Source organism: Kutzneria kofuensis, from assembly GCF_014203355.1.
GTDB lineage: Bacteria > Actinomycetota > Actinomycetes > Mycobacteriales > Pseudonocardiaceae > Kutzneria > Kutzneria kofuensis.
In genome coordinates, this window is the sequence record NZ_JACHIR010000001.1 from 227726 (window position 1) to 343068 (window position 115343).

The window sequence follows — 115343 nt, forward strand, 5'->3', positions numbered from 1 at the left end:
AGTGCGACGGAGTGAGCTCGATGAAGTCGATCCCCCGCTCGATCACCACCGCCGCCAGCCGCTCCGGGTCCCGCCGGGTGTCGTCGTCGACGACGTGCACCTCGTGCCCGTCGAGCATCCACAGTTGCGGCTGCCACGACGCGTCGAAGGCGAACGCCCACGCGTGCCCGACCCGCAGCCGCCGGCCGCCGGCGGCCGCGACGGCCGGCCGGTAAAGGGTCTCCCGGTGACTGTGGAACAGGTTCACCAGCCCGGAATGCGGGATGACAACGCCCTTGGGCTTGCCCGTCGAGCCGGACGTGTAGAGCACGTACGCCGGATTCGCCGGCGCCGGTGGGGTGAGTGTCGCCGCGGTGTCCACAATGTCCTCGACGAACAGGACATTATTACCGGTCAACCGGTCCGCCAGTGCTCGACACGTCAGAACGAGCCCCGCGCCGGAGTCGTCGAGCACGGCCGCGATCCGCTGGGCCGGCTGGTCCGGATCCACCGGCAGGTAGGCGGCACCCGCCTTGAACACGCCGAAGATCGCCTCGACGACCGCCGCCGATCGCGGCAACACCAGCGCCACAACGGTTTCCGGCCCGGCGCCGTGCGTGGTCAACCACCGGGCCAGCCGGTCGGTCCGCGCCGCAAACTCCGCGAAGGTCACGCTGCCGTGGGCATCGCTCAACGCCGTCGCCTCGGGCGTTGCCGCCGCCTGGGCAGCCAGCCGGTCCACCACCGTCGGCGCGGTCACGGTCAGCGGCTGCCCCGCACCCCACTCGTACAGGATCCGTTGTCGCTCGCCGGGTTCGAGGACGTCGAGCCGGCTCAGCGGCCGGTCCGGGTCGGCGACCACAGCGGCCATCAGCCGTACCAGGCGCTCGGTCAGGGTGCGGGCGGTGTCCTCGTCGAACAGGTCGAGGCTGAACTCCAACTCGCCGTCGATGCCGTCCGCGCCGGCGGTCTCGACGAGGTCGAAGGAGAGGTCGAACTTGGCCTGCCGCAGCCCGGTGTCCCGATAGGACGCCGGCAGCCCGAGCAGCTTCTCCTCGCCGCCGGCCGAGTGGTACACGGCCAGCATGACCTGGAACAGCGGGTGCCGGGCCAGCGACCGGGGCGGGTTGAGCAGCTCGACGAGGTGCTCGAACGGCAGGTCCTGGTGGGCGTACGCGGCCAGGTCCGCCTCGCGGACCCGGCCCAGCAGATGACGGAACGTCGGGTCGCCGCCGGTGTCGGTGCGCAACACCAGCGTGTTGACGAAGAATCCGGCGAGATCCTCCAGCGCGTGGTCGGTGCGCCCGGCGACCGGCGTGCCGAGCGGGATGTCGGTGCCCGCGCCGAGCCTGGTCAGCAGCGCGGCCAGCGCCGCCTGCAACACCATGAACGTGCTGGTGTCGCTGCCGTGGGCGAGCGTGCGGAGCCCGCGGTGCACCTCCGCCGGCACACGGAACGGCACCACGCCGCCGCGGTTGGTGGACCGCGCCGGGCGCTGTCGGTCGGCCGGCAGCGTCAGCTCGTCCGGGATACCGGCGAGCGTGTCCCGCCAGAACTGCGCCTGCTGGCCGAGCACGCTGTTCGGGTCGTCGGCGCGGCCGAAGACCTCCCGCTGCCACAGCGTGTAGTCGACGTACTGCACCGGCAGCGGCGTCCACTGTGGACTCTCACCACGGCGGCGCGCGGCGTATGCGACGTCGAGGTCCCGCTTCAGCGGCGGCAGCGACCAGCCGTCACCGGCGATGTGGTGCACCAGCAGCACGAACACGTGCCGCTCCGGGCTTGTCGAGACAAGCGTGGCCCGCAACGGGATCTCGGCGTCCAGGGCAAAGCAGTGCCCCGCCGCCTGCGCGACCCGAGCCGCGAGTTCCTCCGGCGCAACGGTCACGGTTTCCAGCACCGGGCGCGCCTCGGCCGACACGACCTGTCGCGGCGTGCCGTTCTCCTCCACGATGACCGTGCGGAGGATCTCGTGCCGGGCAACGACATCGGCCAGCGCCGCCGCCAGCGCCGCGGTGTCGACCCGCCCGGTCAACTCCCACGCCCATGGGATGTTGTAGGTCGGCGTCCGGCCGTCGAGCCGGTCGAGGAACCAGAGTCGCTGCTGCGCGTACGACAGCGGTAGCACCTCCGGCCGTGCCGCCCGTGTCAGCGCCGGCCGCCGGCCGCGGCCGGGGTCGAGCAGCTCGGCGAGCCGGGCCGGGGTCGGCGCGTCGAACACCGCCCGGATCGGGGCCTCCACGCCGAGCAGCGCCCGGATCCGGCTGACCAGCCGGGTCGCCAGCAGGGAATGCCCGCCCAGCGCGAAGAACCCGCCGTCCGGGCCGACCGACGGCACGCCCAGGACGTCGGCGAACAGCTCGCACAGCGCCTGCTCGACCGGGGTCCGCGCGGCCCGCTCGGAGGTCTGCACCTCGGGCGCGGGCAGGGCGCGGCGATCCAGCTTGCCGTTGGCGTTCACCGGGAATTCCGGCAGCACGACGACAGCGACGGGCACGAGGTGGTCGGGCAACCGCTCCGCGACCAGCTTCCGCAGCGCCGCCGGGTCGCCGGCCGGCTCCACGTAGGCCACCAGCCGGACGTCGCCGGGCCGGTCCTCGCGGGCGATCACCACCGCCCGCGCCACGGACGGGTCCTCGGTCAGAACCGCCTCGACCTCGCCGGGCTCCACCCGGAACCCGCGGATCTTGATCTGCTGGTCGGCGCGGCCGAGGAAGTCGAGCGAGCCGTCGGCGCGGCGGCGAACCAGATCGCCGGTGCGGTACATGCGGGACCCCGGCTCACCGAAGGGATCGGCCAGGAATCGTTCCGCGGTCAGCGCCGGCCGGCCGAGGTAGCCGCGGGCCAGGCCGGCGCCGGCCAGGTACAGCTCGCCCCGCACGCCGGGCGGAACCGGCTTCAGTCGATCGTCGAGGATGTACGAACGCGTGTTGGCGATGGGTCGGCCGATCGGCACCGGCCCGTCCTCGCCGGCGTACGCCTGCATGAGGCTGTCGCCGGCGGCCTCGGAGCAGCCATACAGGTTGACCAGACGGGCGTTCGGCCAACGGCTCGCCACCCGCTCCGCCAGCGTCGAGGACAGCGCCTCGCCGCTGGTGATCCACGTGGTCACCGAGTCGAACGCGCCGGCCGGCGCGTCCTCGACGAAGCTGGCCAGCAGGCTCGGCACCACGGTCAGCACCTGTGCGCCGGTGCGGCGCACGAGTTCGGCCAGAGCGAGCGGATCGGCGGCCGTCGCGTCGTCGGCCAGGATCACCGGGTCACCCGCGACCAAGCCGCCGAGCAACTCGGTTGAGCCGTCGATGAAGGTGAGCGCGCTCTTGGCGACCCGCGCGCCGGCCAGCCGGTCGCGGCCCCAGTGCAGCCGGTTGGCCAGCGCCCGCTGCGTGCCGGCGACCGCCTTCGGCCGGCCGGTGGAGCCGGACGTGAAGATCACGTACGACGGGTTGTCCGGGTGGATCAGCGGCCAGGCCGCCGGTTCCGGCCCGGTCTCGTCCGGTCGGACGAGCCGGTCGCCGAAGCCGTCCGCCGCGATCACCAGGTGCGGGGCGGCGTCGGTGAGCATGAGCTCGACGCGGTCGGCCGGGTGGTTCAGGTCCAGCGGCAGGTAGGCCGCGCCGGTCTTGAGCACCGCCAGGATCGCCGTGACCAGCTCGACCGACCGCGGCAGCGCCACGGCGACCACCCGCTCCGGGCCGGCGCCCCGCGCCAGCAGGCCCCGGGCCAGGGCGGTGGCCTTGTCGTCCAATTCGGCGTAAGTCAGGCTCTCGTCGCCGATTGCCAGCGCGGTGGCGTCAGGCGTGCGGTTCACCTCGGCAGCGAACAGCTCGGCGGGGGTTTCCGCCGGCAGAGCCATCGCGGTGTGGTCGGTGAGCGACTCCCGCTCGGCCTCGGTGAGCAGGTCGATCTCGCCGATCCGGGCGTCCGGGTCGGCGACGACCGCGCGCAGCAGTTCCCGCAGCCGCGCCAGGATCGTCTCCACGTCGGCGCGGTCGAAGACATCGCTGTTGTACTCGGCGGTGCCGCGGATGCCGCCCTGGTCGCCGACGAAGAACACCAGGTCGGCACGGGAGGTTCCGGTCGCGATCGGCTCTTCCTCGACGGTCAGGCCGGGCAGGTGGATGTCGGCGACGGCATTGTTCTGCCAGGCCAGCATCGTCTGGAACAGCGGGTGGAACGCCAGCGACCGCGCCGGGTTCAGCGCCTCGACCAGCCGCTCGAACGGCACATCCTGATGCGCGTAGGCATCCAGGCTGCGCTCGCGAACCCGGGCGACCAGGTCCCGGAACGACGGGTCGCCGTCGGTGTTCACCCGCAACACCAACGTGTTCACGAAGAACCCGACCAGATCGTCCAACGCCTGATCGGTCCGACCGGCGATCGAGGTGCCGATGGGGATGTCCGTGCCGCCGCCCAGCCTCGACAGCAAGGCGGTCAAACCCGCGTGCACGACCATGAACACACTCGCGCCACAAGCGCGGGCCAGGTCGACGATTCCGCTGTGGAGCTCGGCGTCCCAGGCGAAACCGAACTGCTCGCCACGATAGGACGCCTCCGCCGGGTGCGGCCGGGTCGTCGGCAGCTCGATTCGTTCGGGCAGGTCCGCGAGGGCCTCCCGCCAATACGCCAGCTGCGGCTCGATCACCGGCTCGCCAAGGGTCTCCCGTTGCCAGAGCGTGTAGTCCGCGTACTGCACGGGCAGCGGAGTCCACTGTGGAACGCCGCCGTCGCGTCGGGCGGTGTAGGCGGTGGCGAGGTCGCGCCACAGCGGGGCGGTGGACCACCCGTCGGAGGCGATGTGGTGGAACACCAGCACCAGAACGTGCTCCCGCCCGCCGAGGCTGAGCAGCGTCGCGCAGAGCGGAATCTCCGATTCCAGTTGGAACACCGTGTTCGCTGCTTCGGACACGGCCGCCGCCAGTGTTGCCTCGGTGACGGTGGTGACGTGCAGCGGGACCGCGAAGTCGTCAAGGACGAGCTGGCGAGCCTCACCCTCGATCTCGGGGAACACCGTGCGCAGCGCTTCGTGCCGGGTGACGACGTCGGTCAGCGCGAAGTGCAGCGCTTCGATGTCGAGGTCACCGATGAGCCGGACGGCGGTCGGCATGTTGTACGTCGGCGAGGGACCTTCGAGCCGGTGCAGGAACCACAGTCGCTGCTGGGCGAACGACAGCGGCAGCACGTCCGGCCGCGGGTCGACCCGGACCAGGGCCGGCCGCGCCCGCGTGGAGTCCTCCGTGGACAGTAGTGTGGCCAGGCCGGCGACCGTCGGGGCCTCGAACACCGAGCGCACCTGCAGCTCGACCCCGAACACCGCCCGCAGCCGCGCGACTAGGCGGGTCGCCATCAGCGAATGCCCACCCAGGGCGAAGAAGTCGTCGTCGATGCCGACGGAGGCGGCGTCCAGCACCTCGGCGAACAAGCCGCAGAGCACCTCCTCCACCAGCGTGCGCGGGGCGCGGCCGACGGGGACCGCCTGCTGGTCCGGGCTCGGCAGTGCGCGGCGGTCCAGCTTGCCGGAAGCCAGCAGCGGCAGCCGGTCGAGCACGACGAACGCCGACGGCACCATGTACTGCGGCAACCGGTCGCGGACGTGCGCCCGCAGCGCCGACACCAGCGCGCTGGTGTCCCGCTGCCCGACCGGGTTGTTGCCCAAGGCATTGCGGACCGAGCGGCCCCGGTAGATCCGGACGGGCTCGCCGGTGGTGAAGACGACTTCCAGCGTGCCGACGTCCGTCGTGACCGTCGCGTACATCCGGTAGTCCAGGCTTGCCGCAAGCGCTTGCAGGTCCTCGGGGTCCACTCCGGACGGTGTCGAGTCCAGAGCGGACAGTGCCGTTTCGCTGTCACCGGTGGCCAGCGCGGCGACGGCAGCGAGTTCGCCGGAGAGGCGGGCATTCGGCACGCCGGTCACGCGAAGCCGGTCCGGACGAGCCGTCAGCAAACGTTTGACATCGTCGACAGTCTCGAAGGCGGCGACCTGTTCCTCGACCGGGGCCGGCTTCGGGGCCTTGCGCATGACGACGTCGTAGCGATGGCGGGTCAGCTCGTTGTGCGCGTGGCCACGCTTCACCCACACGTCGACGTCACCGAAGCCCTCGAAGCCGGCGAAGAAGTCCGGGTCGAGGACGAGCTCGCCCTCGCGGGCGATGGCCTGGTCGACCGCCGCGACCGTGCGGCGACCGTGCCGCAGCTCCGTCGCCGTGCGGAAGGCCCGCAGCGACCGCAGGTTTCGGATGTCGCCCAGGAAGATCACGCCGCCGGGCCGGACGCGCGAAGCGGCGGTCTCGATCACCTCGACCAGGTACTCGGTGCTCGGAAAGTACTGCGCGACGGAGTTGATGATCACCGTGTCGAACTGCTCGGCCGGCAACTCGCCGAGGTCATGAGCGGGGCGAGCCGCCAGGTGAACCTTGCCGGCCAACTCCGGCGGCATCTCCCGACGCAGGTTGGCTACCGCCTTCTCAGACAGGTCGACACCCCAGTACTCCTCGGCGATCGGCGCGATCCGCGACAGGATCAGACCACTGCCGACGCCGATCTCCAGCACCCGCTTCGGCCGCAGCGCGGAGATGCGCTCGATCGTCGCCGCGTGCCATTCCCTCATTTCGTCGAGGGGAATCGCGGTGCCGTCGTAGCTGGAGTTCCAGCCGGCGAAGTTCTCCTCCATGCCACCGGCCGCCGCGTCGGCGAACACGTTCTCGTGCAGCTCGTGCCACTCGCCGACGTGATCCAGCTCGGATTCCTCGTCACGAGCCGCCGCCGGCACCGCATAGGCGATCAACCGGCCGTCCTGCGCGACCACCACCGACTGCACCACCCGCGGATGCTCCACGATCACCGACTCGATCTCACCCAGCTCGATCCGATAGCCACGGATCTTCACCTGATCATCGGCCCGACCCAAAAACACCAACCGACCATCCGGCAACCACCGCACCAAGTCACCGGTGCGGTAGAGCCGGCCGCCGTTACCAAACGGATCAGCCACAAACCGTTCCGACGTCAGGGCAGCGCGACCGAGATAGCCACGAGCCAGACCGGAACCCGACAGGTACAACTCCCCCACCACACCGGGCGGAACCGGCCGCAGGCCGGCGTCCAGCACATACGCCCGCGTCCCCGGATCGGGGATACCGATCGGCACGATCGGGCTCTCGGGATCACACAGCCCCAGGGTCGAGTTGGTGGTGGCCTCGGTCGGGCCGTAGGCGTTGAACATCCGCCGGCCCGGCGCCCAGCGCCGGACCAGTTCCGGCGACACCCGCTCCGTGCCGGCAAGCAGAACGCTGTCCTTCGGCAGGTCGAGGTTCTCGGGCATCTCCGCCAGCAAAGCCGGCGGCAGGATCATGAAGTTCACGTCGTTCGCGAACGCGTAGTCGACCAGACCCTCGCCGGGGAACCGCAGCTCCGAAGGCACCACCACCAGCCGACCGCCGGACAGCAAGCCCAGGCAGAGATCCCAGAACGCCACGTCGAAACTCGGCGACGCGAACTGCAGCACGACACTCTGCGGACCGACCCCGAACCGCTCAACCTGCGTCGCCACCAGCTTGGCCACGCCGGAGTGTTGCAGCACAACGCCCTTCGGCCGTCCCGACGAACCCGAGGTGTAGATCACGTACGCGGCGTTGTCCGGACGGACCACGACATCAGGGTCCACAGTGGACATCGCAGCCAGCGCCGGGTCGTCCGTCAGCACGCGCGACACATCCGCGGGCAGCTTGTCCTCGACCTCAGGCGTCGTGACGATGCAGACCGGGGCCGAGTCCTCGACCATGAACGCGATCCGCTCGGCCGGGTAGTCGGCGTCCAGCGGCAGGTACGCGGCCCCGGCCTTGAGCACCGCCAGCTCGGCGACGATCATCTCCAACGACCGCGGCACCGCCAGCCCGACCACCCGCTCCGGGCCGGCGCCGCGCGCGATCAGCAGGTGCGCCAACCGGTTCGCGGCGGCGTTCAGCTCGGCGTAGGTCAGCCGCCGGTCCTCGAACACCAGCGCCACCTTGTCCGGCGCCTCCCGCACGCGCCGCGCGAACAGGCCGGGGAACGTCTCGGTGCCGGCCGGCTCCAGGCTGCCCGCCCACTGCGTCAGCACCCGCTCGACCTCGTCGCCGGCCAGCAGGTCGAGCGCCCCGACCGGGCGGTCCGGCGCGGCCAGCGCCGCCCGCAGCAGCACCTCCAGCCGGCGCAGGATCGCCTGCGCGCCGGCGTGGTCGAAGACGTCCGCGTTGAACTCCAGCACGCCGGCGATGCCGGCGTCCCGCTCGGTCAGCGAGATCGACAGGTCGAACTTGGACGTGCCGGTGGTCACCGGGACCTCGGTGACGGTCAGCCCGGGCAGCACCACCTCGGCGCGGGCGTTGTTCTGGCCGGCGATCATCACCTGGAACAGCGGGTGGTACGACAGCGACCGCGCCGGGTTCAGCGCCTCGACCAGCCGCTCGAACGGCACGTCCTGATGCGCGTACGCGTCCAGGTTGCGCTCGCGAACCCGCGCCACCAGCTCGCGGAACGACGGCTCGCCGCCGGTGTCCACGCGCAGCACCAGCGTGTTGACGAAGAACCCGACCAGATCGTCCAGCGCCTGGTCGGTGCGACCGGCGATGGGCGAGCCGATCGGCACGTCCGTGCCGGCGCCCAGGCGCGTGAGCAGCGCGGCGAGCGCGGCGTGCACGACCATGAACACGCTGGCCCCGCACTCGCGGGCCAGCCGGGACAGGCCGGCGTGCAGCTCCGCGTCCCAGCCGAAGGTGTGCAGTTCGCCCCTGAAGGTGGCGATCGCGGGATGCGGTCGGTCCAGCGGCAGCTCGATCCGGTCCGGCAGGCCGGCCAGCATGTCCCGCCAGTAGTCCAGCTGCGCCGACAGCACGCTGTCCGGGTCGTCCTCGCTGCCGAGCAGTTCCTGCTGCCACAGCGTGTAGTCCGCGTACTGCACCGGCAACTCGGTCCACTGTGGAGCCTCACCCTGCCGGCGAGCCGTGTAGGCCGTGGCGATGTCCCGCCACAGCGGGGCCATTGACCAGCCGTCCGAGGCGATGTGGTGGAACACCAGGGCCAGCACGTGTTCCTGGGAGCCCAGTCGCAGCAGCTCGACGCGCATCGGCACGTGCCGCTCCAGGTCGAACGGCTCACGCACCAGCCCGGCCAGGACGTCGTCGAACTCTGCGGGCACGACGTCCCGCAGTCGCAGGCTCACACCGGCGTCGTCGAGAATGTCCTGGTAGGGCACGCCGTCGTGCTGCGGGAACCGGGTGCGCAGCGCCTCGTGCCGACCGACCACGTCGGACAGTGCGGCGGTCAGCGCCGCGACGTCGACATCGCCTTCGAGGCGCATGATCAGCGGCACGTTGTACGTGGCGGACGGCCCTTCGAGGTGGTGCAGGAACCACAGCCGCCGCTGAGCGCCGGACAGCGGCACCAGCGCCGGTCGCTCCCGTCGGGTCAGCGGCGGGCGCGCCACCGCACCGGCCACGCCGAGCCGGCCGGCCAGGCCCGCCGCGGTCGGCGTCTCGAAGATCGACCGCACCTCCAGCTCCACGCCGAGCGTGGCGCGCACCCGCGCGATCAGCCGGGTCGCCAGCAGCGAATGCCCGCCCAGCTCGAAGAAGCTGTCGTCGGGGCCGACCCGCGGCAGCCCGAGGACGTCCGCGAACAACTCGCACAGCCGGCGCTCGGCCGGGGTCGCCGGCTCGCGGTGGGACGTCGCGACCACCGGGTCCGGCGACGGCAACGCACGGCGGTCCAGCTTGCCGTTGGCCGTCACGGGGAGGGCGTCCAGGACGACGATCGCCGACGGCACCATATGCTCCGGCAGCCGGTCGGCGGCCAGCGCCCGCAGCTCCGTGGCGAGAGCCGCGACGCGCCGGAACCGGCCGGGATTGCCGGTGTAGGACAGCAGCTGTTCGGTGCCGGCGCGGAACGCGCCGACCGGGAACCTGTCGTCCGCGGCGAACACCACGTCCACCGAGCCGTCGCCGACCGCGGACCAGGTCACCGCCGTGCGACGGCCCATCCGGCCGCCGAGCCGGTACCAGTCCTCGGGATCGATGCCGCTGGCCGTGGTACGGCCGTTCGGCACGCCGTCGACCCGGACTTCGGCACCGCCGTCGAGCAAGGCGGCCACCTGGTCCATTGTGGACACATCTGTGCCCCATGCCAGGCCCGCCGCCGTCACCGGCCGCACGCGCGTCGGGTCGGTGTGCAGGACGACGTCGTAGCGGTACTGGGTGAGCTCGTTGACGGCCCGGCCACGCTTGACCCGGATGTCCGCGCCGACGATCCCGTCGATGCCGGCGAAGAACTCCGGTGCGACAAGGAGTTCCTTCTCCCGCAGCAACCGCTGCTCGACGCGGTCCTCCTCGCCGCGGGCCCGGGCGACGGCGGTGTGGAAGGCCCGCACCTGACGCAGGTCGCGGACGTCGCCGACCACGACCGCGCCGCCGGGGGCCAGCAGGTTCAGCGCGCCGCGCAGCACGTCGAGCAGGTAGGTGCCGCTCGGGAAGTACTGGACGACGGAGTTCAGCACGACCGTGTCGAAGTAGCCCGCCGGCAGGGCGGACAGGTCGGCCGCGTCGGCGGTGCGCAGCTCGACCCGGCCGGACAGCGCCGGGTCGGCCGCGACCCGGCGGCCGAGCGAGCCGATCACTTCAGCCGAGAAGTCCGTGCCCCAATAGCTTTCGCAGTCCGGGGCCAGCTCGGCCAGCAACAGGCCGGTGCCGACACCGAGCTCCAGCACGCGGCGCGGCCGCAGCTCGCGAACCCGGGCGACGACCGCATCCCGCCACTCCCGCATCTCCGCCAGCGGGATCGGCTCGCCGGTGTAGCTGGAGTTCCAGCCGGTGAAGTCGTCGCCCTGCTGGCCGGGCGCCGCGTACATCGAGTCGTACAGCTCACGCCACTCGCCGATCTGCTCGGTCTGCGCGGCGGGTTCGGCGTCCTCGGCCGTCGGCACGACGTAGCCGACGAGCCGCACGTCGCCGGGCCGGTCCTCGCGCGGCACGACCACCGCGTGGGCGACGCCCTCGTGCGCGGCGAGGGTCGCGGCGATCTCCCCCGGCTCGATGCGGAATCCACGGATCTTGACCTGCTCGTCGCCGCGCCCGAGGAACTCCAGCACGCCGTCGGCCCGGAACCGGGCCACGTCGCCGGTGTGATACATGCGGGCACCCGGCGCGCCATGGGGATCCGCCACGAAGCGCTCGGACGTCAACCCGGCACGGCCGAGGTAACCGCGGGCCAGCTGCACACCGGCCAGGTACAGCTCGCCGGGCGTGCCCGGCGGCACCGGGCGCAACGCGGAGTCGAGGACGTACGTGCGGGTGTTCCACACCGGCCGTCCAATCGGGACTGTCGAGTCCGCAGTGGCCAGATGCCACGAAGTCACGTCAACCGACGCCTCGGTGGGTCCGTACAGGTTGTGCAGCTCGGCGTTCAGCGTCCGATGGAACAGCGCGACCGCCTCCGGCGGGAGCGCCTCGCCGCTGCACAGCACCCGCCGCAGGCTCGTGCACTGCGCGGCGGCCGGCTCCTGCAAGCAGACCTGCAGCATCGACGGTACGAAGTGGACTGTCGTGATCTCCTGCTCACGGATGAGCCGCGCGAGATAGGCCGGGTCCTTGTGGCCGTCCGGCCGGGCGACGACCTCGGTGGCGCCGACGAGGAGCGGCCAGAGGAACTCCCAGACCGAGACGTCGAAGCTGGACGGCGTCTTCTGCAGCACCTTGTCGTCGGCGGTGAGGCCGTACTCGTGCTGCATCCACAGCAGCCGGTTCACGATGCCGGCGTGTGGCACAACGACACCCTTCGGCCGGCCCGTCGACCCGGACGTGTAGATCACGTAGGCGGGATTCTCCGGCCGTAGCACGACTTTCGGCGTCGTGGCCGGCAGGCCGGCAAGTTCGTCGATGATCGCCGGAGAGTCCAGCACCAGTGCGTCGGAGAGGCCAGTGGCCTCGGTGGTCAGCACCAGCGTCGGCTCGGCGTCGGCGAGCATGAATTCGATGCGCTCGGCCGGATAACCCGGGTCGAGCGGCAGGTACGCGGCCCCCGCCTTGAGCACGGCGAGGATGGACACGACCAGGTGCAGCGAGCGCGGCAGCGCCAGCGCGACCACCCGCTCCGGGCCGACACCCCGCGCGATCAGCGCATGCGCGAGCCGGTCGGAGGCGCCGTCCAGTTCGGCGTAGCTGAGCTGCTCCCCCTCGAACCACAGCGCCGGATGATCCGGGGTCCGCGCGACCTGGGCCGCGAACAACTCCGGCACGGTGACCGCCGGCACGTCCTCGACGTCACCGGACCACACGGTCTCCAGCCGATCCCGCTCCCCGGCGGTGAGCACGTCCAGGGTGCTCAGCCGGCGGTCCGGGGCCACGACGACCTGGCGCAGCAGCGCCGCCAGCCGGCCCAGGATCGTGGTCACCGTGGCCCGGTCGAAGACCTCGGCGTTGAACTCGGTCTGGCCGTGGATGCCGTCGGCCCGCTCGGTGAGGGAGATCCACAGGTCGAACTTGGCCGTGCCGGTGCCGACCGGCTGCTCGGTGACGCTCAGGCCGGGCAGCTCGACGTCGGCGGCCGGGGCGTTCTGCCAGGCCAGCATCGTCTGGAACAGCGGATGGTACGCCAGCGACCGCGCCGGGTTCAGCGCCTCGACCAACCGCTCGAACGGCACATCCTGATGCGCGTACGCGTCCAGGCTGCGCTCGCGAACACGGGCGACCAGGTCCCGGAACGACGGGTCGCCGTCGGTGTTCACCCGCAACACCAACGTGTTCACGAAGAACCCGACCAGATCGTCCAACGCCTGATCGGTCCGACCGGCGATCGGCGTGCCGATGGGAATGTCCGTGCCGCAACCCAACCGGGACAACAACGCCGCCAAACCCGCGTGCACCACCATGAACACGCTCGCGCCACAAGCGCGGGCCAGGTCGGCGAGGCCGGCCTGGAGGTCGGTGTCCCAGGCGAAGGTCAAGAACTCGCCGCGGTAGGAGGACACCGACGGATGCGGCCGGTCCACTGGCAGCGCGATGCGGTCGGGCAGGCCGTCGAGGGCCTGGCGCCAGTACGCCAGCTGGGCGGCCTCCTCGCTGGCCAGGAGGTCACGTTGCCAGAGGGTGTAATCCGCGTACTGCACCGGCAGCGGAGTCCACTGTGGAGCTCCGCCGTTGCGCCGGGCCGCATAGGCCTGCGCGATGTCCCGCCACAGTGGGGCGATCGACCAGCCGTCGGCGGCGATGTGGTGCACGACGAGCACGAACACGTGCCGGTCCCGGGCGACCCGCAGCAGTTCGGCCCGCAGCACCGGGCCGGCTTCGAGGTCGAACACCGTTCGCACCAGTTCGTCCACGATTGAGTCCACTTCGGACCCGGTCACTGACCGCACAGCCAGCTCGAACGCTGTGGTGGGCAGAATGTGCTGGTACGGCACGCCGTCGGCGGTCGGGAAGATCGTCCGCAGTGCCTCGTGCCGGTCGACCACATCGGCCAGCGCCGCGCGCAGCGCCTCGACGTCCAGTTCCCCGGACAGGCGAAGCACGAACGGGACGTTGTAGGTCGCGGAGCCGCCTTCGAGGCGGTGCAGGAACCACAGCCGCTGCTGCGCGAACGACAGCGGGCACCGCTCCGGGCGTTCGACCGAGCGGACCAGTGCCGGCCGCGCGGTGTCCGACACGGCCCCGGCCAGCAGGTCGGCGAGCGCGGCGGCAGTGGGCGCGTCGAACACCGCGCGCACCGGCACCTCCGCGCCGACAGCGGAGCGAATCCGTTGGACCAGCCGGGTCGCCATCAGCGAATGCCCGCCCAGGTCGAAGAAATCGTCGTCCGGGCCGACCTGCGGCACGTCGAGGACGTCGGCGAACAGCTCGCACAGCAGCTGTTCGACGGGGTTGCGGGCAGCCCGCCCCTGGCCGGTGGCGGCCCGCTCCGGCTTGGGCAGGGCGTTGCGGTCGAGCTTGCCGGACGCCAGCACCGGCAGCCGGTCCAGCACGACGAACGCCGACGGCACCATGTACTGCGGCAACCGGTCGCGGACGTGCGCCCGCAGCGCGGACACCAACGCGGCGATCGTGCGGCGGGCCGCCGGGTTGTTGGCGCGCACCGGGGTTGCCCCCGGCCGGTAGGCCGGGCCGTCCTCGCCCCTCGTGAAGACTGCCTCCAGCCAACCGGCCTCGGCCGCCGGCGTGACGGCCACCCGATAGTCGACCCGCCCGCCGAGGCGGTACAGGTCCTCCGGGTCGATACCGGCCCGGCCGTCGAGCGCGGTCAGCGCCGCCGACGGGTTGTCGTCGTGCAGCGCGCGGACCGCGGCGAGCTCACCGGACAGGCGCGCGTCCGGCACGCCGGTCACGCGCAGCCGCGTCGGCCGGTCGGCGGTCAGAAGTCGTTCCACGGCAGCGAGATCACTGAACTCGATCACCTGCTCGTCGACCGTCCGGCGCGGTGCCTTGCGCATGACGACGTCGTAGCGATGCCGGGTCAGCTCGTTGTGCGCCTCGCCGCGCTTCACCCACACGTCGACGTCGTCGAGACCCTCGAAGCCGGCGAAGAAGTCCGGATCCAGCACGAGCTCGCCCTCGCGGGCGATGGCCTGCTCGACAGCCGCCATGGTGCGGCGGCCGTGGCGCAGCTCGGTGGCGGTCCGGAAGGCCTTGAGGGACCGGAGGTTCCGGATGTCGCCGAGGAAGATCACGCCGCCGGGGGCAAGCCGGTCGGCGGCGGTCCGGATCACGTCGGCCAAGTACTCCGCACTGGGGAAGTACTGCGCGACGGAGTTGATGATCACTGTGTCGAACGGCTCGTCCGGCAACTCGCCGAGGTCATGAGCGGGGCGAGCCGCCAGGTGAACCTTGCCGGCCAACTCCGGGGGCATCTCCCGACGCAGATTGGCGACCGCCTTCTCCGACAGGTCGACACCCCAGTACTCCTCGGCGATCGGCGCGATCCGCGACAGGATCAGGCCACTGCCGACCCCGATCTCCAGCACGCGACGGGGACGTAACGCCGAGATCCGGTCGATCGTCGCCGCGCGCCACTCACGCATCTCGTCCAGAGGGATCGACGCGCCGTCGTAGCTGGAGTTCCAGCCGGCGAAGTTCTCCTCCATGCCACCGGAACCGGTGAACACGTCCTGGTGCAGCTGACGCCATTCAGCGACGTGATCCAGCTCGGATTCCTCGTCACGAGCCGCCGCCGGCACCGCATAGGCGATCAGCCGCCCGTCCTGCGCGACCACCACCGACTGCACCACCCGCGGATGCTCCACGATCACCGACTCGATCTCACCCAGCTCGATCCGATAGCCACGGATCTTCACCTGATCATCGGCCCGACCCAAAAACACCAACCGACCATCCGGCAACCACCGCACCAAGTCACCGGTGCGGTAGAGCCGGCCGCCATCACCGAACGGATCGGCCACGAACCGCTCGGAGGTCAGGGCGGCGCGGCCGAGATAGCCACGAGCCAGACCGGAGCCGGCCAGGTACAACTCCCCCACCACACCGGGCGGAACCGGCCGCAGGCCGGCGTCCAGCACATACGCCCGCGTGCCCGGGTCGGGAATGCCGATCGGCACGATGGGACTCGCCGGGTCGCACAGCCCCAACGTCGAGTTGGTCGTCGCTTCCGTTGGTCCGTAAGCATTGAACATCCGCCGACCCGGCGCCCAACGGCGCACCAACTCCGGCGACACCCGCTCGGTACCCGCCAGCAACACGCTGTCCTTCGGCAGGTCGAGGTTCTCGGGCATCTCCGCCAGCAAGGCCGGCGGCAGGATCATGAAGTTCACCTCGTGGGCATGGGCGTACTCCACCAGACCCTGGCCGGGGAAGCGAAGCTCCGACGGCACGACCACCAATCGACCACCGGACAGCAAGCCCAGGCAGAGATCCCAGAACGCCACGTCGAAACTCGGCGACGCGAACTGCAGCACGACACTCTGTGGGCCGACCCCGAACCGCTCAACCTGCGTCGCCACCAGCTTCGCGACACCGGCGTGAGACAGCACAACGCCCTTCGGCCGCCCGGTGGAGCCAGACGTGTAGATCACGTAGGCGGCGTTCGCCGGCACGATCGGCGCGGCCGGGTCCGTCGCCGGGGCGGCGGCCAGATCGAGCTCGTCGAGCAGGACGACGTCGCCGTCGAAGCGGTCGGCCAGCTCGCGGGTGGTCACCACGCACACCGGGCCGGCGTCGGACACCATGAACGCGATCCGCTCGGCCGGATAGTCCTGGTCCAGCGGCAGATACGCGGCCCCGGCCTTGAGCACCGCCAACTCGGCGACGATCATCTCGGCCGACCGCGGCACCGCCAGCGCGACCACCCGCTCCGGACCCGCGCCGTGCTCGATCAGGACGTGCGCCAGTCGGTTGGCCCAGGCGTCGAGCTCGGCATAGGTGAGCTGGATGTCCTTGAACACCAACGCGATCGAGTCGGGCGTCCCCCGCACCCGGGCCGCGAACAACTCCGGCAGTGTGGCCAGCGGTGTGGCCAGGTCGGTGTCGTTCCAGTCGACGAGCAGCTGCCGAAGTTCCGGCTCGGACAACAGGTCCAGGCATTCGATCGGACACTGTGGACGGTCGAGTGCGTCTACCAGCAGCCGTTCGAGGTGCCGCAGCATGCGGTCTACAGTGGACGAGTCGAGGACGTCCTCGCGGTAACGCGCCTCCAGCACCGGCCCGGCGAGCGACACGGCCAGGTCCAGCGGCAGGTCCGTCTCCGCGTCGAACCCGACGTTCACCAGCACGGTCCCGCCACGCCCGCGCTCGGGCTGCAGCTCGCCCACCAACTCGTCGAACGGGACCTCGTGCGCCAGCGCCTCCGTGCGGGCGGCATCGACGCGGTCGACGACGTCAGCGAAAACCGGTGAGCCGCCGAGGTCGACGCGAACCGGCACCAGCGATCCCGTGCCGAACACGATGTCGGCCGTGCCGGTGTAGCGGTGCAGCAGCACGGCGAAGGCCGCCAGCACCGTCGCCCGCGGATCGTTCAGCCGGCTGAACAACGACGCCGGCAGCTCGCGGGTGGTGCGGCCGCGCGGCGGCACGGGCTCGGCCGGGTGCGGCCGGTCCACCGGCAGCAGCAGCTCCTTCGGCGCGGCGGCAAGGCGGTCAAGCCAGAAGCCGAGGTCCGCGACCTGCCGCACAGCGTCACCCTTGCTCACCGGTAGACCAGCCTCCCGCCGCTCACGGTGCCCACGAGCGGGCACAAACTTAGGCGACCCTAACAAAACTAAGGCTGCTGTACCATCGGTTAGCCTTACCTAATTCAGTACCAACCGGAGGCATGGTGCGGCCAGACCCCGAAGGCGTCGCTCTCGCGCGACGTCCGCCACAGCAGGCGGCCCGCGCGCTCGGCCTGCTGACCGCGGTCGGCGTGTTGGTCCTCCTGTGCCTGCTCAGCATCTGGCTGGGATCCAAGGAGATCTCGTTCGGCGACGTCTGGCGCGTGCTGCTGCACAACGACGGCTCGGCCGACGGCGTGATCATCCACAGTGTCCGGATGCCGCGCACCGTCCTCGCGGTGCTGGTCGGCGCGGCGCTCGGCCTGGCCGGCACCGTCATGCAGGCGCTGACCCGCAACCCCCTGGCCGACCCGGGCCTGCTCGGCGTCAGCGCCGGGGCCGCGTTCGCCATCGTGTCCTCGATCACCGTGCTCGGCGTGAGCTCGCTGTACGGCTACATCTGGTTCGCCTTCGCCGGGGCGCTCGCCGCCACCGCCGTCGTCTACTTCCTCGGCACCCGGGGCAATGCCGGCGCCAATCCGGTCAAGCTCACGCTGGCCGGCGCGGCGGTGACCGCGCTGCTCGGCTCGTTCACCAGCGCGATGGTCCTGTCCGACCCGGTCGCGCTCAACCGCTACCGGTTCTGGTCGGCCGGCTCGCTGGCCGGCGTGGACAGCGGGCAACTGCTGCAGGTGCTGCCGTTCCTGCTGGTCGGCATGGTACTGGCGATCGCAGGCGGCCCGGCGCTGAACAGCCTCGCCCTCGGCGACGACGTGGCCGTCGCGCTCGGCCGGCGGCTCGGCCCGCTGCGGCTGCGCGGCGCGCTGGCGATCACGCTGCTCACCGGCGCGGCCGTCGCGGTCGCCGGGCCGATCGTGTTCCTGGGCCTGATCGTCCCGCACGCCGTGCGGTTCGCGCTCGGCCCGGACCACCGCTGGCTGCTGCCCTACTCCGCGGTGCTCGCGCCGTGCCTGCTGCTGGCCGCCGACATCCTCGGCCGGATCCTGGCCCGGCCCGGCGAGATCCGGGCCGGCGTGATCGTCGCGTTCGTCGGCGCGCCGATGTTCATCTACCTGGTCCGCCGGCGCAAGCAGCTGGAGTCCTGACATGAGCCTGCTCCGGCACGACCACGTCACCGTCCGCCTGACCACACTCCCGGTGTCCGCCCGGGTGCGGCCACGGCTGGTCGTCGTCTGCGTTGTCCTCGCCGCGCTGGCGTTCCTCCTGTGCTGCCTCGGCATGACGATCGGCGACGTCCCGCTCGGACTGTCCGATGTGGTGCCGGCCGTGTTGGGCGGCGGTGACAGCGCGACCGCGTACATCGTGCAGGAGCTGCGGCTGCCCCGGGCGCTGACCGGGCTGCTGGCCGGGCTCGCGTTCGGCGCGTCCGGCGCGGTGTTCCAGACCATCACCCGCAACCCCCTGGCCAGCCCGGACATGATCGGCATCAACGCGGGCGCGGCGACCGCGGTGGTCGCCGGCATCGCGTTCGGCTTCGGCGACGGGCTCGGCACCACCACGCTCGGCCTGCTCGGCGGGCTGCTCACCGGGCTGCTGGTGTACGTGCTGGCGTGGCGGCGCGGCACCACCGGCTACCGCATCCTGCTGGTCGGCATCGGCGTGTACGCGATGTGCACCAGCCTCACCGACTACCTGCTCAGCCGCGCGCAGATCACCGAGGCGCAGGCGTCGATCGGCTGGATGGTCGGCAACCTCGCCAACCGCGGCTGGGAGAACGTGGCGCCGCTGTTCGCCGCGTTCGTCGTGCTTTTCCCACTGGTGCTGGGATTGTCGCGGTGGATGAGCACCCTGCAGCTCGGCGACGAGATCGCCGCCGGGCTCGGCACGCCGGTGCAGCCCGTGCGGCTCAGCCTGCTGCTCGCCGGCGCCGGGCTCGTCGCGTTCGCGACGGCGTCCGCCGGGCCCATCTCGTTCGTCGCGCTGACCGCACCGCAAATCGCGCAACGGCTGGCCCGGCTGTCCGCGCCGCCCGTCACCGCGTCCGCGCTCGGCGGCGCGGTTCTCGTGCTGGGTAGCGACATCCTCGCGCGCGTGATCACCCCGTCCGGGCTGCCGGTCGGCATCGTGACCGGCGCGCTCGGCGCACCGGTCCTGCTCTGGCTGCTGGTCAGGGCCAATCGTTCCGGCTCCGGAGGCTGACACATGACATCGGACACGCCATCCCTGCGGGTGCGGGGCCTGCGCGTCGCCTACGACGACCGGATCGTCATCGACGGGCTCGACCTGGACATCCCGCCCGGGCAGATCACCGCCATCGTGGGCGCGAACGCGTGCGGCAAGTCCACGCTGCTGCGCACGCTGGCCCGGCTGCTCGCACCGAGGGCCGGCGGGGTCTACCTCGACGGCAAGTCCATCCATGAGTTGCCCACCCGGCAGGTCGCCCAGCGGCTGGGCATCCTGCCGCAGTCGCCGGTCGCCCCCGAGGGCATGACCGTCGCCGACCTCGTCGGCCGTGGCCGTGCCCCACACCAGACCTGGTGGCGCCAGTGGTCCACTTCGGACGAAGGCGCCGTGCGGGATGCGTTGACTGCCACGCAGATGACCGACCTCGCCGACCGTAGGGTGGACGAGTTGTCCGGTGGGCAGCGGCAGCGGGCGTGGATCGCCATGGCCGTCGCGCAGGGCACGCCCGTGCTGCTGCTGGACGAGCCCACGACGTACCTGGACCTCGCGCACCAGATCGACGTGCTGGACCTGGTCGTGGACCTCAACCGGGACGAGGGCCGGACGGTGGTGATGGTGCTGCACGACCTGCCGCAGGCCTGCCGCTACGCCGATCACCTGATCGCCATGAAGGCCGGCCGGATCGTGGCGTCCGGCCGGCCGTCCGAGGTGATCACCGAGGAGCTGGTGGACACCGTGTTCGGCGTGCGCTGCCAGGTCACGCCCGACCCGGTCAGCGGCACGCCGATGGTGATCCCGATCAGCCGGCACCACCCGGCCCCGGCCTGAGCCCGGCGTTCGGAACGGACCATTCCTAAACTCCGAGTAGAGGAATGGTCCGTTCCGAACCTCAAGGGGTTGACGTGAGCTGGGGCGGGTGCTATTGGATGCTCACCGCGAACTCGTCGGGCTGAGGCGACGGCGAGATGGCGCGTCGGTTCACAATGGACGCCAGGATCTCGCCGACCCGCACGGCGGTGTTCGACAGCAGCGACGACGTGATGCCGTGCGTGTGCTCGGTGCCGCCCTGCAGGTAGATGCCGCCACGCACCGCCGCTTCCGTGGTGACCCGGTAGTCGCGCTCGACGCGCAGCCGGTCCTCGGCGTCCCGGACACACTGAGCGCCGAGCGCGCCGAGCAGCGGAGTCGGGTCGGCCGGCAGATAGCCGGTGGCGTAGATGACGGCATCGGCGTCGAGGATCGTGCGCTCGCCCGTGGTCAGCGACTCGATGGCCGCCGTGACCGTGGCGCCGGTGTCGAGCACCTCGACCGGCCGGGACACGTTGAACAGCCGCAGCCGCTGCGTGCCGAGCACCTTCTCCCGGTAGACGCGACGGTAGAGCTCGTCGATCAGGTCGATGTCCACCGCCGAGTAGTTCGTCGAGCCGTGGTAGCGCATCAGCCGGTCCTTCACCGGCTCGCCCGCCCGGTAGAAGTGGTCGACCGCCTCGGGATCGAAGATGCGGTTCGCGAAGGAGCTGTCGTCGGCGGGGCTGTAGCCGTAGCGGGCGAACACCGCGCATACCTCGGCCCGTGGGAACTCGTCGTGCAGCAGGGCCGCGACCTCGGCGGCGCTCTGCCCCGCGCCGACGACGACAAAGCGCCGGGGATCGGCGTTCTTCAGCCTTTCGACCCGGTGCAGGAGCTCGCTGTTGTGCCAGATGCGAGGCCCGACGGTGACGCCGTCGGGCAGCTGCGGCCGCAAACCCGTGCTCATCACCAGGTTGCGGGCCCGCAGCGTCGCGCCGTCCGAGGTCGCGACGTCGAAGAAAGCGATTTCCGCGCCGTCGAGGACGGGCCGGACGTCGACCACCTCGACGCCGTAGGAGACGACGTCGTCGACCTTGGCCGCGGCCCACTCGAAGTAGTCGTGGAACTCGACCCGCAGCGGGAACAGGTTCTTGTGGTTGATGAAGTCGACGAGCCGGCCGACCGAGTGCAGGTAGTTCACGAAGCTGAACTCGCTGGTCGGATTGCGCATCGTGACCAGGTCCTTGAGGAACGACACCTGCATCGTGGCGGTGTCGATCAGCATCCCCCGGTGCCATCCGAAGCGCGGCTGTCGTTCGAGGAAGTGCGCGGTCACCGGCTCGGCCGCGCCCGCGTTGTGCTCGGCGAGCGCGATCGCGAGCGCCAGGTTCGACGGCCCGAACCCCACCCCGACGACGTCGTAGATCGGGACCTGTTCGCCGGCCTCAGCACTCATGTCGCTCCCTCGATGTCCGCCCCAGTTCAGGGAACCCTAACCTAACTTAGGTCAGCCTATCCTAGTACGTTGGTGGTGATGTTCGCCCCGCCCCTCGTCAAGAGTTAAGGCATCCCGGCGGCCGTCCGGCGGCGCAGAATCGAACCGGACGACAGCCGCTTATGGGAGTACCGTGCCGACGATTCCCGCCCCGAGATCCACCTGCGACCCGCTCCACGCCGCCGACACCTTCATCGTCTCGCTGCACACCGTCGTCCACGCGCCGAGGCAGACCGCCCGCACCCGCGCCGTGCTCCGGGCCTGCCGCGACGGCGTGGACCGGTTCGCACCCGGCATCGACGCCGGCGCCCGCGTGATCGACACCCGGAACTGCCGCGCCGTCGACGGGGTTCTCCTGCTGGACAACCGACTCTCCGCCGGCGAGACCTGCATCGTCGAGTACGAGGTGAGCCGCCCGCCCGCCGACCACTGGGAACAGGTGCTCACCACCTCCGCCTGGGATCTCGTGATCCAGGTCCGCTTCCACCCCGCCGCCGCGCCGGCGCGCTGCCTGGGGTACCAGGAGACCGCCGACCGCGTGATCGAGACGCCGGTCGCGTTGACCGGTGGGCAATCCGCGCACATCGTCACGTTGGACGCCCGCCCCGGGGTCCACGGCATCCGCTGGGAATGGCACCCCGGCGAGTCACGCTCTCGGACACTGCGAATGTAGGTTTCGCGCAGAACCGAGCCCAGCGGCCCAGTTCTGCCTGATTCTTACATTCGGTGTGCCGGAGAGCGTGACTCGCGGGGGTCAGGCGAGGGCGTTGCGGATCAGTTCCAACTGGGCGACGATCCACGGCAGCTCAGCGGGATTGTCGCTGCGCAGGGCCTGTTCCTTCTGCTCGTCGGTGTCGCCGTAGAGCTGGCTGGTGGCGACGCGGATCATGCAGGCCGAAGGGTCGTCGCCGAAGGAGGACCCGGGGAGAACGACGACGCCGTTGCGGGACAAGAGATGTGCGGCGACGTCCCGGTCGGTGGCGAAGCCGGGGACGTGGGGATAGAGGTAGAAAGCGCCGTCCGGGGGCGGCGTGCCGAAGAGCGAGGCGACGGCGGAAGCGACACGGAGGTGGAGGTTTCGGCTCTGAGCAACGCGTTCGACCAGGGCCGGCGGCTCGGCGAAGGCCACGGCGGCGGCGTGTTGGACGGGGCGCGAGGGGGCGGACCACACCTCGCTGGCGAAGTCGACGACCCGGGAGCGCAGGTGCGGGTCGGCGAAGCGGGCGACGCCGAGACGCCAGCCGCCGAGGGCGAGGTTCTTGCTCAGGCCAGAAGTCACGACCACGCGATCGGGCGAAACCGAGGCGGGGCTGAGGAAGTCGGCGGAGGTGAGGTCACGGTAGATCTCGTCGGAGACGATGAGCAGGTCGTGCCGCTCGGCGACGGCGCACAGGTCACGGATGACGGAGGGCGGCGCGAGGCGGCCGGTGGGGTTGTCGGGAAGCGTCACGACAACGGTGGAAAGCTTGAGCCCACGAGCGACGGCGTCCAGTTCGGACGGGTCGGGCACGCCGCCGACGCTGCGGATCCGAATCGTGTCGAGGCCCTGCATGGCGGCCTGCGCGGCGTAGCTGACCCAGCTCGGCTTCGGCAGCGCGACGCCGCCGCCCCGAGCGCCGAGAATCGCCCACAGCAGCGGCTTGCTGCCGGGACCGGCGACAACCTGTGACGCCTCCGTCGGCACGCCGCGCCGGGACCAGTAACCGGCGGCGGCCTCGAGCAACGCAGGGATGCCGGCGACCGGACCGTATCCGGCGCTGCCGGCGGCGTCGGCGAGGGCCGCGGTGAGCAGCGGATGCACGGGCAGGCCGGCTTCACCAAAGCCGAGCGGCACCACGGGAAGGCCGTTCGCTCGGCGGTGGGCGATCGTGTCGTTGGCGGCAAGGGTCGCGGAGACGGGCATGCCCTCACGGTGCCGCCCGCCGAGCATCACGTACAGCGCGAATACCTGCCGTCGAGCGTAAGCTTTCCCGATGCTCGAACTCCGCCGCCTCGCACTCCTGCACCACTTCGCCGCCCTGGGCAGCATCGCCGCGGTCGCCGCCGCGACCGGCTACTCGGCGTCGGCGGTGTCGCAGCAGCTCGCCGTGTTGGAAAGGGAAGCGGGGGTTGCCCTTCTGGAACGGTCGGCCCGCAGCGCCGCCCTCACCGAGGCCGGCCAGCGCCTCGCGGCCCACGCCGCCACGGTTCTCGACGCCGTCGAGGCTGCCGAGGCGGACCTCGCGCAGGCCGCGAACGACACCACAGGCCGAATCGTCGTCAGCACGATTCCCACGGTCGCCGTCGCGGTCGCGCCGCGCCTGGTCGCCATCCGAGGGCCGCAGGTCGTGCTGCGCCAGTACGTCGACGAGGAAGCCTTGGAACGCCTACGCACCCGCGAGGTCGACATCGCCGTGGTCGACTCCTGGCGGCCGACGCCGCCCGAACCCGGTCTGCTTCGCACCGAGCTGATGGAGGACCCGCTCGTCATCGCCGGCCCCGTCGACCACCCGACCTGGCTCGTCGCCCCCGCCGACCAGCCGTCCCGCCGCACCGCCGAACAAATCATGGCGGAGCTCGGCGTGGAACCCGATTCCCGATGGGAGTTCATGGGTCTCGCCACCATCGCCAGCCTGGTCGCCGCCGGCGTCGGCGCCGCCGTCCTGCCCCGCCTCGCGCTGCTGCACGTCGACGTCCCGACCACGCCGACCGGCCGCTCGCGCCGTATCGACGCGGTGATCCGGACCGGCTCCCAGGGCCGCCCGGCCGTCACCGCCGTCATGGACGCCCTGACCTCGATCGCGTGATCACGCGGCGTGCTGAGCTTCCTCGACAACACGGGCACGCACGGCATCACCGGCGGCGTGTAGCGACTGGCCGAGCGTCCACAGCGCGACGCCGATCAACACGATGTCCTTGAGCAGGAACTGGCCCGGTTGGGCGGAGAACACCGGGAAGAAGCCGGCCGCGAAGGTCACCACGACTCCCTTGGTGCTGAACAGAAAGCTCAGCGTGCAGACGAACAGCGCCACCGCGATCGCGCTACCCGCCGCCGACACGCGCGGCAGCCGGAGCCCGCAGGCGATCAGGATCGCGGTGACGATCTCGGTGGTGCCCAGCGCGTAGGCGACCGCCTGCGGGCTGAGGAAGTCGTAGATCCAGCTGAGCAGCGGACTCTGCTCGATCAGCACCCGGCTGTCCATCTTGACGTACTTGCCGCCGCCGAACAGCGCCAGCACCGCGACCAGCCCGTAGCGGCTGACGAAACTTCCCACCCTGGTCACGGTTTTCCCGAATTCCGACACGTGCTCGGATCCCTTCGCCTCGGCCTGACGCCACCGAACCTATCGGGGTCGCGGCGGCGTCCGGCCGGTCAGCGAAGATCCATAACACTCACGTAATCAGTAGCCGGGGAACACCCGGCGCAGGTCGTCCAGGGTGACGGAACCGGTCACCCGCACGGATTCCGGGGTGTGCTCGGCGGCGTGCCGGCCGGAGAACAGCCGGACAAGGTACTCGGTGGGCGCGGTGAGCTTCGCGTCGGCGGCGGCCGGCACGTCGGTCAGCTCCACCACGTCGTCGATGACCAGGCCGAAGTCGCGGTCCGGGACGGTGGCCCGCACGGCGACGGTGACGGCGCCGTCGACCTGGTCGGCCTTGCCGGCGAAGCGCAGCAGCGGGCCGAAGGTGTCGATCAGCAGCACGGCCGCGTCACGGGCGACGGTCGCGGCGGGGTCGAAGGTGACGTTGACGTCCCAGACGTGCAGGGCGAACTCGGTGAGCCGCATGCCCGCGTGCCCCGCCACGTCGAGCGGCTGCGGCATGAAGCCGACGTCGATCCGCAGCTGCTCGAGCGCGGTCGCGTCCAGCGCCTCGTAGGCGCTCACCAGCTCCTCGTTCACGGCCGGGAACTCGGCGACCTGCTGCTCCGGCGTCATGCCGTCCCAGCGCGCCCACACCTCCTTGTTGAAGTCCATGCCCGGGTTGCCGCTGCCGGCGAGGGCGCCGTCCAGCGAGGCCTTGCTGATCACGGCGCCGCTGCCGAGGTGGCTGACCACCTGCGCCACGGTCCACTCCCGGGCGCCGGAGGTGCGCACGATGTCCTCCGACCCCAACTCGGCCAGCCGCGCGACGAGTTCGTCATGCCCGCGGCGCAGCGCGGCGATGGTCTGGGCGGCTCGACTGCTCATTACGTGCCTCCGTGAGCTTGGTACGGTCGCCGTCCAACATAGTCGCTAGTAGCGGGCAGAGTTCCGCAGCCGGGAGCCCATCTTGGCGATGAAGGCCAGGGCGGTCTCCTCGTCCTTGTCGGGCACGCCGATGACGACCTCGTCCACGCCCAGCGCGGAGAGGTGGTCGACGCGCTCGGGGGTGGCACGGTCCAGAGCCACGATGTACGGCTTGCCGGACCTGCCGGCCTTGGCCCAACGCTCCATCAGCAGCCGGACACTGCCGTCGACGTCGCCCTCGCCGGGAGTGGTGATCCAGCCGTCGGCGTGGGCGGCGATCCAGTCGAAGGTGCGCTCGGTGCCGCCGGCGCCGATCAGCAGGGGCAGGTGCGGCTGGACGGGCTTGGGATAGGCCCAACTGTCGCCGAAGGACACGAACTTCCCCTGGTACGAAGCGACATCGGAGGTCCACAGGGCCCGCATGGCCTCGACGTACTCGCGAAGCGCGGTGTAGCGGTAGCGCCCGGGGATGCCGTGATCCGCCAACTCGTCGGTGTTCCAGCCGAAGCCGGCGCCGAGGGTGACGCGGCCGTCGGAGAGGAAGTCGAGGGTGGCGATGGTCTTGGCCAGGGTGATGGGGTCGGACTCGACGGGCAGCGCGACGGCAGTGGCGAGGCGGATGGTGGAGGTGACGGCGGCGGCGGCGCCGAGGCAGACCCAAGGGTCGAGGGTCCGCAGGTAGCGGTCGTCGGGCAGCTCGGCGCCGCCGGTCCGAGGGTGGGCGGCGTCGCGCCGCACGGGGATGTGCGTGTGCTCGGGCACGTAGAACGAGTAGAAGCCGGCGTCCTCGGCCGCCTGGGCGCACACGGCCGGACGGACGCCCCGGTCGCTGCTGAACAGCACCACCCCGAACCTCATGACACCTCGCAAACTAGAACGTGTTCTAGTTCACCATAGCCGCACGGGTACCGGACGTCGATGCCGCCGGACGGCGGTGTGCCGGCGGCGAACCCCGGCGATAGGTTCCGCCGAGTCGCGAGGGAGGAAACGTGCGAAGTCTGCTGGCGGTCGCCCTGTACGCGCTGACCACGGCGGTGACGCCACCGCAGCCGGTCACGATCGACCTGCTCACGGCCAGCGGAACCGGCTGCCTCGCGTCCACGACGGCAATCGCGATCTCCCCCGACAACGTGGCGTTCACGGTGACCTACAGCGACTTCGCCGTGCAGGGGAACGGCAAGTCGGCGCACAAGGACTGCACGCTGACGGTCCGGGTGAACCAGCCGCCGGGCTACACGTACGGCATCGACGAGACGGACTTCCGCGGCTTCGCCCACCTGGACGACGGCGCACGCGGCGTCGAGACGGCCACCTACCGCTTCACGGGCATGCCGACCAGGCACAGCACGCAAACGTTCGCCGGTCCCAAGGACGACGACTGGCAGGTCACCGACCGGCCGGACGCGGGCTCGGTCGTGCACGGCCCGTGCAACGACCGCAAGCCGCTCACCATCACCGCCGACCTCAAGCTCGACGGCAAGTCCGCGTCCAGCTTCATGACCATGGACTCGACCGACGGGGCGGTGAGCGCACGGTTCCACCTGTCCTGGCTCAAGTGCTGACGATGGCCGTCACGACCAGGCCGTCGCGGACCAGGAACCGGCCCTCGAAACCGGTCAGCGCCTCGCCGCGGACCAGCGGCGGCTCCACCAGCAGCTCGACCGAGAACCTGTTCTCGTCGGGATGGAAGGTCAGCCGGGCGTCGCCGAAGCCGAGCCACTTCTCGGTCAGCGGGAACCACGCCTTGTACACGCTTTCCTTGGCGCTGAACAGGATCCGGTCCCAGTGCGTACCGGCCGGCAGCCCGGCGAGCATCTCGCGCTCCGAAGGCAGCGTGACGACGCCGAGCACGCCGTCGGGCAGCTCGGCGTAGGTCTCGGCGTCGATGCCGACGGTCAGCACCTCATCGGCACGCGCCACCGCCGCCGCGCAGTAGCCCTTGGTGTGCGTGATGCTGCCGACGATGCCGGCCGGCCACAGCGGCTGACGCTTCTCGCCGCGCAGGATCGGGACCTCGGGCAGGCCGAGCTTGCCCAGCGCCCGGCGGGCGCACGTGCGGGCGATGGTGTACTCCCGCACCCGCTTCTCCACGGCCTTGGCGACGCCCGGTTCCTCCTCGGGCAGCAGCCGGGCGTCGGGGTCGTCGCCGAGCACGTCGGCCGACACCACCTCGGCGGGCAGCAGGTCCTCGATCACGGTGACGACGTTACCGGTCCCGGCGGAAGATGAGGGCCAGCACGCGGAGGACGCCGGCCGTTCTCCAGTGCGCCGGCGATGCGTTCCACCCGACGCGGCAGCCGCCGCAGCATCGGCACGAGCGTCACAGCAGGACCGCGATCACGCCGGCGGCCAGCAGGACGAAGTTCAGCACGTTCCCCACGAGGCCGCAGGCTACGGCGAACGGACCTAGCGCGAAGGTCGAACGGTCCCGCACGATGTGCACGGCTGCCACCACTCGACTGGAGCAGCCTCATGTCACGACGCCTCACCCTGCCAGTGGTCGCCGCGCTCGCGCTCTTGGGCACCCCCGCGTTCGCCGCCACGCCCGGCGCCGTCAGCGCCGACTTCGTCCAGACCTCCGCCTGGGGCGGCGGGTATCAAGGTCAGTACACGATCACCAACCAGAGCAATCACGGGATCAGCAGCTGGAAGGTCGAGTTCGACCTACCCGCCGGCACCACGGTCTCCTCGTCCTGGGACGCCACCGAGACCGTGTCCAACAACCACTACACGTTCACCAACAAGAGCTACAACGGAACCGTCGCGGCCGGGGCCACGGCCGCCTTCGGCTTTGTCGCCAGTGGATCGGGCTTGCCGGGGAACTGCCTGCTGAACGGGGCCACCTGCGCCGGGGTCGTCGACACCACGCCGCCGTCGGCGCCGGGCAACCTGAGAGCCGGCACGGTGACCAGCACCGGCGTCGCGTTGAGCTGGTCGGCTGCCACGGACAACGTCGGTGTCACCGGGTATGACGTGTACAAAGGGTCGACGAAGGCCTTGACCGTCGCGGGTACGTCGGCGACGGTCACCGGGCTGGCACCGTCCACCTCGTACACCTTCACGGTCAGGGCGCACGACCTCGCCGGAAACCAGTCGGCGGCGTCCAACGCGATCTCGGTGACCACGGCCGCCGGGACGGGCAGCGGCAGCACCTGGCCGCTGAAGGTCGCGCCGTACGTGGACATGGGGTCGTGGCCGACCCCCGTGCTCACCGACACCGCCAACGCCTCCGGGCTGCAGAACTTCACACTGGCCTTCGTCACCGGCAACGGGTGCAAGGCGTCGTGGTTCAACGCCTACGATCCGACGACCGGCTGGGACCGCGACGACATCGACGCGCTGCGGGCGCAGGGCGGGGACGTGACGATCTCCTTCGGCGGCGAGGCGGGAACCGAGCTGGCGGGGTCGTGCACCGACCAGGCGCAGATCCAGCAGCAGTACCAGGCGATCATCACCGCCTACGCGACGAGCCGGCTCGACTTCGACATCGAGGGGGCCGCGGTCGTCGACCACACGGCGGTGGACCGGCGGAACGCGGTGCTGGCCAAGGTGCAGGCGGCGAATCCGGGACTGCAGATCTCCTACACGCTGCCGGTGATGCCGGACGGTTTGACCTCCGACGGCACGTACATCGTGCAGTCCGCGGTGAACCATGGCGTGAACGTCAGCCTGGTGAACGTGATGGCGATGGATTACGGCCAGCACGACGGCGTGGACATGGGGCTGAAGGCCCAGCAGGCCGCGCAGGCGACTCACGACCAGCTCAAGGCGATCTACCCGAGCAGGACCGACGCCCAGTTGTGGGGCATGGTCGGCGTGACCCCGATGCTCGGCGTCAACGACGACGGCTCCACGTTCACCCTGGCCGACGCGTCGGCGCTGGTCGGCTACGCCAACGGCAAGCACCTCGGCGAGCTGGCGTTCTGGGAGGCCACCCGGGACCGGAACGCGTGCAACGGCAGCCTGACCGACTGCACCAACGTGCCGCAGCAGCCGTGGGACTTCAGCAAGCGGTTCGAGGGATTCACCGGCTGACCCGGTTCGGCGGCGTCCCCCGTCAGCTCTGGCGGGGGTCGCCGTCGACGAGCAGCTGCCCGTTGTGGCGAATCACCTTGATGTTCTTGTGCTGGGTGACCGGCCCCTGCCCGTTCTTCGTGTACGTCACGTCGACCGGGACATTGTCCGAGCCGTCGGGATTCGCGGTCACGCCCTGGGCGTTGTTGGCGACGACGTTGCTGTACTGGGCCCAGTAGGCGTTGAACGCGTCCTGGCTGCCGAACAGCGCCTGCGCGTTCGGCGACAGCATGGCCCAGTTCCCGGCCGGGCCGTTGCCCTGGTCGTAGAAGTTGATGACCAGCTGGCCGGCCTGGCCGAAGTCGATCGGGCCGCCGTTGGGATCGTTGGTGACGCTGGTCGGGGCGGTGGTCGTGGTGGTGGTCGTCGTCGTGCTGGACGGGCTGCTGCTCGTGCTCTGCGTCGTGGCCGACGTCGTCGGCGCCGCCGACGTGGTGGTCGTGGACGACGCCGGCGGCTGCTGTCCCGCGCTGGTCGCCGGCGGGTTCGACGTCACCGGCGGCGTGGTGGTGCCGTTGTTGTTCACCGTCGCGATCACGATCAGCCCGGCCGCGATCACCACCACGGCGACGACCAGCCCGATGATGATCGTCCGCCGCGAGGCCGGCTTCTCCTCCGGCGGCTGCCGCACGTCCTGTTTGGTCGTCTGGTCGGCCGGCAGCGTCGCCGTGGCCAGGAACAGCGCGGGCGGCTCGGCCGCGACCGCGGTCGTCTCCGCGGCCAGCACCGCGGTCCGCGGCACCGGCGTCCACGTCACCGGGCGGCCCGCGCCGATCTCGGTCAGCGCGTCCGCCGCCTCCCGCATGGTCGGCCGCGCCTCGGGCTCCGCGTCCAGCATTCCCATCAGCAGGTCGGTGGCGACGCCGGCCTGCTTCGGCGGCGGCACCTTGCCGGTGGCGACGGCGTGCAGCAGGGCCAGCGGGTTCTGGCTGGTGCCGAACGGCGGCCGGCCCTCGACCGCGTTGTACAGCGTCGCGCCGAGGGAGAAGACGTCCGCCGCCGGGCTCGGGTCGTGGCCCCGCGCCACCTCGGGCGCCAGGTAGGCCGGCGTGCCGGCCGAGATGCCGGTCTGCGTGACCGTCACGTCCCCGACCGCCCGCGAGATGCCGAAGTCGGTGATCTTGGCGGTGCCGTTCTCGGTGAGCAGGATGTTCGCCGGCTTCACGTCGCGGTGCACGATGCCGGCCGCGTGCGCCGCGGACAGCGCCGACGCCACCTGCGCGCAGATCTTGGCGGCCTCCTCGGGCGAGAGCGTGCCGCGCTCGGCCAGCACCGAGGACAGGCTGCGGGACGGCAGGAACTCCATCACCAGGCAGGGCTCGCCGTCGTTCTCGGCGACGTCGAACACGGTGATCGCGTTGGGGTGCTGGAGCCGGGCGGCGATCCGGGCCTCGCGCATGGCCCGCCGCCGCGCCTCGTCGGACTCCTGCTCGGACAGGCCGGGCTGGAGCACGAGCTGCTTGATCGCGACCATGCGCTCGAGACGCTCGTCCCTGGCCTGCCAGACGACGCCCATGGCGCCGCTGCCCACCCGTTCGACCAGCCGGTAATGCCCGGCGATCAGCTGCCCCGTGTCGATGACCGATTACTCCTCGTGAACACCCCGACCCGCACTTCCCGCGATGGGTCACACAATAGCGACCATGTATTACTACGGGGAGTAGGTGTTGGCCACACCCGACCCGGGTCCACTATGGACGTCCGGCGGTACGTTGACCAGCATGAGGACAGCGATTGTGACCGGCGCGGGCGCCGGCATCGGAGCCGCGGTGGCGGTGGCCCTGCTGGAGGCCGGCTACCACGTGGCGCTGGCCGGGCGGCGCGAGCACACCTTACGGGAGACCGCGGGCGACCACCCGAACGCCCTGGTCGTGCCCACCGACGTGGCCGTCGAGGCGCAGGTGGACGCCCTGTTCGACACCGTGGAGAGCACCTGGGGCCGGCTCGACCTCCTGGTCAACAATGCCGGCACGAACGGTCGGGCCGCGCCCGTCGAGGACATGTCGGCCGAGATGTGGTCGAAGGTGATCGGCACCAATCTGACCGGGTCCTTCCTGTGCGCCCGTGCCGCCTTCCGGGTGATGAAACGGCAGCGGCCACGCGGTGGCCGGATCATCAACAACGGTTCGCTGTCCGCGCACGTGCCGCGGCCCAACTCGGTCGCCTACACCGCGAGCAAGCACGCCGTGACCGGCCTGACCAGGGTCTTGTCGCTGGAGGGCCGGCAGCACGACATCGCCTGCGGCCAGATCGACATCGGCAACGCGGAGACGGCGATGACCGCCCGAATGGCCGACGGCGTGCCACAGGCCGACGGCTCCATTCGGCCGGAACCGCGAATGGACGTCTCCGCGGTGTCCGACGCGGTGCTCTACATGGCGGGGTTGCCGTTGACCGCCAATGTGCAGTTCATGACGGTGATGGCGACGGCGATGCCATTCATCGGCCGAGGCTGACACAATCAAGGCCGCTCATGGGACGATCCCATCGTGCCCTGTCAGGACGAAGCTGAATACGACTCAACTTGTTACTCCGTTCAGTGGGCCACATTTTTCGCATTTGCGGCTACCGTGGGTCGCACCCGCCCCCCAGTCGTGGAGTATTGGGAAGGACACCCATGCTGAAAACGCTGGCCGCAACCGGTGTGGTTTTCTCCCTGTTGCAAACCATCCAACCGTTTGCGTGGACCACCCCTCCGCCGCCCGACAAGATTGTCATCGACGTCGCGACGGTCAACGGCTCCGGGTGCCCGGCCGGCACGGCCGCGGTCGCCGTAGCCCCGGACAACACGGCGTTCACCGTGACCTACAGCAGCTACACGGCACAGGTCGGGGTGGGCGCGCTGCCGACCGACCTGCGGAAGAACTGTCAGCTGAATCTGCGGGTTCACGTGCCGTCAGGATTCACGTATGCGATCGCCGAGGCCGATTACCGCGGCTTCGGCCATCTGGAGAAGGGTGCCTCCGGACAGGAGCGTGCGAACTACTACTTCCAGGGTAACGCGCCGACGTCGTACATTTCCCACAACCTCAACGGCCCGTTCGACGACGACTGGCAGAACACCGACACCACCGATATCGGCTCCCTGGTCTGGGAGCCCTGCGGCCAGGAACGCAACTTCAACATTAACACCGAACTGCGGGTATCCGCCGGAACGTCCAACACGAAGACGACAACCAGCTTCCTGAGCATGGACTCGACGGACGCCAGCATTACGACCATTTACCACTTCGCGTGGAAGACCTGCCCCTGACGGTCAACGACAATGGGACACCCCGTGCCGCCACCGGCCGCACGGGGATCCCGCATGCCCGACTCGAGCGCGGACCGCTCAGGCCAGGTCCAGTAGGCGGCGGCAGCGCTGCACCGCGTCCGACGGGCCGCTGATGGTCAGTTCCCCGGCCGCCAACGCGTCCTCGGCCGTCACCTGTCCCGCCCCTAACCGAACCAGCGTCACGGCATCGGCCGTCGCCACCACCGAGGCCGATCCCGCCCGGCCGGCGGCGGCCTGGACACGGCCGTCGCGGACCTCGAAACGGAACACCTCGTCGTCGACGTGGAACTCGTAGTCCTCGTCGACGTCGCCGGCCCGGTCCTCGCGCAGGCGCGTCTCGGCGGCGAGGAAGCCCCAGCGCGGCCGGACGGCGTCCACAGTGGACTTGTCGGGGGTGAAGCCGAAGCCCCACCGGGTGAGGTCGAGCACCACCGGCCGCAGCAGCCCGCCGGCCTCGGTCAGCTCGTAGGCGGTCCGGCCCGGGCACTGCCGGATGACGCCCTTGTCGACCAGGAACTTCAGCCGGTCGGCGAGCAGGTTGGTGCCCAGCCCGGGCAGGTCGGCCAGCAGGTCGCTGTAGCGGCGCGGCCCGAGCAGCAGCTCCCGCACGATCAGCAGGGTCCACCGCTCCCCCAGCACGTCGAGGGCGGCCGCGAGGCCGCAGTACTGGTGGTAGGCGCGCCGGATGTTCAAGATCCTCACCTCCCCCGAGACATCACTCTAGCCGAAAGTTTGCTCATACAACCTTATCGGCGGGAACGGTCACGGGCGGCGGAATCGCCCAGTTCGAGGTGTTCTTCCACGTATCGGTCGAAGGGCCGGCGGGCGTCAGGCCGATCGGCGCACGTGCTCGGCGGGGTTCTGCACGATCCGGTTGACCACGGACCCGGCCGCGCCGCGCACCGCGGCCTCCCAGCCGAGCCGGGACACCACCACCCGCGGCTCCGTCCACCGGGCGCCCAGCACGCGTGTGGACAGCTCCGCCTCCACCGGCTCCCGCAGCCACGGCGCCAGCAGCGCGAACATGCCGCCGAGCAGCACGGCGTCCAGGTCCAGCAGGTTGACCATGCCGGCCAGCGCCACGCCCAGTGCCTCGCCCGCAGTCTCCACGGCGTCGACCGCCCGCTCGTCGCCGGCCTCGGCCCGCTCCACCAGCCGTGCCAGCGGACCGGCCGGCGTGGCCACGGTCGTGCCGGTCCGGGGCGGCAGACCCGCCGCGCGCAGGATCGCCTCCTGGCCGGCGATCGCCTCCAGGCAGCCGCGCGCCCCGCAGCCGCAGACGGGGCCGTCCGGGTGGACCGTGACGTGGCCGAGCTCGCCGGCGAATCCGTTGCGGCCGCGGAACAGCTCGCCGCCGACGATCACGCCGGCGCCGATGCCGATCTCGCCCGAGACGTGGATGAAGTCGGTGCGGGGCGGCTCGCCGAACCACAGCTCCCCCAGTGCCGCCAGGTTCGCCTCGTTCTCCACGCTCACCGGCGGCCAGCCGCGCCGCGACAGCTCCTCGACGAGCCGGACCTGGGTCCAGCCGAGGTTCGGGGCGGAGGCGAGCAGCCCCTCGGCCGTGCGGACCAGACCCGGCACCGCCGCCACGACACCGGCTACCGGCAGGCCCGCGGCCAGAGCGCAGTCCAACGCCGTGTCGACCAGGCCGGCCGCCTCGGCCAGGACCTCGCCCACGGGCCGGTCCCGGTTGTCCGCCAACGTCACCGCCTGGTGCCGCGGCCGCCCGGACAGGTCGAGCACGCAGCACGCGAGGTAGTCGACGTTGATCTCGATGCCGATGCCGACCGGGCCGTCCGGGTTCAGCCGCAGCGCCTGCCCGGGCCGGCCGACGCTGTTGCCGGCCGGGCCGGCCTCCACGATCAGCTCGTGCCGGGCCAACTCGTCGACGAGGCTGGAGACGGTCGCCTTGGTCAGTCCGGTCGCCGCCGCCACCTCGGCCCGGGAGACGCCGTCGCCGTCGGCGATGCAGCGCAGCACCACACCCAGGTTGTGGTCGCGCATCCCCTGCTGGCGGACGGGGACACCGGCGGTTTCGCTCACCTGGCGGAGTCTACGTAGTCGGGCGGCGGGGATGACCACGTCGTCGGTGGTGGCGCGGGCCTGGGCCAGGCGCCCCGCTCCCGCGCGCTCGACGCACCGTCACCCGCCGACGACTCACCTCCGGGGTGAGCATTCCTCACTCCTGCCGATCCCGCCTTACTGTGAAAGGCTTTTCTGGCGTTTTTGTCACGATCATGAGCAATTCACTGTCACGGTGGTGACGATTACTGACCGGAGTCAAAACCGGGCCCCGTATGGCAGAATCGCCGAACACCGACAGTTCTGGGGATGAAGCCATGAGAACGACCGCCGAACGGCTGCCCAGGGAATTGGCGACACTGATCAGACCTCAGCTGCCACCGCTGGCCGAGGACATCATCCACACCATCCGGGCCACCATCCCGGAGTACGCGAAGCCGCTGGACGGCTGCTACGGGCAGGCCATTCGGCTCGGCGTCAACCAGGCGCTGACGCAGTTCGTGGACCGCATCGCCGACCCCGACCGGCCGCGCGCCGACTTCGCCGAGGTGTACCGACAGCTCGGCCGGCTGGAGGCCAGCGAGGGCCGCAGCCTCGACTCGTTGCAGAAGGCCTACCGACTCGGCACCCGGGTCGCGTGGCGGCACCTGATCCGGTTCAGGCAGCGCAGCGGGTTGCCCACCGCCATGATGTTCACGCTCGGCGAGGCCACGCTGGCCTACGCCGACGAGCTGATCGCGCTGTCCGTGGAGGGCTACGCCGACATGCAGGCGCGCAGCGCGCAGGGCCTGCAGCGGCGGCGCAAGCGCCTGCTGCGGCTGCTGATCAGCGAGGAGGAGCGGGACCGCGCCGAGGCCGCCGAACTCGCGGCCGCCGCCCGCTGGCCGCTGCCCGCGCAGCTGTGCGTGGCCATGCTGGACCGGGTCGGCGGGCCCGCCGAGGCTCCTCAACTGCCCGACACCATTCTCGCCGACTTCCAGGGCACGCAGGCGTGCCTCGTGGTGCCCGATCCCGACGACGCCGACTGGTGGTCGCGCTGCGCCGACGCGCTGGCCGGCTGGCGGGTCGTGATCGGACCGACCACCGCGCTGGCCGACGCCGCCAAGTCGTACCGGCACGCCCAGCTGGCCCGGGAGCTGGTGCGGCGCAACACCATCGAGGACAGCTCCCCGGTGCGCTGCGTCGACCACCTGTCCACGCTGTGGCTGCTCACCGACGAGTTCCTGGTGGAGCAGCTCATCCGCAAGCGCCTGGCTCCGCTGGCCCCGCTGACCGACAAGCAGCACAAGCGGCTCGGCGAGACCCTGCTGGCGTGGTTGGAGACCCGCGGCGGCGCCCCCGAGATCGCCGCCCGGCTCCGCGTGCACCCGCAGACCGTGCGCTATCGCATGCGGCAGGTGGAAAGGCTGTTCGGCGACCAGCTCCGCTGTCCCGACGCCCGATTCGAGCTGGAGGTGGCGCTGCGCGCCGCCTCCCTGACCGAATCGCCGCCGCAGGAACAGGAGGCCCGAGAAGCCGGCTGACCCCGGCGAGTCACGCTCAGCGGCACACCGAAATGCGGGTTCGCGCCACATCCGTCGCCGCCCGCCACCGGCCTCGACGGCACGGGAACGCCAGCCGCGAGCAACCGGCATGAGTCATGACCACAAGTTCCTGACATCGCCGCCGTAGCCTGCCGCCATGCGAACCGCATTCGGTATCGGAATTCTGTTGGCCGGCACGGTTTTCGCCGCGCCGGCGGCGGCAGCGGACAACGTGGTGGTGCACCAGGAGGCGGTCAGCGCCGCCGATCAGCAGGCGGTGCTGGCCTACTGGACGACGGAGCGCATCAAAGCGCTGATCGTGCCGTCCACTGTGCACAATCCGCCCAAGGCCGGCCCGGACGGCGCGCCGTGGACCGGGGAGAACCGGACGATCGGCCGGCTGTTCTTCACCGACCACGGCGAGGACGCCAGCTGCACGGCGACGGTCGTGACCAGCGCCAACCGCAGCACGGTGGTGACGGCCGGGCACTGCGTGAACAACACGGACCTGTTGGGCGACAACAACGCCTGGAACACCAACGTGCTGTTCATCCCCGGCTATCACGACGGTCGGGCGCCGTACGGGAAGTTCGTCGGCCGGCTCGGCGTGGCCGACGCGACCTGGCTGCGGAACGATCAGCAGGACGGGGCCAAGTACGACGCCTACGACCAGGCGTTTGTCGTGCTGAACCCGAACCAGCAGGGCAAGCGCGTGCAGGACGCGGTCGGGGCGGCCCAGCGCATCGGCTTCGACCGGCCGGGCGACACGGTCGAGTTCCAGTTCGGCTATCCCCGCGCCAGCAGCGATCCCGCCCGCGACAACCTGCCCGAGTACACCGGTGAGGAGTTGGCCTACTGCCACGGCGTGGCCAAGCAGTACCCCGGCACGCCCGACTATCCGGACTCGCCCGGCCAGTGGGGTCCGGCCTGCACGATGGGCGGCGGCTCCAGCGGCGGCCCCCGGATCACCGACTTCCACCACGGCATCGGAACGGTGGTCGGCAACAACACGCACGCCGGCTTCTTCACCACCGGAACGGACAACGTCTGCACCACGCCGGACCACACGGGGTGCACCCGATACCTGGTGGGACCGCAGTTCGATTCGACGATTTCGAAACCGCTCTACGAGCGGGCCCAGCACTTGTGACGCGACCTCGCCCCGCCCGGGGCGGGCGGCAAGAAGCACCGAACGGCCCATTGACGTGGCCTGAAAGCCGTCACTACCGTCAGCCGCGAATTTTTTTCACGTTTTGAGGAGACGTGATGAGGGCACTGATCGCGGTGCTCGCGGCGGCGACGGCAGTGCTCGGCACGGCCCCCGCGGCGACGGCGGACGACGTCCGGGCGCACGGCCTGACCGTCCACAACGGCACCTTTGTGGACGGTCACGGCCGTGAGGTCGTGTTGCGGGGCTTCAACGTCGCCGGCGAGGTGAAGCTGGCGGAGAACGGTTTCCTACCCTTCGCCAGCACGGCCGACGCGCAGTCGTCGGCGGCGGCGATGCGCCGGCTTACCGGCGCGAACGCGGTCCGGTTCCTCGTCTCGTGGGCGGGCACGGAGCCCGTCAAGGGTCAGCTGGACACGACGTACCTGGCCAAGCTGACCGACCAGATGCGGGCCTTCCTGGACGCCGGCTTCGAGGTGCTGCCGGACTACCACCAGGACCTCTACTCCCGCTACCTGTTCAACACCGGCAGCTGGTACAGCGGCGACGGCGCGCCGAAGTGGGTGGTGGACCAGGGCCACTACCCGAAGGAGAGCTGCGGCCTCTGTGTCCACTGGGGACAGAACGTGACCCAGAACGGCGCGGTGCAGGACGCCACCACGGACTTCTGGCACAACGCCAACGGCGTGCAGGACGAGTTCGTGAGCCAGGCCACGAAGACCATGCAGTACCTGCACGACCACCTGACGGCCGACGAGTTCGCCGGCGTCGCGGGCATGGACCCGTGGAACGAGCCCTACGCCGGCCGCTACGACAGCAACCAGAACAGCCAGTCCTGGGAGCAGAACCTGCTGTGGCCGTTCTTCCAACGCTTCCGGCAGGCCATGGACACCGCCGGCTGGCAGGACAAGCCGGCCTTCATCGAGCCGAACATGTTCTGGAACGCCAACCTCTCCTTCCAGAAGCAGACCGGCGGCTTCCTCGACACGGGTGCGATCGGCACCCGCTACGTCTTCAACACGCACTTCTACGACGAGCAGGCGCAGTCCGGCGTGTTCATGCCGGGCAAGGCGGGCGACGGCCAGTACTCGAACGACTTCGGCGTGATCCGCGACCGGGCCGCGGCCCTGGGGACGGCGGCGATCGTCACCGAGTTCGGGCATCCGCTGAGCGGCAACACCTCGGACAAGACGCCGACCGTGGACAAGGCGATGTACCAGGCGCTGGACTCCCGGCTGTCGGGCGCGAACTGGTGGAGCCACCCGGCGCAGTCCGGCCCGGTGCTGTCCGGCACGCAGTGGCACTGGGACCTCTACAGCGGCCAGCACCACGAGCTGATGAACGACAACCCGAACAAGGTGCAGACGGCCGCCGACGGCTGGAACGGCGAGGATTACTCGGCCCTGCAAGGCAATCAGCTCCGTCAGGACCCGCGGCTGCTGGACCGGCTGTACCCGGCGGCGGTCGCCGGCCACACGCTGGCGTTCACCTACGAGGACCGGTCCCGTGACGGCAGCCAGGTGCTGACCTGGAACCCGGTGCCGAGCTCGATGCCAGCCACCTCGGCCGTCGTCGGCAGCGGCCGGTACGGGGTGCTGGTGTGGCAGGGTTCCGCCACCGACGCGCCGACGGAGCTGCACGTGCCGGCGGACATGAACGCGGTCGTGGTGTCGGACCTGACGGCGTCGCGTTCCGGTGACCGCCTGCTGCTGCCGGCCACTCCCGGCCTGCACTACGCGCTCGTCGCCGAGACGTCGCCCTCGGACGGCCAACTGGCCGCCGCCCGCGCCGAACTGGCCCGCTGGGCCCCGTCAGCCACCGCCGGGACGGCCTAGAATCGCCGGATGGCCGAGGGCACGCCGCTGGACCGCAAGCTCGGCATCAAGCCGGGGCACGTGGTGACGCTGCGGCACGCCCCGCCCGGCTGGATGTTCCCGGACGTGGAAATGGTCGAGGACGACATCGCCGGGGCAGATGTCGTCCTCGCCTTCTACCGCCGCCACGCCGACCTCGGCGACGACGTCACCGCCCTTGCGTCGGGACTGGCCGTGACGTCGTCGCTGTGGGTCTGCTGGCCCCGCCGCGCCGGTGGGCACCGCAGCGACATCACCGAGAACCTGCTGCGGGAACTGCTGCTGCCGACCGGGCTGGTCGACATCAAGGTCGCCGCGCTGTCGCCGGACTGGTCGGGCCTGAAGTTCGTGTGGCGCAAGGAGCTCAGGACCGGACCTCGTGGTCGCGGTGGCGACCGATGACGGTCGTGTCCTGCTCCCGCTCGGTGATCTCCTGCTGGGTGCTCAGTTGCTGCGCGAGCCGATCCCGCTCGCGGCTGGCGTCGGCCGCCTCGCGCCGCGCGGCCCGGTACTCGGCGCGCATCGCCCGCCGGCGGCGGCCGGCCACCGACACCATCCACACGCCGAGGCAGAACACCAGGCCGATCACGATGCCGCCGATGAAGATCTGAATATCGTTGGCGTTCGTCACGTGCTGTCCGAACGCGGTGATCTCGTGTCCGGGACCGGCGCCGTTGAACGCCACCGCCGCCACCGCGGCGGCGACCGACAGCACGATCAGCACGAGTCCGACGATCATGGCCGTTCACCTCCACTGGGGCCCCTTCCGGGCCGTTGACAGCGGTTACCCGATGCGGGTCGAGTCAAACGCGTCGGCCGAACGGAGCCATCGCGTTTCGGCAGTCGCAGCATCGGCGTGAGCGCTTACCGATAGCCCGTCCGCAGCAGTTCACGAAAACGGGTTTCCGTGGCGTAAAGAGCACGAGGTCAATTCATCCCACCATGGGACAACGGGCCGTTTTCATGTTCGACCGTTCAGTGGGTGCCCGGTTGTTACGACTGCGCTACGGTGAGCCACGCGTGCGATCCAGTCGTGAAAAGTATTGGGAAGGAAACCCATGCTTACTACGATGGCGGCCACCGGTCTGGCATTATCGATGATCATTGCCCCGGTTTCCGCTCCCGCTTCCGCTCCCCCTTCCGGCCCGGTCACCGTCTCCGTCGTCACGGTCAACGGATCCGGGTGTCCCGCCGGGACCACCGCCGTGGCCGTGGCCTCGGACAACACCGCGTTCACCGTCACCTACAGCACCTACCTGGCCCAGGTCGGCCCCCAGTCGGCGCCGACGGACATCCGCAAGAACTGCCAGCTGTCGCTGCGCGTCCACGTGCCGCAGGGCTTCACATATGCGATCGCCGAGGCCGATTACCGCGGCTTCGCCGATCTTGCGTCGGGCGCGACCGGCATGGAACAGGCCAACTATTATTTCCAGGGCACGGCGCCGACGGCGCGCGTCGCTCACAAGTTCTCGGGTCCGTTCTCCAACGACTGGGAGACGACCGACCGGGCCGATACCGCGTCATTGGTCTTCGCGCCCTGTGGTGTCGACCGGAACGTCAATGTCAACACCGAGCTGCGCGTGGCCGCCGGCAGCTCGGACCCCTCGAGCACGAGTTTCATGACGATGGACTCCACCGACGGAAGCATTCACACCACTTATCACTTCGCCTGGAAGGAATGTTGATCTCTTCCCGGTTCGGTGGCGTCCCCCCGGCGCCACCGACTCCCTGACGGCCAGGCCTTGCGGGCGCCCACCGCACGCGGTGCCCGCAGCGCCGCCAGGCACACCGCGTCCCGGTTCCAGCCGCCGACCGGGCGCCGGTGCGTCAGGCCGGCACCAGTCCGAACCAGCGGGACAGCGCCGCCGCCAGCGGCCCCGGCTCGGCCCGGCCGTCGCCCGTGACCAGCCAGGCGACGTAGCCGTCGGGCCGGATCAGCATCGCCCCGACCGGCGCCTCGTCCAGCGGCTCCGCCCTGAGGACGTCGATCCGGTCCAGCGGTGGATGATCCACGACACCGAAGTCCAGCAGCACGCCGCGGCCGCCGTGCAGCAGCTTGGCCACACTGGTGGGGCGGCCGTCGATTGCGACCGCGATGTTCGGGGCCATCCGTCCCAGCCACGGATGTGTGGCGAATTCACCGATCTCGTAACGCGTTTCCACACCGGTGGCGAGTTCCGCCAGATATTTGCCGACGCCGTCGAGTTCGCTCAGTTCGGCGAACAGTTCACGCAGCGGGCCGACCTCGTCGCCACCGAGCAACGCCTGTGCCTGCGTATGGAGCAGGACACGCGCACCGGCCGCATGCCGCTCGGAGTGGTACGTGTCGAGCAGTTCCGGCGACGCCCAGCCCTGCACGGCGGCGGCCAGCTTCCAGCCGAGGTTCATCGCGTCGGCGATGGCCAGGTTGACGCCCTGCGCGCCGGCCGGCGGGTGGATGTGCGCGGCGTCGCCGGCGAGCAGCACCCGTCCGCTGCGGTACCGCGCCGCCTGCCGGGTGGCGTTGCCGAACCTGGTGAGCCAGCGGGGATTCGCCAACTCGACGTGCCGACCCAGCGCTTCGTCCACAGTGGAATTGAGGATCTCCAGCGTGATCGGCTCCGTGCGGTCGAAGTCCGGATCCGCGACCACGACGCGGAGGTAGCCAGGACGCGGGATCACGAACACGCCGCCGTGCAGGCCGGGGGCGATGTCCGCCTCGACGTCGCCGAGCATGACGTAGCGGGTGTTCGGCGTGCCCGGGAAGTCGATGCCGGCGATCTTGCGCACCGCGCTGCGACTGCCGTCGCAGCCGACGAGATACTTCGCGCGGATCCCGCCGTCGACGGTGACGCCGTCCTCGTCCTGGGTGAAGGTGGTCAGACCCTGGCCGCGGCGGATGTCCACGCCGAGCTCGGCGGCGCGGTCCTCCAGGATCTCCTCGACGCGGGTCTGCGCGATGCCGAGCGTGTACGGGTGGTCCCAGCCCAGGTTGCCGATGTCCAGCGGCGCCGGCAGCCCGCCGAAGAAGGTCGACGGCACCTTGAGCCCCTCGGCGATGAACCGGTCGGCGATGCCGCGCCGGTCGAACGCGTCCAGGCTGCGCGCGTTCAGGTTGAAGCCACGGCAGAATCCGGGCCGTTGCGGCTCCCGTTCCAGCAGGATCGTGCTGACGCCCGCGGTCGCCAGCTCGCAGGCGAGCGTCAGTCCGGCCGGCCCCGCGCCGGCGATCACCACATCGGTGTGCATCAGTACTCCCCCGGTTTCGGCCACGTGATCGTGCCCTCGGTCATCTCGGCCGCGGTGCGCCGCAGCCACTCCACCTCCGCGCGGCGGATCGCCTGCGCGTACTCCACCTCGATCATGAACAGCCGCGGCACGTGCACGGCTTCCACGTACTCGTCGGTCTCCTCGATCGACTTGGCCAGCCGCTCGGCGCGTTCGGTGAGCGCGTCGACCGCGCCCTCCACGCCGAGCACACCGACGTAGCTGACCGCGGCGACGAACTTCGGGTACTCGTTGACCGGAACCCGGATCAGCTCGTCGATCCACTTCTGGAACTCGGCCAGCCCCAGCTCGGTGTGCTCGTAGACGGTGCGTTCCGGCCGGTTGCCGTCCCGCCCGGTCTCCACCGCGCGGATCCAGCCGTCCCGCTCCAGCCCCTCCACCACGTCGTACAGCGAGCCGGTGGTGACCTTGAAACTGGTCCCCTTGTTGCGCCGGCGCAACGTCTGGGCCATCTCGTACGGGTGGGACGGCTGCTCCATCAGCAGGCCCAGCACGGCGAGCGCCAGCGTGTTGCGGCTTCTCCTGGCCACAGCGACTCCTCGGATCCGACTACTCGAATCCGACTATATGGGTGCTGTCAACTCAGAGCACGGTCAGGCCGGTCACCCGCCACGTCGCTCCGTCTCGGTGCGCGACCACCCTGAGCTGGGCGGACGTCGATGTGTTGCCGTTGTCCGGAGTCCGCACGGCCTGCTGGTCGAGGAACACCAGCAGCGTCGCGTCGTCATCCGCGAGTTCCCGGACCGCGACCGCCCGGACGGTGCTGACCAGCACCAGCTTCTGCTCGGCCGCCTGCGTGCGGACCTTGTCGAACAGTTGCTCGTACTCCCGCATCGCGTCCCCGACGAGAACCTTCTGCGCCGCCTTGGCGGTGCGGGCGGTGTCGGTGTAGTCATAGGAGAACGAGTTCTCGATCGCCGTCTTGACCTGCGCCTCGACCTGGCTCGTGGTGTCCGTGTCGACCAGCGCGGTGTTGGTCATCGGCGGCGCCTGGTCGACCAGGAACCAGACCGTGGCGGCCATGGCGGCCACGATGATCGCCAGTGACGTCCTCATTCGATCACCTGCACGGTGCCGGTCTTCCAGCCGTCCTCGGTACGGGACAGCACGGCGTCGACGCGGCCCTTCCGTACGGACGACTGACCGTCAGCCTGGCTGATCGTCACCTCAACTGCGACGAGCACGGCCGCCGTGCCGGCACGAGTGTCCAATGTGCTCACTGCTGCGTCGACAATCCTGGCCGTGGACACGGTTTTCTGCGCCTTGGTCGAGTTGACGTCGCTGTCGTGCTGGCTGGTCAGCTGGGTCAGCAGGTTGCCGGTGGTGACGCGCTGCCACTGCGTGAGGTCGTCCTCGGCCTTGCGGTAGTCGACCGTGTTCAGCGTCTTGATCTGGTCGGATGCCGTGGCCAGCACCAGGTCCCGGGTCTGCCCGTACGTCACGTCGTCGGAATGCGAGGACTGCCACCAGGTCCAGCCCGCCCAGCCGGCTCCGAGCACCGCCAGCAGCGCGATCACCGCCACGAGCCGGTTCATCCCGGCAGTCCCAGCAGCTGCGCCATGTTCGTCGGCGACGCCGTGGTTTTCGTGGTGCCGAGCGCGCCGGGCAGGCGGGGAGTGTTGCCGCGCGGGACGTTCTGCGAGCCGCGGACGTCGATCGGGCTGTTCGGCGGCTCCGCGCAGTAGGCCTGGGCGTTCGCCGCCTTCGGCGCCGTGTTGTTCGCCGGGCGTTCCTGGGTCGTCTCGTAGCCCTTGGTGCAGGGGAACGGGTCGAAGAAGTTCAGCACCAGCCCCAGGTGCCCGGTTCCGTCCGGCGACAGGCCGGGCGTGAACGCCGTGATCACCGGGTACGCCACCAACAGCTCCTCGATCCCGGCCGTCCGTGTCGAGGTGATCGCCGTTGTGGTGTACAGGTTCGCCAGCACCACACTGAGATTCCGGCCCGAGGCCCGCAGAATGTCGTCCACCGGCTGCGCCGCCGCCGGCGCCGCGCCGATCAACGCCCGGATGTCGGGATCCGACCCCTTCAGCTGCGCCGCCACCAGGTTCAGCGACTTCGCGAACGCAGTGATGTCGGCGGCGTCGCGGTTCTGCGTGTCCAGCACCGTCTTGCCGTCGGCCAGCAGCGACTTGGTCTGTGGCAGATTCTTCGCCGCCTCCGTGGTCAGACTGTGGCTGGCGTCCAACAACCGCTGCAGATCCAGCCCCGTCCCCGCGAACGTCTTGTCCAGCTCGTCGACCACGACCTTGAGCTTGTCCGCCGGCACGCTGCGCACCAGCGCGTCCAGATTGGACAGCACCTCGTCCGGGCTCGGCGGCAAGGAGGTCCGGTCCTGCGGGATCACCGATCCCTGACTCAGGTACGGCCCCTTGTCGTCCGCCGGCTCCAGATCGATGTACTGCTCCCCCACCGCCGACCGGTTCGCCACCACCGCCTTGGCGCTGGCCGGAATCGCCGGCGCCGACGCGTCGATCGTCAGCAACGCCCGAACGCCGGTGTCGGAGAGCTTCAGCTGGTTCACGCGGCCGACCGTCACGCCCCGGTACGACACCTCGGCGTTCGGGAACACCCCGCCGGAATCGCTGAGCTGCACGGCGATCTGGTAGCCGGGCGTCTGCAGGAACCGGTAGAGGCCGACGATGCCGACCAGTGCGACGACGAGGAAGACAGCCAGCTGGATGCGAAGCCTCACCGCCCACCCCCGATCAGCGGCCACCGGCGAGGCATTCGGCGCAGACGCACCCTCATCCCCCACCTCCGATGATCGGCGACTGCGGGCCCAGCAGCGCGCTCAGGTCCAGGTTGAACCGGATGTCCGAGTTGAAGTAGTCGCCCTTCACGTCGTTGGCCGCGTAGTCGCTGAACGGATACGTCGCCAGGTACTCGAGCGCGGTCGGCAGCTTCGCGCCGGTCTCGGCCAGCTTCTGCAGCACCGGCTGCAACTGCCGGAGATCGCCGACGAGGTCGTCGCGGCTGCGGTTGATCGTGTCGACCGCCACCGAGGACAGGTTGTCCAGCGCGTTGAGCATGCTCGTCAGCTCGTCGCGTTGCTGCGTCACCACCTGCAACCCCGGCCCCAGGTGATCGAGCGCGGTCGCGATGTCGTCCCGCTGACCGGCCAGGGTCGTGGTCAGGCGGTTCATCGCGTCGATGGCCTTGACGATGCTGTCCTTCTGCCCGTCGAGGTCCCGCACCAGATTGTCCACTTGCGACAGGAAGGACCGGATCTGCGGCTCGTTCCCGGTCATGGCCGCATTGAGCTCCTTGACGATGTTCTGGACCTGCCCGATGTCGCCCCCGTTGAGCAACAGCGACAGCGCGCCCAGCACCTCCTCGATCTCGGGGCTCCGGCCGGTGCGGTCCTTGGTGATCACGGAGCCGTCGGTGAGCTGGCCGCTGGGCTGCGGCGGGGCCGTCAGTTCCACGTACTTCTCGCCCAGCAGGCTCGACTGCCCCACTCGTGCCCCCGAGTTGGCCGGCAGCCGTACCGAACCGTTGATCAGCACGCTCACCAGTGCGGTCTTGTTGTCGGCGGCGAGGTCGATGCGATCCACTCGGCCCACGGGGACGTCGTCGACCTTGACGCTGGACTGCGGGACCAGGTCGAGGACGTCCGCGAACTGGACGGTCAGGTGGTAGGGGTGGTCGCCGAGGTCGGCGCCGCCCGGAAGGGGCGTGTCGTAGAGGCTGCAGCCGGTGAGGAGAAGAACGGGAACGATCGCGAGGAGGCGTTTCATTTCCCTCCCCCCAACAAAGGCAGTGGCAGCGGCGGCAGCTTTCCCTGTTGCAGCGCCGCCAACACCTGCGCGGCCGATGGCAGGTGCAGGGTTCCGTCCAGCAACGGTGCGATCTGTTTGCAGAGGTCGGCGAGGGTGGCGGGGATCTGGGTGGGGGTGCTGCGCTGCAGGAGCTGGCAGACCATCATCACGGGTGGATAGGTGAGCTCGTTGATGTTGCCGCGAACGGCGATGGAGCCGGACTTGGCGTCGTAGGCGTTGACGAAGTTGGTGGCGGCGGTGGGGGCCACGTCGAGGACCTCGGCGAGGGCGGCGCGCTGGTCGACGAGGGTCTTGGTGATGGCGGCCAGGTTGTCCACGTTGGTCTGGATGAGGCCCTTGTTGTCGGTGAGGAACTTCTGCACCTTGGTCAGGGCGGCCGCCAGCGACGACACGGCAGCGCCGAGCTGTTGCCGGTTGTCGGCGAGGAAGCCGGTCGTGTCGGAGAGGCGGCCGGTGAGGTCGTGGACCTGCTGGTCACTGCCGGCGAGGGTGGAGGTGATCTTGCTGAGGTTGGTGACGGTACCGAAGAGGTCGCCCTTGGAGCCGTCGAGGGCCGTGGCAGCGGCGCTGAGTTGCTTGACGGTGTTGTTCAGGGCATCGCCGGTGCCGGAAAGGTTCGCGGCCGCGGAGTTGATGACGTTGGACAGGGCGCCGTTCTTGTTCGCGCCTGAGGGGCCCAGGGCCTGGCTGAGCTGGTCGACGCTGGTGAAGAGCTGGTCCAACTCGACGGGGCTCGCGGTGCGGTCACGGGAGAGCGTGGAGTTGGACGGCAGTTGCGGGCCGCCGTCGTAGGCCGGGGTGAGTTGGACGTAACGGTCGCTGACCAGGCTGGGCGCGATCACGACGGCGTGTACGTCGGCGGGGATCTGCACGTCACGGTCCACAGTGAACTGGACCTTCACCTGCCCGCCGACCGGCGTCACGGAGTCGATGCTGCCGACCTTGACGCCGAGCACCCGCACGGCCGAGCCGGCGTAGAGGCCGATGGTCTTGTCGAAGTACGCGGTGACGACCGTGCCGGACGTCGGGGCCAGCCACAGGAAACCACTGGCCAGCACCAGGGCGGCGACGCAAGCGATGGCGAGTAGCCGAGTCATTTCGACCCCAGGCTCGGGTCGGCCAGCGGCGTCGAGCAGCCGCCGGGATTGAACTCCAGGCCGGCCGTGGTCTGCGCCGGCGGCAGCAGACCGCAGATGTAGCCGTCGAACCAGCGGCCGGTGCCGATGGTGTTGTTGAAGACCCGGACGAACGGCGCCAGCGACGCCAGGGCCTGGTTGAGGTTGTCCTGGTTTCGGGCCAACACGGCGGTGACCTCGTCGAGCTGGTTCAGGGCCGGCTGCAACTGGTTCTGGTTGTCGGTGACCAGCCCGCTCAGTTGCCTGGCCAGCTCCTGCGTGCCGGTGAGCAGCTGGGCGATGGCCTGCTTGCGTTGCTGCACCACGCCGAGCAGCAGGTTGCCGTCGTCGAGCAGCTTGCTGATCTCGGCGTCCCGGGAGGAGACGGTGGCGCTCAACTGGTTGGTGCCGGCCAACATTCCGGCGATCTGATCGTCACGAGAGGCGATGGTCGTGGACAGTGACGACAGGCCGGACGCGGCCTGCTTCAACGGTTCCGGGGTGTCCTTCAACGCGTCGGAGATCACCTGGAAGCTGGCGGCGAGCTGGTTCGGGTCGATCTGGCCGACCGTGCTGCCGAGCTGGTTGATCGCGTCGGTGACGTCGAACGGCGACATCGTGCGGGACCGGGGAATGGTCTGCCGTGGATCCTGCGCCTGGGTGCCGTCCGGTCGCAGCGCGAGGTACTTGTCACCGAGCACGGTCCGGATCTGGATCGAGGCGCTCGTCCGGTCACCGAGGAACACGTCGCTGACCCGGAACTCGACCAGAACCTTGTTGCCCGCCAACGACACCCGCCGCACCTGCCCGACCTTCACGCCGGCCACGCTGACCTCGTTGCCGGCGACCAGCCCGGCCGACTCGCCGAAGTAGGCGGAGTACGTCGTGCCGCCGCCGATGATCGGCAGGTCGTCGGCGTTGAAGGCGGCCAGCACGCCGAGCGCCAGCACCACCACCGTGACCAACCCGACCAGCGCTTCCCGTCTCATGGGCCACACCTCGCCGGCATCTGGGACACCGGGAACGGCACGATCGGCACCGACACGCCCAGCGAGCCGACGCTGATCGTGCCGGACAGCCGGCACAGGTAGTAGTTGAACCAGCCGCCGTAGCTGGCGGTCCGGGTGAACGCCTGCAGGTCGCCGGGCAGCTTCTTGAGGAAGGCGTCCAGCGTCGGGTCGGCCTGGTTGAGCAGCGAGGACACCTGCCCGAGGCTGCCGATGTCCTGCTGCAGCGACGGCCTGGCCTGCGCCAGCAGCCCTGAGGTGGCGGCGGTCAGCCCGTCCAGCGCGGTGATCGCGTCGGCGATCGGCTGGCGGTCGGCCGACAGCCCGCTGACCAGCTGCTGCACGGTCGAGATCAGGCTCGACAGCTCGTTGCCGCGGCCGTTGATGGTGGCCAGCACGGCGGACAGGTTGTCGATCACCTGCCCGATCACCTTGTCCCGGCCGGCGATGGCCGAGGTGATCGAGGCGGTGTGCGCGAGCAGGTCGCTGACCGTGCCGCCTTCTCCTTGCAGCACCTGGATGATCTCGTACGACAGCTGGTTGACGTCCTTCGGCGACAGCGCCTGGAACAGCGGCTTGAACCCGTTGAACAACGCGGTCAGGTTCAGCGCCGGCTGGGTGCGGCTCAGCGGGATGGTGGTTCCCGGCTGCAGTATCGCGTTCGGGTCGCCGACGTCGGTGCCGAGCGAGATGTACCGCTGCCCCACCAGGTTCCGGTACTTGATGGTGGCGGTGGTGGCCCCGGGCAGCTTGCGGTCGGCGGCCAGGGCGAACGTCACCTCGGCATTCTTGTTGTCCACCAACGCGATGTCGTCGACCTGTCCGATCCGGACACCGGCCACGCGGACGTCGTCGCCCTTGTTCAGGCCGCTGACGTCGGAGAAGATCGCGTGGTACTCGGCGGTGTCGCCGAGGCTGGCGTTGACTATGGTGGCCGCCAGCATGCCGGTGAGCAGCACGGTGACCACGGTGAAGAGGGTGATCTTCACGCCGGCGCCGAGGGTGGACTTCACTTCAGCGTCACCTCCGAGCCGCGCAGCAGCGGGCCGACCAGCAGCGCGCTCCAGCCGGGGGCGTCCTGCGGCATCACGCCGAGTTGCGGCGCTTCCAGGAGATTGAGGAGTTGCTGCTCGGCGGGCGACCCGGCGGCGGAGCTGGTGGCAGTATGGGCGGAGCCGGCAGCCGGGTCGGCGCCGGGGTGGGTGGAGCCGTCCTGGATGGGACCACCGGGCGGGTACTGCGGGAACAGGTTGCCGGGGCTGGCCTTCGGGTAACACCGGGGCCCGCGGGTGTCCAGGTACTTCGGGGTGTCCACGCCCGGCTTGTACGCGCCGCGGCTGGCGGTGATCGACAGCGTGAACTTGCCCATCTCGGGGTGGTCGGTTCCCTTGCCGAAAGTGAAGTCGGCGTTGGCCAGCTGGTCGGCGAGCTGCCCCAGCACGCACGGGTACTCCGGCGCGTACTTGGCCAGCACGGCCAGGGTCGGCGCGGCCGAGGCGGCGAGGCCGATCACGTTGGCCCGGTTGACCCGCAGGAAACTGTCCAGGTCGACGGCCGTGGTCGTGACGACGGAGAACAGCGTGTCCAGCTGCGTCCGCTGGTCGACGAGGGTCCGGCTGGTCGTGGTGAGATCGGCCAGCGCGTGCAGGAAGTCCGGCGCGGCCGTCGAATACGTGTCGGCGACGTGCGACAACGCGGCCAGATCGGCGTTCAGGTCCGGCAGCGACGGTGCCAACTGCCGCAGGTACGAGTCGGCCTGCGTCAGCACCTCGCCGAGTTGCTTGCCCCGGCCGTCCAATGCCTGCGACAGTGCAGTCAACGTGGCGGCGAGCTTCTGCGGCTGCACGGCCTGCAGCACCGGCATCAGGTCGTCCAGCACCTTGCTGATCTCGATCGCCGAGCTGCTCCGGTCCTGCCCGATCACCGCCCCTGCCTCGATCGGCGCCGCCGGCCGCGTCGGAACCTGCAGCGCCACATAGCGTTCGCCGAACAACGTCTTCGGCAGCAGCCGGGCCGACACGTTGCCCGGCACCTGGTCGACCAGATCCGGTTGCAGCGCAAGGTCGAGGGACGCCACGCCGCCGTCGGTGCCGACGGACCGCACCTCGCCGACCACCACGCCCCGGACCTTCACGTCCGCGCCGGGGGTGAGCTGGTTGCCGACCGAGTCGGTCTTCAGGGTCACGTGCACGGCCGGCTCGAACGCCTTCTCGTAGACGGCCACCGTGAACGCCAGGAAGGCCACGATGACCACCAGGAAGGCCGCGCCGAGCACGTGATACCGGTTCATCCGGCGATCCGCACCGTCGTGGACGATCCCCAGATCGCCAGGCTGAGGAAGAAGTCCAGCACCGTCTGCGACACCAGCGCCGCCCGCACCGCACGGCCGACCGCGACGCCGACCCCGGCCGGCCCACCGGTGGCGGTGTAGCCGTAGTAGCAGTGCACGAGGATCACCACGACGCTGAACACCATCACCTTGCCGAACGACCACAGCACGTCGACGGGTGGCAGGAACAGCGCGAAGTAGTGGTCGTAGGTGCCGGCGGACTGCCCGTAGAACAGCACCGTGATCTCGCGGGAGGCCAGGTAGGAGCAGAGCAGACCGATCACGTACAACGGGATGACCGCGGCGACACCGGCGAGCATCCGCGTGGTGACCAGGTACGGCAGGCTCGGCACGCCCATCACCTCCAGCGCGTCGACCTCCTCGGAGATCCGCATCGCGCCGAGCTGGGCGGTGAACCCGCAGCCGACCGTGGCCGACAACGCCAGGCCGGCCGACAGCGGCGCGACCTCGCGGGTGTCGAAGTACGCCGAGATGAAGCCGGTCAGCGCCGAGGTGCCGAGCTGGTTCAGCGCCGAATAGCCCTGCAGGCCGACGACCGTGCCGGTGAACAGGGTCATGCCGATCATCACGCCGAGCGTGCCGCCGATGACCGCCAGCGCCCCGCTGCCGAAACTGACCTCGCCGAGCAGCCGCAGCACCTCGCGCGGGTAGCGGCGGATCGCCTGCGGCGCCCATGCGATCGTCCGGCCGTAGAACGCCATCTGCCGGCCGAGCTGCTCCAACTGCATTGCGGGGGCGGTCATCACATGCCCTTCGGCGGGACCAGCTGCAGGTAGATGCCGGTCAGCACCACGTTCACCAGGAACAACAACAGGAACGTGATGACCACGGCCTGGTTCACCGCGTCGCCGACGCCCTTCGGCCCGGCCGACGGGTTCAGGCCCCGGTACGCGGCCACCACACCCGCGATGAAGCCGTAGATCACCGCCTTGAGCTCGCTGATCATCAGGTCCGGCAGCTGGGCCAGGGCGTTGAAGCTGGCCAGGTACGCGCCCGGCGTGCCGCCCTGCATGATCACGTTGAAGAAGTAGCCGCCCAGCACGCCGACCACGCTGACCAGGCCGTTGAGCAGGATCGACACGAACATCGCGGCCAGCACCCGGGGCACGATCAGCCGCTGCACCGGCGGCACGCCCAGCACCCGCATGGCGTCGATCTCCTCGCGGATGGTGCGCGCGCCCACGTCGGCGCACATCGCCGAGCCGCCCGCGCCGGCCACCAGCAGCGCCGTGATCAGCGGGCTGGCCTGCTGGATGATCGCCAGCGCGCTGGCCGCGCCGGTGAACGACTGCGCGCCGATCTGCTTGGTCAGCGAGCCCAGGTGCAGCGAGATGACCGCGCCGAACGGGATCGCCACCATCGCCGTGGGCAGGATGGTGACGCTGGCGAAGAACCAGGACTGCCGGATCAGCTCCCGCCACTGGAACGGCCGCTGCGGCACCGCCCGCACGACGTCCCAGCCCAGCAGGGAGATCCGCCCGACCTGGCGGAACGCGACGATCACGACGGCGCCAGCGCGTGCGTGGCGGCGGCCCCGCCGTCGACGGAGAACTCTCCGCCGGTGCAGTAGGAGCTCTCGTCGCTGGCCAGGAACAGCACCACGTTGGCGACCTCGTCGGGCCGGCCGGCGCGCCGGATGGCCAGCTTCTTCAGCACGGGCGTCATGTCGACGGCGTGGCCGCCCAACGCGTCCTTCACCATGTCGGTGTCGATCGCGCCGGGATGCACGGAGTTGACGCGGATGTCGTGCCGGCCCAGCTCCACCGCCGCCACCTTGGTCATGCCGCGGATGGCGAACTTGGACGCCGAATACGCCACCAGCAACGGCATCGCGGCCAGCCCCTCCACGGAGGACACGTTCACGATGGAGCCGCCGTGGTCCTTCATCAGCGGCACCGCCGAGCGCATGCCCAGGAAGGTGCCGATCTGGTTGATCCGGATCACGCGTTCGTAGTCGGCCAGCGTGGTCTGCGGCAGCGGCGCGAAGTGCAGCACGCCGGCGTTGTTCACCAGCACGTCCAGCCGTTCCAGCGAACCGGTGAGCTCGGCCCACTCCGTTTCCGAGCTGACGTCGAGGTGCCGGTAGTCGGCGGCGTCGCCGAGTTCGTCGGCCAGCGCCTTGCCGGCGTCGTCGTTGACGTCCGCGATGATCACCCGCGCGCCCTCGGCGACGAACCGCCGGGCCGCGGCCGCGCCCTGTCCCCGGGCCGCCCCGGTGATCAGCGCGATCTTGTCGTCGAGCCGTCCCATCCCGGTCTCCCTAGCTCAGGGTCAGAACTTCGGTGCAGGCGAAGGTGCGGGCCGGGTCACGCTCGGCGAAGTAGCCGCCGACCGCGGCCCAGTCGCCGTCGGCCGCGCGGAAGGTCTGCTCGACGGCCGGGGCGGCGATCAGCGCCACCATGCCGCCGTGCACGACGAACAACTGACCGCTGATGTGGTCGGCCGCCGGGGACGCGAGGTAGGCGACGAACGGGGCGACGTGGTGCGGGGAAAGGGGATCGTCGCCGGCCGGCGCCGGGCCGAAGACATCGGACGTCATGGCCGTACGGGCGCGGGGGCAGATCGCGTTGGCCTTGACGCCGTAGCGGGCCATGCCGCGGGAGGTCGCCACGGTCAGCGCGACGATGCCGGCCTTCGCGGCGGCGTAGTTGGGCTGTCCCTCGGAGCCGAGCAGGAATGCCTCCGAGGAAGTGTTGACCACCCGGCCGTACACCGGCTTGCCGTCCTGTTTGGACTGCTGCCGCCAATACGCCGATGCGTTGCGGGACAACAGGAAGTGGCCGCGCAGGTGCACACGGATCACGGTGTCCCACTCCTCGTCGGACATGTTGAACAACATCCGGTCGCGCAGCACGCCGGCGTTGTTCACCACGATGTGCAAGCCACCCAGGCCTTCCACCGCCGCCTGCACCAGCGCGTCGGCGGTCGACCGCTCGGCCACGTCGCCCGGCACGATCTCCGCCTTGCCACCCAACGCCTCGATCTCGGCCAGCACAGCGGATGCGTCGGCGACATCGCCGAGCACCACCGACGCGCCGGCCGCGGCCAGCGCGAGCGCCTCGGCCCGCCCGAGCCCGGCGGCCGCGCCGGTGACGATCGCGACCTTGCCCTCCAGGTCCACTCGCCGCTCCTCGTCGCCAGGGATCACCGCGGTGTTACCCGGGCCACACTAGAATCTGTTCTCGTTCTGGGCAAGACCGGGTCAGCCGGTCACGCGCAGCGCGTAACGCGGACAGCTGGCGACGGCGACCTTGATCCGCTCGGCCAGCTCGGCCCCGACCGGCGGCTCATGGATCACCAACTCCTCGTCGTTTTCCAGCTCGAACACCTCCGGAGCGGCCGCCACGCACCGCCCGTTCGCCTCGCACAGATTCCGATCGACTTCGATCGCCACGGCCGCCTCCTCCTCGCACGAGTTGGACGCGATTCACGGTAACACCGTGCTACGGTGACTAGAACACGTTCCACCTCGCCGAGCCGGGAGGCCGGATGCGGATCGCGTACACCCCCGAGCAGGAGCGGCTACGCGCCGAGCTGCGGGCGTACTTCGCGGAGCTGATGACGCCGGAGCGGCGGGAGGCGCTGGCCACCACCGGCGGCGAGTACGGCGACGGCGTCGCCTACAAGGAGGTCGTCGCCCAGCTGGGCCGGGACGGCTGGCTGGTGATCGGCTGGCCGGCCGAGCACGGCGGCCAGGACCGGTCCATGCTGGAACAGCTGATCTTCCTCGACGAGGCGGCGACCGCCGGCGTGCCGGTGCCGTTCCTCACCCTGAACACCATCGGGCCGACGATCATGCGGTTCGGCACGCCCGAGCAGAAGGCCGAGTTCCTGCCCCGGATCGCCGCCGGGCAGGTGCACTTCGCCATCGGCTACTCCGAACCCGGCGCCGGCACCGACCTCGCGTCGCTGCGCACGCGGGCGGTCCGCGACGGCGACGACTACGTGATCAACGGCCAGAAGATGTGGACCAGCCTGATCCAGTACGCCGACTACGTGTGGCTGGCCGCGCGCACCGACCCGGATGCGGTCAAGCACAAGGGGTTGAGCATCCTGATCGTGCCCACCGACGCCGAGGGCTTCAGCTGGACGCCGGTGCACACGATGGCCGGGCCGACCACCAGCGCCACCTACTACCAGGACGTGCGGGTGCCGGCGACGGCGCTGGTCGGCGAGGAGCACCGGGGCTGGCCGCTGATCACCAACCAGCTCAACCACGAGCGCGTCGCCCTGACGTCCGCCGCACCCGTGCTGACCGCGCTGCACGAGGTGACCGCGTGGGCGCAGCGGACCAAGCTGCCCGACGGCAACCGGATCATCGACCAGGAATGGGTGCAGCTGCACCTCGCCCGTGTGCATGCCAAGGCCGAGTTCCTCAAGCTGATGAACTGGCGCATCGCCTGGGGTGTCGAGCAGTCGCCCAGCCCCGCGGACGCGTCCGCGACCAAGGTGTTCGGCACCGAGTTCGCCACCGAGGCGTACCGGCTGCTGATGGAGGTGCTCGGCACGAACGCCGTCGTGCGCCAGGGATCGCCCGGCGCGCTGCTGCACGGGCGGATCGAGCGGATGCATCGGTCGTCACTGATCCTGACGTTCGGCGGCGGCACCAACGAGGTGCAGCGGGACATCATCGCCGCGGTGGGCCTCGGCCTGCCCGTCGGCCGGCGCTGAAAGGGAACCTCCGGTGGACTTCGAGTTGTCGGAAGCGCAGCGGGACCTCGCCGCGATGGTGCGGGAACATCCACAGTGGACCGACCTGGCGGCGTCCGGGGTGCTCGCCGCCGCGCTGCCGGAATCGGTCGGCGGCAACGGGTTCGGGCTGTTGGAGCAGTGCAGCGTGCTGGTCGAACTCGGCCGTGCCGTGTCGCCGGCGCCGTACCTGCCGTCGATCGTGCAGGCGGCGTCGACGGTGGCCCGGTTCGGCACGGCCGAGCACGTCGACCGCTGGGTGCGGCCGGCGCTGACCGGGTCGACCGTGCTGTCGGTCGCCTTGTCCGAAGAGAACAACGACGATCCCCTGGCTCCGGTTACGCGTGCTTCTCGGGACGGCCGAGGCTGGCGGCTCACCGGCGTCAAGTCCCTCGTGCCGGCTCCGTCGGCCGATCTGTTCCTGGTGCCCGCCAGCACCGCCGACGGCCTGCGCATGTTCCTCGTCACCGCCGACGAGGCCCAGGTTCTGCGGCAGGAGGTCGTCGACGGCGACGACAGCTGCCTGCTCGACCTCGCCGACGTGCACCTCGGGCCCGACCGCGTCCTCGACGGTGAGGCCGTCTCCTACGCCCTGCACCGCGGCGTCGTCGGTCTCTGCGCGCTGCAGCTCGGCGTCGTCGAACGGGCGTTGGAGATGACCACCGAGTACGCGCGAACCCGGCAGCAGTTCGACCGCCCGATCGGCAGCTTCCAGGCCGTCACCCAGCGGCTCGCCGACGCCTACATCCAGGTCGAAGCCATTCGACTGACGCTGTGGCAGGCCGCCTGGCGGCTGAGCGAGGGGCTGCCCTGCGACACCGAACTCGCCACCGCCAAGTTCTGGGCGTCCGAGGGCGGGCACTTCATCGCCCACACCGCCGTGCACGTCCACGGCGGCATGGGCATCGACATCAGCCACCCGCTGCACCGCTATTTCGTCGCCGCCAAGCGCAACGAGTTCGCCCTCGGCGCCGCCACCACCCAGTTGCGCCACATCGGAGCCGCCCTCGCCGCCACCCCCGCGTAGAATCACCGGACGTGCCGCTGAGACTTCGGATGAGCGTGCTGTCGCAGGTGGCGATCATCGTGCTCAGCTGGTTACTGCCGTTCGGGGTGTTCATCCTCGCGGGCCCGGTCATCGGCGACGCGATGCGGATCCCGCTGCTGGTGGTGGCGTTGCTGGTCGCGATCACGCTGAGCGTCCGGGGCACCGAGTGCGGGGTCGACTGCACGGGAGACACGATCACGGTCCGAGGCTGGGTTCGGACCGTGCGGATTCCGACCAGTGCGGTGAAAGCGGTCGACCAGGGCCGGTACGCGCTGCTCTGGACGAATGAGGACGGCCGGGACCGCCGCACCAAGGTGTACGCGTTCGGGCGATCCAGGAGTGGCCACTTCGACCCGCACAGCCGCGAGTCGCTGGAGCGGCTCGCGGCGTGGGTGGGCAGCCGCTAGCGGAGCTTGTCCAACCTGGTCAGGGTCTCGTCGAACTCCCGCAGCAGGTCGGTCATCACGTCGGCGACGGGGCGGATGGCGTTCATCCGGCCGACGATCTGCCCGACGGGCATGGACACGACGGTGGGATCGCCGGACTGGGTGATGCGCTGGTGGGCGTCGGCGACGAGCAGGTTCTGCAGCGGCATGGGCAGCGGCTCGGGGGCGTCCGGGCTGCTCCATGCCTCGGTCCACCGGGTCTTGAGCAGCCGGGCGGGCTTGCCGGTGTAGATCCGGGTTCGCACGGTGTCGCTGGAGCCGGCGGCGAGCAGCGCCTGCTGGGTGGCCGAGGCGGGCAGCCCGACGGCGTACTCGGCGGTGGTGAGCCAGCACGACCCGAGCCAGCCGCCGGACGCCCCCAGCGCGAGGGCGGCGGCGAGCTGGCGGCCGCTGCCGATGCCGCCGGCGGCGAGCACGGGCACGTCCGCGCCAACGGCGTCGACGATCTCCGGCACCAGCACCATGCTGGCGATCTCGCCGGTGTGCCCGCCGGCCTCGTAGCCTTGCGCCACAACGATGTCCACGCCGTTGTCGACGTGCCGGCGGGCATGCTCGGCCTTGCCGGCGAGCGCGGCGACGGGAACGTCGTGCCGGTGCGCCTGCTCGATGACGTCGACGGGCGGCGAACCCAGGGCGTTGGCGATCAGCCGGATCGGATGCTGCAAGGCGACATCCACGTGGGACCGTGCCACGGAGTGCAGCCAACCCAGCACGCCGGTGCCGTGGGAGTCCAGCGGCGGCACCCCCAGCTGCGTCAGCGTCCGTTCGACGAATTCGCGGTGCCCGGCCGGAATCAGCGCGTCCAGGTCGATCGCGGTGCCCTCGGTCGGGATCTTCGCCGGCATCACGACGTCGACCCCGTACGGCCGACCGTCGGTGTGCTCGTCCATCCACGTCAGCGCGGCATCCAACTCGGCGGCGTCGTTGAACCGCACGCACCCCAGCACGCCGAGCCCGCCGGCCCGGCTGATCGCGGCGGCGACGTGCTCCGACGGCGTGAAGCCGAAGATCGGGTGTTCGATGCCGAACCGGTCACACAGTGCCGTTCGCACGGGAACCTCCCAGTCCGGCGGTGGTCTGCACCTCGACGGCCGGCGGCCGCTCGGCGACGAGCTGCCGCGCCCACTGGTAGTCGGGCTTGCCGCTGGGCAGCCGGCTGATCTCGTCGACCAGCCAGATGCTGCGCGGCACCTTGTAGCCGGCGATCTGTTGCCGCGCATGGGCATCCAGCTCGTCGTAGGACAAGGTCCGCCCGGCACGGGCCTGCACGACCGCGGCGACCCGCTGCCCGAGCCGGTCGTCGGGAACGCCGAGCACCAGCGCGTCGAAGACGTCCGGGTGCGACTTCAGCACGCCCTCCACCTCCTCGGGGAACACCTTCTCCCCCGCGGTGTTGACGCACATGTTGCCGCGCCCCAACAGGGTCACGGTGCCGTCCTCCTCAAGCCGGGCGAAATCCCCCGGCACGGCGTAGCGTTTGCCGTCGACCTCGGCGAACAGCGCGGCGGTCCGCTCCTCGTCCTTGTAGTAGCCGAGCGGGATGTGGCCGCCACGGGCGAGTTTCCCGATCACGCCGGGAGGCGCCGGCCGGCCGTCGTCACCGAGCACGATGCTGGCCGGGTCGGCCTTCACGCGCGGGCCGCCGGACTGCGGGGCGCCGCTCTGCACCACGCCGATGCCGGTGAATCCCGTCTCCGACGCCCCGATCGCGTCGGTGATCACCACGTTCGGGAAGGCGGCGACGTACTCCTCCTTGACGGCCTTGGAGAACAGGGCCGCGCTGCTGGAGATCGCCGCCAGCGAGGAGGCGTCGTAGTCGCCGTCCCGATAGGACTCGATCAGCGGTCGCGCCATCGCGTCGCCGACGATCATCAGCACCTGCACCTTGTGCCGCTGCACGGCCCGCCAGATCTCGTCGGCGTCGAACTGCGGCAGCAGCACGACGGTGCTGCCGGTGAACAGCGCCCCGAACACGCCCCACTGCGCGGCGCCGTGGATCATCGGCGGCGCGCACAGCCGGACCAGCCCGTACGCCTGCCCCTGCCGGGCCTGCTGCCACTCGTCCTCGACGGGCACGCCGGTGATGAAGTCGATGCCGCCACCGAGCACGCGCCAGACGTCCTCCTGACGCCACAGCACACCCTTGGGGTAGCCGGTGGTGCCGCCGGTGTAGAGGATGTAGATGTCGTCGGGGCTGCGCTCCGGGAAGTCCCGGGCCGGGCTGGAGCCGGCCAGCGCCGCCTCGTACTCGACCGCGGAATAGGACACGTTCTCGTCCGAACCGTCCTCGGTGTAGACCACGTGACGCAGCCTCGGCACCTCGGGCAGCACGTCGGCCACCAGCGGGGCGTAGCGGCGCTCGTGCACCAGGGCGACGAGGTCGGAGTTGTCGAACACGTAGCGCAGCTCGGCGCGCGTGTAGCGGTAGTTGATGTTGATGGCGACCGCCCGCAGCTTGTACGCCGCGAGCATGCTTTCCACCATCTCAATGGAATTCCGGGAGTGCACGCCGACGTGGTCGCCGGGTTGCACGCCGTGCGCGGCGAGGTGGTTGGCCAGCCGGTTGGCTCGCTCGTCCAGCTCCGCGTAGGTCACCCGACGCTGGCCGCAGATCACCGCGGCGCGCTCGGGGACGAGGTCGACTACGTGCTCCACGAGGTCTGCGATGTTCAGGGCCACCCCTGCAAACTAGAACGTGTTACTGTTTTGGGCAATCCCCTGGGAGGCTTGATGACCGCGACGCAGGAGTCCGAGCACTGCCTGGTAGACCAACGAGGCGGGGTCCTCGTGGTGACGATGAACCGCCCGGAGGCGCGCAACGCCCTGTCCGGCCCGATGATGGCGATCATGCGCGAGGCCTGGGACCGCGTCGACGCGGACGACAGCATCCGGGCCTGCGTGCTCACCGGCGCCGGCGGCGCGTTCTGCGCGGGCGCCGACCTCAAGGCGATGACCGCCAGCCACCCCGGCGACTCGTTCTCCGGCGGCGGCTGGGACCTGTCCGTGATCGAGCCCCTGCTCAAGGGCCGCCGGCTCAGCAAGCCGCTGATCGCCGCCGTCGAGGGTCCCGCGATCGCCGGCGGCACCGAGATCCTGCAGGCCACCGACATCCGGGTGGCCGGCGAGAGCGCCCGGTTCGGCGTGTCCGAGGCCCGCTGGGGCCTGTTCCCGCTCGGCGGCTCCGCCGTCCGCCTGCCCCGGCAGATCCCGTACACCGTCGCCGCCGAACTGTTGCTCACCGGTCGGCACATCACGGCCGCCGAGGCGCTGCGGTTCGGCTTGATCGGTCATGTTGTGCCTGACGGACAAGCGCTGGCCAAGGCGTTGGAGCTGGCGGACCTGATCGCCGCCAACGGACCGCTGGCCGTGCAGGCGATCCTGCGGACCATCCGGGAGACCGAGGGCATGCCGGAGAACGAGGCGTTCACGATCGAGGCCCAGCACGGAATGCGGGTCTTCCTCAGCGAGGACGCCAAGGAGGGCCCGGCCGCCTTCGCCGCCAAGCGCAAACCCGAGTTCCGCGGCCGGTAGCCCCGCGAGTCACGCTCTGCGGCACCCCGAATGTAGGTTTCCGGCAGGTCTGCCGGAAACCTACATTCGGTGGGTCTGAGAGCGTGACTCGCGGGGGGTTAGATGGCGCGGTCCTGGCCTTGCCAGTACGGGTCGCGGAGGCGGCGCTTGTAGAGCTTGCCATTGGGGTCGCGGGGCAGCTCGGCGACGTAGTCGATGCTGCGCGGCAGCTTGAACCTGGCCAGGCGCGAGGCGGCGAAGGCCAGCAGCTCCTCGGTCAGCTCGGGCCCGCCGTCGACGCCGTCCACCGGCTGCACGACGGCCTTGATCTCCTCGCCCCAGTCCGGGTGCGGGATGCCGAACACGGCCACGTCGGCGACCTTGGGGTGGCAGGCCAGCTCCCCCTCGATCTCGGCCGGGTACACGTTCACACCGCCGGAGATGATCATGTCGGCCTTGCGGTCGCACAGGAACAGGTAGCCGTCCTCGTCCAGATACCCCACGTCGCCGAGGGTGAACAGGTCGCGGACCCGGCCGGCCTCGGTCTTGGCCTTGTCCTTGTAGTACTCGAAGGTGGAGGCGCCCATCCGCATGTACACGGTGCCGACCTCGCCCGGCGGCAGTTCGGAGCCGTCGTCGCCGAGCACCTTCACCACCGATCCCGGCCACGGCAGGCCGACGGAGCCGGGCTTGCGCAGCCAGTCGGTCGCGGTGATCACCGTCCCGCCGCCCTCGGTGGCGGCGTAGTACTCCGTGACCACCGGCCCCCACCAGTCGATCATCCGCCGCTTGACCTCGAGCGGACACGGTGCGGCGCCGTGGATCGCCACCCGCAGCGACGAGACGTCGAACTGGGACCGCACCTCCTCCGGCAACGCCAGCAGCCGCCGGAACTGGGTCGGCACCATGTGGCTGTGCGTCACCCGGTACTTCTCGATCAGCCGGAGCATCTCGGCGGCGTCCCACCGGTCCATCAACACCGTCGTGTGTCCGAACTGGATGGACAGGGCGACGAAGTTCAGCACGGCCGTGTGGTACAGCGGCGAGCCGCACAGGTGCACGTGCCCGTCGAACGGCTTCAGGTCGAAGATGCCGAAGAACCAGACGCCCGCGGCCGGCACCTCGTCCGGGTCGGCGCCGGTCAGCGCCCGCCGCACGCCCTTGGGCCGGCCGGTGGTGCCGGAGGTGTAGAGCATCGGCGCGCCGGCGGTCCGGATGTCCGGCCGCCCGACGGGTTCGTCCGCGCCCAACTCCGCCAACGGCCGGAACCCGGCGATGTCCCCGACCGAGAACCGCGCCTGCGCCGGAAGGGACTTCCCCGCCACCACGGCGGTGTCCGCGAACCGGGCCGACGCCACGAAGACCTTGGCGCCGGAGTCGGCGATCAGGTAGGCGACCTCCGGCCCGATCAGGTGCCAGTTCACCGGCACGATGTACAGCCCGGTCTGCATCGCGGCGAAGTACATCGCCATCAGGTCGGATCCGTTGGGCAGCAACACCACGATGCTGTCGCCGGGCCGCAGTCCCAGCGCCTGCAGCCCGCGCCCGTACCGATCCGCCGCGGCGGCCAGCGCGCCGTAGCTCACCTCGCCACCGTCGGGGTCGACCACCGCCGTCATCCCGGGGTCCGCAGCCGCGATGTTCCACAGTCCAGGCGCCGTCATACAGCTCAATCTAGAACGTGTTCCACTTCGTCGACAAGGGCCGCGGACAGCTGCTCGACCTGTTCCACGCTCCCGCAGCCGACCAACAACGTCGTCACGCCGGCCCGTTCCATCTCGGCGACCCGAGCCCGCACCTCGTCCGCGTCGCCGACCAGCATCACGTCCTCGACCAGGGCATCCGGCACCTCGGCGGCGGCCTCGTCCTTGCGGCCGGCGCGGAACAGCCGGCCGATGGCCTCGACCTGCTCGGGATAGCCCATCCGGGCGAAGACGTCGGCGTGGAAATTCATGCCGGCCGCGCCCATGCCGCCGATGTACAGCGCCAGCACGGGCTTCATCGCCCGAATGGCGCCGGCCCGGTCGTCGGTGAGCACGATCTGGCAGCTCGCGACGATCTCGAAGTCCTCGCGCGACCGGCGCGCCCCCGGCCGGGCGAAACCCTCGTCCAGCCAGTCGTTGTACATCCCGGCCAGCCGCGGCGTGTAGTAGATCGCCAGCCACCCGTCCGCGATCTCGGCCGTCATGGCGACATTGCGTGGTCCCTCCGCGCCCAGCATGATCGGCACGTCCGGGCGCAGCGGATGGGCGATCGGCTTCAACGGCTTGCCGAGTCCCAGCGCCCCGGGTCCCTGATACGGCAGCGGATAGTGCCGGCCGTTGTTGACGACCGGCGCCTCACGGGCCAGCACCTGCCGCACGATCGACACATATTCCCTGGTCCGGGCCAGCGGCTGGGCGAACGGCTGGCCGTACCAACCCTCCACCACCTGCGGGCCGGACACGCCCAGGCCCAGGATGAACCGGCCGCCGCTGAGCCGGTCCAGTGTCAGCGCGTGCATGGCGCACGCCGCCGGCGTCCGTGCCGACAACTGGGCGACCGAGGTGCCCAGTCGCAGCCGTGACGTGCGGGAACCCCACCACGCCAGCGGGGTGAACGCGTCCGAGCCCCACGCCTCGGCGGCGAACACGGAGTCGAAGCCGGACCGCTCCGCGGCGGCGACCAGTTCGGGAGTGTTGGGGGCCGGCACGGGGGTCCAGTAGCCGAGTTGCAGTCCAAGCCTCATGCCCTCATCTTGCCGCAAAAACGAGAACGTGTTTCACTTCGATGGTGACGATCAGCTCGGAACCGTTGAGCGCCCCGCTGGACGTGGGCTTCGACTACACCCGCTCGCTCGGGCCGGTGCTGGGCCGGTTCGCCACGGGGCTGCGCGCGCACACGATCGCCGGCATCCGCGGCTCGGACGGGAGAGTCCTGGTGCCGCCAACCGAGTACGACCCGGTGACCGCGGAGAAGCTCACCGAGTTCGTCGACGTCGGCACGGAAGGCGTCGTGCAGACCTGGTCGTGGATCGCGCAACCGCTTGCGGGGCAACCACTTTCGCACCCCTTCGCGTGGGCGCTGGTCAAGCTCGACGGCGCCGACACCGCACTGCTGCACGCCGTCGACGCCGGCTCGCCGGACCGGATGAGCACCGGCATGCGGGTCCGCGTCCGCTGGGCCGCCGAGCCGGTCGGCAGCATCCGGGACATCGAATGCTTCGAGCCGCTGGACGTCGAACCGACGGAACGTGAAGCCGGCAGCGGGGATCCCGTCACGATGCTGACGACGCCGATCCACCTCACGTACCAGCACACGGCGTCGCCGGAGGAAAGCCGCTACCTGCGGGGCCTCGCCGAGGGCAGGCTGCTCGGCCAGCGCTGCCCCGCCTGCAACAAGGTCTACATCCCGCCGCGCGGCTCCTGTCCCACCGACGGCGTGCCCACCGAGGACGAGATCGAGCTGCCCGACCACGGCGTGGTCACCACGTTCTGCGTCGTCAACGTGCCGTTCCTGGGCCAGCGGATCAAGCCGCCGTACGTTGCCGCGTACATCCTGTTGGAGGGGGCGGACATCCCGTTCCTGCACCTGGTCCTGGGGTGCGCGGCCGACGAGGTCCGGATGGGCATGCGGGTGCGGGCGCAGTGGCGGCCGCGCGAGCAGTGGGGCACCACGCTGGAGAACATCGACCACTTCCGGCCCACCGGCGAACCGGACGCCCCTTATGAATCGTACGCACAGCATCTCTAGGAGGCCCTCGTGAGCGAGGTGGCGGTCGTCGGCTTCGCGCAGGCGCCGAACGTGCGCCGCACACCCGGCACCACCAACGGCGTCGAGATGCTGGTGCCGGTGTTCCACCGGCTGCTCGCCGACACCGGCCTGTCCAAACAGGACATCGGCTTCTGGTGCTCGGGGTCGTCGGACTACCTTGCCGGGCGGGCGTTCTCGTTCATCGCGGCGGTGGACGCGATCGGCGCCTTCCCGCCGATCATGGAATCGCACGTGGAGATGGACGCCGCGTGGGCGCTGTACGAGGCATGGGTGAAGATCCGCACCGGCGAGGTCGACACCGCGCTGGTGTACGGCTTCGGCAAGTCCTCGGCCGGTGAGCTGCGGCGGATCATGGCCATGCAGATGGATCCGTACCTGATGACGCCGCTGTGGCCGGACTCCATCGGCGTCGCCGGACTCCAGGCCCGGCTGGGCATCGATGCCGGCCTGTGGACCGAGCGGGACATGGCCGAGGTGGCGGCGAGCAGCCGCCGCGCCGCACTGTCCAATCCGGACGCCCAGCTCGCCGGTGACACCACCGCCGAGGAGCTGCTCAAGCAGCCGTACCTGGCGGATCCGTTGCGCGCCCACGACTGCGCGCCGATCACCGACGGCGCCGCGGCGATCATCCTTGCCAGCGGCGACAAAGCTCGTGATCTCTGCGACAAGCCGGCGTGGATCAGCGGCTTCGAGCACCGCGTCGACACTCCCCTGATCGGCGCCCGGGACCTGACCACATCGCCGTCGACGATCGCAGCAGCCAAGGCGGCCGGCGTGGACGGCGTCCAGGTGGCCGAACTGCACGCGCCGTTCACGCATCAGGACATCCTGTTGCGTCAAGCACTCGGGCTCGGCGAGGAGGTCCGGGTGAACCCGTCCGGCGGCGTGCTGGCCGGGCACCCGATGTTCGCCGCCGGCCTGATCCGCATCGGCGCCGCGGCCGCCGAGATCCGCGCCGGCCGCGCCGACAGGGCACTTGCTCACGCCACCAGTGGGCCGCTGCTGCAACAGAACCTCGTCTGTGTGCTGGAGGGACGCTGATGGGCGCGCAACTCGCGGCCGTGATCGGGACCGGCCAGACGAACCACACCGCCAAGCGGCTCGACGTGTCCATGGCCGGGCTGTGCCGGGAAGCGATCGACCGCGCGATGGCCGACGCCGGCACGGACTGGGCCGACATCGACGCGGTGGTCCTCGGCAAGGCCCCGGACCTGTTCGAGGGCGTCATGATGCCCGAACTGTTCCTGGCCGACGCGCTCGGCGCGACCGGGAAACCGTTGCTGCGCGTGCACACCGCCGGTTCGGTCGGCGGCTCCACCGGCAATGTCGCCGCCAGCCTGGTGCAGTCGGGCGTGCACCGCCGGGTGCTGGCGGTGGCGTTCGAGAAGCAGTCCGAGTCCAACGCCATGTGGGCGCTGTCCATCATGCCGCCGTTCCACATGCCGGTCGGCGCCGGCGCGGGTGGCTACTTCGCGCCGCATGTCCGTTCCTACATCCGGCGTTCCGGCGCGCCCAACCACATCGGCGCGATCGTCGCCGCCAAGGATCGCCGCAACGGCGCGCTGAATCCGTACGCACATCTCAAACAGCCGGACATCACGGTGGAATCGGTGCAGGCGTCGCCGATGCTGTGGGACCCGATCCGCTACGACGAGACGTGCCCGTCCTCCGACGGCGCGGCCGCCGTGGTGATCGCCGACGAGCAGACGGCCAAGGGCCGCCCGGCGGCGTGGATCCACGCCACGGCCATGCGCACCGAGCCGACCACCTTCGCCGGTCGCGACCAGGTCAGCCCGCAGGCCGGCAAGGACGCGGCGGCCGCGCTGTGGAAGCAGGCCGGCATCTCCGATCCCGTGTCCGAGGTGGACGTCGCCGAGATCTACGTGCCGTTCTCCTGGTTCGAGCCGATGTGGCTGGAGAACCTCGGGTTCACCGAGGAGGGGCAGGGCTGGAAGTTCACCGAGGCCGGTGAGACCGCGATCGGCGGCCGGCTGCCGGTGAACCCGTCCGGCGGCGTGCTGTCGTCCAACCCGATCGGCGCGTCCGGGCTGCTCCGCTACGCCGAGGCGGCGATGCAGGTGCTCGGCCGGGCCGGCGAGCACCAGGTGGACGGCGCGCGCGTGGCGGTGGGTCATGCCTACGGCGGTGGCTCGCAGTACTTCTCCCTCTGGGTGGTCGGATCGGAAAGGCCGGGTGCGCGGTGAAGTTCACGCTTGCGGTGGCGATGAGCCCGCTCGACCAGCTGGTGGAGCTGGCCAGGACGGCCGAGGAGTGCGGCTTCGCGTCGATCGCGCTGCCGGATTCCCTGTTCTGGTCGGAGAAGGTGTCGGCCGACTACCCGTACACGCCGGACGGCTCGCGGTTCTGGACGGCCGAGACACCGTGGGCGGACCCGCTGATCGCGGCGGCCGCGATGGGCGCCGGCACCAGCCGGATCCGGTTCTACACGCAGGTGCTCAAGCTCGGCTCCCGCAATCCCGTGCTGCTGGCCCGGCAGGTCGGCTCGGTCGCCGCGCTGACCGGCGACCGGTTCGGGCTCGGCGTCGGCCTCGGCTGGTCGCCGGAGGAGTTCGCCTGGTGCGGCACGGAATACGCGCACCGCGGGCCGCGCAGCGACGAGGCGATCGAGGTGCTGAAACTGATCCTCGGCGGCGGCATGGTCGAGTACCACGGCAAGTACTACGACTTCGACCGGCTCCAGATGAGTCCCGCGCCGAGGCAGCCCGTGCCGTTCTACGTCGGCGGGCACACCGAGGCCGGGCTGCGCCGGGCCGCCCGCATCGGCGACGGCTGGACCTCCGCCATGATCAAGTTCGGCGACCTCCAGCAGATCGTCGCCCGTCTCGGCGAGCTGCGCGCGGAGTACGGCCGCGCCGACGAGCCGTTCGAGATCCAGGCCGTGTCGATCGACAAGTTCGGCGTCGACGGCTACCAGGACCTGGCCGCGGCCGGCGTCACCGACGCGATCGTGATGCCGTGGCTCCTCTACGGCGTCGGCTTCGACGGCGAGCTGGCCGCGAAGCAGGACGCGTTGCGGCGGTTCGCCTACGAGGTGATCGAGAAGGTGACGGCGTGATCGACTGGCGGGCGTCGAAGGCGGAGCACCCGGCGCGGGTGGTGTCCTGGCGGTCCATGGAGGCCGTGGCGGCCGGCGAGAAGGAGAAGTGGATCTCGCTGTTCGCCCTGGACGGCTCGGTCGAGGACCCGGTCGGGCCCTCCCCGTTCGATCCGGAGGGCGTCGGCCACCACGGCCACGAGGCGATCGGCGCGTTCTGGGACAAGGCGATCGCGCTGGCCGAGGGCTTCGACTTCACCATCACCGACTCGTTCGCCAACGGCCTCGAGTGCGCCAACGTCGGCACGATCACCATCCACCTGCCCGGCGGCAACCTCATGGACACCGACGGCGTGTTCGTCTACCGGATCACCGAGGACGGCCTGATCAGGTCGGTCCGGGCGCACTGGGAGATGGAACGCGCGATGGGCACGCTGCGAACCCGCTGAGCGAACGCGGCGCTACTCCCCCAGTGGCGCCAGGCCCAACGCCTTGACCACCCACGGCAGGGCGACCTCCAGCTGAGTGCGCTGGATCGGGCGCACCCCCGGCGCGCCCGGCACCGGCGGCAGGCCGGCGTGCGAGGCGAAGTAGCCGGCGACGACGCCGACCAATCCGGGGTCGATCGTCGTCACCTCATCTGGCGCGGGCCCGCCCTCCGCGTGCATGCTGGGCAGGAAAAACGCCCTTTCCACCTCGGGATTGGCCACGCACGCGTGGTTCCAGTCGACGAACAGCGTGCGGTCACCGTCGAAGCACAGGTTGTCGCTGCGCACGTCCAAGTGCAGCAGCTGGTCTCCCTTGAGGGGCGCGGATTCCACCGCCGCCAGCAGCGTGGGCAGTGCCCGGTCCAGCCACGCGGGCGTGCACATTCCCAGCGACAGAAAGGGTTCCGGGTCCTCGGCGACCGTGCGCCAGCCGCCGCGCAGCCAGTCGGCATCCAGCGGCTCGACCCCGTCCGGGATCGGCTGCCGACCGATCTCGGCGATGGTGTCCAGCACCCGCTGGATCCGCTCCGCGGTCCACGGCGGCGGCCACAGGGCGTGGGACAGGTCCTCCAGCACGAGGATCGGCTCCAGCCCGCCGTCGTCGTCCCAGCCGATCAGCTCGGGCCGGAAGGATCCGCGCAGCTGCCGGTAGTTCGAGAACTCCGTGCGCAGCCACTTCGCGGTCGGCTTGGTGGTCGCCTGCTTGGCGAACACGGTCGAGCCGTCGGCCAGTTCCACGATCATCCGCCGCGCCGGCGTGTACCCACGGCCGGTGAACGGCGTCACGCGGACGACCGGCCTGCCGATCGCCCGCGTGAGCCTCTCCGTCAACACACGACCAGATTACCGAGGTGCGACACCGATTTTCGCGGCGACCCCGGTGCGGACCGACGTGGACTCGACGACCGTGCCGGGCTTCAGGCCCTGCCAGAACCCGGTTCCGTCGGCGAGCAGGACCAGCCGCTCGCCGATGTACCGGCCGGTCGCCGGGTCGATCACGATCTCCTGGCGCAGTGTCTGGTCGTCGGCGCCGAGCGCCACGCCACGCTGACCGTCCACAGTGGCCGCGTTGTCGGTGACGTCGAGGCCGGGCATCAACGTCAGCGCCCGGTACACAGTGGACCGAATCTCGCGGCTCGCGTCGCCGGAGGCGAGCACGGCGGCCGCCATCTTCAGCATGTCGCCCTTGCCGTTCCTGGCGTCGGCCTTGAGCTTGTCGTAGAGCTCGGCCGGATCCGTCGGCAGCTGGGCGATGAACCGCGGCGTCGGCTCGTACCAGTCGCCCATCCGCTGGTCGCACGGCTTGCCGTCGTCCGGCGAACCGCCCAGCTCGGGCGTCTGGCGACCGCCCCAGTCACCGCACGGACCGCGCTCCTCGGTCTGCTTGACCGGCTCGAACAGGCCGCCGTCGCCCTCAGCCTTGACGATCGCGTCGCTGCCGATGAGCCAGGTGTGCTTGCCGGTGTAGCCGCCGCGCCGCAGCCACACGTCCGACCGGTTGGCCGGGATCCACTCCTCGTCCAGGTGCTCGACCATGGCGTCCAGGTTCTTCCCGGTCCTGGTCTCGGCCGCGGTCAACGACCAGGAGTGGGTGGCGATGTAGAAGTACTGCCCGGGTTCCACCTTCTGCACGTCGGCACTGCCGCCGGACGCCCGCTCCAGGCTCTGTACGGCGGCGGCGCTGGCCTGCGGGGCTGGTCCGCCGGAGAGAAAGGTCGCCGACACGCCCGTCACCGCCGCGACGGCCGCCGCCGCGGCCAGCCACCAGCCCTTGCCGCCACGCTCGGCCGGCGCCGCGTCCGCCGCACGCAGCGCCGCCAGCGCCCGCGCCCGGGCCTCCGGGCTGAAAACGGGCCCCGCCGGCTGGTCGGCCAGGGCCTGGTCGAGCTCGCTGTCAGTCCACATCGTCGGTGCTCCCCCTGGCGGTGATCTGTGCGTCGATCTGCGGCGCGACCACGCGCAGGTGGCGGCGCACGCGGTGCAGCCGGGACCGCACGGTGCCGGCCGGGATGCCGAGCGCCTCCGCGATCTCGTTCGAATCCATGCCGGCCCAGCTGGTCAGCAGCAGAACATCGCGGTCGGCGTCGTCCAACTCGGCGATGGCGGCGGCCAGCTGGCGGGCGCGCAGCTGCGCGTCGACCTGCTCGACGACGCGGTTCTCGTGGCTCTCCGCACGCGCGGAGTCCAGCAGCCGGGCCGTGGCCGCGTGCTCACGTCTGCGTCGGCGCAGGTGGTTGCGGGCGAGGTTGTTCGCGATCCCGAACAGCCAAGCGCGGGCCGACGCCCGCGCCGGGTCGAAGCCGTCGCGGCCCTTGAGAGCGGCGACGAACGTGTCGGCGACCAGGTCGTCGGCCACGCCGCCGACGAGTCTGCCCAGGTAGCGGTGCAGATCGTCGGCGTGCGCCTCGAACAGCCGCTCGAAATCCGCGAGGCTGCCTGGTGGCGCCGCCTCGTCGATTGCTGTCATCACATCTCTACTTGGTCGCTCCCACAGCTCGTGTTCACGGCCGAGTAGAACAAATCAGATACGTGAGTGGCTCACATGCCCCCCAGAGCCACCTGAGCCACTCACGTGCCAGGCCAGGCACGTGAGTGGCTCACGTGGTTGCCAGGGGCAAGTAAGCCACTCACGTGCCGAAAAGGGTCACGCGTATGCCACCTGGAAGTGCTTGATGCCGTTCAGCCAGCCCGAGCGCAGCCGCTCCGGCTCGGCCAGCTTGTGGATGTCCGGCATCCGGTCCGCGATCGCGTTGAAGATCAGCTCGATCTCCAGCCGGGCCAGGTTGGCGCCGAGGCAGTAGTGCGTGCCGCTGCCGCCGAAGCCCAGGTGGGGATTGGGGTCGCGGCCGATGTCGAACGAGTGCGGGTCGTCGAACACCTCGGGGTCGAAGTTGGCCGAGCTGTAGTACATGCCGACCCGCTGCCCCTGCTTGATCTCAACGCCGCCGATCTCCACGTCCTGCATGGCCGTCCGCTGGAACGCCACCACCGGCGTCGCCCAGCGCACGATCTCGTCGGCGGCGGTGGGCGTGCGCTCCTCCTTGAACCGCTCCCACTGCTCGGGGTGATCCAGGAAAGCCGCCATGCCATGGGTGATCGCGTTGCGGGTGGTCTCGTTGCCGGCGACGGCCAGCAGCAGCACGAAGAAGCCGAACTGGTCCGAGCCCAGCGCCTCGCCGTCGACATCGGCCTGCACCAGCTTGGTGACGATGTCGTTCATCGGGCAGGCGCGCCGCTGCTCGGCCATGTTCCAGGCGTAGCCGAGCAGCTGCGCGCTGGCGACGTCCGGCTCGATCTCGTACTCGGGGTCGTCGTAGGCGATCATCTGGTTGGACCAGTCGAAGATCTTGAGCCGGTCCTCCTGCGGCACGCCGAGCAGCTCGGCGATGGCCTGCAGCGGTAACTCGCAGGCCACGTCGGTGACGAAGTCGCCGCGGCCGCGGGCGAGCGCCTCGGACACGATCCGTTCCGCCCGATCCTGCAGCGCGTCCCGCAAGGAGTTGATCGACTTCGGCGTGAAGCCGCGCGAGACGATGCCGCGCACCTTGGTGTGCTGCGGCGGGTCCTGGTTGAGCATGATCAGCCGCAGCGCCTCGATGCGCTCCGGCGGCATCTCCTGGCCGAAGCGCATGATGGCGCCCTTGGCCCAGGAGGAGAACACGTCGCTGCGGCGGGAGATCTCACGCACGTCCGCGTGCCGGGTGACGGCCCAGAAGCCGCCGTCGCTGAAGCCGCCGCAGTGACCGGACTGCGCGTTCCACCAGACGGGTGCGGTGCGGCGCAGCTCGGCAAAGTGCTCGTACGGCACGCCGTTCGCGTAGATGTCGGGATCGGTGAAGTCGTAGCCGTCGGGTACCACGTTGCCTCCAAGCACCGCGTCGTGCGTGGAACGGGTTCTACGACCTTCCTAGCATACACCGTTAACTAGGGGAACCCTGCTGCTCAAATGACCATTGCCCCCAATGAGAACCTGTTCTAGTTTTGGGGTATGGGCACCCCGGTGATCGTGGCGGCGGCGCGGACGCCGATCGGCAAGCGCGGCGGCTGGCTGGCCGGCCTGCACGCCGCCGAACTGCTCGGCGCGGCGCAGCAGGCCGTCGTGGAACGGGCCGGCATCGATCCGGCGCTGGTCGAGCAGGTGATCGGCGGCTGCGTGACGCAGGCGGGCGAGCAGTCGAACAACATCACCCGAACGGCATGGCTGCATGCCGGCCTGCCGCAGACGACCGGCTGCACGACCGTCGACTGTCAGTGCGGGTCCGCCCAGCAGTCCACGCACCTGATCGCCGGCCTGATCGCCGTCGGCGCAATCGACGTCGGCATCGCCTGCGGCGTGGAGGCGATGAGCCGGGTCCCCTTGCGTAGCAACGTGGGCACGGATGCCGGGACGCCGCGGCCGGAGTCGTGGGACATCGACCTGCCCAACCAGTACCTGGCCGCCGAGCGGATCGCGCAGCGGCGCGGCATCAGCCGTGAGGACGTCGACCGGTTCGGGTTGCGGTCGCAGCAACTCGCCCGTGCCGCCTGGGATGCCGGCCGGTTCCGGGACGAGGTCGTGCCGGTGAAGGGCGTCGACATCGATCAGGGCCTGCGCGAGACCAGCATGGAGGCGTTGGGCCGGTTGAAGCCCGTGCTCGACGACGGCGTGCACACCGCCGGCACCTCGTCGCAGATCTCCGACGGCGCCAGCGCGGTGCTGTTGGTCTCCTCGGAACGGGCGCAGCAGCTGGGTTTGCGGCCGCGGGCGCGGATCGTGTCGCAGTGCCTGGTCGGGGCGGAGCCCTACTACCACCTGGACGGTCCCGTCGCCGCCACCAGCCGGGTGTTGGAGCGCAGCGGCATGAAGATCGACGACCTCGACCTGTTCGAGGTCAACGAGGCCTTCGCCTCGGTCGTCCTGTCGTGGCAGTCCGTGCACCGGCCCGACCCTGACCGCGTCAACGTCAACGGCGGCGCGATCGCGCTCGGTCACCCGGTCGGCAGCACCGGCACCCGGTTGATCACCACCGCCTTGCACGAGCTGGAACGGCGGGACGCCTCGACCGCGTTGATCTCCATGTGCGCCGGCGGAGCCCTGGCCACCGGCAGCATCCTGGAACGCATCTGACACCCCCGCGAGTCCCGCTCAGCGTCACACCGAATGTACGAAACGGATTCACGCATTCGGTGTGACTGTGGGCGGGACTCGCGGGGGTTCGTTCTACGACCTGGGGGTGCGCCGGCCGTCGAAGGGCTTGCCCACGAAGTCGAACATCTTCACGTCGTCCCGGTACGGCAACGGCTTTCCGACGAGCCGGTGCGTGCCCACCGAGTACGAATACCCCGGCTCCGTGTCGAAACCCAGCTCCTCGAAGCCCGCCTCGGCGAACCACGCCCGGATGGTCGGCGTCAGGTCCGGCGGCTCGTGGTGACGGGTCCACACGACGGTGGCGCCCTCCCGGCACAGGCTGGGCAGCACGGACACCGTCCGGTGAATGTCCTCATCGGACACATTGCCGAACACCCCGCACGCCAGCACGACATCGGCCGGGAAGTAGGCCGAGGTGAGGGAGGCATCGCCCTCGACGACCTCGATCCGGTAGCCGGAGAGCCGTTCCCGGGCCGCGGTGACGTTGGCGGGGTCCAACTCCACCAGACGACCGACGACGTCGGCGGACCGGGCAAACCCGGACAACGCGCCGGCGACGTCCAGGCCCTGGCCGGCACACATGCTGATCAAGCGGATCTCGCCGGACGGGACGCGTTCCACAGCCTCCAGCACACGGCGCCGCACATGGGCCAGCCGGCGGGTCAGGCCGGACTCGGGGTCGTCGTACGCGATGTGCCACTCCACCCAGTTCTTCACCGTTGCGACGGTAGCCGGGACAACGCCTTGCCGCTGGCGGAATTCCGCACCGTGAACGCGACGGCGTCGCCGACATAGCGGTCGTCGGACCACTCCAGCATCACGCCGTGGGGATCGGCGGTCCGCCGGCGCTCCCGCAGCAGGGGCAGCCGAGGGCGGATCTCCAGGAGCCGGGCGTCCTCGGAAGTCGCCGCCACGGCGTCGATCTGGTGCTCGGCGTCGGCGAAGATCACGCCGAGGTCCTCCAGGCGTTCGGTGATGGACACGACGTCGCGGGCCATGCCGGCGACCATGGCGCCGACGGGCTCGCGGTAGGCGGTGCGCTCGATCATCACGGGCCGTCCGGACAGGTAGCGCACCCGGGTCAGGTGGTACACGCGACTCCCCAACGGCACTTCGAGGTGCGCGCACTCGTCCTCGCTGGCGGCGCGCAGCTCCAGCCGTTCCACCCTGCCCGCCGGTTCCTCACCGATTGCCCTCGCCCAACGGGAGAAGCTCACCAACTCGTTGAAGGTCTGCAACCGCGGACCGCGGAGGACGACCCGCCGCGCGCCTTGGCGTGACGAGATGACGCCGTCGGCGACGAGAGCGGCGAACGCCTGCCGGATCGTTCCCCGCGACGCGCCGTACCGGGCGGCCAGTTCCGCCTCGGACGGCAACCGGGCTCCCGCCTGGTACGCACCGGAAACGATGGCTGCCTTGATGTCCTCGGCCACTCGGCGGTAGAGCGTCGTCCCCATGCCAGCACCGTAACCGGCAACCGGTCGGTCACCCGCCGTGAGGGGAACAAGACATCGGGAGTTCACCCGGCTGTCCGACCATGTTCCGACTTATCTAGCCAGGTGGTCAGTTCGGTGAACGAGCCTGCCGCCAGTCGTTCCCCGTACTCCCTGGAGTCCCCCGTGAACAGAAGCCGTACCGCCGTCGCGGCCGGTCTGCTGGCCGTCGTCGCGCTGGCCGCCACCGCATGCGGCTCCTCGTCGGGCGCGAGCAGCGCCGGCACCACCAAGGCGGCCACCGCCCACAGCGCCGCCGATCTCGGCGGCATGGACGCCCTCGTCGCGGCGGCCAAGGCCGAGGGCACGCTGAACGTGATCACGCTGCCGCGCACCTGGGCCGGCTACGGCGACCTGATGGACAACTTCACCAAGAAGTACGGCATCAAGATCAACGATGCCAACCCGGACGGCAGCAGCCAGGACGAGATCAACGCGGTCAAGCAGCTCAAGGGCCAGGACCGCGCGCCGGACGTGCTCGACCTCGGCTCCTCCTTCGCGCTGTCCGCGGCGGCGGCCAACCTGCTCGCGCCCTACCAGGTCGCGACGTGGAAGGACATCCCGGACGCGCAGAAGGACTCCCAGGGCCGCTGGTACAACGACTACGGCGGCTACATCTCCATCGGCTACGACGCCGGCCGCGTGAAGACCCCGCCGACCTCGATCGCCGACCTGGCCAAGCCCGACTACAAGGGCATGGTCGCGCTCAACGGCGACCCGACCAAGGCGGGCGCGGCCTTCGCCGGCGTGTACGCGGCGGCGCTGGCCAAGGGCGGCAGCGTGGACGACATCCAGCCGGGCATCGACTTCTTCGGCCAGCTCAAGAAGTCCGGCAACTTCATCCCGGTCGGCGCCACCCAGGCGACCATCCAGTCCGGCCAGACGCCGATCACCATCGACTGGGACTACCTGCAGGTCTCCGCGGCCAACACGCTCAAGGGCAAGGTGGACTGGAAGGTCGTCGTGCCCTCGGACGGCCTGTACGCCAACTACTACAACCAGGCCATCAGCGCGACCGCCCCGCACCCGGCGGCGGCGCGGCTGTGGGAGGAGTACCTGTACTCCGTCGACGGCCAGAACGGCTTCCTGCAGGGCTGGGCCCGCCCGGTCGAGCTGGCGGCGATGCAGGCCGCCGGCACCGTGAACAAGGCCGAGCTGGCCGCGCTGCCCCGGGTGAGCGGCAACTCGCCGTTCCCGACCGAGGCGCAGCTGGACGCGGCGAAGAAGGTCATCGCCGACAACTGGGCGAAGACCGTTGGCTGACCTCACGTCCCGGAACCGGCGGCGGCTCGACCTGCTCGGGCTGCTGCCGTTTCTGGCCTATGTGGCGGTGTTCCTGGGCGTGCCGACGGTGTCCGTCGTCGTCGGCGCCTTCCAGGACGACGCCGGCGGCTGGACGCTGAGCAACCTCGGCGCCGCCGCCGGCGATCCGTACCTGCATGCCTTCGTGGTCAGCACGGAGATCTCGGCGCTGACGGCGGCGATCGGCGCGGTCGTCGGGCTGGCCATCGCGTTCGCGGTGAGCGCGTCGCCGCCCGGCGGCGTGCTGCGCCAGGTGGTGTCGACGGCGTCCGGTGTGCTCGCGTACTTCGCCGGTGTGCCGCTGGCGTTCGCGTTCATCGCGGCGATCGGCAGCCAGGGCCTGGTGACCAAGTGGCTGGGCGCGCTGGGGCTGGACATCTCCGGCTTCAGCCTGTTCGGCTTCGCCGGGATCACCTTGGTGTACCTGTACTTCCAGATCCCGCTGATGGTGCTGGTGATCTTCCCGGCATTGGAGGGGCTGCGCCCGCAGTGGCGGGAGGCGGCCAGCAACCTCGGCGCGAGCCGCTGGCAGTACTGGTGGCTGGTCGGCGGACCGCTGCTGCTGCCGCCGTTCCTCGGCGCGCTGATGTTGTTGTTCGCCAACGCTTTCGCCGCGTACGCGACGGCCGCCGCGCTGACCAACGGCATCATTCCCCTGGTACCCATCCAGATCGCCGCGGTGATGTCCGGAAACGTGGCCGTGGGCCAGGAGAACCTCGGCAACGCACTCGGGTTGGGCATGATCCTCGTCGTCGCCCTCGCCCTCGCCGGCTACGCCTGGATGCAGCGTCGGACGTCGAGGTGGTTGCGATGACCGCGGTTGTCGACCTCACCACCGCGCCCCGCACCGGGACCCGCCGCAAACTCGGCAGGGGTCGCATCGCGACCGGGTTGGTGCTGATCATCGCCGCGCTGTACTTCCTGCTGCCGGTCGCGGCGTCGGTGGAGTTCAGCCTGCGCGGCGTGCACGACACGCACGACCTGTCGACGTGGGAGAACCTGTTCGGGCAGCCCGGCTTCCTGGACAATCTGATCACCTCCCTCGAACTGGCCGCCGGCACGGTCGTGATCACGCTGGTGCTGATGGTTCCCACCACAGCGTGGGTGCACCTGCGGCTGCCGCGCCTGCGGCGGCTGATCGAGGCGATCTGCGTGCTGCCGCTGGTGATCCCGGCCGTGGTGCTGGCCAACGGCGTGCTGGTGGCGTTCCGCGGCGGCCCGAGCTGGATCACCGGCACGCCGGTCATCCTGGCGCTGGAGTACGTGGTGCTGGCGCTGCCGTTCACCTACCGCACGCTCGACGCCGGCCTGTCGGCCATCCCGCTCACCACGCTCGTCGAGGCCGGCCGCAACCTCGGCGCGAGCTGGCTGACCGTGCTGCTGCGGGTGATCGTGCCGAACCTGCGCACGTCCATCCTGAACGCCTCCATCCTCAGCGCGGCGATGGTGCTCGGCGAGTTCACCATCGCCAACCTGCTGCTGATGAACACCCTGCCGGTCTGGACGGTCCAGGCCGGTCAGCAGGACGGCGAGGTCGCCACCGCGGCGTCCATGCTGATCCTCATCGTCACCTGGGCGTTGCTGCTGCTGATGTCCGTGTTCGGGCAGCGCGGCGCCCGCCGCACCGGGAGGTCCCGATGACCGCGACCATCGATCCGAGCACCGAGCCCAGGCCCGGCAGCCCGGTCCGGCTGGCCGGGCTGCGCCGCGGCTACGGCCAGGTGACCGCGCTCGACGGCCTCGACCTGGACATCGCGCCCGGCGAGCTGGTCAGCCTGCTCGGGCCGTCCGGCTGCGGCAAGACCACCGCGCTGCGCATCGTCGCCGGGCTGGAGCACAGCGACGCCGGCGCGGTTTTCGTGGACGGCAAGGACATCAGCAAGGTGCCCGCCAACAGGCGGGACATGGCCATGGTGTTCCAGTCCTACAGCCTGTTCCCGAACCTCACCGCCGGCGAGAACGTGGCCTTCGGGCTGCGGCTGCGCGGTGTGAAGCCGGCCGAGCGCCGCAAGCGGGCCGGCGAGTTGCTGGAGCTGGTCGGCCTCAACCAGCACTACGACCGGTACGCCACGCAGATGTCCGGCGGCCAGCAGCAACGGGTCGCGCTGGCCCGGGCGCTGGCGATCGAGCCGAAGGTGCTGCTGCTCGACGAGCCGCTGTCCGCGCTGGACGCCAAGGTGCGGGTGCAGCTGCGGGACGAGATCCGTGGCCTGCAACAGCGTCTGGGCATCACCACCCTGTTCGTCACGCACGACCAGGAGGAGGCGCTGAGCATGTCCGACCGGGTCGCCGTGATGAACGCCGGCCGGCTGGAGCAGTGCGCCGGCCCCGACGAGGTCTACTCCCGCCCGGCCACGCCGTTCGTGGCGGCCTTCGTCGGCGCCATGAACCGCATCGGCGGCATCGCCTCCGGAGCCGAGGTCGAGGTTCTCGGCCAGCGCCTCGCCGCCACCCAGCCGCCCGAGGTTCCCGCCGGCTCCAAGGTGACCGCCCTCGTGCGCCCCGAGTCCGTGCTGCTCTCCCCCGCCGTCGCCGGCACCGTTCGCGTGACGCGCAGCAGCTTCCGCGGCCCGGTGACCCGGGTGACCGTGGAGCTGCCCGACGGCGCCGAGGTCGACAGCGACCTCCCCAGCTCCGCCGCCGTCGAGCTGCGGCCCGGCACGCTCGCCGACATCCGGTTCGCGCCCGAGCCGGTGATGGTCATCCCGTAGCGAACACCGCTTGCCTCAACACCGCCGTCCACGCCAGCGTGGACGGCGGTGTTGGCTCGATCGGCGTCGACCTCTCCAGCGGCATGCTCGGCTACGCCGTCGATCGGCTGCCGGTCATGCGGGCCGACGCCGAGCACCTGCCCTTCGCCGGCGACTCGCTGCCGGCGGTGGTGTCGGTGATGGCGCACAGCTGCTGAACGCCTTCACGGACGCCGGCTTCACCCTGGAGCGGTTCGGCGAGGGCGACGAGCCGACGCCGATCACGTTCTCGGTGCGTGCGCGCAAGTGAGCATTCCCTTGTGGACACGGGTGTCCACGACCGCCGCCGTGATCACGTAACGTGGCGGAATGGATCTCACTGGTCGGGTCGCCGTGGTCACCGGCGCGAGTCGTGGCGTGGGCAAGGGAATCGCGATCGAGCTGGGCGCGGCCGGCGCGACGGTGTACGTCACGGGCCGCAGCACCGAACCGGGCCCGTTGCCCGGCACGGTCGGCGAGACGGCGGCGGCCGTGACCGAAGCGGGCGGCACCGGCATCGCGGTGGCCTGTGATCACCGTGACGACGAGCAGATCGCCGCCCTGTTCACCCGGATCGCCGAGGAGCAGTCCGGCCTGGACATCCTGGTGAACAACGTCTTCTCGTCGCCGGATCTCGCGCAGTGGGTCGGCCGGCCGTTCTGGGAGCTGCCGGTCGGCGCCTGGGACCAGGTCGTCGGCCTCGGCACGCGGGCCCACTACGTGGCCTCGGTGCACGCCGTTCCGCTGATGCCGGCCGGCGGCATGATCGTCAACCTGTCGTCGCCGGGGGCCGCCGAGTACCAGACCAACGTCGTCTACGGCGTCGGCAAGGCCGCCACCGACAAGATGACCGCGGACATGGCCGTGGAGCTGAAAGCCCGTGCCGTGTCGGTGTTCTCGATCTGGCCGGGGCTGGTCCGCACCGAGTTCCTGCTGGCCGCCGCCCGCACCACCGACGACGGCCGCCGGGTCCTGGACTTTCCCGACGGCCGGGTGTTCGAGGTCGGTCTGGCCGAGTCGCCGCGGTTCATCGGCCGCGGGGTCGTCGCCCTGGCCACCGACCCCGCCCGGCTCGACCGGACCGGCGGCGTCGAGACGACCGCCGGCCTGGCCGAACGCTACGGCTTCACCGATGTGGACGGCTCGACGCCACCGGCGTCAGCGCAGGTCGGCTAGCGCCGCCGGGCCAGCAGGCTCGGCACCGTCAGCAGGGAGAGGCCGGCGAACATCAGCACCAGCGCGATGACGATCAGCCAACCCCCGGAGAAGCCGGTGTAGGCCAGCGCCCCGCCGGACGGCGTCGCCGCCAGCCCGACCACCTCGGTGGTGTCGGTGGTGGTCGGCGCCTCGGTGGTGGTCACCGGGGCGGTCGTGGTGGTGCTGGTCGGCGTCGTCGAGGTCGCCGACGTCGTTGTCGTCGTACCCGTGGTGGTCGGGCACGGTGTCGTCGTGGTGATCGTCGTCGGCGGCGCTGTCGTGGTGGTCGACTCCGTGGTGGTCGTCGTGGTGGTCGTAGGCGGCGTGGTGCTGGTGCTCGTCTCGGTGCCGCACGCGAACCAGTGGCTGATCGTCGCCGGCTTGCCGCTGTTGCCGGCGATCGGCGAGTGCAGGTCGGTCCACGGCAGCGGGCCGAGCGCGTCGGGCAGATACACGTTGTACGCGTCGCTGCCCTTGACCACCACACCGGTGACCATGGTGTCGGCGGGCAGGCCGGTGACGGTGATGTAGGTGTTGTCGGTGATGGTGGCGGTCACCGTGATGATGCCGCCCGCCAGCCCGGCCTCCGCGCAGGTGACGGCGTTGCCGGAGTGGACGACGCCACGCGGGTCACCCGAGGGCGGCGGGTCCCCGGCGGCGAACGCGACCCCGGTCGCGCACACGGCGACGCCCGCGGCGATCAGGACGGCGGCGAGCGAGTTGCGAATGACCGACTTGGCCATGGCGGCCTCCAGCGGCGGCGAAGTGGAGTTCCACTCGGAGAATGCGCCGCGGGGACCACAATGGACAGTGCCGTTGCCGCTTCGTTAGCAACAAATGCCGGTGAGTAACCGAATCACCCCGCCCCGTAAACCGGCTCCGGCGGGGCGGCCTTGTCGAGCAGTGCTCGCACGGCGGGACCGACTTCGTTGATGGGCCAGCGTTCCCCACGTTCCACGGTGGGCCCGCGCCGCCAGCCGTCGGCCAGGCAGATCCGGCCGCCCTCGACCTCGAAGACACGCCCGGTGACGTCGCCGGCTTCCTCGCTGCCGAGCCACACCACCAGCGGAGACACGTTTTCCGGGGCCATGGCGTCGAATCCGCTCTCGGGCGCGGCCATCTGCGCGGCGAAGGTGTCGGCGGTCATGCGGGTCCGCGCCGCCGGCGCGATGGCGTTGACGGTCACGCCGTAGCGGCCGAGTTCGGCCGCGGCGACGAAGGTCAGGCCGAGGATGCCGGCCTTGGCCGCGGAGTAGTTGCCCTGGCCGACACTGCCGAGCAGTCCCGCACCTGACGTCGTGTTGATCACGCGTCCCGTTACGGGCCGGCCGGCCTTCCGTTGCTGCCGCCAGTGCGCGGCCGCGTGTCGCAGCGGCGCGAAATGCCCCTTCATGTGTACCCGGACCACGTCGTCCCACTCGGACTCGCCGAGGTTGACCAGCATCCGGTCCCGGACGAAGCCGGCGTTGTTGACCAGCACGTCGAGCCGCCCGAACTCCGTGATCGCGGCGTCGACCAACCGCGCGGCGCCGTCCCAGTCGGCGACGTCGTCCCGGTTGGCGACGGCCTGAGAGCCGATCTCGGCGACGACCTCCTCGGCGGCGTCATCGAGGTCGTTGACGACGACGGAGTAGCCGGCGGCGGCGAATGCGAGCGCGTGGGCACGGCCGAGACCGCGCCCCGCGCCGGTGACGATGACTACGCGACTCATCGTTCTCCCTGTGCCGATGAACTTTGGGCAGCGAGGAAAGCGGGCCATTCGCCGCCGCCGTGCACGAGCAGCGTCGCGCCCGACACGTACGAGGCGAGCGGCGAGGCGAGGAACAGCGCGCAGTTGCCGACGTCCTCGGGCTCGGCCAGCCGCCCCAGCGGCACGGTCTTCGCGACGGCCGCCAGCTCCGGATAGTGCATATCGGACAGCTCGGTGCGCACCGGCCCGACAGCCAAAGCGTTGACCCGGACCTTCGGCGCCCACTCCACGGCCAGGCTGCCGGTCAGGCTGTCCAGCCCCGCCTTGGCCGCGCCGTAACCGGCCGTGCCGGGCGAGGGCCGCCGCCCGCTGACGCTGCTCACCATGACGATCACGCCGCCGTCCGACTGGTCCTGCATCACCCGGTTGGCCGCCTGCGAGACCAGCAGCGGCGCCAGCAGGTTGAGTTCCACGACCTTGGCGTGGAACCGCGGCGACGCCTCCGAGGCGTTCACCTGCGGCGACCCGCCGGCGTTGTTGACGAGCACGTCCAGCCGCCCATGCCGATCGACGACCGTGCCGATCAACGCCGACACCTGGTCGGGTTCGCGCACGTCACAGGCGACGAAACCCGGGTCCTCACGGTCCGGCGGGCGGCGCGCGCAGGTGACGACGGTGGCCCCGGCGTCCCGGAACACCCGGGTGATCCCGGCCCCCACCCCCCTGGTGCCGCCGGTCACGAGCACCACACGGTCGCTCAGTCTCATGGGCACTTCCAAGGTCCGCTGATGCCTGTTAACGTACCAAGCAACCGCTAGGTTGGGAAGGAGTGCCGATGGGCATCTCCAGCAGCCACACCGGATCCGGCGTCACCATGATCACCATCGACTACCCGCCGGTGAACGCCGTCCCGGTGCGCGGCTGGTTCGACCTGGCCGACGAGCTGGTCGCCGCCGGCCGGCGGCCGGACACCCACGTGGTGGTGCTGCGGGCCGAGGGCCGGGGCTTCTGCGCGGGCGTGGACATCAAGGAGATACAGCGGACCGAGGGCTTCGACGCGCTGATCGGCGCGAACCGGGGCTGCGCGGCGGCGTTCTCCGCCGTCTACGACTGCGAGGTGCCGGTTGTCGCCGCGGTCAACGGCTTCTGCCTCGGCGGCGGCGTCGGCCTCGTCGGCAACGCCGACATCGTCGTGGCGGCGACGGATGCCACCTTCGGACTGCCCGAAGTGGACAGAGGAGCGCTCGGCGCGGCGACTCACCTCGCAAGACTGGTGCCGCCGCACCTGATGCGCACCCTCTACTACACGGCCAGGCGGATCTCGGCCGAGCAGTTGCACCACCACGGTTCCGTGTACGAGGTCGTGCCGCCGGACAAGCTGGACGCGGCCGCGACGGCGCTGGCGGAGGAGATCGCCGCCAAGGACACCCGGGTGATCCGCTGCGCCAAGGAGGCGCTCAACGGCATCGACCCGCAGCACGTGCACCGCAGCTACCGCTACGAGCAGGGTTTCACCTTCGAGCTGAACCTGTCCGGTGTGTCCGACGCGGCGCGGCGGGCCTTCCTGGAGGGATGACATGCGGGACAAGCGGATGACCGCCGCCGACGTGGTCGCCGAGCTGTCCGACGGGATGACCGTCGGCATCGGCGGCTGGGGCTCGCGGCGCAAACCGATGGCCCTGGTGCGGGCCATCCTCGACTCTCCGGTGCGTGACCTGACGATCGTCTCCTACGGCGGCCCGGACGTCGGCCTGCTGTGCGCCGCCGGCAAGGTCCGCCGCCTGGTGTTCGGATTCGTCTCCCTGGACAGCATCCCGTACGACCCCTGGTTCCAGCGCGTGCGCCAGCAGGGCGGCATCGAGGTCCGCGAGTTCGACGAGGGCATGTTCTACAGTGGACTGCTCGCGGCGTCGCACCGCCTGCCGTTCCTGCCGATCCGCGCCGGCCTCGGCTCGGACGTCCTGCGCGTCAACCCCGACCTGAAGACCGTCCGCTCCCCGTACGACGACGAGGAACTCGTCGCCATGCCGGCCTTGTCGCTCGACGTGGCGTTGATCCACCTCAACCGCGCCGACCGGCACGGCAACGGCCAGTACCTCGGCCCCGACCCGTACTTCGACGACCTGTTCTGCATGGCCGCCAAGCGCCGTTTCCTGTCGTGCGAACGGATCGTGGACACCTCCGAGCTCGATGGGCCGCCGCAGTCGTTGCTCACCAACCGGATGATGGTCGACGGTGTGGTGGAGACCCCGAACGGCGCCCACTTCACCTCCTGCGTCCCCGACTACGGCCGCGACGAGGCGTTCCAGCGCCACTACGCCAAGTCCGCCTCGGACGAGGACCTCTGGCCGTCGTTCGTGGACCAGTTCCTGTCCCGGGGCGAGACCGGCTACCAGCTCGCCGTGCAGGGCATGTCATGAGTCGCATCGACGTGTGCGTGGCCGCCTGCGCCGATCTGTTCCTCGGCAGCGGCGAGATCCTGGCCAGCCCCATGGGGTTGATCCCCCAGCTCGGCGCGAAGCTGGCCCGCCTGACCAACGAGCCGGACCTGCTGCTGTCCGACGGCGAGGCGTACCTGTTGGGCGAGAACGGAATCGAGGGCTGGCTGCCGTACCGCAAGGTGTTCGACGTCGTCGCCCACGGCCGCCGGCACGTGGTGATGGGCGCCAACCAGCTCGACCGCTTCGGCAACCAGAACATCTCGTGCATCGGCGACCACGACAAGCCGACGCGGCAGCTGCTGGGTTTCCGCGGCGCACCCGGCAACACCGTCAACCACCGCACCAGCTACTGGGTTCCCAAGCACAGCAAGCGGGTCTTCGTGCCCCGGGTCGACGTGGTCAGCGGCGTCGGCCATGACCGCGGCTTCCACCACGTGTACCGGGTCGTCACCAACCTGTGCGTGCTGGACTTCGACACGCCGGACGGCTCGATGCGGCTGGTGTCCACCCATCCCGGCGTCACCGTCGAGGAAGTCCTCGACAACACGGGCTTTCCGCTTGACATCGGCGAAGCGGGCCGGACCAGGGAGCCGACGCCGCGGGAATTGGAGCTCATCGACAAGCTGGATCCCGATCATGCTCGCGACTGACCTGACCCGCCTGGTCGGCGTGCGGCATCCGATTGTGCAGACGGGTATGGGCTGGGTCGCCGGCCCGCGCCTGGTGTCGGCGACGGCCAACGCCGGCGGCCTGGGCATCATCGCCTCGGCCACGATGACGCTGGAGGAACTCCGAGCGGCGATCGTGGAGACCAAGCGCCGTACCGACAATCCGTTCGGCGTCAACCTCCGTTCGGACGCGGCCGACGCGATCGACCGGGTCGATCTGCTGATCGAACACGGCGTCAAGGTGGCATCCTTCGCACTGGCCCCGAAACGGGACCTGATCGCCAAGCTGAAGGACCACGGCGTCGTGGTGATGCCGTCGATCGGCGCCGTTCGGCACGCCGAGAAGGTCGCCGCCTGGGGCGTCGACGCCGTTGTCGTGCAGGGCGGCGAGGGCGGTGGCCACACCGGCGCCGTAGCAACGACATTGCTGCTACCCAGCGTTGTCGACGCCGTGGACATCCCCGTGGTGGCGGCCGGCGGGTTCTACGACGGCCGAGGTCTGGCGGCGGCGCTGGCCTATGGCGCGGCCGGCATCGCGATGGGCACGCGATTCCTGCTGACCAGCGACAGTCCGGTGCCGGACGACGTCAAGCGGCTCTACCTGGAACGCGGCCTGGACGGCACGGTCGTGACGACCAAGGTCGACGGCGTGCCGCATCGGGTGCTGCGCACGGATCTCGTCAACCGGCTGGAGCACGCCGGGCGGGTGCGGTCGCTGCTCGGCGCGCTGGCCAACGCCCGCCGGTTCAAGGCGCTGACCGGCATGAACTGGCGCACCATGATCGGCGACGGGCTGCGGCTCAAGCACGGCCGCGAGCTGAGCTGGTCGCAGGTGATCATGGCCGCGAACACGCCGATGCTGCTGCGATCCGGCCTGGTCCAGGGCAACACCGACGCGGGCGTGCTGGCCGCCGGCCAGGTGGTCGGTGTGCTGCGCGATCTGCCAAGCTGCGAGGAACTGATCACCACCATCGTGGCGCAGGCGACCGAGGTGATCGACCGACTGGCCGGAGGACAACGGTGGCAGAACAGCGACGTGGCCGACGCATCGCCATGAGCGACGCGGAACTCGACGAGTTCCTCGCGGCGGAACGCACGTGCCGGGTCGCGACGGCCGGCCCGGACGGCCCGCACCTCACCGCGCTGTGGTTTCTCTGGCACGACAAGACCCTGTGGCTCACGTCGATCACCCGGGCCAAGCGGTGGGCGCAGCTCAAGCGCGATCCGAAAGTTTCAGTTCTGGTCGACGCCGGCCAGGAATACGGCGAGCTGCGCGGCGCGGAACTGCGCGGCGAAGTCGAGTTCGTCGGCGAGGCGCCGCGCACCGGCGAACCCGTGCCTGAGCTGGTCGAACCGGAGAAGTTGTTCGCCCGCAAGTACTTCGGCGGCGACGTGATGCACCACGACGGGCGGCACGCGTGGTTGCGGCTGCGGCCGCACACCGTAGTCTCCTGGGACTTCCGCAAACTCGGGTAAAGGGTCGGAAAAGGTACCGACGATCGTCGGGTGCCGTCCGCGCTCACACGGGGCTAGCTTTCGGTTACGCACGACTGTCCCTGCCAGTCGCCGAAAGGTGTACACCCATGCGTAAGTCTCTTGTCGCGGCAACCATCGCCGGCGCCGCTCTCGCCGCCGGTCTGGCCGCGGCACCGGCCCAGGCCGACGTCAGCCCCAACATCATCGGGGGCGGCGCGGCCAGCAACATTCCCTACGGCGCCCAGATCTACTGGACCAACGCGGGCTCCGGCAACGGCTTCGAGTGCTCCGGCACGATCATCGCGCCGCAGTGGGTGCTGACCGCGCGCCACTGCCAGAACAACCCCGGCATGTACGTCCTGGTCGGCAGCCTGAACCTGGGCCAGGGCACGCGCGCCACCGTGGACCGCCAGGTGCCGTCCCCCAACGGCGACATCCTGTTGGTGCACCTGACCACCGCCATCAACACCACGTACAGCCGGCTCGGCAGCGCGGACCCGGCGGTCGGCTCCACCAACCAGATCTACGGCTGGGGCCGCACCCAGGGCAGCAACCCGCCGTCCCCGGTGCTGAAGGTCGCCAACGTGCGGGTCACCGGCACCAGCTCCGACGCGTTCGGCGGCCGGGCCATCGCCAGCGTCGGCATCAACGGCGCCGCCTGGCACGGCGACTCGGGCGGCCCCGAGGTGTCCAACGGCGTACAGGTCGGCGTCTGCTCGACCGGCAACAACAGCGGCTCCAACCCCCAGGGCACGCAGAACTACGCCAGCGTCGCCTCGAGCCGCTCGTTCATCCGCAGCACCGCGGGGGTCTGATGCGCGGCACCGTGGTGGCGGCCGCACTCGTCGGCGCGGCCCTGGTGGCCGCGCCGGCGGCGCCGGCCTCGGCGTCGTCGGCGAGTCCGAACATCATCGGCGGCACGCAGGTGAGTTCGGCCCCGTGGGGCGCGCAGATCTACTGGAACAGCGGCGGCAGCGAGTTCGATGGATTCGAGTGCTCCGGGACGATCATCGCGGCGCAGTGGGTGGTCACGGCGCATCACTGCCAGAGCAGCTCCGGGATGCACGTCAAGATCGGTGACGTGCGATTCGACCAGGGCACGAATGTGGCCGTGGACCGCCAGTACACGTCCCCGAACGGCGACATCGCCTTGCTGCACCTGGCTTCCGCCGTGCAGACCACGTACATGAAGCTGGGGACGGCCGATCCGCCCACCGGATCCACCAACCAGATCTACGGTTGGGGTCGGACGCTGAACCAGAGCCCGCCGGCGTCGATCCTGCGGACGGCCGACGTACGGGTGACCGGGCGGAGCGTCGACGCCTACGGCGGGCGGGCCATCGCCAGCCAGGGCATCAACGGCGCCGCCTGGCACGGGGATTCCGGTGGGCCCGAGGTGTACAACGGCGTCGAAGTGGGCGTCGCGTCGACCGCCGGGAACAGCGGGTCGAACACGCACGGGACGCAGAACTACGCCAGCATCGCGGCCAGTCGGAGTTGGATTCGGTCGACCGCCGGGGTGTGAGGATCTGTGACGGGGGCGGGGTCGTCTGGTGGCGGCCCCGCTCTTTTGTGGTTGGGCGGGTTGGAGGCGGGTTTTTGCGGTGGGGGTCGCGTGGATTTTGTGTGGAGCCTCTGGACGATGGCCTACGAGGGGCAATTCCGGGGCAGGCTCCGCCTGCCCCTCGCGCGGACAGCTTAGGCCATCGTCCACCTCCACACAAAATCCACGCTCGGGTATTGAGTGGCGTCTGCGAGGCGAGGGGATGCGGGCGTGATTGTGTGCGAACAGTCGGCGGGTACGCGATTATGCATGGAACAATCACCCGTTAGTGATTCGAGTTCGATCATGTGTGCGAGTATTCTGGACACATGGAAGAACTCACCCGTGAACTAGAGAATCAGGAACCGAGTGGGGACCTGTTCGATATGATCATGGGTGTGGACTGGGCCAGGCTGGACACCGACCAACTGGTGACGGTGTCCATCCTCGCCCGGAAGATCAAGGCCTTTGCCGAGTGGGTCGAACTGGCCGCACTGCGCCGGGTCGAGGACATCACCGAGTTGGCGATGGCCCTCACCGAGCCGGAGCAGACCGTGGCCCGGAGGAAGGAAGCCAGCGAAGTCCTGGAGACGCTACCTCGGTTGGCCGAGCTGCTACGGCGCGGCGAGTTGGACTTCCGCCGGCTGGACGCCGTGCGGGAACGGGTCCAGCACCTGTCCCCCGACCTGGTCACCCAGGTTGAAGATGCCCTGGTCGAGGTGGCGGCCGGGTTGAACCGGACCCAGCTGTGCCGCAAGACCACCGCCCTGGTCGCCCAGGCCGACCCCGAGGGCTACGAGCAGCGCTGCCACAAGGCCACCAAGAACCGCCGGGTCGAATTCTCCCCACTACCCGACGGCATGGCCAAGCTGACCTGGATCCTGCCCGCCACCGACGCCCACGTGGTGTTCCAGCAGCTCTGCAAAGACGCCCGATCCCTGCCCACCGACGACCGCACCACCGATCAGAAGCGGTCGGATGTCCTGCTCGACCGGTTGCGGGGCACGTCTCGGGACTGGAACGTCCGAACCTTCGTCACCATCTCCATGGAAACCCTGATGGGCCTGACCAACGACCCCGGCCACCTCGCCGGCTACGGACCCATCGCCGCCGACACCGCCCGCTCCCTGGCCATGCACGGCCCCTGGCGCGGCATCCTGCTCGACCAGTACCGCCACGCCACCGCCATCACCACCGACACCTACCGCCCCACCGCGTTGATGAAGGAATTCGGCCACGTCCAGGCAGGCGGCACCTGCACCGCCCCCGGCTGCGCCAGCCCCATCCAGGAATACGACCACATCACCCCCCTGGCCAGCTGGCCATACCGAGCCCGCCAATCTTCAGGGCCTCTGCCGGTGGCACCACCACCGCAAACACGACAACTACACCGTCACCCGCGATTCCGACGGCACTTCACACTGGACCACCCCGAACGGCCGCCACTACACAACCAGCCCCACCAAATACTGACCGCCCCTGTTCTTTGACAACTCCACAGCGACCGACAACCGCCAACCCATCACCCTAAACAATGCACTTGGGCCGATTTTGTGTGGAGGTGGACGATGGCCTAAGAGCTCGTCTCACGTGGATCTTGCTCGGCCGCTGCCATGATCAGACGTTGTGACGGATGCGTTGTCGCAGCGGCTGGTGCCCGACGAGTTGTGGGCACTGGTCGCGCCGTTGGTCCCACAGTTCACGCCGCGTCGGCAGGGCGGTGGGACGACGCCGGTGGACGACCGGGCGGTGTTCACCGCGATCGTGTTCGTGTTGACCAGCGGCTGCGCCTGGCGGCATCTACCGCCGTCGTTCGGGGTCACAGTGCCGACCGCGCACCGCAGGTTCACCGAGTGGACCAAAGCGGGCCTGTGGCCACGGGTGCATCGGGCGGTCTTGGACGAGTTGGGCGGCCAGGGCTTGATCGATTGGTCGCGGGTGGTGGTGGACGCGGCGGCGGTGCGGGCGAAAAAGGGGGATCGTTGACCGGTCCGAGCCCGGTCGATCGAGGCAAGCCGGGCTCGAAGATCCACGCGCTGTCCGACCGGGCCGGTCTGCCGTTGTCGGTGGCGGTGTCGGCGGCCAACACCAACGACGCCTACGGGCTCAAACCGTTGGTGCGGGCGATCCCCGCAGTGAAGTCGCGGCGTGGTCCCCGTCGGCGCAAGCCGGCGAAGTTGCACGCGGACAAGGCCTACGACATCAAGGAGTTACGGGCGTGGGTACGCGAGCAGGGGATCGCGGTGCGGATCGCCCGCAAAGACACTGAGTCCAGCGCGCGGCTGGGTCGGCACCGGTGGGTCATCGAACGCACGATCGCCTGGTTGTTCGGGTACCGCCGACTCGCGATGCGGTACGAGCGCAAGGCGAACCACTTCTGCGCGTTCCTGACGTTGGCGGCGGCCTTGACTTGCTTCAAGAGGCTCGCCAAGGCCGCCACGTAAGACACCCTCTAATACGACAACGACAGGTCGTGATGTTGTCTCCGGTGGTGGCTAGCTCGGGCACGGGCCTGGCTAACCAACCGCCACCGTGACCAGTGCAGGATGTGATCGACGGTGTGGGCGGAACGGACCACGACCCGGTTCCATAACCGGCGAACCTCGTTGACCGACAACGGGATCACGGTCTGACCATCGCCAGCAACGGAGCCCCCTTTTCAACGGTTGGCCGTGTGATCACCAGGAACGCCAACGCCGTCATCGACAGCGTGACGTGCCGGTACCACGCCTGGTAACCCCGCGCCTGGTAGTGATCCAGACCGGTCTCGTTCTTCGCCGTCTGGAAACACTCCTCGATCGCCCAGCGGCTGCCCGCGACACGAACCAGCTCCGCCAAGCTGGTATCGGCAGGCCCGAAACACACGTAGTAGGCGATGTCGGTCGGATCGCTGACCGAACGCCGAGCCAGCAGCCAGTGCCCCCAACCCCGCCGGCGCAACGGCCGGATCTCCACCGCCGTCCAGTCCGACACCCGAGGGCCACGAACTCCGTCCCCGCAGCTGAGCCGCTGCCAATCTGCGTCCGCGACGTCCGCAATCATCCGCGCAACCCGGACCTTGGCCAAGTGCATCGACACCACCATCGCCGACTTGGGCACCGCCACCACATGCGGGACGTCCACGGTCTCCAACCACAGCCGGAACTTCGTGTCCTGCCCGTACAACTCGTCGGCGGTCACCCATCCGAACGGCACCTCCGTCGCGAGCGCACGCTCGATCATCCGGCGGGCCAGCACCTGTTTGGTCGCGAACTCCACCTCGTCATCAATGCCAGCCGCCCGGCACCGGTCACGATCATCGGTCCAGTCCTTGGGCAGATACAACTCCCGATCAATCAGCGCACGACCGCGTGGTGAGGCATACGCCAGAAATACCCCGATCTGCGAGTTCTCGATCCGGCCGGCAGTGCCCGAGTACTGCCGTGCGACTCCTGCGGAGTGGGCACCCTTCTTCAGAAAGCCGGTCTCGTCGACGATGAGCACCCCCTGCTCACCGTCACCGATGCGTTCCACAACCGCGGCACGCACGTCGTCACGCAAGCCATCGGTGTCCCACGCGTAGAAGTTCAGCAACCGCTGCATGCCTTCCGGCCCCGCATCCCCGGCGGCCTCGGCCAGCGTCCACCCGTTCTTCCGCTCGATCTCGGCGAGCAATCCCTTGACATACCAGCGCATCCGGCGCCGCGACTCCACTCGGGGGAACCTGCCGGCGAACCGGCCCAGAAACGCCTCGAAGCTCGCCGACCAGTCCGCCACCATCTCCGCCAACACAACAAGATCAACTACCAGAGTCCGGACCTAGATTACAACCTGTCGTTGTCGTACTAAGCTCTCCGCGCGAGGGGCAGGCGGAGCCTGCCCCGGAAATGCCCCTCGTAGGCCATCGTCCAGAGGCTCCACACAAAATCGGCCCACCCGCCACGACTAATCTCCACCCCAACCCCCCATCCACCATCCGAGACGCCCGGCATCCCGCCGCCTCACGTACGACAATGGTCTCCATGGAGTACACGCACCTCGGCAGGACCGGCCTTTCCGTCTCCCGCCTCTGCCTGGGCACCATGAACTTCGGCTCCCAGACCGACGAGCCGACCGCCCACCACATCATGGACAACGCCCTCGACCAGGGCATCAACTTCTTCGACACGTCCAACACCTACGGCGGCGCCGCCGGCAAGGGCCGCACCGAGGAGATCATCGGCACCTGGTTCGCCGGCAACAGCGTCCGCCGCGAGCGCACGGTCATCGCCACCAAGCTGTACGGCGCCATGGGTGACTGGCCCAACGAGGGCAAGCTTTCCGCCCTGAACATCCGCCGCGCGATCGACGCGTCGCTGCGCCGCCTGCAGACCGACTACGTGGATCTGTACCAGTTCCACCACATCGACCGCGACACGCCGTGGGAAGAACTGTGGCAGGCGTGTGAAACCCTTGTCGCCCAAGGCAAGGTGTTGTACTTCGGCTCCTCCAACTTCGCCGGCTGGCATCTCGCGGTCGCGCAGGCCGAGGCCGCGAAGCGCAACTTCCTCGGCCTGGTCAGCGAACAGTCGCACTACAACCTGCTCACCCGCGAGGTCGAGCTGGAGGTTCTGCCGGCCGCGCAGGCGCTTGGCATCGGCGTGATCCCGTGGAGCCCGCTGGCTTCGGGTCTGCTCGGCGGCTCGGTGCGCAAGCAGCGTGACGGGAAGCGCCGCTACAGCGATTTCCTGGCCAAGAGCCTGGAGAAGCACCGCGAGCAGCTCGGCGCGTACGAGGACTTCGCCGAGAAGCTCGGCCACGAACCCGGTGATCTGGCCCTGGCCTGGCTGCTGCACCAGCCGGCGGTCACCGCGCCGATCATCGGCCCGCGCACCCCGGAGCAGCTCGCCGGCGGCCTGAAGGCGTTGGACATCAAGCTTTCCGCCGACGATCTCGCCGCGCTGGACGAGATCTTCCCGGGCTACCGACCCGCCCCCGAGCACTACGCCTGGTGACGGGCCACGACCGCGAGGTCGGCGACCAGTCCCTGGTACGCCTCCTCACGGTCGGGCGCCCGCAACACCGCCGACGGGTGCACGGTCGCCAACGCCGGAATCCCCGAACCGTCAGGAAGCGACACGATCTCCCCGCGCTGCCTGGTCAGCCGGAATCCCGAGCCGAGCAGCGCCGATGCCGCCGTCGCCCCCAGGCACACAACGAGTTCCGGCTTCACCCGGTCCAGCTCCGCCTGCAGCCACGGCCGGCACGCCGTCACCTCGCCCTGGCTGGGCTTCTTGTGGATCCGGCGCTTTCCCCGCTCCGGCAACGTGAACTTGAAGTGCTTGACGGCGTTGGTCAGGTAGACCTCGGCCCGATCGATGCCGGCCTCCTTGAGCGCCCGGTCCAGCAACTTCCCGGCGGGGCCGACAAACGGCTCGCCCTCGACGTCTTCCCGGTCGCCGGGCTGCTCGCCGACGAGCATCAGCCGTGCGTCGCTCGGTCCCTCGCCGAACACCGTCTGCGTGGCGTCCTTGTACAGGGCACAGCCGTGGCAGTCCGCGGCGGCCCGGCGCAACGCTGCCAGGCCGCCGCGGGCCGGCACGTAGTCAGCCGCCGTCATATCGTCGCCAGCAGCCCACCGAGCACGGCGACGTTCTTCAGGAAGTGCGTGCGCTCCTCCGGGTCGCCGGATTCCCAGATCCGGTGCCCCACCAGCGTGGTCGGCACCAGGTCCGCCGCCAGCACGAACGCCGCCAACTTCGGCATCCGTCCCGCCGCGAGCAGCACGCTGCACCCGAGTTTCACGCCCGCGTCGACACGAACCAGCGTCTTCGCGTCCGTCGGCACCCACTCGGGCACCCAGTCCGGCAGCAGCTTCCGATAGCGTTCGATCATCGGCTCCGCGTGTTTGGCCAGCGGGGCCGGGTCCTTCAGCGTCTCCCATGCGCTCGTCATGAACACCGCCGACAGCATGGGCCTGGCCAGCACTTTCAGCATCGTCGGTCTCCTTGTCGGGTCACCGGTGGGGTAACCCGCCGATGACCCGACAAACCGTCAGCCAGTCAGTGCAGGCCGCACTTTCGGGCGCAATTGGCCCAGGGACGCCAGCCGCGCTGCCGCCACAGCGCCATCGCCTTCGCGTCCTGCACCTCGGGCGCCGCGCGATGCGGGTAGCCGACGCCGCCGAGGCCCCGCCAGGTCGGCAGGGTGAACTGGTAGGCGCCGTACTCGCCGTTGCCGGTGTTCAGGTCGTACCGGTTGCCGGACTCGCATCTGCGCAGCTTCAGCCAGTCGCTCGCGCTGGGATCGGCCGACGCCGGCGACGCGGCGAGCAGCAGCAGCCCGCACACCGCCGCCGACAGCACGGCCATCCTCGAACCTCGTCCTGGTGCCATGGGGCCGGACGTAAGCAGACGCCCGCGGCGGCCACCACCGGTGCCCGGATCCGGTCACATACCGTGATCACTCGGTCCAGCTACCGTCGCGCCGCCCGCCGGGACGGCGCGGCGAAGATCGTCTTTCGCTCCGACCGCAAATCCGGGATCCCTTGGCGCATTACCAGATCCGGCGCGCCGCTGCCCGCCGGAGCCCGCTCGCCGCGTGGGGCAACTTCACCCGAACGGCGGGGCGGCGCCCTTCGCCGGAAGAGGACCGTTCCGGACTCGAGGCCGAATCTCGCATCCGTTGCTTATATAAGCCCATGCTGATACTTTGCCTGCCATGTTCGACGTGAAGCAGCAGATCAATGCCGTGAGCCGCCAGGTCGGCAGCCGGACGCTGGCCGCGGGCGAGGCTCGCACCGTCACCGTCAGCCAGACGTACAAGACCGACATCGACGACCTGTGGGACGCCGTGACCAGTGCGGAGCGCATCGGCCGCTGGTTCATGCCCGTCACCGGCGAGCTCAAGCTCGGCGGGCACTACCAGCTGCAGGGCAACGCCGGCGGCACCGTCACCGCGTGCGAGCCGCCGACGGCGTTCGACGCCACCTGGGAGATGGGCGACCAGGTCAGCTGGATCGAGCTGCGGCTCACCCCGGTCGACGGCGGCACCCGGTTCGAGCTGCACCACATCGCGATCGTCGGCGACCACTGGGACACCTACGGACCCGGCGCGGTCGGCATCGGCTGGGACGGCGCCGTGCTGGGACTGGCGATGCACCTGGAGACCGGCGAGGGGATGTCCCCGGAGGCCGCCGCCGAGTGGATGGCCTCCGACGAGGCCAAGGAGTTCTACACCGCCAGCGGCCGGCGGTGGACGGAGGCCGACATCGCCTTCGGCACCGATCCCGCCAAGGCGAAAGAGGTCGGCGACCGGACCATCGCCTTCTACACCGGCGGCGCGTGATCGGAACGCTCCGCGACGCCGGCACGGGGATCGCGCCACCGCGCCGTCCCCGCGCCGGCGAGTGGCTCGACGCCCGGACCGACAACGCCCACACCGGCCGGTGGGACCGCCTCGCCCGCAACGCCGCCCAGACGGCGGTCCTGATCGCCGCACGATTTTAGTGTCGAAAAACAATTCCGCCGAACGCGAACGCGTAATTGGCGCGACGCGCCGCCCGACACCGGGCGACGGACCGTTCAAGCAGGTCAGAGCGGCCATCAACGGGTGGTGTACTGCTGTGGGCGAACACGGCCGTGCCGCCGAACTCCGCCGCGATCCGCTCGGCTAGAGTAGCGAGCAGGAATCAGGAGTCCTGGCTTTCAAGAAGAGGCGGACAGAAGTGGAACACCACGCCAACGCGGACCTCGTGGCGCGCGCCGCGTCCGGGATGAACCTCACCGACTCGGTCTACGAGCGCCTGCTCCGCGACCGGATCATCGTGCTCGGCTCCGAGGTCGACGACGACGTGGCGAACCGGATCGTCGCTCAGCTGCTGCTGCTGACCGCGGAGAACCCCGAAGAGGACATCAAGCTCTACATCAACTCCCCCGGCGGCTCCGTGACCGCGGGCTTCGCGATCTACGACACCATGCAGTTCGTGCAGCCCGACGTGCAGACCTACGCCATGGGTCTGGCCGCGTCCATGGGGCAGTTCCTGCTCTCCTCCGGCGCGCCCGGCAAGCGCTACGCGTTGCCCTACGCCCGGATCATGATGCACCAGCCGTCCGGCGGCGTCGGCGGCACCGCGTCGGACATCAAGATCCGCGCCGAGGTGTACGCGCTCTGGAAGAAGGAGCTCGCCGAGATCACCGCGCGGCAGACCGGCCAGCCCGTCGAGGCCATCATCCGCGACGGTGACCGCGACCGCTGGTTCACCGCCAAGGACGCGCTGGCCTACGGCTTCATCGACCACGTGATCGAGCGCTCCCCGGATCGCGTCTGAGCTGACCCGAAGGGGGCCTTCCCGCGCCGGGAAGGCCCCCTTCGTCATATGCGTCTGCGCCACCACGGGTCACCGCGGGCCGCGAACGGGTCGTTCGAGGTGTTGGCCAGGTAGATCTCGTCCAGCGGCCGCACCAGTTCCCGCAGTTCACGGGCGGCGCGGGGCGGCAGCCGGCACAGCGCCCGCTCCAGGATCTCGCGTTGCTCGAAGGGGAACTCGCACCACTTCTCGTGGCTCACACCGGGGCCGGGCCCGCGGACCACCTGCGCCCAGATCCGCAGCGCCACCGCCACGGTCCCGGACGACAACCGGTCTTGTTCCATCCGGCGAACCGCCCCGATCAAGCTGGCGGAACCGCGCGGCAGGCCGGGCCCAGAACGTTGATCGCCGCGGCGGACTCGCATGCCCCGCAGCTCACCGGGCCGCCTACGCGGCATGGCCCTTTCGGAAGATCGTCATGCCGACGACTCTACCGCCGCAGCAGCGTCGGGTCGATGTCCTTCGGCGGGTCGCCGGCACCGAGGTCGGACGGGTCGTAGCCGGTGGGATAGCCGGGATACGAACGGTTACGAGGATCCCAGGCCAGCTTGGAACGGCGCCGAGGCGGCAGCTCACGCACGACGGCCGACCGGAGCCGGACGCCGGCCTCGGACACGGCCGTCAGCCACGACGGCGCCGGCGGGAAGCCGAAGGCGTCCAGGAGCGGGCGGTCCATCAGGGAGCGCAGAGCGGGGCGGATCAGCGGCCGGGAGAAGGCCGGGTACCAGGAGCAGAACAGCTCCAGGGTGTAGCCGCCGATGGCGGCATTGGTCGACGAGTACACGAAGTTCTGCCGCTCGTAGTCCACATTGAACTGTTCGAACTCCGCGTAGCCCGAGGGAATGTCGCGGATGCCCATGCGGGCGCCGACGGCGCGGTAGAAGTGGAAGGCGGCGAGGCGTTCGTGTTCCGAGAGCCGACGCCAGCCGAACCGGTCGAGCCAGCGGACCGGCTCGTAGACGAAGGTGGACAGCACGTACAGCATGTCCTCGTTGGAAATCCGGTACCGGCCATGGGCCCGGTTGATCGAACGCAGGGCGGCCTTGCCACGGACCGAGTCGTAGCCGTGCTCCATCATCTCGGCGATGAGCAGCGCGGTGTCGTCGTACCGGCGCTGCGGCCGCAGCTCGAACTCGCGGGTGGCGGCGAGCAGCCGGGAGATCGACGGCACGCAGTAGGTGCGGAACAGGGCGAACTCCATGGACCGCTGGTAGTCCCACGGGAACTCGAACCCGGCGGACAGGCGGTAGATCTCCTGGTGGTCACGCTCGGGATCCAGCGACAGGATGCGCCTGAGGTTGTCCCAGCGGCCCACGGGTCAGCCCAGCCACTCGCGCAGGGTGCGCACGTCCCCGACCGGATCCGGCCCGACGGGCGTGACGTTCAGCATCGTCACGCCGGCTTCCCGATACGCCTCGACCCGCTCCTTGACGTGTCCGGCCGGCCCGACCAGCGAGCTGAGCTCCAGGAACTCGGCCGGCACCGCGGCGGCGGCCTCCTCCTTGCGCCCGGCCAGGTACAGGTCCTGGATGGTCCGCGCCTCGGCCTCGTAGCCGTACCGCCGCATCAGGTCGTTGTAGAAGTTGCGGTCCCGAGCGCCCATGCCGCCGACGTACAGCGCGACCGTCGGCCGGGCCAGCTCCCGCAGCGCCGTCACGTCCTCGCCGATGGCCAGCAGGCCGCCGGCGACAACGTCCAACGGCGTCGCCACTGAGCGACGGGCCCGGCCGGCTGCCAAAGCCTTGCCCCACACCGAAGACGCCTTCTCCGGCAGGAACAACGTCGGCAGCCAGCCGTCGGCGATCTCGGCGGTGAGCTCCACGTTCTTGTCGCCGAGCGACGCCAGGTACACGGGGATCGCGTCGCGGACCGGACGGGTCAGCATCTTCAACGGCTTGCCCAGGCCGTCGGGCAGCGGCAGCTGGTAGATGCCGTCGTTGGTGATCACCTCACGACGCCAGATGCGCCGGCACAGGTCGACAACCTCGCGGGTACGCGCGAGCGGCCGGTCGTAGCGGACGCCGTGCCAGCCCTCGATCACCTGCGGCCCGGAGGCGCCGAGGCCGAGCAGCGCCCGCCCACCGGACACGGCGTCGAGGCCCGCGGCGGTCTGCGCGATCAGCGCCGGGGTACGGGTGTAGATCGGCAGGATCGCGGAGCCGATGAGCAGCCGCTCGGTCCGCGCGGCCAGGAAGCCCATCAGGGTCGGCGAGTCGAAGCCGTACGCCTCGGCCACCCACACCGCGTCCAGGCCGGCCCGCTCCAGCGCGACCACCTGCTCCATGAGCTGGACCGGGTCGCCGGCGTACTGCAGGGGCACGCTGAGCCGCATGGCCGACCTCCTCGTCGCCGCGGGAATCACCCGGCGGACATATAATATATCTTATGGCCAGACCCTTGTCGTCCCGCCCGCAGCTGTCCGACGAGGTCGCCGCGCATCTCCGTGAGGCGATCATGTCCGGCGCGCTGCAGCCCGGGCAGTTCGTCCGCCTCGACTCGGTCGCCGCCGAGCTGGGCGTGAGCGTCACCCCGGTCCGCGAGGCCCTGCTGGCGCTGCGCGGCGAGGACATGGTGGAGCTGGAGCCCCGGCGCGGCTTCGTGGTCAGCCCGCTGTCCCGCCGCGACGTCGAGGACATGTTCCAGCTCCAGGCCGATCTCGCCGCCCGGCTCGTCGCCCGCGCCACCGAGCTGATCAACGACCAGCTGCTCGACCACGTGGAGCGGGTCGCCGCCGAACTGGCCGCGGCCGAGGGGCACCAGGAGCTGAGCGCGCTGGAGTACGAGTTCCACCGGCTGATCAACAAGGCCGCCGGTTCCCGGAAGCTGGCCCGGTTCCTGGACATGGCCAGCCGCTACACGCCCGCCCGCGTCTACACCGGCGATCCGCAGTGGCGGGTGCAGGTGGTCGACGACCACGCCGCCATCGTCGCCGCCCTGCGCGCCCGGGACGCCGACGCGGCCCGCGAGGCGGTGTTCCGGCACGTCAAGGACGGTGAGCGGCGGCTGCTGCGGCACCTGGACGGCGTCGGCATGTGGTCCGCCGGCACGCCGTAGCCGAGCCCCCCTCGGCGGTGAGCGGAACCGCCTCGTTCTACATCCTGGGAGAAAGGACCTTGATCGGGCCCGTCGGCGTCGTTTGCCGAGGTCATGCCCTTCTCGATCCGGGTTTCTGGTGAGGCTCGAGGTGATTCCGGTAATCTTGGGGTCAGGTCGAGAGGCGCTGCAACGGGCTCGGGCCCGCCACGCTCGGCCTAGGACCGTGACCCAAGGGCGCCTCCCACGACAGGGAGGCTTGGTGTGGGCGCAGAAGCGCTGAAGGAACTGCTCGGACAGCGGATCGCCGTGCTGGACGGCGCCTGGGGCACCATGTTCCAGAATGCGGGACTGAAGCCCGAGGACTACCGGGCCGGCCGGTTCGACGACCACAGCAAGGACGTCACCGGCGACCCCGACCTGCTCAACCTCACCCGCCCGGACGTGGTGCTGGACGTGCACCGCCAGTACCTGGCCGCGGGCGCGGACATCACCACCACCAACACCTTCACCGCGACCAGCATCGGCCAGGCCGACTACGACCTGCAGCACCTGGTCCGCGACATGAACATCGAAGCCGCCGGGCTGGCCCGGCAGGCCGCGGACGAGTTCGGCGGCCGCTACGTCGCCGGCTCGATCGGCCCGCTCAACGTCACGCTGTCGCTGTCGCCGCGGGTCGAGGACCCGGCCTACCGCGCGGTCACCTTCGACCAGGTGCGCGACGCGTACGCCGAGCAGATCCAGGCGCTGGCCGACGGCGGTGTCGATCTACTGCTGATCGAGACCATCTTCGACACGCTGAACTGCAAGGCCGCCATCGCCGCCGCGAAGGAGGTCGCCCCGCACCTGCCGCTGTGGATCTCGGTGACGATCGTCGACCTGTCCGGCCGGACGCTGTCCGGGCAGACGGTGGAGGCGTTCTGGCGGTCCGTCGAGCACGCCAAGCCGCTGGTCGTGGGCGTGAACTGCTCGCTGGGCGCGGCCGAGATGCGACCGCACCTGGTGGAGCTGGCCCGGCTGGCCGACACCCACGTGGCCTGCCACCCCAACGCCGGCCTGCCCAACGCGTTCGGCGGCTACGACCAGAGCCCGACCGAGACCGGCGAGCTGCTCGGCGAGTTCGCCGAGTCGCGGCTGGTCAACATCGTCGGCGGCTGCTGCGGCACCACGCCCGCGCACATCGCCAAGATCGCCGAGACGGTCAAGGGCATGGCGCCCCGCCCGCTGCCGACCATCGAGCCGGCCACCCGGTTCAGTGGCCTGGAGCCGTTCGCCATCGGCCACGACACCGGCTTCGTGATGATCGGCGAGCGCACGAACGTCACCGGCTCGGCCAAGTTCCGCCGGCTCATCGAGTCCGACAACCACCAGGCCGCCGTGGACGTGGCGCTGGAGCAGGTGCGCGGCGGCGCCAACCTGCTGGACGTCAACATGGACGCCGACCTGCTCGACAGCGAGCAGGCGATGACCACGTTCCTGAACCTGATCGCGACCGAGCCCGAGGTGGCCCGGATCCCGATCATGATCGACAGCTCCCGGTGGAGCGTGCTCGAGGCCGGCCTGCGCTGCGTGCAGGGCAAGGGCGTGGTCAACTCGATCTCCCTGAAGGAGGGCGAGGAGCCGTTCCTGCGGCAGGCCCGCAAGATCCGCGAGTACGGCGCGGGCGTGGTCGTGATGGCGTTCGACGAGAAGGGCCAGGCCGACACCACCGAGCGCAAGGTCGAGATCTGCGCCCGGGCCTACGACCTGCTCACGCAGCAGGTGGGCTTCCCGGCCGAGGACATCATCTTCGACCCGAACGTGCTGGCCGTCGCCACCGGCATCAGCGAGCACAACGGCTACGCCAAGGCGTTCATCGACGCGCTGCCGCTGATCAAGCAGCGCTGCCCCGGCGCGCGCACCAGCGGCGGCATCTCCAACCTGTCGTTCTCCTTCCGCGGCAACGACGTCGTGCGCGAGGCCATGCACTCGGCCTTCCTGCTGCACGCCGTGCGGGCCGGCCTGGACATGGGCATCGTCAACGCCGGCCAGCTCGCGGTGTACGAGGACATCCCGGCCGAACTACTGGAACTGGTCGAGGACGTGCTGTTCGACCGTCGCGAGGACGCCACCGACCGGCTGGTGGAGTTCGCGGACACGGTGCGCGGCAAGGGCACCAAGCGGACCGTCGACCTGTCCTGGCGCGAGGCGCCGGTGCGGGACCGGCTCTCGCACGCGCTCGTGCACGGCATCGTGGACTTCATCGAGGAGGACACCGAGGAGGCCCGGCAGGAGGCCGCGCGGCCGCTGGAGGTCATCGAGGGTCCGCTGATGGACGGCATGAAGATCGTCGGCGACCTGTTCGGCTCCGGCAAGATGTTCCTGCCGCAGGTGGTCAAGAGCGCGCGGGTGATGAAGCGCGCGGTGGCCTACCTGGAGCCGTTCATGGAGGCCGAGAAGGAGCAGCTGCGGCTGGCCGGCGGGCAGGAGACGCCGCGCGGCAACGGCAAGGTCGTGCTGGCCACCGTGAAGGGCGACGTGCACGACATCGGCAAGAACATCGTCGGCGTGGTGCTGGGCTGCAACAGCTACGACGTGATCGACCTCGGCGTGATGGTGCCGGCCGCGAAGATCCTGGACACCGCCGTCGCCGAGGGCGCGGACGCGATCGGGCTGTCCGGCCTGATCACGCCGTCGCTGGACGAGATGGTGTCGGTGGCCGCGGAGATGCAGCGGCGGGGGCTGAAGCTGCCGCTGCTGATCGGCGGCGCGACCACGTCCCGCCAGCACACCGCCGTGCGGATCGCGCCCGCGTACGAGTCGACGACCGTGCACGTGCTCGACGCGTCCCGAGTCGTCGGCGTCGTGAGCGACCTGCTGGACCCGGAGCGGGCCGAGGTGCTGGGCCAGAAGAACGCCGTCGAGCAGGAGCGGCTGCGGGAGCAGCACGCCAACCGTCAGCAGCGGCCGCTGCTCACGCTGGAGCAGGCTCGGGCCAACCGCGAGGTCGTGTCCTTCGACGATCTGCCCGTGCCGCCGTTCACGGGCGTCAAGCGAGTGAGCCCGGACCTGACCGCGCTGCGCGAGATGATCGACTGGACGTTCCTGTTCCTGGCGTGGGAGCTGAAGGGCAAGTACCCGGCGATCCTGGACCAGCCGGTGGCGCGGGAGCTGTTCGACGACGCCAACGCGTTGCTGGACCAGATCATCGCCGACGGCTCGCTGCGCGCCGAGGGCGTCTACGGCTTCTGGCCCGCGCATTCCGAGGGCGACGACATCGTGCTGGAAGGCGCGCCGAACTTCCCGATGCTGCGGCAGCAGACGGAGAAGCCCGACGGCCGGCCCAACCGCTGCCTCGCCGACTACATCGCGCCGTCCGGTGATCACCTCGGCGGCTTCGCCGTCACCATCCTCGGCGCCGAGGAGCTGGCGGCCAAGTACGAGGAAGCCAACGACGACTACCGGTCGATCATGGTCAAGGCGCTGGCCGACCGGCTCGCCGAGGCCTTCGCCGAGTACATCCACCTCCAGGCCCGGCGCGAGTGGTTCGAGCCCGACGCCCAGCCCGAGCTCGCCGACCTGCACGCCGAGCGCTTCCGCGGCATCCGCCCCGCGCTCGGCTACCCCGCCAGCCCCGACCACAGCGAGAAGGCCGACCTGTTCCAGATGCTCCGCGCCGAGGAGTTCGGCATGGGGCTGACCGAGTCGTACGCCATGACCCCCGCGGCCAGCGTCAGCGGTCTCATCTTCGCCCACCCGGAGTCGAAGTACTTCACCGTCGGGCGCCTGGGTCGGGACCAGATCGAGGACTACGCCGCCCGCCGCGGCCTGCCGGTGGCGGAGATCGAGCGCTGGCTCCGCCCCAACCTCGCCTACGACCCCCAGTGACCCCGGCGCTACGTGAGTGGCTCACTTCGCATTTTCGCCGCACCTGAGTGGCTCAGGTGGCCGAGAAGCGAAAATGAGCCACTCACGTAGCGAAAAACTCAGGGGTGTTCGGCGTCGAGTTGGGCGAGTTCGGCCTCGACGGTCTCCAGCTCGGGGGACTCGAGGGCGGTGAGGATCGGCAGCGCCTGGCGGTAGGACTCCCGGGCCTCGTCGACGCGGCCGGCCCGCCACTCGGCCAAGGCCTTGCCCCGCAAGGCGTTGGCGATGCCGAAGCGGTCGTTGATGGACTGCCGGGCCTGCACGGCCTGGTCGTAGTAGTCGATGGCGGCTTCGTAGTCGCCGGCGGCGAGGTGGATCTCGCCGAGCAGATTCAGGCCCGAGCCGATGCCGTGGGTGTAGTCGACGTCGTGCCAGGCGGCGAGGGTCAGCAGCCCGTACTCCAGCGCCTTTTCGTGGTCCCCCATGGCGTTGTACGCCGAAGCGGTGCCCTGCAGCGCCCAAGCCCGACCCCAGGTGTTGCCGATCTCCTCGTACGCCTCGGCTGCCTGTCTGAGGGCGGCCATGGCCTCGGGCAGCTTGCCCATGCCGACGTAGGTGTGGCCGAGGGAGTTGTACGTGATGCCGACCAGCCACTTCTCGTCGATCCGCGGGAACAGCGCGATCGCCCGGTGGTAGTGGTCGACGGCCTCCTCGTAGCGCCGGAGGTCGTTGGCGACGATGCCGAGGGACGAGTGCGCGGAGGCCTCGCCGTTGACGTCGCCGTCGAGAACGGCGTGCTCCAGGGAGATCCGGAGCATCTCGGCCCACAGCTCCCAGCGCTTGTTGTACACGTACCAGAAGCTGGACATGGTCTGCGGCAGCCGCCAGGCGACGGCGTGCTCGCCGAGCTCGACGGCCCGCCGGATGGCCTCGACGAGGTTGGTCTCCTCGGCCATGAACCACGCCTTGGCGTGCTCCGGGTCGGACTGCTCGGGGAAGCTCCAGTGCGCCGGCGGGTCGATGATGTTGTGCACCGGCTTGAACGCCAGCATCGCCCGGTCGGCCTGGTTGGCGGCGTGCAGGTACCACCGCACGGCCCGCCGCGCGGCGGCGTCCCGCTCGTCGTCGGTCTCATCGCTGGTGGCCCGCTCCAACGCGTAGACCCGCAGCAGGTCGTGGAACTGGTAGCGGCCGTCCGTGCGCAGCTCCAGCAGGTGCGCCCGAACGAGTTCGTCCAGTTGGTGCCGGGCCTCGTCCTCGGTCACGTCCGCGAGCGCGCCGGCGGCGTGCCGGCTGACGTCGGGCCCGGTGTGCAGGCCGAGGAGCCGGAACATGCGCTTGGCGGCCGGGCTCAACGCGTCGTACGACCAGGAGAACACCGCCCGCACGCTGGACGCGGCGTCGTCGCCGGTGTCCAGGGCGTCCAGCCGGAAGTGAGCGTCCCTCAACTCGTCGACGAACTGCGCGAGCGGCAGGTTCGGGCTGCACCATGCCCGCGCGCCGACGATGCTCAGCGCCAGCGGCAGGCCGGCGCACAGCTTGAGCAGCTCGTCGAACGCCTCCCGCTCCTGCTCGACCCGCTCCGGGCTGAGGTAGCTGGCCAGCAGCGCGGACGAGTCGACCTCGTCGAACAGGCCGAGGGTGAGCTGCCGGCCGTCGCCGGTGGCGACGAGCCCGTCCAGCCGGTTGCGGCTGGTCACCAGCACGACGCAGCTCTGGTTGGCCGGCAGCAGCGGCGTGACCTGGTCGGTGGACACGGCGTTGTCCAGCACCATCAACATCCGCCGGCCGGCGACGACGTTGCGCAGCATGGCGCTGCGCTCGTGGGTGCTCTGCGGAATCTTCTCCGACGGCACGCGAAACGCCGACAGCAATGTGAAAAGGGCGTCGTGCGGCTGGACCGGCTTGTCGGTGACGTCGAATCCGCGCAGGTTCAAATAGACCTGGCCGTCCGGAAACAGGTCGCGAACCAAATGCGACCAATGCACGGCCAGCGAGGTCTTGCCGATTCCGGCGGTGCCCTCGATGGTCGTGATGACGACCGTGCCGCCGCTGTTGACGGCCCCGGCCGCGGGCAGCAGCGCGTCCAGGCGGCGCAGCTCCTCGCCGCGCCCGGTGAACCGGCGGGTGTCGTGCGGCAGCTGCGACGGCACCACCCGCGGCAGCACCTCCGCGGCGGACGTGGTGTCGATCAGCGTCTCGTAGACGCGGCGCAGCGCCGGCCCCGGCTGCACGCCGAGGCGCTCGTCGAGCAGCCGGGCGCCGGCCTGGTAGACGGATTTCGCCTCGCCCTTGCGGCCCTCCCGGTGCAGCGCCGTGATCAGCAACGCCCGGGTGGACTCGCGCAGCGGATGGTCGTCCAGCACGGCCTTGAGCTCGCCGACGACCTCGGCCGGCCGGCGCAGCGTCAGCAGCAGGTCGGCGCGCTCCTCGATGACGTCAAGGCGCAGCTCGGCCAGCCGCTGCCGCTCGATGTCGGCGAACGGACCGCCGATGCTGCCCAGCGGCGTGCCGGCCCACAGCCCCAGCGCCAGGTCCAGCTCGGCCAGCGCGGCCTCCAGGTCACCGCCGGCCAGCAGCTGCCGCGCGGTCTGCCGGTGCCGCGCGAAGCGCTCGGCGTCGATGCCCTCGGGCTGAACCCGCAGGCTGTAGCCGGATCCGGCGCTGACCAGCACCTGGAACGTCTTGCGGGCCGGCTCCAGCGCCCGCCGCAGCCCGGCCACGTAGGTGTGCACGCTGCCGACCGCGCTGGCCGGCGGCTCGGTGCCCCAGATGGCGTCGATCAGTTCGGAGCGGGAGATCACCTGGTTGGCGTTGGTGGCCAGGACCGCGAGCAGCGCCTGCTGGCGCGGCGGCCCGACCGGCACCTCGGTGTCGTCCAGCCACGCCCGAACGGGTCCGAGCAGGCCGATGCGGAGTTGCCCGAGATCGGTGCGGGCGGTCTCCTCGATGATCGTCAACGCGAAGACTCCGTGCGGTGAGAGCGGTTCCGGCATCATCACGCTATACCCGAACGGGTGAGTGAACGGTATTAACTCCTCGCGCGCCGTCATCGGGGGGTCACCGTCGGTCGACGGACACCTCGCGTTCATCTCGGCGAATTTCCCACCCGAATTGCGAGAAATTCATTTCACATATACGAACTTCAGCCGGCACTGACGTCATCGTGAGACAAGAAGACGGTCCCGTTCTGTTCACCGATGTGAACCCGGAGAATGGTCATTGACGTGCGAAGAGCCGCCTTCTAGCTTTCCAGGTTCGGTAATCCTGCTCGAGGAGGCAGCTCGATGATCCGTGGCGTGACGGCCGTGTTGTTCGCGGCCCTGCTGACCGCCGTCGCCGCACCGGCGGCCCTGGCCAACGAGGCACACCACGACGCCTGGCGCGTCGTCGACAAGATCACCGTCAGCGCGGCCGTCGGCGGCGAGGGCGTGGCGACGGTCAGACTGCCCGGCCAGCCGGTGCAGGTGTACTACACCGCGGGCAACACCATCCCCGCCAACCTCAAGGCCGAGGGCTGGGGCCACATCGGCGACTCCGACTCGCTGCACGGCTACGTCTTCGACCCGTACCAGCAGACCACGGCCACCATCACGCAGAAGATGATGCTGGTGACCACGCCGACCGGCGAGAAGTACGAATACACCCACACCCTCGGCGCCGACGAGGTCGTGCCGAACGCCAACGCCTACACCGCCGTCACGCCGGACGGGCAGTGGCTGGTGTCCAGCGAGCTGGCGCAGGTCGACCGGCTGCTGGTGTTCCCGGCGCCGATCCTGAACAAGGCGCTGCCGGCGGGCGGCGGCGCCCTGCCGCTGGCCGCCAAGGTGTTGCTGGACAAGCCGGTCCGCAACCTGCAGGGCTGCGACTTCGTCACCGCGACCCGGCTGATCTGCGCGTCCGACGACTCCAACAACGACCTCTACCCCACCAGCAAGCCGCTGCTGCAGATCGACCTCCAGCATCAGCTGCGCGGCAAGGACGTCAGGGCGCACGTCACCTCGCTCGGGCAGCTGCCGCTGGCCAGCACCTGCGTCGGCGCGTACACCGCCGAGGGCGTCGACTACGACGCCGCGACCGGTGACCTGCGGGTCGAGGTGCTGCCGCCGAGCCCGTGCAACACCGACATCACCGTGTACACCTACCGACGCTGAATCGCCTCGACCGTGACCGCTGCTCCGGGGTTGACCGGCTCGAAGTGGTCGACCCCGGGCAGCACCACCAGCTCGGCGCCGCTCTTCTGGTGGTACCGCTGGGAAAGCTCCAGCGGCACGTCGGTGTCGGCGTCGCCGTGGATCAGGGTCACGGGTACGGGCGGCGGCACGCGGTCGCACGGGTCCGCCTCCGCCAGCAGACCGAGGTCGCCGCCCAGCAGCAGCGTCACGGCGTTGTCGCTCAACCCCAGCTCGTGCGCCCGCGCCAGGTCGCACAGGCCGCCGACGGCCACCACCTTGGCCACGCCCGGCCGGTCGGCCGCGAGCAGCGAGAGGTGCCCGCCGGCCGAGTGGCCGACGAGCACGATCCGCTTGCCCGGGAACAGTTCCACGGCCTTGTCCACGCCGGCGGTGACGTCCTGGATGATCACCGGCCACTCGCCGCCGTTGCCGACCCGCCGGTACTCCACCGACGCCACGGACAGGCCCTGCGCCACCAGGTATTCCGCGAACGGCACCAGGTAGGAGCGGTCGTAGACCGCGCGCCAGTAGCCGCCGTGCACGAGCACCGCGACGGTGTCGGCGTCGTTGTCCCAGACGTCGACGACCTGATCGGCGTGGTCGCCGTAGCTGACTGTCCTCATGCCAGGATCTCACCCAGGATTTCCGCCGCGCGCAAGGCGTCCGCGAACCGGGTGTAGAGCGGCGTGAAGCCGAAGCGCAGCAGGTCCGGCGGACGGTGATCGCCCACCACTCCCCGGGCGACCAGCTCGGCCATCACCCGCTCGGCGTCCACACAGGACAGTGAGACCTGGCTGCCGCGGTCCTCGCCGGCCGGCGTGACGCTCCGGGCCGCCGGAGCCAGCTGGTTGACGCAGTCGACGAAGAACTCGGTCAGGGCCAGGCTTTTCGCCCGCAGCTGGCGCAGGTCGACGCCGTCCCAGACGTCCAGCGCCGCGTCCAGGGTCAGCAATGACACGATCTCCGGCGTGCCCGCGCGGGCCTTGGCGATGCCGTCCGCCGCGACGTATTCGGTGTCCATGGCGAACGGGTCGCGGTGCGAGCACCAGCCGCCGAGCGGTTGGTCCAGCCGCGGCAACAGGTCCGGCCGGATCGCGAAGAACGCCGGAGCGCCCGGGCCGCCGTTGAGGTACTTGTACGTGCAGCCGACCGCGAAATCCACGTTGTGGCTTCCGATGTCCACGGGCAGCGCCCCAGCGCTGTGCGACAGGTCCCAGACCACGCGCGCGCCGGCCTCGTGCACGGCGTCGGTGAGCGTGCCCATGTCGTGCAGGCGGCCCGAGCGGTAGTCCACGTGGTTGAGCAGCGCCACCGCCGTGTCGCCGCTCAGCGCGCCCGACACCTCCGCCGGATGGACCGCGCGGACCGTGGCGCCGGCCAGCCGCGCCGCCGAGGCCGCGATGTAGCCGTCGGTCGGGAAGGTCGTCGCGTCGACGAGGATCTCGGTGCGGCCCGGGGTCATCCGCAGCGCGGAGATGACCGCCCGGAACACGTTGACGCTGGTCGAATCGCCGACCACGACGTGGCCCGGGGCGGCGCCGATCAGCGGCGCGATGCGCTCGCCGATCCGCTCCGGCGCGTCCCACCAACCGCCCTCGGTCCAGGACCGGATGCGCATCCGGCCCCACTGCCGGGTCAGCACGTCGGCGACCCGCGCCGGCACGTGCCGCGGCAGCGCCCCCAGCGAGTTGCCGTCCAGGTAGATCACGCCGTCGTCGAGGTCGAACAGGTCCCGGCGGTCGGCCAGCGGGTCGTCGGCGTCCAGTCGCGCGGCGCGCTCGGCCAGGTCAGACATGGCTGCGGGCCGTCCAGAGCTCGGGGAACACGACCTTGTTCGCGCGCTTCTCCAGCCAGGCCACGCCCGCGGAGCCGCCGGTGCCCGGCTTGGCGCCCATCGCGCGGCGGGTGGCCAGCAGGTGGTCGGTGCGCCAGCGGCCGACCAGCTCCGCCACGTCCGTCAGTGCCTCTCCCAGTGTCACCAGATCATCATGGCGTGGATCCTGGTAGATCTCCGCCCACACCGCCTCGACGGCCGCGTTCTCCTGGTAGCGCTGCGAGACGTCCCGGTCCAGCACCTCCTGGGGGATGGCGAAGCCCCGGCGGTGCAGGAAGTTCAGCACCTCGTCGTACAGGCTCGGCTCGTGCAGCGCCTTCTCCAGCTCCTTGTGCACGGCCGGGACGGCCTTGTGCGGCTGGAGCAGGCTCGCGCTCTTGTCGCCGAGCACGAACTCCAGCTGGCGGTACATCGCCGACTGGAAGCCCGAGCCCTCGCCCAGGGCCGAGCGGTAGGAGTTGAACTGGCCCGGGGTCAGCGAGGCGATCGGCTGCCACGAGGCGTTGAGCGCCTTCAGCTGCGGGTGGCTGCGGCGCAGCGCCGCCAGCGCGTCGCCGAGGCGGTCCTGGCGCAGCGCGTCGCGGGCGGTGCGCCATTCGTGCACGAGCAGTGTGAACCACAGTTCCATCACCTGGGTGGTGATCAGGAACGCCATCTCGGCCGGGTCGTCCGACCAGGGCTGCTGTAGGGACGTCAGCACCGAGGCGTGCACGTACTGGTCGTACGGGCTCGGCTCGGCGAACTCCAGCTTCGGCTCGGTCATCACCCCTCCATCGTCGCTCGATCGGGTGACGTCCGGAATGGCCGTCGCGCCTCTTTGACGACCGTTTCACTGCCGATCGTAAAGTCGTGAGCGGTTGCGGCTTACACTCGTGAGATGGAGCTGGACAACCTCGACTGGGGCTTGCTGGGCGAGCTCCAGGCCGACGCCCGGACCTCGTTCAACGAGCTCGCCCGCCGCCTCGGCGTCTCCTCCCCGACCGTCGCCCAGCGGGTGCGCCGCCTGGAGGAGGCCGGCGTGATCACCGGCTACCGCGCCACCGTCGACGTCGCCGCCGTCGGCCTCGGCGTGCAGGCCCTGGTGTCCATGCGCTGCTACGGGCCGCGGTGCATCACCCTGCAGCCCGAGCGGGTCGCCGACTTCGCCGAGATCCTGTCCATCGTCCGGCTGACCGGCGACGTCTGTTCGATCGTGCACATCGCCGCCACCGACGTGCGGCAGCTCACCGCCGTGCTGGAGCGGCTGTGGGGCTACGGCGAGACCTCCAGCGCCATGATCCTGTCCTGGCCCGTGCCGTCACGGCCGGTGACGCGGGCGGCGCTGGGTTCTTAGCTCAGGTGCCGTAGCTTCGGCCACATCTGCGCCCAGCTGCCACGCGGACCGTCGCAGCGGAAGATGGTGGTGCGCCAGACGACCTCGTCGTTCTTGATGCCGTCCGGCAAGGTGATCGGCGCGATCGCCTGCACCCGCTGCCAGCCCTGCCGCAGCTGCTCGGCCTTGAACGCCCCTACCACCAACACGGTTTGCGAGGTGCCGGGCGGCGGGCCCCAGTCGCCGTACGAGTTCTGTCCACTGTAGACGTCGGGCAGGCCGCCGAGGATGGTGAGGGCGCCGGCCTCGCCGTAGTTGCTGGTGAAGATGGGCGTGCCCGGCGGCATGGTCTGCTCGACCTGCCTGACCTGGTCGACGAACTCCGGCCAGCCATAGGTCTCCATCGGCTCCGGGTCGACGGCCCGCAGAGTCGTCTGGACCGACGGCGGCAGCACCGGCAAGGTCAGGAACAGGGCCATCACGGCGGTCACGGCCACGGCGGTGAGCCATCCCTTGGACAGCTTGCCGATCCGCACCGCGCCGGCCGCGAACAGCACGGCCAGCACCGGGGCCGGGTAATAGGACTTGCCTCCGGCCAGCGTGAACACCACCGGCGTCAGGATCACGACCACCAGCAGCCAGCGGTGCTTGGTCAGCTCACGGGCGCCGAGCACCCAGACGGCCACCAGCGGCGGCCCGGCTTGCAGGAAGGCCAGCACGGCCAACTGGGCCAGTGAGCCCAGCGTGCCGCCGGTGCGGTCCGACAACACCGCCGCCATCTCGAACTGCGGCCAGCCGTGCGCCGCCTGCCACACGATGTTCGGCAGCGCGATCAGCAGCGCCACGCCCGCCGCCAGCCACGGCCCCCACGTCCGGAGCACGTCCCGCCGGTACAGGAGCAGGCCGACGCCGATGCCGACCAGCAGCACCGCCACCGTGTCCTTGTTCTCCAGGCCAAGGCCCGCGATCACCCCCGGCCACAGCCACGCCCTGACCGCGCCGATCCGCAGTGCCCGCGCCGTCGTCAGGAAGACCCCGATCCACACCGCCTGGTCCAGCACCGTCGTGCCGAACAACAGCGACGCCCCCACGAAGATCGGGCACGCCGCGATCACCGCCGCCGCCAGCGTCTGCGCCTTCCGATCGCCGCCCAGCTCAGCGGCCAGCATCGCCGTCAGCACGATGCAGCCCACCTGTGCCGCGATCGCCAGGATCCGCAGCACCACCAGGTTGCCGGCCAGCGCCGCCAGCAACGGCGTCAGCGGCGGCTGGTCGATGTAGCCGAACGCCGGATGCCGGCCCGCCGTCACGAAGTAGAACTCGTCGCGGTGCCAGCCGTAGCGCCACGCCACCGCCAGATGCACCACCGCCGCCACCGCCGCGACGATCAGAACCGAACGCCACCCCACGTTCCGCATGACCGGGAATCATCCCGTGTCGGCGGCCAGCTGTCTGCCGAAAACCCACATTCGGTGTGCCGCTGACCGGGACTCGCGGGGGTCAGCTCTTGGTGGCCAGGGAGCGGAGGAAGAAGGCCACGTTGGCGGGGCGCTCGGCCAGGCGGCGCATGAAGTAGCCGTACCACTGGTCGCCGTAGGGGACGTAGACCCGCAGGGTCTTGCCGGCGGCGGCGATCTCACGCTGGGCGTCCGGGCGCACGCCGTAGAGCATCTGGTGCTCGTAGGTGTCGACGGTGCGGCCGGCGGCCGAGGCGACGTCGGCGGCGATGGCGACCAGGCGCGGGTCGTGCGAGGCGACCATGGGGTAGCCGGCGCCGTTCATGAGGATCCTCAGGCAGCGCACGTACGACCGGTCGACCTCCGACTTGTCCTGGTACGCAACGCTTTCCGGCTCCTTGTACGCGCCCTTGCACAGCCGCACCCGCGACCCGGCGCCGGACAGGTCCCGGCAGTCCTGCTCGGTGCGCCGCAGGTACGCCTGCAGCACGGCGCCGGTGGACGGGAAGTCGACCCGGAGGTCGCCGAGGATGCCCAGGGTGGAGTCCGTGGTGGTGTGGTCCTCCATGTCCAGCGTCACCGTCGTGCCGACGGCCGCGGCCGCCTCGCAGATCAGCCGGGCGTTGTCCAGGGCGATCTTCTCGCCGTCCTTCGGGAGCGACTGCCCGACGGCCGACAGCTTCACGGAAACCTCGGCGCCGTGGGCCAGGCCGGAGGAACCCAGCTCCGCGAGCAGCCGCTCGTACGCGTCCACGGTGGCGGCGGCCTGCGCGGCGTCCGTGGTGTCCTCGCCGAGGTGGTCGAGGGTGACCTTGCGGCCGTCGGCGATCAGCGACGCGGTCACGTCGACGGCCTCACGCAGCGAGGAGCCGGCCACGAACCTGCGCACCACCGGCCGGGCCAGTGGGGTGCGCTCGACGACCTGCCGGGCCAGCGGCGAGCGGGCGGCGGCCAGCAAAGCGGTGCGCAGCATGGGAATCCTCCTTCTGGGGTGTTGATCAGCCCTGGTGCGGGTGGCGGACGACGGTCGGGGCCACGAAGGTCTCCTTGATCGACCGCGGGCTGACCCAGCGCAGCAGGTTGTGCACGGAGCCGGCCTTGTCGTTGGTGCCGGACGCCCGCCCGCCGCCGAACGGCTGCTGGCCGACGACCGCGCCGGTGGGCTTGTCGTTGACGTAGAAGTTGCCGGCGGTGAAGCGCAGCGCCTCGGACGCCTTGACCACGGCGGCCCGGTCGTCGGCGATGATCGAGCCGGTCAGCGCGTACGGCGACGCGGAGTCCACAGTGGACAGGACCGAGTCGAAGTCGTTGTCCTCGTAGACGTGCACGGCCAGGATCGGGCCGAAGAACTCGGTGGTGAACACGTCGTGCGAGGGGTCCTCACCCACCAGCACGGTCGGCCGCACGAAGTAGCCGTCCGAGTCGTCGGCGGCGCCGCCGGCGATGACCTCCAGCTTGCTGTCGCCACGGGCCCGGTCCAGCACGCCGGCCAGCTTGTCGTACGAGCGGCGGTCGATCACCGCGCCCATGAAGTTGCTCAGGTCGGTGACGTCGCCCATGCTCAGCGACTCGGTCTCGGCGACGAGGTCGTCACGCAGCCGCGCCCACACCGACCGCGGGATGTAGGCCCGCGAGGCGGCGGAGCACTTCTGGCCCTGGTACTCGAAGGCGCCGCGGACGAGGGCGGTGCGCAGCACGTCCAGGTCGGCCGAGGGGTGCGCGACCACGAAGTCCTTGCCGCCGGTCTCGCCGACCAGCCGCGGGTAGCTGCGGTAGTTGGCGATGTTCGCGCCGACCGTCGACCACAGGTGCTGGAACGTCCTGGTGGAGCCGGTGAAGTGGATGCCGGCCAGGTCCGGGTCGGCCAGCGCCACCTCGGACACGGCGATTCCGTCACCGGTCAGCAGGTTGATCACGCCCGGCGGCATGCCGGCCTGCTCCAGCAGCCGCATCGTCAGGTGCGCGGCGAACGTCTGCGTGGGCGACGGCTTCCACAGCACCACGTTGCCCAGCAGCGCGGGCGCGGTCGGCAGGTTGCCGGCGATGGCCGTGAAGTTGAACGGCGTGATCGCGTAGACGAAGCCCTCCAGCGGGCGGTGGTCGGTGCGGTTCCACACGCCCTTGGAGCTATCCGGCTGCTTGGCCTGCAGCTCACGGGCGAACGCCACGTTGAAGCGCCAGAAGTCGGCCAGCTCGCAGGCGGAGTCGATCTCGGCCTGGATGGCGGTCTTGGACTGGCCGAGCATGGTCGCCGCGTTCAGGGTGGAGCGCCACGGGCCGGACAGCAGGTCGGCGGCGCGCAGCAGGATGGCGGCACGCTCGTCGAACGGCATCGCGCGCCAGGCCGGCGCGGCGGCCTTGGCGGCGGCGATGGCGTCGCGGGTGTCGGCCTGGGTGGCGCCGGCGAAGGTGCCCAGCACGGCGCGGTGGTTGTGCGGCTGCACGACGTCGACGCGCTCGCCGCCGCCCATCCGGCGCTCGCCGCCGATGGTCAGCGGCAGCTCGACCTGGTCCTTGGCCAGCTCGGCCAGCTTCGCCTCGAGTTCGGTCCGCTCCGGGCTGCCCGGCGCGTACTGCAGCACCGGCTCGTTCACGGGGGTCGGGACCTGCGTCACGGCATCCACTGGCACTCCTTCGGCGACGTCGTCGATGCGATGAGGCTATGCATCGCGCGCGGGCGTCGTGTTGTACGAACGGCTAAGCTTGCGGGTACCAGATTGTGGAGACGGACAACTTCTACGGGTTTGGGTGAGCGTCATCAGCGGTTCGAGCATCCAGCAGCTGCTGCTCGCGCTCGGCGAGCCGTTCGTCGAGGTGCTGACCGCGCCCGACGGCCTGGACGCCGAGGTGCGTGACGTGGTCATTCTCGACCCGGACGACGCCCCCGACTCCCGTGCCGGCGATCTTGTGCTGGTGATCGGCGCCCGCGGCAAGGCCGCCGCCGCGCACGTGCGGGCCGCCGGCAAGTGCGGGGCGACCGCCGTCGCCGTCAAGGACGCCGCGCCGCTGCGGCAGACCGCCGCCGACGCCGGCGTCGCGCTGCTGGACGTCCGCACCGAGGTGCGCTGGGAACAGCTGGAGTCGTTGGCGCGCAACGTGGTCAGCACCGCGCGGGGCACCGCCGACGCCGATGCCGGCGAGGTGCTCGGCGATCTGTTCTCGTTGGCGCAGACCATCGCCGCGCTGACCGGCGGCAGCGTCAGCATCGAGGACACCGCCAACCGGGTGCTGGCGTATTCGCGGTCCTCCGACGAGGTCGACGAGCTGCGCCGGCTGTCCATCCTCGGCCGGCAGGGGCCGGAGCCGTACCTGAAGATGCTCCGGGAATGGGGCGTCTACCAGCGGCTGCGATCCGGCGAGGACGTCGTGCACATCGACGAGCGCCCCGAGCTGGGCATCAAGCGCCGCATCGCCGTCGGCATCCACGCCGGG

General features: G+C 70.3%; 102 protein-coding genes and 1 riboswitch (2 of these 103 running past the window's edge). Of the genes, 48 read left to right on the forward strand and 54 right to left on the reverse strand.

Annotated features, from left to right (window positions below; all coding sequences use genetic code 11):
• Window positions 1-17122 carry the 5' portion of a non-ribosomal peptide synthetase gene (locus tag BJ998_RS01080; protein ID WP_312889864.1) on the reverse strand. The gene continues 995 nt to the left of window position 1, outside the view, so 17122 of the gene's 18117 nt are visible here — the first part of the coding sequence; its start codon is at window positions 17120-17122; its stop codon lies beyond the left edge, outside the window.
• 143 nt (window positions 17123-17265) lie between these two features.
• Between BJ998_RS01080 and BJ998_RS01085 the strand changes: the two genes are divergently transcribed.
• The 3 genes from BJ998_RS01085 to BJ998_RS01095 are packed head-to-tail and all read left to right on the forward strand — an operon-like array spanning window position 17266 to window position 20173.
• On the forward strand, window positions 17266-18306 hold the full coding sequence (locus BJ998_RS01085; protein ID WP_312890532.1) for a FecCD family ABC transporter permease: 1041 nt from the start codon (window positions 17266-17268) through the stop codon (window positions 18304-18306).
• Window position 18307: 1 nt separating this feature from the next.
• The gene (locus BJ998_RS01090; protein ID WP_184857637.1) at window positions 18308-19360 is read left to right on the forward strand and encodes a FecCD family ABC transporter permease; all 1053 of its coding nucleotides are present in this window, start codon (window positions 18308-18310) and stop codon (window positions 19358-19360) included.
• Between the two features lie 3 nt (window positions 19361-19363).
• Entirely contained in the window at window positions 19364-20173 is an 810-nt protein-coding gene (locus tag BJ998_RS01095; protein WP_184857639.1) for an ABC transporter ATP-binding protein, read from the forward strand.
• 91 nt (window positions 20174-20264) lie between these two features.
• Here BJ998_RS01095 and BJ998_RS01100 read toward each other — a convergent pair whose 3' ends face one another.
• Window positions 20265-21590, reverse strand: coding sequence for a lysine N(6)-hydroxylase/L-ornithine N(5)-oxygenase family protein (locus tag BJ998_RS01100; protein WP_184857642.1), 1326 nt, complete (start codon window positions 21588-21590; stop codon window positions 20265-20267).
• Between the two features lie 172 nt (window positions 21591-21762).
• On the opposite strand from BJ998_RS01100, the gene BJ998_RS01105 reads away from it, so the two are divergent.
• Entirely contained in the window at window positions 21763-22302 is a 540-nt protein-coding gene (locus tag BJ998_RS01105) for a hypothetical protein (protein WP_184857644.1), read from the forward strand.
• An 81-nt stretch (window positions 22303-22383) separates the two neighbouring features.
• On the opposite strand, the gene BJ998_RS01110 is transcribed toward BJ998_RS01105, so the two are convergent.
• A complete protein-coding gene (locus BJ998_RS01110) occupies window positions 22384-23532 on the reverse strand; it encodes a pyridoxal phosphate-dependent aminotransferase (protein ID WP_184857646.1) in 1149 nt (382 codons plus the stop codon).
• Window positions 23533-23602: 70 nt separating this feature from the next.
• On the opposite strand from BJ998_RS01110, the gene BJ998_RS01115 reads away from it, so the two are divergent.
• Window positions 23603-24415 carry a LysR family transcriptional regulator gene (locus BJ998_RS01115; protein ID WP_184857648.1) on the forward strand — a complete coding sequence of 271 codons (813 nt, stop codon included), beginning with the start codon at window positions 23603-23605 and terminating at the stop codon, window positions 24413-24415.
• On the opposite strand, the gene BJ998_RS01120 is transcribed toward BJ998_RS01115, so the two are convergent.
• The 3 genes from BJ998_RS01120 to BJ998_RS01130 form a co-directional block, all read right to left on the reverse strand.
• A complete protein-coding gene (locus tag BJ998_RS01120) occupies window positions 24416-24883 on the reverse strand; it encodes a DUF417 family protein (RefSeq protein WP_345029099.1) in 468 nt (155 codons plus the stop codon). It abuts the gene before it with no gap.
• Between the two features lie 126 nt (window positions 24884-25009).
• Window positions 25010-25798, reverse strand: coding sequence for a maleylpyruvate isomerase family mycothiol-dependent enzyme (locus tag BJ998_RS01125; protein ID WP_184857652.1), 789 nt, complete (start codon window positions 25796-25798; stop codon window positions 25010-25012).
• A 45-nt stretch (window positions 25799-25843) separates the two neighbouring features.
• Window positions 25844-26695 (reverse strand): LLM class F420-dependent oxidoreductase, encoded by an 852-nt coding sequence (locus BJ998_RS01130; RefSeq protein ID WP_184857654.1) that lies wholly within the window; start codon window positions 26693-26695, stop codon window positions 25844-25846.
• A gap of 131 nt (window positions 26696-26826) precedes the next feature.
• Between BJ998_RS01130 and BJ998_RS01135 the strand changes: the two genes are divergently transcribed.
• Window positions 26827-27399 carry a DUF4360 domain-containing protein gene (locus BJ998_RS01135; RefSeq protein ID WP_184857657.1) on the forward strand — a complete coding sequence of 191 codons (573 nt, stop codon included), beginning with the start codon at window positions 26827-26829 and terminating at the stop codon, window positions 27397-27399.
• Here the strand turns inward: BJ998_RS01135 and BJ998_RS01140 are convergent.
• Together BJ998_RS01140 and BJ998_RS48435 are read right to left on the reverse strand one after the other, a co-directional pair.
• Window positions 27389-28033 carry a 4'-phosphopantetheinyl transferase family protein gene (locus tag BJ998_RS01140; protein WP_184857658.1) on the reverse strand — a complete coding sequence of 215 codons (645 nt, stop codon included), beginning with the start codon at window positions 28031-28033 and terminating at the stop codon, window positions 27389-27391. The genes BJ998_RS01135 and BJ998_RS01140 overlap by 11 nt on opposite strands.
• 124 nt (window positions 28034-28157) lie before the next feature.
• On the reverse strand, window positions 28158-28289 hold the full coding sequence (locus BJ998_RS48435; RefSeq protein ID WP_281392743.1) for a hypothetical protein: 132 nt from the start codon (window positions 28287-28289) through the stop codon (window positions 28158-28160).
• A 20-nt stretch (window positions 28290-28309) separates the two neighbouring features.
• On the opposite strand from BJ998_RS48435, the gene BJ998_RS01145 reads away from it, so the two are divergent.
• On the forward strand, window positions 28310-29872 hold the full coding sequence (locus tag BJ998_RS01145) for a cellulose binding domain-containing protein (protein ID WP_184857660.1): 1563 nt from the start codon (window positions 28310-28312) through the stop codon (window positions 29870-29872).
• A gap of 22 nt (window positions 29873-29894) precedes the next feature.
• Here the strand turns inward: BJ998_RS01145 and BJ998_RS01150 are convergent, their stop codons facing one another.
• Window positions 29895-31427: a serine/threonine-protein kinase gene (locus tag BJ998_RS01150; protein ID WP_246488492.1), complete on the reverse strand. Its 1533-nt coding sequence runs from the start codon at window positions 31425-31427 to the stop codon at window positions 29895-29897.
• A gap of 205 nt (window positions 31428-31632) precedes the next feature.
• On the opposite strand from BJ998_RS01150, the gene BJ998_RS01155 reads away from it, so the two are divergent.
• Together BJ998_RS01155 and BJ998_RS01160 are read left to right on the forward strand one after the other, a co-directional pair.
• Window positions 31633-32367, forward strand: coding sequence for an SDR family oxidoreductase (locus BJ998_RS01155; protein ID WP_184857662.1), 735 nt, complete (start codon window positions 31633-31635; stop codon window positions 32365-32367).
• A 161-nt stretch (window positions 32368-32528) separates the two neighbouring features.
• A complete protein-coding gene (locus tag BJ998_RS01160) occupies window positions 32529-33164 on the forward strand; it encodes a DUF4360 domain-containing protein (protein WP_184857664.1) in 636 nt (211 codons plus the stop codon).
• A gap of 78 nt (window positions 33165-33242) precedes the next feature.
• Here BJ998_RS01160 and BJ998_RS01165 read toward each other — a convergent pair whose 3' ends face one another.
• Both BJ998_RS01165 and BJ998_RS01170 read right to left on the reverse strand, forming a co-directional pair.
• The gene (locus tag BJ998_RS01165; protein ID WP_184857666.1) at window positions 33243-33878 is read right to left on the reverse strand and encodes a winged helix-turn-helix transcriptional regulator; all 636 of its coding nucleotides are present in this window, start codon (window positions 33876-33878) and stop codon (window positions 33243-33245) included.
• A gap of 135 nt (window positions 33879-34013) precedes the next feature.
• On the reverse strand, window positions 34014-35231 hold the full coding sequence (locus BJ998_RS01170; RefSeq protein ID WP_312889865.1) for an ROK family protein: 1218 nt from the start codon (window positions 35229-35231) through the stop codon (window positions 34014-34016).
• 296 nt (window positions 35232-35527) lie between these two features.
• Between BJ998_RS01170 and BJ998_RS01175 the strand changes: the two genes are divergently transcribed.
• The 4 genes from BJ998_RS01175 (at window position 35528) to BJ998_RS01190 (ending at window position 40156) form a co-directional block, all read left to right on the forward strand.
• Window positions 35528-36733, forward strand: a complete 1206-nt coding sequence (locus tag BJ998_RS01175) for a PucR family transcriptional regulator (RefSeq protein ID WP_184857668.1) — start codon at window positions 35528-35530, stop codon at window positions 36731-36733.
• A gap of 157 nt (window positions 36734-36890) precedes the next feature.
• Window positions 36891-37883: a trypsin-like serine peptidase gene (locus BJ998_RS01180; protein WP_184857670.1), complete on the forward strand. Its 993-nt coding sequence runs from the start codon at window positions 36891-36893 to the stop codon at window positions 37881-37883.
• Window positions 37884-37999: 116 nt separating this feature from the next.
• On the forward strand, window positions 38000-39736 hold the full coding sequence (locus BJ998_RS01185) for a glycoside hydrolase family 5 protein (protein ID WP_184857672.1): 1737 nt from the start codon (window positions 38000-38002) through the stop codon (window positions 39734-39736).
• Window positions 39737-39745: 9 nt separating this feature from the next.
• The gene (locus BJ998_RS01190; protein ID WP_184857674.1) at window positions 39746-40156 is read left to right on the forward strand and encodes a DUF3052 family protein; all 411 of its coding nucleotides are present in this window, start codon (window positions 39746-39748) and stop codon (window positions 40154-40156) included.
• On the opposite strand, the gene BJ998_RS01195 is transcribed toward BJ998_RS01190, so the two are convergent.
• The gene (locus BJ998_RS01195; protein ID WP_184857676.1) at window positions 40119-40493 is read right to left on the reverse strand and encodes a hypothetical protein; all 375 of its coding nucleotides are present in this window, start codon (window positions 40491-40493) and stop codon (window positions 40119-40121) included. The two genes, BJ998_RS01190 and BJ998_RS01195, sit on opposite strands and share 38 nt — an antisense overlap.
• Window positions 40494-40812: 319 nt before the next feature.
• On the opposite strand from BJ998_RS01195, the gene BJ998_RS01200 reads away from it, so the two are divergent.
• On the forward strand, window positions 40813-41439 hold the full coding sequence (locus tag BJ998_RS01200; RefSeq protein WP_184868339.1) for a DUF4360 domain-containing protein: 627 nt from the start codon (window positions 40813-40815) through the stop codon (window positions 41437-41439).
• Window positions 41440-41581: 142 nt separating this feature from the next.
• Here the strand turns inward: BJ998_RS01200 and BJ998_RS01205 are convergent, their stop codons facing one another.
• From BJ998_RS01205 to BJ998_RS01275, 15 genes are all read right to left on the reverse strand, one after another.
• Window positions 41582-42982, reverse strand: coding sequence for an FAD-dependent monooxygenase (locus tag BJ998_RS01205; protein ID WP_184857678.1), 1401 nt, complete (start codon window positions 42980-42982; stop codon window positions 41582-41584).
• Window positions 42982-43551, reverse strand: coding sequence for a PadR family transcriptional regulator (locus BJ998_RS01210; RefSeq protein ID WP_312889866.1), 570 nt, complete (start codon window positions 43549-43551; stop codon window positions 42982-42984). Before BJ998_RS01210 ends, BJ998_RS01205 begins: the two co-directional genes overlap by 1 nt.
• A gap of 52 nt (window positions 43552-43603) precedes the next feature.
• A complete protein-coding gene (locus tag BJ998_RS01215; RefSeq protein ID WP_184857680.1) occupies window positions 43604-44077 on the reverse strand; it encodes a hypothetical protein in 474 nt (157 codons plus the stop codon).
• Window positions 44074-44556, reverse strand: a complete 483-nt coding sequence (locus BJ998_RS01220) for a hypothetical protein (RefSeq protein ID WP_184857682.1) — start codon at window positions 44554-44556, stop codon at window positions 44074-44076. Before BJ998_RS01220 ends, BJ998_RS01215 begins: the two co-directional genes overlap by 4 nt.
• Complete coding sequence (locus BJ998_RS01225; protein WP_184857684.1) at window positions 44553-45713, reverse strand: MCE family protein; 1161 nt, start codon at window positions 45711-45713, stop codon at window positions 44553-44555. The genes BJ998_RS01220 and BJ998_RS01225 overlap by 4 nt, the downstream gene beginning before the upstream one ends.
• Before the next feature lie 52 nt (window positions 45714-45765).
• Window positions 45766-46758, reverse strand: coding sequence for an MCE family protein (locus BJ998_RS01230; RefSeq protein ID WP_184857686.1), 993 nt, complete (start codon window positions 46756-46758; stop codon window positions 45766-45768).
• Window positions 46755-47897, reverse strand: a complete 1143-nt coding sequence (locus tag BJ998_RS01235; RefSeq protein WP_184857687.1) for an MCE family protein — start codon at window positions 47895-47897, stop codon at window positions 46755-46757. The genes BJ998_RS01230 and BJ998_RS01235 overlap by 4 nt, the downstream gene beginning before the upstream one ends.
• Window positions 47894-48904, reverse strand: coding sequence for an MCE family protein (locus BJ998_RS01240; protein WP_184857689.1), 1011 nt, complete (start codon window positions 48902-48904; stop codon window positions 47894-47896). The genes BJ998_RS01235 and BJ998_RS01240 overlap by 4 nt, the downstream gene beginning before the upstream one ends.
• Window positions 48901-49935 carry an MCE family protein gene (locus BJ998_RS01245; protein WP_184857691.1) on the reverse strand — a complete coding sequence of 345 codons (1035 nt, stop codon included), beginning with the start codon at window positions 49933-49935 and terminating at the stop codon, window positions 48901-48903. Before BJ998_RS01245 ends, BJ998_RS01240 begins: the two co-directional genes overlap by 4 nt.
• Window positions 49932-51212 (reverse strand): MCE family protein, encoded by a 1281-nt coding sequence (locus BJ998_RS01250; RefSeq protein WP_184857693.1) that lies wholly within the window; start codon window positions 51210-51212, stop codon window positions 49932-49934. The genes BJ998_RS01245 and BJ998_RS01250 overlap by 4 nt, the downstream gene beginning before the upstream one ends.
• Window positions 51209-52015, reverse strand: coding sequence for an MlaE family ABC transporter permease (locus BJ998_RS01255; RefSeq protein ID WP_184857695.1), 807 nt, complete (start codon window positions 52013-52015; stop codon window positions 51209-51211). Before BJ998_RS01255 ends, BJ998_RS01250 begins: the two co-directional genes overlap by 4 nt.
• On the reverse strand, window positions 52015-52776 hold the full coding sequence (locus tag BJ998_RS01260) for an MlaE family ABC transporter permease (protein ID WP_184857697.1): 762 nt from the start codon (window positions 52774-52776) through the stop codon (window positions 52015-52017). The genes BJ998_RS01255 and BJ998_RS01260 overlap by 1 nt, the downstream gene beginning before the upstream one ends.
• Complete coding sequence (locus BJ998_RS01265) at window positions 52773-53522, reverse strand: glucose 1-dehydrogenase (protein WP_184857699.1); 750 nt, start codon at window positions 53520-53522, stop codon at window positions 52773-52775. Before BJ998_RS01265 ends, BJ998_RS01260 begins: the two co-directional genes overlap by 4 nt.
• Before the next feature lie 10 nt (window positions 53523-53532).
• Window positions 53533-54393 carry a 3-oxoacyl-ACP reductase gene (locus BJ998_RS01270; protein ID WP_184868341.1) on the reverse strand — a complete coding sequence of 287 codons (861 nt, stop codon included), beginning with the start codon at window positions 54391-54393 and terminating at the stop codon, window positions 53533-53535.
• 81 nt (window positions 54394-54474) lie between these two features.
• Window positions 54475-54666, reverse strand: coding sequence for a ferredoxin (locus tag BJ998_RS01275; RefSeq protein ID WP_184857701.1), 192 nt, complete (start codon window positions 54664-54666; stop codon window positions 54475-54477).
• A 95-nt stretch (window positions 54667-54761) separates the two neighbouring features.
• Between BJ998_RS01275 and BJ998_RS01280 the strand changes: the two genes are divergently transcribed.
• From BJ998_RS01280 to BJ998_RS01290, 3 genes are read left to right on the forward strand one after another with little or no spacing between them, the layout of a single operon-like run.
• On the forward strand, window positions 54762-55943 hold the full coding sequence (locus BJ998_RS01280; RefSeq protein WP_184857703.1) for an acyl-CoA dehydrogenase family protein: 1182 nt from the start codon (window positions 54762-54764) through the stop codon (window positions 55941-55943).
• A gap of 13 nt (window positions 55944-55956) precedes the next feature.
• Window positions 55957-56988, forward strand: coding sequence for an acyl-CoA dehydrogenase family protein (locus BJ998_RS01285; protein WP_184857705.1), 1032 nt, complete (start codon window positions 55957-55959; stop codon window positions 56986-56988).
• An 11-nt stretch (window positions 56989-56999) separates the two neighbouring features.
• Window positions 57000-57416, forward strand: coding sequence for a hypothetical protein (locus BJ998_RS01290; RefSeq protein WP_184857707.1), 417 nt, complete (start codon window positions 57000-57002; stop codon window positions 57414-57416).
• Here the strand turns inward: BJ998_RS01290 and BJ998_RS01295 are convergent.
• Both BJ998_RS01295 and BJ998_RS01300 read right to left on the reverse strand, forming a co-directional pair.
• On the reverse strand, window positions 57413-58507 hold the full coding sequence (locus BJ998_RS01295) for an NAD(P)H-dependent flavin oxidoreductase (protein WP_184857709.1): 1095 nt from the start codon (window positions 58505-58507) through the stop codon (window positions 57413-57415). The two genes, BJ998_RS01290 and BJ998_RS01295, sit on opposite strands and share 4 nt — an antisense overlap.
• A complete protein-coding gene (locus BJ998_RS01300; RefSeq protein WP_184857711.1) occupies window positions 58488-60134 on the reverse strand; it encodes an acyl-CoA synthetase in 1647 nt (548 codons plus the stop codon). The genes BJ998_RS01295 and BJ998_RS01300 overlap by 20 nt, the downstream gene beginning before the upstream one ends.
• Window positions 60135-60185: 51 nt before the next feature.
• Here BJ998_RS01300 and BJ998_RS01305 point away from each other — a divergent pair, with 51 nt between their 5' ends.
• Window positions 60186-60986: a crotonase/enoyl-CoA hydratase family protein gene (locus BJ998_RS01305; RefSeq protein ID WP_184857713.1), complete on the forward strand. Its 801-nt coding sequence runs from the start codon at window positions 60186-60188 to the stop codon at window positions 60984-60986.
• A gap of 98 nt (window positions 60987-61084) precedes the next feature.
• Here BJ998_RS01305 and BJ998_RS01310 read toward each other — a convergent pair whose 3' ends face one another.
• Together BJ998_RS01310 and BJ998_RS01315 are read right to left on the reverse strand one after the other, a co-directional pair.
• Complete coding sequence (locus BJ998_RS01310; protein WP_184857715.1) at window positions 61085-62629, reverse strand: acyl-CoA synthetase; 1545 nt, start codon at window positions 62627-62629, stop codon at window positions 61085-61087.
• A gap of 5 nt (window positions 62630-62634) precedes the next feature.
• Window positions 62635-63693 carry an LLM class F420-dependent oxidoreductase gene (locus BJ998_RS01315; protein ID WP_184857717.1) on the reverse strand — a complete coding sequence of 353 codons (1059 nt, stop codon included), beginning with the start codon at window positions 63691-63693 and terminating at the stop codon, window positions 62635-62637.
• A gap of 41 nt (window positions 63694-63734) precedes the next feature.
• Here BJ998_RS01315 and BJ998_RS01320 point away from each other — a divergent pair, with 41 nt between their 5' ends.
• The 5 genes from BJ998_RS01320 to BJ998_RS01340 are packed head-to-tail and all read left to right on the forward strand — an operon-like array spanning window position 63735 to window position 68222.
• Complete coding sequence (locus tag BJ998_RS01320; RefSeq protein WP_184857719.1) at window positions 63735-64697, forward strand: Zn-ribbon domain-containing OB-fold protein; 963 nt, start codon at window positions 63735-63737, stop codon at window positions 64695-64697.
• Between the two features lie 9 nt (window positions 64698-64706).
• Entirely contained in the window at window positions 64707-65759 is a 1053-nt protein-coding gene (locus tag BJ998_RS01325) for a thiolase family protein (protein ID WP_184857721.1), read from the forward strand.
• A complete protein-coding gene (locus BJ998_RS01330; RefSeq protein ID WP_184857723.1) occupies window positions 65759-66922 on the forward strand; it encodes a thiolase family protein in 1164 nt (387 codons plus the stop codon). The genes BJ998_RS01325 and BJ998_RS01330 overlap by 1 nt, the downstream gene beginning before the upstream one ends.
• Entirely contained in the window at window positions 66919-67794 is an 876-nt protein-coding gene (locus BJ998_RS01335) for a TIGR03619 family F420-dependent LLM class oxidoreductase (RefSeq protein WP_184857726.1), read from the forward strand. The genes BJ998_RS01330 and BJ998_RS01335 overlap by 4 nt, the downstream gene beginning before the upstream one ends.
• Window positions 67795-67850: 56 nt before the next feature.
• Window positions 67851-68222: a nuclear transport factor 2 family protein gene (locus BJ998_RS01340; protein ID WP_184868342.1), complete on the forward strand. Its 372-nt coding sequence runs from the start codon at window positions 67851-67853 to the stop codon at window positions 68220-68222.
• Window positions 68223-68234: 12 nt separating this feature from the next.
• Here the strand turns inward: BJ998_RS01340 and BJ998_RS01345 are convergent, their stop codons facing one another.
• From BJ998_RS01345 to BJ998_RS01360, 4 genes are all read right to left on the reverse strand, one after another.
• Entirely contained in the window at window positions 68235-69095 is an 861-nt protein-coding gene (locus BJ998_RS01345; protein WP_221337834.1) for a phosphotransferase, read from the reverse strand.
• Window positions 69096-69104: 9 nt separating this feature from the next.
• Window positions 69105-70166, reverse strand: a complete 1062-nt coding sequence (locus tag BJ998_RS01350) for a CU044_5270 family protein (RefSeq protein ID WP_184857728.1) — start codon at window positions 70164-70166, stop codon at window positions 69105-69107.
• A complete protein-coding gene (locus BJ998_RS01355) occupies window positions 70156-70728 on the reverse strand; it encodes an RNA polymerase sigma factor (protein ID WP_184857729.1) in 573 nt (190 codons plus the stop codon). Before BJ998_RS01355 ends, BJ998_RS01350 begins: the two co-directional genes overlap by 11 nt.
• A gap of 177 nt (window positions 70729-70905) precedes the next feature.
• A complete protein-coding gene (locus tag BJ998_RS01360) occupies window positions 70906-72135 on the reverse strand; it encodes a cytochrome P450 (protein ID WP_184857730.1) in 1230 nt (409 codons plus the stop codon).
• Between the two features lie 114 nt (window positions 72136-72249).
• Between BJ998_RS01360 and BJ998_RS01365 the strand changes: the two genes are divergently transcribed.
• Window positions 72250-73368, forward strand: coding sequence for a steroid 3-ketoacyl-CoA thiolase (locus BJ998_RS01365; RefSeq protein WP_184857732.1), 1119 nt, complete (start codon window positions 72250-72252; stop codon window positions 73366-73368).
• Window positions 73369-73461: 93 nt separating this feature from the next.
• On the opposite strand, the gene BJ998_RS01370 is transcribed toward BJ998_RS01365, so the two are convergent.
• Both BJ998_RS01370 and BJ998_RS01375 read right to left on the reverse strand, forming a co-directional pair.
• A complete protein-coding gene (locus BJ998_RS01370) occupies window positions 73462-74106 on the reverse strand; it encodes a class I SAM-dependent methyltransferase (protein ID WP_184857735.1) in 645 nt (214 codons plus the stop codon).
• Window positions 74103-74846, reverse strand: coding sequence for a GntR family transcriptional regulator (locus BJ998_RS01375; RefSeq protein WP_184857737.1), 744 nt, complete (start codon window positions 74844-74846; stop codon window positions 74103-74105). Before BJ998_RS01375 ends, BJ998_RS01370 begins: the two co-directional genes overlap by 4 nt.
• Before the next feature lie 162 nt (window positions 74847-75008).
• Between BJ998_RS01375 and BJ998_RS01380 the strand changes: the two genes are divergently transcribed.
• The 6 genes from BJ998_RS01380 to BJ998_RS01405 all read left to right on the forward strand — a co-directional run bounded on the left by BJ998_RS01380 (window position 75009) and on the right by BJ998_RS01405 (window position 80089).
• Window positions 75009-76145 (forward strand): ABC transporter substrate-binding protein, encoded by a 1137-nt coding sequence (locus BJ998_RS01380; protein ID WP_184857739.1) that lies wholly within the window; start codon window positions 75009-75011, stop codon window positions 76143-76145.
• Window positions 76138-76998, forward strand: a complete 861-nt coding sequence (locus tag BJ998_RS01385; RefSeq protein ID WP_246488493.1) for an ABC transporter permease — start codon at window positions 76138-76140, stop codon at window positions 76996-76998. Before BJ998_RS01380 ends, BJ998_RS01385 begins: the two co-directional genes overlap by 8 nt.
• Window positions 76995-77825 carry an ABC transporter permease gene (locus BJ998_RS01390; protein ID WP_184857741.1) on the forward strand — a complete coding sequence of 277 codons (831 nt, stop codon included), beginning with the start codon at window positions 76995-76997 and terminating at the stop codon, window positions 77823-77825. Before BJ998_RS01385 ends, BJ998_RS01390 begins: the two co-directional genes overlap by 4 nt.
• Window positions 77822-78895 carry an ABC transporter ATP-binding protein gene (locus BJ998_RS01395; RefSeq protein ID WP_184857743.1) on the forward strand — a complete coding sequence of 358 codons (1074 nt, stop codon included), beginning with the start codon at window positions 77822-77824 and terminating at the stop codon, window positions 78893-78895. Before BJ998_RS01390 ends, BJ998_RS01395 begins: the two co-directional genes overlap by 4 nt.
• A gap of 38 nt (window positions 78896-78933) precedes the next feature.
• Window positions 78934-79092, forward strand: a complete 159-nt coding sequence (locus BJ998_RS01400) for a class I SAM-dependent methyltransferase (RefSeq protein WP_184857745.1) — start codon at window positions 78934-78936, stop codon at window positions 79090-79092.
• A gap of 151 nt (window positions 79093-79243) precedes the next feature.
• Entirely contained in the window at window positions 79244-80089 is an 846-nt protein-coding gene (locus BJ998_RS01405; RefSeq protein WP_184857747.1) for an SDR family NAD(P)-dependent oxidoreductase, read from the forward strand.
• Here BJ998_RS01405 and BJ998_RS01410 read toward each other — a convergent pair.
• The 3 genes from BJ998_RS01410 to BJ998_RS01420 all read right to left on the reverse strand — a co-directional run bounded on the left by BJ998_RS01410 (window position 80086) and on the right by BJ998_RS01420 (window position 82567).
• The gene (locus BJ998_RS01410; protein ID WP_184857748.1) at window positions 80086-80853 is read right to left on the reverse strand and encodes a hypothetical protein; all 768 of its coding nucleotides are present in this window, start codon (window positions 80851-80853) and stop codon (window positions 80086-80088) included. The genes BJ998_RS01405 and BJ998_RS01410 overlap by 4 nt on opposite strands.
• 113 nt (window positions 80854-80966) lie before the next feature.
• Window positions 80967-81821: an SDR family oxidoreductase gene (locus tag BJ998_RS01415; RefSeq protein ID WP_184857750.1), complete on the reverse strand. Its 855-nt coding sequence runs from the start codon at window positions 81819-81821 to the stop codon at window positions 80967-80969.
• Window positions 81818-82567 carry an SDR family oxidoreductase gene (locus BJ998_RS01420; protein WP_184857752.1) on the reverse strand — a complete coding sequence of 250 codons (750 nt, stop codon included), beginning with the start codon at window positions 82565-82567 and terminating at the stop codon, window positions 81818-81820. The genes BJ998_RS01415 and BJ998_RS01420 overlap by 4 nt, the downstream gene beginning before the upstream one ends.
• A 68-nt stretch (window positions 82568-82635) precedes the next feature.
• Between BJ998_RS01420 and BJ998_RS01425 the strand changes: the two genes are divergently transcribed.
• From BJ998_RS01425 to BJ998_RS01465, 9 genes are all read left to right on the forward strand, one after another.
• On the forward strand, window positions 82636-83376 hold the full coding sequence (locus tag BJ998_RS01425) for an enoyl-CoA hydratase family protein (protein WP_184857754.1): 741 nt from the start codon (window positions 82636-82638) through the stop codon (window positions 83374-83376).
• Window position 83377: 1 nt separating this feature from the next.
• Entirely contained in the window at window positions 83378-84220 is an 843-nt protein-coding gene (locus BJ998_RS01430) for a CoA transferase subunit A (RefSeq protein WP_184857756.1), read from the forward strand.
• Complete coding sequence (locus BJ998_RS01435) at window positions 84217-84891, forward strand: CoA-transferase subunit beta (protein WP_184857758.1); 675 nt, start codon at window positions 84217-84219, stop codon at window positions 84889-84891. Before BJ998_RS01430 ends, BJ998_RS01435 begins: the two co-directional genes overlap by 4 nt.
• Window positions 84878-85966, forward strand: a complete 1089-nt coding sequence (locus BJ998_RS01440) for an NAD(P)H-dependent flavin oxidoreductase (RefSeq protein ID WP_184857760.1) — start codon at window positions 84878-84880, stop codon at window positions 85964-85966. Before BJ998_RS01435 ends, BJ998_RS01440 begins: the two co-directional genes overlap by 14 nt.
• Window positions 85963-86385: a pyridoxamine 5'-phosphate oxidase family protein gene (locus BJ998_RS01445; RefSeq protein ID WP_184857762.1), complete on the forward strand. Its 423-nt coding sequence runs from the start codon at window positions 85963-85965 to the stop codon at window positions 86383-86385. Before BJ998_RS01440 ends, BJ998_RS01445 begins: the two co-directional genes overlap by 4 nt.
• Before the next feature lie 107 nt (window positions 86386-86492).
• A complete protein-coding gene (locus tag BJ998_RS01450; protein WP_184857764.1) occupies window positions 86493-87200 on the forward strand; it encodes a S1 family peptidase in 708 nt (235 codons plus the stop codon).
• Window positions 87200-87910 carry a S1 family peptidase gene (locus tag BJ998_RS01455; RefSeq protein ID WP_184857766.1) on the forward strand — a complete coding sequence of 237 codons (711 nt, stop codon included), beginning with the start codon at window positions 87200-87202 and terminating at the stop codon, window positions 87908-87910. The genes BJ998_RS01450 and BJ998_RS01455 overlap by 1 nt, the downstream gene beginning before the upstream one ends.
• Window positions 87911-88326: 416 nt before the next feature.
• Window positions 88327-89418, forward strand: a complete 1092-nt coding sequence (locus tag BJ998_RS01460; RefSeq protein WP_184857768.1) for a DUF222 domain-containing protein — start codon at window positions 88327-88329, stop codon at window positions 89416-89418.
• Window positions 89419-89554: 136 nt separating this feature from the next.
• Window positions 89555-90372 (forward strand): IS5 family transposase gene (locus tag BJ998_RS01465; protein WP_184857770.1). Its coding sequence is split into 2 segments (ribosomal slippage): window positions 89555-89897 and window positions 89897-90372, totalling 819 coding nucleotides; the frame shifts between segments, so codons are not numbered across the junction.
• A gap of 178 nt (window positions 90373-90550) precedes the next feature.
• Here the strand turns inward: BJ998_RS01465 and BJ998_RS01470 are convergent.
• The gene (locus tag BJ998_RS01470) at window positions 90551-91687 is read right to left on the reverse strand and encodes an IS701 family transposase (RefSeq protein WP_425558910.1); all 1137 of its coding nucleotides are present in this window, start codon (window positions 91685-91687) and stop codon (window positions 90551-90553) included.
• A 242-nt stretch (window positions 91688-91929) separates the two neighbouring features.
• Here BJ998_RS01470 and BJ998_RS01475 point away from each other — a divergent pair, with 242 nt between their 5' ends.
• Window positions 91930-92901: an aldo/keto reductase gene (locus tag BJ998_RS01475; RefSeq protein ID WP_184857774.1), complete on the forward strand. Its 972-nt coding sequence runs from the start codon at window positions 91930-91932 to the stop codon at window positions 92899-92901.
• Here BJ998_RS01475 and BJ998_RS01480 read toward each other — a convergent pair.
• The 3 genes from BJ998_RS01480 to BJ998_RS01490 all read right to left on the reverse strand — a co-directional run bounded on the left by BJ998_RS01480 (window position 92889) and on the right by BJ998_RS01490 (window position 94257).
• The gene (locus BJ998_RS01480; protein ID WP_184857777.1) at window positions 92889-93506 is read right to left on the reverse strand and encodes a UdgX family uracil-DNA binding protein; all 618 of its coding nucleotides are present in this window, start codon (window positions 93504-93506) and stop codon (window positions 92889-92891) included. The genes BJ998_RS01475 and BJ998_RS01480 overlap by 13 nt on opposite strands.
• Window positions 93503-93883 (reverse strand): DoxX family protein, encoded by a 381-nt coding sequence (locus tag BJ998_RS01485; RefSeq protein WP_184857779.1) that lies wholly within the window; start codon window positions 93881-93883, stop codon window positions 93503-93505. The genes BJ998_RS01480 and BJ998_RS01485 overlap by 4 nt, the downstream gene beginning before the upstream one ends.
• Window positions 93884-93948: 65 nt before the next feature.
• Window positions 93949-94257, reverse strand: a complete 309-nt coding sequence (locus BJ998_RS01490) for a transglycosylase family protein (protein ID WP_246488494.1) — start codon at window positions 94255-94257, stop codon at window positions 93949-93951.
• 349 nt (window positions 94258-94606) lie between these two features.
• On the opposite strand from BJ998_RS01490, the gene BJ998_RS01495 reads away from it, so the two are divergent.
• The 3 genes from BJ998_RS01495 to BJ998_RS01505 all read left to right on the forward strand — a co-directional run bounded on the left by BJ998_RS01495 (window position 94607) and on the right by BJ998_RS01505 (window position 96215).
• Entirely contained in the window at window positions 94607-95233 is a 627-nt protein-coding gene (locus tag BJ998_RS01495) for an SRPBCC family protein (RefSeq protein WP_184857783.1), read from the forward strand.
• Window positions 95230-95394: a hypothetical protein gene (locus BJ998_RS01500; protein WP_184857784.1), complete on the forward strand. Its 165-nt coding sequence runs from the start codon at window positions 95230-95232 to the stop codon at window positions 95392-95394. The genes BJ998_RS01495 and BJ998_RS01500 overlap by 4 nt, the downstream gene beginning before the upstream one ends.
• 218 nt (window positions 95395-95612) lie before the next feature.
• Window positions 95613-96215, forward strand: coding sequence for an ATP-dependent Clp protease proteolytic subunit (locus BJ998_RS01505; protein ID WP_184857786.1), 603 nt, complete (start codon window positions 95613-95615; stop codon window positions 96213-96215).
• Between the two features lie 44 nt (window positions 96216-96259).
• Here the strand turns inward: BJ998_RS01505 and BJ998_RS01510 are convergent, their stop codons facing one another.
• From BJ998_RS01510 to BJ998_RS01520, 3 genes are all read right to left on the reverse strand, one after another.
• Complete coding sequence (locus tag BJ998_RS01510; protein WP_184857788.1) at window positions 96260-96538, reverse strand: hypothetical protein; 279 nt, start codon at window positions 96536-96538, stop codon at window positions 96260-96262.
• Window positions 96539-96684: 146 nt separating this feature from the next.
• Window positions 96685-97569 carry an oxygenase MpaB family protein gene (locus BJ998_RS01515; RefSeq protein ID WP_184857790.1) on the reverse strand — a complete coding sequence of 295 codons (885 nt, stop codon included), beginning with the start codon at window positions 97567-97569 and terminating at the stop codon, window positions 96685-96687.
• 3 nt (window positions 97570-97572) lie between these two features.
• On the reverse strand, window positions 97573-98586 hold the full coding sequence (locus tag BJ998_RS01520; RefSeq protein WP_184857792.1) for an LLM class F420-dependent oxidoreductase: 1014 nt from the start codon (window positions 98584-98586) through the stop codon (window positions 97573-97575).
• A 53-nt stretch (window positions 98587-98639) separates the two neighbouring features.
• On the opposite strand from BJ998_RS01520, the gene BJ998_RS01525 reads away from it, so the two are divergent.
• Both BJ998_RS01525 and metH read left to right on the forward strand, forming a co-directional pair.
• The gene (locus BJ998_RS01525; protein WP_184857794.1) at window positions 98640-99308 is read left to right on the forward strand and encodes a GntR family transcriptional regulator; all 669 of its coding nucleotides are present in this window, start codon (window positions 98640-98642) and stop codon (window positions 99306-99308) included.
• Between the two features lie 152 nt (window positions 99309-99460).
• Window positions 99461-99537, forward strand: a riboswitch (S-adenosyl-L-homocysteine riboswitch).
• Between the two features lie 14 nt (window positions 99538-99551).
• Complete coding sequence (gene metH / locus BJ998_RS01530; RefSeq protein WP_184857796.1) at window positions 99552-103154, forward strand: methionine synthase; 3603 nt, start codon at window positions 99552-99554, stop codon at window positions 103152-103154.
• A gap of 98 nt (window positions 103155-103252) precedes the next feature.
• On the opposite strand, the gene BJ998_RS01535 is transcribed toward metH, so the two are convergent.
• Window positions 103253-106093, reverse strand: a complete 2841-nt coding sequence (locus BJ998_RS01535) for an AfsR/SARP family transcriptional regulator (protein WP_184857798.1) — start codon at window positions 106091-106093, stop codon at window positions 103253-103255.
• A 327-nt stretch (window positions 106094-106420) separates the two neighbouring features.
• Between BJ998_RS01535 and BJ998_RS01540 the strand changes: the two genes are divergently transcribed.
• Window positions 106421-107287: a hypothetical protein gene (locus BJ998_RS01540; RefSeq protein ID WP_184857800.1), complete on the forward strand. Its 867-nt coding sequence runs from the start codon at window positions 106421-106423 to the stop codon at window positions 107285-107287.
• On the opposite strand, the gene BJ998_RS01545 is transcribed toward BJ998_RS01540, so the two are convergent.
• Genes BJ998_RS01545 through BJ998_RS01555 form a run of 3 tightly spaced genes read right to left on the reverse strand, consistent with a single transcriptional unit; the run spans window position 107275 to window position 109905 of the window.
• On the reverse strand, window positions 107275-107931 hold the full coding sequence (locus BJ998_RS01545; protein WP_184857802.1) for an alpha/beta hydrolase family protein: 657 nt from the start codon (window positions 107929-107931) through the stop codon (window positions 107275-107277). The genes BJ998_RS01540 and BJ998_RS01545 overlap by 13 nt on opposite strands.
• Complete coding sequence (kynU, locus tag BJ998_RS01550) at window positions 107928-109103, reverse strand: kynureninase (RefSeq protein ID WP_184857804.1); 1176 nt, start codon at window positions 109101-109103, stop codon at window positions 107928-107930. The genes BJ998_RS01545 and kynU overlap by 4 nt, the downstream gene beginning before the upstream one ends.
• Window positions 109096-109905 carry a tryptophan 2,3-dioxygenase gene (locus BJ998_RS01555; protein WP_184857805.1) on the reverse strand — a complete coding sequence of 270 codons (810 nt, stop codon included), beginning with the start codon at window positions 109903-109905 and terminating at the stop codon, window positions 109096-109098. The genes kynU and BJ998_RS01555 overlap by 8 nt, the downstream gene beginning before the upstream one ends.
• A 114-nt stretch (window positions 109906-110019) precedes the next feature.
• On the opposite strand from BJ998_RS01555, the gene BJ998_RS01560 reads away from it, so the two are divergent.
• Window positions 110020-110475 (forward strand): Lrp/AsnC family transcriptional regulator, encoded by a 456-nt coding sequence (locus BJ998_RS01560; protein ID WP_221337836.1) that lies wholly within the window; start codon window positions 110020-110022, stop codon window positions 110473-110475.
• On the opposite strand, the gene BJ998_RS01565 is transcribed toward BJ998_RS01560, so the two are convergent.
• The 3 genes from BJ998_RS01565 to pruA all read right to left on the reverse strand — a co-directional run bounded on the left by BJ998_RS01565 (window position 110472) and on the right by pruA (window position 114535).
• Window positions 110472-111872: an ArnT family glycosyltransferase gene (locus BJ998_RS01565; RefSeq protein WP_184857806.1), complete on the reverse strand. Its 1401-nt coding sequence runs from the start codon at window positions 111870-111872 to the stop codon at window positions 110472-110474. The genes BJ998_RS01560 and BJ998_RS01565 overlap by 4 nt on opposite strands.
• 82 nt (window positions 111873-111954) lie before the next feature.
• Window positions 111955-112884, reverse strand: a complete 930-nt coding sequence (locus BJ998_RS01570; RefSeq protein WP_184857807.1) for a proline dehydrogenase family protein — start codon at window positions 112882-112884, stop codon at window positions 111955-111957.
• Between the two features lie 25 nt (window positions 112885-112909).
• Window positions 112910-114535: an L-glutamate gamma-semialdehyde dehydrogenase gene (pruA, locus tag BJ998_RS01575; RefSeq protein WP_184857808.1), complete on the reverse strand. Its 1626-nt coding sequence runs from the start codon at window positions 114533-114535 to the stop codon at window positions 112910-112912.
• A 124-nt stretch (window positions 114536-114659) separates the two neighbouring features.
• Here pruA and BJ998_RS01580 point away from each other — a divergent pair, with 124 nt between their 5' ends.
• Window positions 114660-115343: the 5' end (the start) of a PucR family transcriptional regulator gene (locus BJ998_RS01580; protein ID WP_312889867.1), read on the forward strand. The gene runs 882 nt beyond the window's last position; 684 of the gene's 1566 nt are visible here — the first part of the coding sequence; it begins with the start codon at window positions 114660-114662; its stop codon lies off the right edge, out of view.

Bases quoted from the DNA above. Each gene is read 5' to 3' on its own strand.
- BJ998_RS01090 (WP_184857637.1), top strand. From the start codon at position 18,308: ATGAGCCTGCTCCGGCACGACCACGTCACCGTCCGCCTGACCACACTC.
- BJ998_RS01095 (WP_184857639.1), top strand. From the start codon at position 19,364: ATGACATCGGACACGCCATCCCTGCGGGTGCGGGGCCTGCGCGTCGCC.
- BJ998_RS01100 (WP_184857642.1), bottom strand. From the start codon at position 21,590: ATGAGTGCTGAGGCCGGCGAACAGGTCCCGATCTACGACGTCGTCGGG.
- BJ998_RS01110 (WP_184857646.1), bottom strand. From the start codon at position 23,532: ATGCCCGTCTCCGCGACCCTTGCCGCCAACGACACGATCGCCCACCGC.
- BJ998_RS01115 (WP_184857648.1), top strand. From the start codon at position 23,603: ATGCTCGAACTCCGCCGCCTCGCACTCCTGCACCACTTCGCCGCCCTG.
- BJ998_RS01125 (WP_184857652.1), bottom strand. From the start codon at position 25,798: ATGAGCAGTCGAGCCGCCCAGACCATCGCCGCGCTGCGCCGCGGGCAT.
- BJ998_RS01130 (WP_184857654.1), bottom strand. From the start codon at position 26,695: ATGAGGTTCGGGGTGGTGCTGTTCAGCAGCGACCGGGGCGTCCGTCCG.
- BJ998_RS01145 (WP_184857660.1), top strand. From the start codon at position 28,310: ATGTCACGACGCCTCACCCTGCCAGTGGTCGCCGCGCTCGCGCTCTTG.
- BJ998_RS01150 (WP_246488492.1), bottom strand. From the start codon at position 31,427: ATGGGCGTCGTCTGGCAGGCCAGGGACGAGCGTCTCGAGCGCATGGTC.
- BJ998_RS01155 (WP_184857662.1), top strand. From the start codon at position 31,633: ATGAGGACAGCGATTGTGACCGGCGCGGGCGCCGGCATCGGAGCCGCG.
- BJ998_RS01160 (WP_184857664.1), top strand. From the start codon at position 32,529: ATGCTGAAAACGCTGGCCGCAACCGGTGTGGTTTTCTCCCTGTTGCAA.
- BJ998_RS01175 (WP_184857668.1), top strand. From the start codon at position 35,528: ATGAGAACGACCGCCGAACGGCTGCCCAGGGAATTGGCGACACTGATC.
- BJ998_RS01180 (WP_184857670.1), top strand. From the start codon at position 36,891: ATGCGAACCGCATTCGGTATCGGAATTCTGTTGGCCGGCACGGTTTTC.
- BJ998_RS01185 (WP_184857672.1), top strand. From the start codon at position 38,000: ATGAGGGCACTGATCGCGGTGCTCGCGGCGGCGACGGCAGTGCTCGGC.
- BJ998_RS01190 (WP_184857674.1), top strand. From the start codon at position 39,746: ATGGCCGAGGGCACGCCGCTGGACCGCAAGCTCGGCATCAAGCCGGGG.
- BJ998_RS01195 (WP_184857676.1), bottom strand. From the start codon at position 40,493: ATGATCGTCGGACTCGTGCTGATCGTGCTGTCGGTCGCCGCCGCGGTG.
- BJ998_RS01200 (WP_184868339.1), top strand. From the start codon at position 40,813: ATGCTTACTACGATGGCGGCCACCGGTCTGGCATTATCGATGATCATT.
- BJ998_RS01205 (WP_184857678.1), bottom strand. From the start codon at position 42,982: ATGCACACCGATGTGGTGATCGCCGGCGCGGGGCCGGCCGGACTGACG.
- BJ998_RS01215 (WP_184857680.1), bottom strand. From the start codon at position 44,077: ATGAGGACGTCACTGGCGATCATCGTGGCCGCCATGGCCGCCACGGTC.
- BJ998_RS01220 (WP_184857682.1), bottom strand. From the start codon at position 44,556: ATGAACCGGCTCGTGGCGGTGATCGCGCTGCTGGCGGTGCTCGGAGCC.
- BJ998_RS01230 (WP_184857686.1), bottom strand. From the start codon at position 46,758: ATGAAACGCCTCCTCGCGATCGTTCCCGTTCTTCTCCTCACCGGCTGC.
- BJ998_RS01235 (WP_184857687.1), bottom strand. From the start codon at position 47,897: ATGACTCGGCTACTCGCCATCGCTTGCGTCGCCGCCCTGGTGCTGGCC.
- BJ998_RS01240 (WP_184857689.1), bottom strand. From the start codon at position 48,904: ATGAGACGGGAAGCGCTGGTCGGGTTGGTCACGGTGGTGGTGCTGGCG.
- BJ998_RS01250 (WP_184857693.1), bottom strand. From the start codon at position 51,212: ATGAACCGGTATCACGTGCTCGGCGCGGCCTTCCTGGTGGTCATCGTG.
- BJ998_RS01255 (WP_184857695.1), bottom strand. From the start codon at position 52,015: ATGACCGCCCCCGCAATGCAGTTGGAGCAGCTCGGCCGGCAGATGGCG.
- BJ998_RS01265 (WP_184857699.1), bottom strand. From the start codon at position 53,522: ATGGGACGGCTCGACGACAAGATCGCGCTGATCACCGGGGCGGCCCGG.
- BJ998_RS01280 (WP_184857703.1), top strand. From the start codon at position 54,762: ATGCGGATCGCGTACACCCCCGAGCAGGAGCGGCTACGCGCCGAGCTG.
- BJ998_RS01305 (WP_184857713.1), top strand. From the start codon at position 60,186: ATGACCGCGACGCAGGAGTCCGAGCACTGCCTGGTAGACCAACGAGGC.
- BJ998_RS01310 (WP_184857715.1), bottom strand. From the start codon at position 62,629: ATGACGGCGCCTGGACTGTGGAACATCGCGGCTGCGGACCCCGGGATG.
- BJ998_RS01315 (WP_184857717.1), bottom strand. From the start codon at position 63,693: ATGAGGCTTGGACTGCAACTCGGCTACTGGACCCCCGTGCCGGCCCCC.
- BJ998_RS01320 (WP_184857719.1), top strand. From the start codon at position 63,735: ATGGTGACGATCAGCTCGGAACCGTTGAGCGCCCCGCTGGACGTGGGC.
- BJ998_RS01330 (WP_184857723.1), top strand. From the start codon at position 65,759: ATGGGCGCGCAACTCGCGGCCGTGATCGGGACCGGCCAGACGAACCAC.
- BJ998_RS01340 (WP_184868342.1), top strand. From the start codon at position 67,851: ATGGAGGCCGTGGCGGCCGGCGAGAAGGAGAAGTGGATCTCGCTGTTC.
- BJ998_RS01350 (WP_184857728.1), bottom strand. From the start codon at position 70,166: ATGTGGACTGACAGCGAGCTCGACCAGGCCCTGGCCGACCAGCCGGCG.
- BJ998_RS01355 (WP_184857729.1), bottom strand. From the start codon at position 70,728: ATGACAGCAATCGACGAGGCGGCGCCACCAGGCAGCCTCGCGGATTTC.
- BJ998_RS01365 (WP_184857732.1), top strand. From the start codon at position 72,250: ATGGGCACCCCGGTGATCGTGGCGGCGGCGCGGACGCCGATCGGCAAG.
- BJ998_RS01375 (WP_184857737.1), bottom strand. From the start codon at position 74,846: ATGGGGACGACGCTCTACCGCCGAGTGGCCGAGGACATCAAGGCAGCC.
- BJ998_RS01390 (WP_184857741.1), top strand. From the start codon at position 76,995: ATGACCGCGGTTGTCGACCTCACCACCGCGCCCCGCACCGGGACCCGC.
- BJ998_RS01395 (WP_184857743.1), top strand. From the start codon at position 77,822: ATGACCGCGACCATCGATCCGAGCACCGAGCCCAGGCCCGGCAGCCCG.
- BJ998_RS01405 (WP_184857747.1), top strand. From the start codon at position 79,244: ATGGATCTCACTGGTCGGGTCGCCGTGGTCACCGGCGCGAGTCGTGGC.
- BJ998_RS01410 (WP_184857748.1), bottom strand. From the start codon at position 80,853: ATGGCCAAGTCGGTCATTCGCAACTCGCTCGCCGCCGTCCTGATCGCC.
- BJ998_RS01415 (WP_184857750.1), bottom strand. From the start codon at position 81,821: ATGAGTCGCGTAGTCATCGTCACCGGCGCGGGGCGCGGTCTCGGCCGT.
- BJ998_RS01420 (WP_184857752.1), bottom strand. From the start codon at position 82,567: ATGAGACTGAGCGACCGTGTGGTGCTCGTGACCGGCGGCACCAGGGGG.
- BJ998_RS01425 (WP_184857754.1), top strand. From the start codon at position 82,636: ATGGGCATCTCCAGCAGCCACACCGGATCCGGCGTCACCATGATCACC.
- BJ998_RS01430 (WP_184857756.1), top strand. From the start codon at position 83,378: ATGCGGGACAAGCGGATGACCGCCGCCGACGTGGTCGCCGAGCTGTCC.
- BJ998_RS01435 (WP_184857758.1), top strand. From the start codon at position 84,217: ATGAGTCGCATCGACGTGTGCGTGGCCGCCTGCGCCGATCTGTTCCTC.
- BJ998_RS01440 (WP_184857760.1), top strand. From the start codon at position 84,878: ATGCTCGCGACTGACCTGACCCGCCTGGTCGGCGTGCGGCATCCGATT.
- BJ998_RS01445 (WP_184857762.1), top strand. From the start codon at position 85,963: ATGAGCGACGCGGAACTCGACGAGTTCCTCGCGGCGGAACGCACGTGC.
- BJ998_RS01450 (WP_184857764.1), top strand. From the start codon at position 86,493: ATGCGTAAGTCTCTTGTCGCGGCAACCATCGCCGGCGCCGCTCTCGCC.
- BJ998_RS01455 (WP_184857766.1), top strand. From the start codon at position 87,200: ATGCGCGGCACCGTGGTGGCGGCCGCACTCGTCGGCGCGGCCCTGGTG.
- BJ998_RS01470 (WP_425558910.1), bottom strand. From the start codon at position 91,687: ATGGTGGCGGACTGGTCGGCGAGCTTCGAGGCGTTTCTGGGCCGGTTC.
- BJ998_RS01475 (WP_184857774.1), top strand. From the start codon at position 91,930: ATGGAGTACACGCACCTCGGCAGGACCGGCCTTTCCGTCTCCCGCCTC.
- BJ998_RS01480 (WP_184857777.1), bottom strand. From the start codon at position 93,506: ATGACGGCGGCTGACTACGTGCCGGCCCGCGGCGGCCTGGCAGCGTTG.
- BJ998_RS01485 (WP_184857779.1), bottom strand. From the start codon at position 93,883: ATGCTGAAAGTGCTGGCCAGGCCCATGCTGTCGGCGGTGTTCATGACG.
- BJ998_RS01490 (WP_246488494.1), bottom strand. From the start codon at position 94,257: ATGGCCGTGCTGTCGGCGGCGGTGTGCGGGCTGCTGCTGCTCGCCGCG.
- BJ998_RS01495 (WP_184857783.1), top strand. From the start codon at position 94,607: ATGTTCGACGTGAAGCAGCAGATCAATGCCGTGAGCCGCCAGGTCGGC.
- BJ998_RS01510 (WP_184857788.1), bottom strand. From the start codon at position 96,538: ATGGAACAAGACCGGTTGTCGTCCGGGACCGTGGCGGTGGCGCTGCGG.
- BJ998_RS01520 (WP_184857792.1), bottom strand. From the start codon at position 98,586: ATGCGGCTCAGCGTGCCCCTGCAGTACGCCGGCGACCCGGTCCAGCTC.
- BJ998_RS01525 (WP_184857794.1), top strand. From the start codon at position 98,640: ATGGCCAGACCCTTGTCGTCCCGCCCGCAGCTGTCCGACGAGGTCGCC.
- BJ998_RS01540 (WP_184857800.1), top strand. From the start codon at position 106,421: ATGATCCGTGGCGTGACGGCCGTGTTGTTCGCGGCCCTGCTGACCGCC.
- BJ998_RS01545 (WP_184857802.1), bottom strand. From the start codon at position 107,931: ATGAGGACAGTCAGCTACGGCGACCACGCCGATCAGGTCGTCGACGTC.
- kynU (WP_184857804.1), bottom strand. From the start codon at position 109,103: ATGTCTGACCTGGCCGAGCGCGCCGCGCGACTGGACGCCGACGACCCG.
- BJ998_RS01555 (WP_184857805.1), bottom strand. From the start codon at position 109,905: ATGACCGAGCCGAAGCTGGAGTTCGCCGAGCCGAGCCCGTACGACCAG.
- BJ998_RS01560 (WP_221337836.1), top strand. From the start codon at position 110,020: ATGGAGCTGGACAACCTCGACTGGGGCTTGCTGGGCGAGCTCCAGGCC.
- BJ998_RS01565 (WP_184857806.1), bottom strand. From the start codon at position 111,872: ATGCGGAACGTGGGGTGGCGTTCGGTTCTGATCGTCGCGGCGGTGGCG.
- BJ998_RS01570 (WP_184857807.1), bottom strand. From the start codon at position 112,884: ATGCTGCGCACCGCTTTGCTGGCCGCCGCCCGCTCGCCGCTGGCCCGG.